108 protein-coding genes and 2 pseudogenes (2 of these 110 cut by a window edge) are annotated in these 115,343 nt (G+C 68.7%); 35 read left to right on the top strand and 75 right to left on the bottom strand.

Translation table 11 applies throughout. From position 1 onward, the window contains the following. Positions 1–819, top strand: partial view of a response regulator transcription factor gene (locus tag RWH44_RS03195; RefSeq protein WP_316003454.1) — the 3' portion only. The gene continues 132 nt to the left of window position 1, outside the view; the window shows 819 of its 951 coding nt (coding positions 133–951); its start codon lies off the left edge, out of view; its stop codon occupies positions 817–819. 91 nt (positions 820–910) lie between these two features. On the opposite strand, the gene RWH44_RS03200 is transcribed toward RWH44_RS03195, so the two are convergent. Beyond that, positions 911–2,389, bottom strand: a complete 1,479-nt coding sequence (locus tag RWH44_RS03200) for a glycosyltransferase family 2 protein (RefSeq protein WP_316003455.1) — start codon at positions 2,387–2,389, stop codon at positions 911–913. Between the two features lie 142 nt (positions 2,390–2,531). Here RWH44_RS03200 and RWH44_RS03205 point away from each other — a divergent pair, with 142 nt between their 5' ends. After that, positions 2,532–3,608, top strand: coding sequence for a hypothetical protein (locus RWH44_RS03205; RefSeq protein ID WP_316003456.1), 1,077 nt, complete (start codon positions 2,532–2,534; stop codon positions 3,606–3,608). A 20-nt stretch (positions 3,609–3,628) separates the two neighbouring features. On the opposite strand, the gene RWH44_RS03210 is transcribed toward RWH44_RS03205, so the two are convergent. Then, entirely contained in the window at positions 3,629–4,438 is an 810-nt protein-coding gene (locus RWH44_RS03210) for a fructose 1,6-bisphosphatase (protein ID WP_316003457.1), read from the bottom strand. A gap of 175 nt (positions 4,439–4,613) precedes the next feature. On the opposite strand from RWH44_RS03210, the gene RWH44_RS03215 reads away from it, so the two are divergent. Further along, positions 4,614–6,281, top strand: coding sequence for a sensor histidine kinase (locus RWH44_RS03215; protein WP_316003458.1), 1,668 nt, complete (start codon positions 4,614–4,616; stop codon positions 6,279–6,281). Then, on the top strand, positions 6,281–7,396 hold the full coding sequence (locus RWH44_RS03220) for a hypothetical protein (RefSeq protein WP_316003459.1): 1,116 nt from the start codon (positions 6,281–6,283) through the stop codon (positions 7,394–7,396). Before RWH44_RS03215 ends, RWH44_RS03220 begins: the two co-directional genes overlap by 1 nt. Here RWH44_RS03220 and RWH44_RS03225 read toward each other — a convergent pair whose 3' ends face one another. Next, positions 7,397–8,035, bottom strand: a complete 639-nt coding sequence (locus RWH44_RS03225) for a hypothetical protein (RefSeq protein ID WP_316003460.1) — start codon at positions 8,033–8,035, stop codon at positions 7,397–7,399. 78 nt (positions 8,036–8,113) lie between these two features. Between RWH44_RS03225 and RWH44_RS03230 the strand changes: the two genes are divergently transcribed. Continuing rightward, positions 8,114–9,886 carry a DUF4012 domain-containing protein gene (locus RWH44_RS03230; RefSeq protein WP_316003461.1) on the top strand — a complete coding sequence of 591 codons (1,773 nt, stop codon included), beginning with the start codon at positions 8,114–8,116 and terminating at the stop codon, positions 9,884–9,886. 161 nt (positions 9,887–10,047) lie between these two features. Continuing rightward, positions 10,048–10,602: a cytochrome c-type biogenesis protein gene (locus tag RWH44_RS03235; RefSeq protein ID WP_316003462.1), complete on the top strand. Its 555-nt coding sequence runs from the start codon at positions 10,048–10,050 to the stop codon at positions 10,600–10,602. Between the two features lie 63 nt (positions 10,603–10,665). Here RWH44_RS03235 and RWH44_RS03240 read toward each other — a convergent pair whose 3' ends face one another. From RWH44_RS03240 to rpsJ, 32 genes are all read right to left on the bottom strand, one after another. Continuing rightward, on the bottom strand, positions 10,666–11,358 hold the full coding sequence (locus tag RWH44_RS03240; RefSeq protein WP_298871156.1) for an endonuclease/exonuclease/phosphatase family protein: 693 nt from the start codon (positions 11,356–11,358) through the stop codon (positions 10,666–10,668). Positions 11,359–11,426: 68 nt separating this feature from the next. Then, positions 11,427–12,284, bottom strand: coding sequence for a tRNA pseudouridine(38-40) synthase TruA (gene truA / locus RWH44_RS03245; RefSeq protein ID WP_298871153.1), 858 nt, complete (start codon positions 12,282–12,284; stop codon positions 11,427–11,429). Between the two features lie 185 nt (positions 12,285–12,469). Continuing rightward, a complete protein-coding gene (gene rplQ / locus RWH44_RS03250) occupies positions 12,470–13,027 on the bottom strand; it encodes a 50S ribosomal protein L17 (RefSeq protein WP_316003463.1) in 558 nt (185 codons plus the stop codon). Between the two features lie 42 nt (positions 13,028–13,069). Continuing rightward, positions 13,070–14,059: a DNA-directed RNA polymerase subunit alpha gene (locus RWH44_RS03255; protein WP_058230893.1), complete on the bottom strand. Its 990-nt coding sequence runs from the start codon at positions 14,057–14,059 to the stop codon at positions 13,070–13,072. A gap of 178 nt (positions 14,060–14,237) precedes the next feature. Continuing rightward, on the bottom strand, positions 14,238–14,636 hold the full coding sequence (rpsK, locus tag RWH44_RS03260) for a 30S ribosomal protein S11 (protein ID WP_013583990.1): 399 nt from the start codon (positions 14,634–14,636) through the stop codon (positions 14,238–14,240). Positions 14,637–14,672: 36 nt separating this feature from the next. Then, positions 14,673–15,047: a 30S ribosomal protein S13 gene (rpsM, locus tag RWH44_RS03265; protein ID WP_076673723.1), complete on the bottom strand. Its 375-nt coding sequence runs from the start codon at positions 15,045–15,047 to the stop codon at positions 14,673–14,675. Positions 15,048–15,193: 146 nt separating this feature from the next. Further along, complete coding sequence (rpmJ, locus tag RWH44_RS03270; protein ID WP_005050492.1) at positions 15,194–15,310, bottom strand: 50S ribosomal protein L36; 117 nt, start codon at positions 15,308–15,310, stop codon at positions 15,194–15,196. Between the two features lie 60 nt (positions 15,311–15,370). Further along, complete coding sequence (gene infA, locus RWH44_RS03275; RefSeq protein ID WP_013583992.1) at positions 15,371–15,592, bottom strand: translation initiation factor IF-1; 222 nt, start codon at positions 15,590–15,592, stop codon at positions 15,371–15,373. 141 nt (positions 15,593–15,733) lie between these two features. Continuing rightward, positions 15,734–16,438, bottom strand: coding sequence for a DsbA family protein (locus RWH44_RS03280; protein ID WP_316003464.1), 705 nt, complete (start codon positions 16,436–16,438; stop codon positions 15,734–15,736). Next, positions 16,438–17,277 (bottom strand): type I methionyl aminopeptidase, encoded by an 840-nt coding sequence (map, locus tag RWH44_RS03285; RefSeq protein WP_298871137.1) that lies wholly within the window; start codon positions 17,275–17,277, stop codon positions 16,438–16,440. Before map ends, RWH44_RS03280 begins: the two co-directional genes overlap by 1 nt. 1 nt (position 17,278) lies before the next feature. Next, complete coding sequence (locus RWH44_RS03290) at positions 17,279–17,866, bottom strand: adenylate kinase (RefSeq protein ID WP_298871134.1); 588 nt, start codon at positions 17,864–17,866, stop codon at positions 17,279–17,281. Beyond that, positions 17,863–19,185: a preprotein translocase subunit SecY gene (gene secY / locus RWH44_RS03295; protein ID WP_076673717.1), complete on the bottom strand. Its 1,323-nt coding sequence runs from the start codon at positions 19,183–19,185 to the stop codon at positions 17,863–17,865. The genes RWH44_RS03290 and secY overlap by 4 nt, the downstream gene beginning before the upstream one ends. 109 nt (positions 19,186–19,294) lie before the next feature. Then, positions 19,295–19,828 (bottom strand): 50S ribosomal protein L15, encoded by a 534-nt coding sequence (gene rplO, locus RWH44_RS03300; RefSeq protein ID WP_298871132.1) that lies wholly within the window; start codon positions 19,826–19,828, stop codon positions 19,295–19,297. Next, positions 19,828–20,013, bottom strand: coding sequence for a 50S ribosomal protein L30 (rpmD, locus tag RWH44_RS03305; protein ID WP_013583998.1), 186 nt, complete (start codon positions 20,011–20,013; stop codon positions 19,828–19,830). Before rpmD ends, rplO begins: the two co-directional genes overlap by 1 nt. Continuing rightward, the gene (gene rpsE, locus RWH44_RS03310; RefSeq protein ID WP_013583999.1) at positions 20,013–20,693 is read right to left on the bottom strand and encodes a 30S ribosomal protein S5; all 681 of its coding nucleotides are present in this window, start codon (positions 20,691–20,693) and stop codon (positions 20,013–20,015) included. Before rpsE ends, rpmD begins: the two co-directional genes overlap by 1 nt. Next, positions 20,690–21,049, bottom strand: coding sequence for a 50S ribosomal protein L18 (gene rplR / locus RWH44_RS03315; RefSeq protein WP_043361012.1), 360 nt, complete (start codon positions 21,047–21,049; stop codon positions 20,690–20,692). The genes rpsE and rplR overlap by 4 nt, the downstream gene beginning before the upstream one ends. A gap of 2 nt (positions 21,050–21,051) precedes the next feature. Next, entirely contained in the window at positions 21,052–21,588 is a 537-nt protein-coding gene (rplF, locus tag RWH44_RS03320) for a 50S ribosomal protein L6 (protein WP_076673713.1), read from the bottom strand. Positions 21,589–21,594: 6 nt separating this feature from the next. Continuing rightward, the gene (rpsH, locus tag RWH44_RS03325) at positions 21,595–21,993 is read right to left on the bottom strand and encodes a 30S ribosomal protein S8 (RefSeq protein ID WP_013584002.1); all 399 of its coding nucleotides are present in this window, start codon (positions 21,991–21,993) and stop codon (positions 21,595–21,597) included. A gap of 93 nt (positions 21,994–22,086) precedes the next feature. After that, positions 22,087–22,677, bottom strand: a complete 591-nt coding sequence (gene rplE, locus RWH44_RS03330) for a 50S ribosomal protein L5 (RefSeq protein WP_076673711.1) — start codon at positions 22,675–22,677, stop codon at positions 22,087–22,089. Between the two features lie 2 nt (positions 22,678–22,679). Next, positions 22,680–23,039 carry a 50S ribosomal protein L24 gene (gene rplX / locus RWH44_RS03335; RefSeq protein WP_076673708.1) on the bottom strand — a complete coding sequence of 120 codons (360 nt, stop codon included), beginning with the start codon at positions 23,037–23,039 and terminating at the stop codon, positions 22,680–22,682. A gap of 2 nt (positions 23,040–23,041) precedes the next feature. Continuing rightward, the gene (rplN, locus tag RWH44_RS03340; protein WP_013584005.1) at positions 23,042–23,410 is read right to left on the bottom strand and encodes a 50S ribosomal protein L14; all 369 of its coding nucleotides are present in this window, start codon (positions 23,408–23,410) and stop codon (positions 23,042–23,044) included. Positions 23,411–23,445: 35 nt separating this feature from the next. Further along, complete coding sequence (gene rpsQ / locus RWH44_RS03345; RefSeq protein WP_076673706.1) at positions 23,446–23,772, bottom strand: 30S ribosomal protein S17; 327 nt, start codon at positions 23,770–23,772, stop codon at positions 23,446–23,448. Then, positions 23,772–24,086, bottom strand: a complete 315-nt coding sequence (rpmC, locus tag RWH44_RS03350) for a 50S ribosomal protein L29 (protein WP_058623969.1) — start codon at positions 24,084–24,086, stop codon at positions 23,772–23,774. Before rpmC ends, rpsQ begins: the two co-directional genes overlap by 1 nt. Continuing rightward, entirely contained in the window at positions 24,086–24,505 is a 420-nt protein-coding gene (gene rplP, locus RWH44_RS03355) for a 50S ribosomal protein L16 (protein ID WP_013584008.1), read from the bottom strand. The genes rpmC and rplP overlap by 1 nt, the downstream gene beginning before the upstream one ends. After that, positions 24,505–25,263, bottom strand: coding sequence for a 30S ribosomal protein S3 (rpsC, locus tag RWH44_RS03360; RefSeq protein ID WP_058230882.1), 759 nt, complete (start codon positions 25,261–25,263; stop codon positions 24,505–24,507). Before rpsC ends, rplP begins: the two co-directional genes overlap by 1 nt. Further along, the gene (rplV, locus tag RWH44_RS03365; protein WP_013584010.1) at positions 25,263–25,661 is read right to left on the bottom strand and encodes a 50S ribosomal protein L22; all 399 of its coding nucleotides are present in this window, start codon (positions 25,659–25,661) and stop codon (positions 25,263–25,265) included. Before rplV ends, rpsC begins: the two co-directional genes overlap by 1 nt. Before the next feature lie 22 nt (positions 25,662–25,683). After that, on the bottom strand, positions 25,684–25,965 hold the full coding sequence (rpsS, locus tag RWH44_RS03370) for a 30S ribosomal protein S19 (RefSeq protein WP_013584011.1): 282 nt from the start codon (positions 25,963–25,965) through the stop codon (positions 25,684–25,686). 12 nt (positions 25,966–25,977) lie between these two features. Then, positions 25,978–26,817 carry a 50S ribosomal protein L2 gene (gene rplB, locus RWH44_RS03375; protein WP_013584012.1) on the bottom strand — a complete coding sequence of 280 codons (840 nt, stop codon included), beginning with the start codon at positions 26,815–26,817 and terminating at the stop codon, positions 25,978–25,980. Between the two features lie 24 nt (positions 26,818–26,841). Beyond that, entirely contained in the window at positions 26,842–27,141 is a 300-nt protein-coding gene (gene rplW, locus RWH44_RS03380; protein ID WP_116536909.1) for a 50S ribosomal protein L23, read from the bottom strand. After that, entirely contained in the window at positions 27,138–27,800 is a 663-nt protein-coding gene (gene rplD, locus RWH44_RS03385; RefSeq protein WP_298871101.1) for a 50S ribosomal protein L4, read from the bottom strand. Before rplD ends, rplW begins: the two co-directional genes overlap by 4 nt. A 2-nt stretch (positions 27,801–27,802) precedes the next feature. Continuing rightward, on the bottom strand, positions 27,803–28,462 hold the full coding sequence (gene rplC, locus RWH44_RS03390; RefSeq protein ID WP_056226244.1) for a 50S ribosomal protein L3: 660 nt from the start codon (positions 28,460–28,462) through the stop codon (positions 27,803–27,805). An 8-nt stretch (positions 28,463–28,470) separates the two neighbouring features. Then, positions 28,471–28,779: a 30S ribosomal protein S10 gene (gene rpsJ / locus RWH44_RS03395; protein ID WP_013584016.1), complete on the bottom strand. Its 309-nt coding sequence runs from the start codon at positions 28,777–28,779 to the stop codon at positions 28,471–28,473. 481 nt (positions 28,780–29,260) lie between these two features. Here rpsJ and RWH44_RS03400 point away from each other — a divergent pair, with 481 nt between their 5' ends. After that, positions 29,261–30,349 carry a PqqD family protein gene (locus tag RWH44_RS03400; protein ID WP_316003465.1) on the top strand — a complete coding sequence of 363 codons (1,089 nt, stop codon included), beginning with the start codon at positions 29,261–29,263 and terminating at the stop codon, positions 30,347–30,349. A gap of 59 nt (positions 30,350–30,408) precedes the next feature. Further along, positions 30,409–31,059 (top strand): signal peptidase I, encoded by a 651-nt coding sequence (gene lepB, locus RWH44_RS03405; protein WP_316003466.1) that lies wholly within the window; start codon positions 30,409–30,411, stop codon positions 31,057–31,059. 104 nt (positions 31,060–31,163) lie between these two features. Here lepB and RWH44_RS03410 read toward each other — a convergent pair whose 3' ends face one another. The 5 genes from RWH44_RS03410 to RWH44_RS03430 form a co-directional block, all read right to left on the bottom strand. Further along, entirely contained in the window at positions 31,164–31,379 is a 216-nt protein-coding gene (locus RWH44_RS03410) for a hypothetical protein (protein WP_298871093.1), read from the bottom strand. A gap of 160 nt (positions 31,380–31,539) precedes the next feature. Beyond that, on the bottom strand, positions 31,540–32,148 hold the full coding sequence (locus RWH44_RS03415) for a hypothetical protein (protein ID WP_316003467.1): 609 nt from the start codon (positions 32,146–32,148) through the stop codon (positions 31,540–31,542). Between the two features lie 118 nt (positions 32,149–32,266). After that, positions 32,267–33,109, bottom strand: a complete 843-nt coding sequence (locus tag RWH44_RS03420) for a helix-turn-helix domain-containing protein (protein WP_316003625.1) — start codon at positions 33,107–33,109, stop codon at positions 32,267–32,269. 276 nt (positions 33,110–33,385) lie between these two features. Beyond that, positions 33,386–35,266, bottom strand: coding sequence for a DUF4012 domain-containing protein (locus RWH44_RS03425; protein ID WP_316003468.1), 1,881 nt, complete (start codon positions 35,264–35,266; stop codon positions 33,386–33,388). After that, positions 35,263–36,696 carry a hypothetical protein gene (locus tag RWH44_RS03430; protein WP_316003469.1) on the bottom strand — a complete coding sequence of 478 codons (1,434 nt, stop codon included), beginning with the start codon at positions 36,694–36,696 and terminating at the stop codon, positions 35,263–35,265. Before RWH44_RS03430 ends, RWH44_RS03425 begins: the two co-directional genes overlap by 4 nt. 142 nt (positions 36,697–36,838) lie before the next feature. Between RWH44_RS03430 and RWH44_RS03435 the strand changes: the two genes are divergently transcribed. The 10 genes from RWH44_RS03435 to RWH44_RS03480 all read left to right on the top strand — a co-directional run bounded on the left by RWH44_RS03435 (position 36,839) and on the right by RWH44_RS03480 (position 48,548). Beyond that, positions 36,839–38,266, top strand: a complete 1,428-nt coding sequence (locus RWH44_RS03435) for a tyrosine-protein kinase domain-containing protein (RefSeq protein WP_316003470.1) — start codon at positions 36,839–36,841, stop codon at positions 38,264–38,266. After that, the gene (locus RWH44_RS03440) at positions 38,263–38,868 is read left to right on the top strand and encodes an arsenate reductase/protein-tyrosine-phosphatase family protein (RefSeq protein WP_316003471.1); all 606 of its coding nucleotides are present in this window, start codon (positions 38,263–38,265) and stop codon (positions 38,866–38,868) included. Before RWH44_RS03435 ends, RWH44_RS03440 begins: the two co-directional genes overlap by 4 nt. A 152-nt stretch (positions 38,869–39,020) precedes the next feature. Beyond that, positions 39,021–40,607 carry a right-handed parallel beta-helix repeat-containing protein gene (locus RWH44_RS03445; RefSeq protein WP_316003472.1) on the top strand — a complete coding sequence of 529 codons (1,587 nt, stop codon included), beginning with the start codon at positions 39,021–39,023 and terminating at the stop codon, positions 40,605–40,607. Positions 40,608–40,672: 65 nt separating this feature from the next. Continuing rightward, positions 40,673–42,037: an O-antigen ligase family protein gene (locus tag RWH44_RS03450; RefSeq protein WP_316003473.1), complete on the top strand. Its 1,365-nt coding sequence runs from the start codon at positions 40,673–40,675 to the stop codon at positions 42,035–42,037. A 110-nt stretch (positions 42,038–42,147) separates the two neighbouring features. After that, entirely contained in the window at positions 42,148–43,362 is a 1,215-nt protein-coding gene (locus RWH44_RS03455; protein WP_316003474.1) for a glycosyltransferase, read from the top strand. Then, positions 43,359–44,126 (top strand): WecB/TagA/CpsF family glycosyltransferase, encoded by a 768-nt coding sequence (locus RWH44_RS03460; protein ID WP_316003475.1) that lies wholly within the window; start codon positions 43,359–43,361, stop codon positions 44,124–44,126. The genes RWH44_RS03455 and RWH44_RS03460 overlap by 4 nt, the downstream gene beginning before the upstream one ends. A gap of 57 nt (positions 44,127–44,183) precedes the next feature. Further along, the gene (locus RWH44_RS03465; protein WP_316003476.1) at positions 44,184–45,653 is read left to right on the top strand and encodes a lipopolysaccharide biosynthesis protein; all 1,470 of its coding nucleotides are present in this window, start codon (positions 44,184–44,186) and stop codon (positions 45,651–45,653) included. A gap of 38 nt (positions 45,654–45,691) precedes the next feature. Beyond that, positions 45,692–46,753 carry a polysaccharide pyruvyl transferase family protein gene (locus tag RWH44_RS03470; RefSeq protein WP_316003477.1) on the top strand — a complete coding sequence of 354 codons (1,062 nt, stop codon included), beginning with the start codon at positions 45,692–45,694 and terminating at the stop codon, positions 46,751–46,753. A 38-nt stretch (positions 46,754–46,791) separates the two neighbouring features. Beyond that, complete coding sequence (locus RWH44_RS03475) at positions 46,792–47,670, top strand: glycosyltransferase family 2 protein (protein ID WP_316003478.1); 879 nt, start codon at positions 46,792–46,794, stop codon at positions 47,668–47,670. Next, positions 47,670–48,548: a glycosyltransferase family 2 protein gene (locus RWH44_RS03480; RefSeq protein WP_316003626.1), complete on the top strand. Its 879-nt coding sequence runs from the start codon at positions 47,670–47,672 to the stop codon at positions 48,546–48,548. Before RWH44_RS03475 ends, RWH44_RS03480 begins: the two co-directional genes overlap by 1 nt. A 21-nt stretch (positions 48,549–48,569) precedes the next feature. On the opposite strand, the gene RWH44_RS03485 is transcribed toward RWH44_RS03480, so the two are convergent. From RWH44_RS03485 to RWH44_RS03515, 7 genes are all read right to left on the bottom strand, one after another. Next, a complete protein-coding gene (locus RWH44_RS03485; protein WP_316003479.1) occupies positions 48,570–49,985 on the bottom strand; it encodes a phytoene desaturase family protein in 1,416 nt (471 codons plus the stop codon). Between the two features lie 18 nt (positions 49,986–50,003). Continuing rightward, on the bottom strand, positions 50,004–50,912 hold the full coding sequence (locus RWH44_RS03490; protein WP_316003480.1) for a hypothetical protein: 909 nt from the start codon (positions 50,910–50,912) through the stop codon (positions 50,004–50,006). Then, positions 50,909–51,400 carry a hypothetical protein gene (locus tag RWH44_RS03495; protein WP_316003481.1) on the bottom strand — a complete coding sequence of 164 codons (492 nt, stop codon included), beginning with the start codon at positions 51,398–51,400 and terminating at the stop codon, positions 50,909–50,911. The genes RWH44_RS03490 and RWH44_RS03495 overlap by 4 nt, the downstream gene beginning before the upstream one ends. A gap of 175 nt (positions 51,401–51,575) precedes the next feature. Continuing rightward, a complete protein-coding gene (locus RWH44_RS03500) occupies positions 51,576–55,829 on the bottom strand; it encodes a CBM96 family carbohydrate-binding protein (protein ID WP_316003482.1) in 4,254 nt (1,417 codons plus the stop codon). Positions 55,830–56,134: 305 nt separating this feature from the next. Continuing rightward, entirely contained in the window at positions 56,135–57,673 is a 1,539-nt protein-coding gene (locus tag RWH44_RS03505) for a hypothetical protein (protein WP_316003483.1), read from the bottom strand. Further along, on the bottom strand, positions 57,670–58,146 hold the full coding sequence (locus RWH44_RS03510; RefSeq protein ID WP_316003484.1) for a VanZ family protein: 477 nt from the start codon (positions 58,144–58,146) through the stop codon (positions 57,670–57,672). The genes RWH44_RS03505 and RWH44_RS03510 overlap by 4 nt, the downstream gene beginning before the upstream one ends. Before the next feature lie 2 nt (positions 58,147–58,148). Then, positions 58,149–58,904 (bottom strand): glycosyltransferase family 2 protein, encoded by a 756-nt coding sequence (locus tag RWH44_RS03515; protein WP_316003485.1) that lies wholly within the window; start codon positions 58,902–58,904, stop codon positions 58,149–58,151. A gap of 98 nt (positions 58,905–59,002) precedes the next feature. On the opposite strand from RWH44_RS03515, the gene RWH44_RS03520 reads away from it, so the two are divergent. Next, positions 59,003–59,476, top strand: coding sequence for a GtrA family protein (locus RWH44_RS03520; protein ID WP_316003486.1), 474 nt, complete (start codon positions 59,003–59,005; stop codon positions 59,474–59,476). Continuing rightward, a complete protein-coding gene (locus RWH44_RS03525; RefSeq protein WP_316003487.1) occupies positions 59,473–59,757 on the top strand; it encodes a hypothetical protein in 285 nt (94 codons plus the stop codon). The genes RWH44_RS03520 and RWH44_RS03525 overlap by 4 nt, the downstream gene beginning before the upstream one ends. Positions 59,758–59,808: 51 nt before the next feature. Here the strand turns inward: RWH44_RS03525 and RWH44_RS03530 are convergent, their stop codons facing one another. Beyond that, on the bottom strand, positions 59,809–61,572 hold the full coding sequence (locus RWH44_RS03530; protein ID WP_316003488.1) for a DUF4012 domain-containing protein: 1,764 nt from the start codon (positions 61,570–61,572) through the stop codon (positions 59,809–59,811). Between the two features lie 164 nt (positions 61,573–61,736). Here RWH44_RS03530 and RWH44_RS03535 point away from each other — a divergent pair, with 164 nt between their 5' ends. Genes RWH44_RS03535 through RWH44_RS03555 form a run of 5 tightly spaced genes read left to right on the top strand, consistent with a single transcriptional unit; the run spans position 61,737 to position 67,280 of the window. Then, positions 61,737–62,891 carry a glycosyltransferase gene (locus RWH44_RS03535; RefSeq protein WP_316003489.1) on the top strand — a complete coding sequence of 385 codons (1,155 nt, stop codon included), beginning with the start codon at positions 61,737–61,739 and terminating at the stop codon, positions 62,889–62,891. A 4-nt stretch (positions 62,892–62,895) separates the two neighbouring features. Next, positions 62,896–63,597 (top strand): acyltransferase, encoded by a 702-nt coding sequence (locus tag RWH44_RS03540; protein ID WP_298871030.1) that lies wholly within the window; start codon positions 62,896–62,898, stop codon positions 63,595–63,597. Then, complete coding sequence (locus RWH44_RS03545) at positions 63,594–64,685, top strand: glycosyltransferase family 4 protein (RefSeq protein WP_316003490.1); 1,092 nt, start codon at positions 63,594–63,596, stop codon at positions 64,683–64,685. The genes RWH44_RS03540 and RWH44_RS03545 overlap by 4 nt, the downstream gene beginning before the upstream one ends. Next, a complete protein-coding gene (locus tag RWH44_RS03550) occupies positions 64,682–66,070 on the top strand; it encodes an O-antigen ligase family protein (protein ID WP_316003491.1) in 1,389 nt (462 codons plus the stop codon). Before RWH44_RS03545 ends, RWH44_RS03550 begins: the two co-directional genes overlap by 4 nt. Beyond that, positions 66,051–67,280 (top strand): polysaccharide biosynthesis protein, encoded by a 1,230-nt coding sequence (locus RWH44_RS03555; protein WP_316003492.1) that lies wholly within the window; start codon positions 66,051–66,053, stop codon positions 67,278–67,280. Before RWH44_RS03550 ends, RWH44_RS03555 begins: the two co-directional genes overlap by 20 nt. A gap of 74 nt (positions 67,281–67,354) precedes the next feature. Here the strand turns inward: RWH44_RS03555 and RWH44_RS03560 are convergent, their stop codons facing one another. Beyond that, positions 67,355–68,080: a hypothetical protein gene (locus RWH44_RS03560; RefSeq protein ID WP_316003493.1), complete on the bottom strand. Its 726-nt coding sequence runs from the start codon at positions 68,078–68,080 to the stop codon at positions 67,355–67,357. A 278-nt stretch (positions 68,081–68,358) separates the two neighbouring features. Here RWH44_RS03560 and RWH44_RS03565 point away from each other — a divergent pair, with 278 nt between their 5' ends. Together RWH44_RS03565 and RWH44_RS03570 are read left to right on the top strand one after the other, a co-directional pair. Further along, entirely contained in the window at positions 68,359–69,339 is a 981-nt protein-coding gene (locus RWH44_RS03565; RefSeq protein WP_316003494.1) for a nucleotidyltransferase family protein, read from the top strand. Further along, positions 69,340–69,630, top strand: a complete 291-nt coding sequence (locus RWH44_RS03570; RefSeq protein ID WP_298871016.1) for a PqqD family protein — start codon at positions 69,340–69,342, stop codon at positions 69,628–69,630. Positions 69,631–69,666: 36 nt separating this feature from the next. On the opposite strand, the gene RWH44_RS03575 is transcribed toward RWH44_RS03570, so the two are convergent. The 17 genes from RWH44_RS03575 to RWH44_RS03655 all read right to left on the bottom strand — a co-directional run bounded on the left by RWH44_RS03575 (position 69,667) and on the right by RWH44_RS03655 (position 95,434). Then, positions 69,667–71,238, bottom strand: a complete 1,572-nt coding sequence (locus tag RWH44_RS03575) for a tyrosine-protein kinase domain-containing protein (protein ID WP_316003495.1) — start codon at positions 71,236–71,238, stop codon at positions 69,667–69,669. 181 nt (positions 71,239–71,419) lie between these two features. Continuing rightward, the gene (locus RWH44_RS03580; protein WP_316003496.1) at positions 71,420–72,301 is read right to left on the bottom strand and encodes an AraC family transcriptional regulator; all 882 of its coding nucleotides are present in this window, start codon (positions 72,299–72,301) and stop codon (positions 71,420–71,422) included. A gap of 303 nt (positions 72,302–72,604) precedes the next feature. Continuing rightward, complete coding sequence (locus tag RWH44_RS03585; protein WP_316003497.1) at positions 72,605–73,273, bottom strand: hypothetical protein; 669 nt, start codon at positions 73,271–73,273, stop codon at positions 72,605–72,607. A gap of 253 nt (positions 73,274–73,526) precedes the next feature. Further along, complete coding sequence (gene tuf / locus RWH44_RS03590; RefSeq protein WP_058595425.1) at positions 73,527–74,720, bottom strand: elongation factor Tu; 1,194 nt, start codon at positions 74,718–74,720, stop codon at positions 73,527–73,529. A gap of 161 nt (positions 74,721–74,881) precedes the next feature. Continuing rightward, positions 74,882–76,996 (bottom strand): elongation factor G, encoded by a 2,115-nt coding sequence (fusA, locus tag RWH44_RS03595; RefSeq protein WP_298871004.1) that lies wholly within the window; start codon positions 76,994–76,996, stop codon positions 74,882–74,884. A gap of 87 nt (positions 76,997–77,083) precedes the next feature. Next, positions 77,084–77,554 carry a 30S ribosomal protein S7 gene (gene rpsG / locus RWH44_RS03600; protein WP_013584050.1) on the bottom strand — a complete coding sequence of 157 codons (471 nt, stop codon included), beginning with the start codon at positions 77,552–77,554 and terminating at the stop codon, positions 77,084–77,086. A gap of 5 nt (positions 77,555–77,559) precedes the next feature. Continuing rightward, positions 77,560–77,928, bottom strand: a complete 369-nt coding sequence (gene rpsL, locus RWH44_RS03605; protein ID WP_013584051.1) for a 30S ribosomal protein S12 — start codon at positions 77,926–77,928, stop codon at positions 77,560–77,562. Between the two features lie 353 nt (positions 77,929–78,281). Beyond that, positions 78,282–79,229, bottom strand: coding sequence for a hypothetical protein (locus RWH44_RS03610; protein WP_316003498.1), 948 nt, complete (start codon positions 79,227–79,229; stop codon positions 78,282–78,284). Further along, positions 79,226–80,893 (bottom strand): DUF5684 domain-containing protein, encoded by a 1,668-nt coding sequence (locus RWH44_RS03615; RefSeq protein ID WP_316003499.1) that lies wholly within the window; start codon positions 80,891–80,893, stop codon positions 79,226–79,228. The genes RWH44_RS03610 and RWH44_RS03615 overlap by 4 nt, the downstream gene beginning before the upstream one ends. Beyond that, positions 80,890–83,400 carry a transglutaminase TgpA family protein gene (locus tag RWH44_RS03620; protein WP_316003500.1) on the bottom strand — a complete coding sequence of 837 codons (2,511 nt, stop codon included), beginning with the start codon at positions 83,398–83,400 and terminating at the stop codon, positions 80,890–80,892. Before RWH44_RS03620 ends, RWH44_RS03615 begins: the two co-directional genes overlap by 4 nt. After that, a complete protein-coding gene (locus tag RWH44_RS03625; protein WP_316003501.1) occupies positions 83,397–84,773 on the bottom strand; it encodes a DUF58 domain-containing protein in 1,377 nt (458 codons plus the stop codon). Before RWH44_RS03625 ends, RWH44_RS03620 begins: the two co-directional genes overlap by 4 nt. Before the next feature lie 46 nt (positions 84,774–84,819). After that, positions 84,820–85,785, bottom strand: coding sequence for an AAA family ATPase (locus RWH44_RS03630; RefSeq protein ID WP_298870991.1), 966 nt, complete (start codon positions 85,783–85,785; stop codon positions 84,820–84,822). A gap of 41 nt (positions 85,786–85,826) precedes the next feature. Beyond that, entirely contained in the window at positions 85,827–91,778 is a 5,952-nt protein-coding gene (locus RWH44_RS03635; protein ID WP_316003502.1) for an Ig-like domain-containing protein, read from the bottom strand. Then, a complete protein-coding gene (locus RWH44_RS03640; RefSeq protein ID WP_316003503.1) occupies positions 91,775–92,911 on the bottom strand; it encodes a serine/threonine-protein kinase in 1,137 nt (378 codons plus the stop codon). Before RWH44_RS03640 ends, RWH44_RS03635 begins: the two co-directional genes overlap by 4 nt. Before the next feature lie 122 nt (positions 92,912–93,033). After that, positions 93,034–93,696 carry a spermidine/putrescine ABC transporter substrate-binding protein gene (locus RWH44_RS03645; RefSeq protein ID WP_298870980.1) on the bottom strand — a complete coding sequence of 221 codons (663 nt, stop codon included), beginning with the start codon at positions 93,694–93,696 and terminating at the stop codon, positions 93,034–93,036. Positions 93,697–93,819: 123 nt separating this feature from the next. Further along, positions 93,820–94,302 carry a DUF6121 family protein gene (locus RWH44_RS03650; protein ID WP_316003504.1) on the bottom strand — a complete coding sequence of 161 codons (483 nt, stop codon included), beginning with the start codon at positions 94,300–94,302 and terminating at the stop codon, positions 93,820–93,822. A gap of 10 nt (positions 94,303–94,312) precedes the next feature. After that, entirely contained in the window at positions 94,313–95,434 is a 1,122-nt protein-coding gene (locus RWH44_RS03655) for an ABC transporter (protein ID WP_316003505.1), read from the bottom strand. Positions 95,435–95,552: 118 nt separating this feature from the next. On the opposite strand from RWH44_RS03655, the gene RWH44_RS03660 reads away from it, so the two are divergent. Beyond that, positions 95,553–96,137, top strand: a complete 585-nt coding sequence (locus tag RWH44_RS03660; protein ID WP_316003506.1) for a hypothetical protein — start codon at positions 95,553–95,555, stop codon at positions 96,135–96,137. 14 nt (positions 96,138–96,151) lie between these two features. On the opposite strand, the gene RWH44_RS03665 is transcribed toward RWH44_RS03660, so the two are convergent. From RWH44_RS03665 to pxpA, 5 genes and pseudogenes are all read right to left on the bottom strand, one after another. Beyond that, a complete protein-coding gene (locus RWH44_RS03665; protein ID WP_298870974.1) occupies positions 96,152–96,751 on the bottom strand; it encodes a hypothetical protein in 600 nt (199 codons plus the stop codon). A gap of 257 nt (positions 96,752–97,008) precedes the next feature. After that, positions 97,009–100,884 (bottom strand): DNA-directed RNA polymerase subunit beta', encoded by a 3,876-nt coding sequence (gene rpoC, locus RWH44_RS03670; RefSeq protein WP_298870972.1) that lies wholly within the window; start codon positions 100,882–100,884, stop codon positions 97,009–97,011. A gap of 56 nt (positions 100,885–100,940) precedes the next feature. Beyond that, positions 100,941–104,438, bottom strand: a complete 3,498-nt coding sequence (gene rpoB, locus RWH44_RS03675) for a DNA-directed RNA polymerase subunit beta (RefSeq protein ID WP_298870971.1) — start codon at positions 104,436–104,438, stop codon at positions 100,941–100,943. Between the two features lie 273 nt (positions 104,439–104,711). Next, positions 104,712–106,309: pseudogene (locus RWH44_RS03685) on the bottom strand (5-oxoprolinase subunit B/C family protein). 47 nt (positions 106,310–106,356) lie between these two features. After that, positions 106,357–107,108: pseudogene (pxpA, locus tag RWH44_RS03690) on the bottom strand (5-oxoprolinase subunit PxpA). Between the two features lie 211 nt (positions 107,109–107,319). Here pxpA and RWH44_RS03695 point away from each other — a divergent pair. From RWH44_RS03695 to RWH44_RS03705, 3 genes are all read left to right on the top strand, one after another. Continuing rightward, complete coding sequence (locus tag RWH44_RS03695; protein WP_316003508.1) at positions 107,320–108,186, top strand: spermidine synthase; 867 nt, start codon at positions 107,320–107,322, stop codon at positions 108,184–108,186. Between the two features lie 94 nt (positions 108,187–108,280). Further along, positions 108,281–108,808, top strand: coding sequence for a hypothetical protein (locus tag RWH44_RS03700; protein ID WP_298870960.1), 528 nt, complete (start codon positions 108,281–108,283; stop codon positions 108,806–108,808). 30 nt (positions 108,809–108,838) lie between these two features. Then, positions 108,839–109,327 (top strand): SprT-like domain-containing protein, encoded by a 489-nt coding sequence (locus tag RWH44_RS03705; protein ID WP_298870958.1) that lies wholly within the window; start codon positions 108,839–108,841, stop codon positions 109,325–109,327. 89 nt (positions 109,328–109,416) lie between these two features. Here RWH44_RS03705 and RWH44_RS03710 read toward each other — a convergent pair whose 3' ends face one another. Further along, positions 109,417–110,037 carry a 2-phosphosulfolactate phosphatase gene (locus RWH44_RS03710; protein WP_316003509.1) on the bottom strand — a complete coding sequence of 207 codons (621 nt, stop codon included), beginning with the start codon at positions 110,035–110,037 and terminating at the stop codon, positions 109,417–109,419. Positions 110,038–110,227: 190 nt separating this feature from the next. Between RWH44_RS03710 and RWH44_RS03715 the strand changes: the two genes are divergently transcribed. Then, positions 110,228–110,737: a hypothetical protein gene (locus RWH44_RS03715; RefSeq protein WP_316003510.1), complete on the top strand. Its 510-nt coding sequence runs from the start codon at positions 110,228–110,230 to the stop codon at positions 110,735–110,737. Then, a complete protein-coding gene (locus RWH44_RS03720) occupies positions 110,734–111,243 on the top strand; it encodes a GNAT family N-acetyltransferase (protein ID WP_316003511.1) in 510 nt (169 codons plus the stop codon). The genes RWH44_RS03715 and RWH44_RS03720 overlap by 4 nt, the downstream gene beginning before the upstream one ends. 10 nt (positions 111,244–111,253) lie before the next feature. Here the strand turns inward: RWH44_RS03720 and RWH44_RS03725 are convergent, their stop codons facing one another. From RWH44_RS03725 to RWH44_RS03735, 3 genes are all read right to left on the bottom strand, one after another. Continuing rightward, the gene (locus RWH44_RS03725; RefSeq protein WP_298870950.1) at positions 111,254–111,904 is read right to left on the bottom strand and encodes a response regulator; all 651 of its coding nucleotides are present in this window, start codon (positions 111,902–111,904) and stop codon (positions 111,254–111,256) included. A 46-nt stretch (positions 111,905–111,950) separates the two neighbouring features. Beyond that, a complete protein-coding gene (locus tag RWH44_RS03730; protein WP_316003512.1) occupies positions 111,951–113,138 on the bottom strand; it encodes a sensor histidine kinase in 1,188 nt (395 codons plus the stop codon). 90 nt (positions 113,139–113,228) lie between these two features. Beyond that, positions 113,229–113,717: an Lrp/AsnC family transcriptional regulator gene (locus RWH44_RS03735; protein WP_298870946.1), complete on the bottom strand. Its 489-nt coding sequence runs from the start codon at positions 113,715–113,717 to the stop codon at positions 113,229–113,231. Between the two features lie 109 nt (positions 113,718–113,826). Here RWH44_RS03735 and RWH44_RS03740 point away from each other — a divergent pair, with 109 nt between their 5' ends. Together RWH44_RS03740 and RWH44_RS03745 are read left to right on the top strand one after the other, a co-directional pair. Beyond that, positions 113,827–115,224: a DUF6421 family protein gene (locus RWH44_RS03740; RefSeq protein ID WP_316003513.1), complete on the top strand. Its 1,398-nt coding sequence runs from the start codon at positions 113,827–113,829 to the stop codon at positions 115,222–115,224. Positions 115,225–115,248: 24 nt separating this feature from the next. Then, positions 115,249–115,343, top strand: partial view of an SDR family oxidoreductase gene (locus RWH44_RS03745; RefSeq protein ID WP_316003514.1) — the start only. 640 nt of this gene lie beyond the right edge of the window; only the first 95 of its 735 coding nucleotides appear in the window; its start codon is at positions 115,249–115,251; the stop codon falls past the right edge of the window.

Raw genomic sequence — 115,343 nt, forward strand, 5'->3', positions numbered from 1 at the left:
GTCCGCGCCGTGCTCGCCTACCAGCCGTTGATCACCACCCTCGACGTCAACATGCCCGGCATCGACGGGTTCGAAGCGGCCCGCCGCATCCGCCAGCAGAGCGACACGTACATCATCATGCTGACCGGCCTCGAGGAGGAGGCCGACGTCGTGCTCGGACTCGGAGCCGGTGCCGACGAGTACGTGGTCAAGCCGTTCCGACCGCGCGAACTGCGGGCGCGCATCGAGGCTTTGCTCCGGCGCCCCCGCGGCGGAGAGCCCAACGCGCCCGCTGCGCCCCGGCAAGACAGTGTCGGCCCCTCGTTCCCGAACCCCCGCCCCGAGGCATCCGCTCCCCCGGCCCCCGCCGCGGCACCGAGCGCCGCAGTGATCGTGCCGTCGTCGCAGGGGCCGGAACCCCGCACGGAAGCGCAGGCTCACGCCTCGCGGACGGAGCTCGTGCCCCGTCCCGCCGCCGGCGACCTCACCCCCACCGGAGGGGCGTGGATCGCGCACCGCGACCTTCAACTCGACCCCGACAGCCGCCTCGTGCGCGTCGGCGGCGAGGAGCTGGAGCTCACGCGCACCGAGTTCGACCTGCTGGCGACCCTCATGGAGTCCAAGCGCCGCGTGCGCAGCAAGGCCGATCTCACGCTTGTCCTGCGCGGGGAGTCCTATGTCACGAGCTACTTCGTCGGCGAGGCCGACAAGAGGGCGATCGAGGCGCACATGACCAACCTGCGCCGCAAACTCGGCGACAACCCGGCCAACCCGCGCTACATCGAGACCGTGCGCGGCGTCGGATACCGCTTGACCTCGGAGCTGCTCGCCGCGCCCTGAGCCGGATGCGAATAACGGATGCCTCGACCCTCCCCAGGGCCGAGGCATCCGTGTCTCTGATGCGTTCGGGCGCGATCAGATCGTGTGTTCGTCAGACCTTGAAGCCGTGCTGGCGACGAACGAGCTTGGAGAACATCAGGAGGGTCTGCAGCACGGTGACCACACCGACGATGGGCCAGCCGATCCACAGGATCGAGGACTGCACCATCGGGCCGACCATGACCCAGATGACCGCGAGGGCGATGGCCACGGCGATCAGGACGACCATGGGGGTCCAGTGGCCGAGCCCGCCACCGCGCTCCGCCTTGGCCTGCATCGCCCAGTTGTCGACCTTCTTGCGTGAGAGGAAGCGGGTCCACGAACGCACGAAGTGGCTGATGCGGATCCACATGAACAACTCGGCGGGGAAGAACAGCACGGCGAACAACACATCGCTGCGGTTGCAGTTCTTCATGGTCCGCGCGATGCGCAGGTTCAGCAGCATGGCGATCACCGGCGGGATCAGCCACACGGGCGAGAACACGAAGGCGCCGATCGACAGCGACCCCGCGAGCAGCGTGAGGAACGCGACGCGCACGAACAGGTTGGTCAACATGCCGAAGTTCTCGAACCAGCGCAGTCGCAGGTTGGGGTGGAACGGCTGACCCTTCGTGTCACCGCGCTGCCCCGGCCACATGAGCTCGATCGCGCCGTAGGTCCACTTGACCTGCTGGGCGTCGTAGCCCGACAGGGTCGTCATGCCGCCCACGTCGGCCCGTGCGTACGGGCTGATCTTGGTGAGGTAGCCGGCGCTCTTGATCTGCAGCGAGAGGAGCGAGTCCTCCACTTCGGAGTCCTTCACCCAGGGCGTCGACTGGTGGTTCTGCTTCATGGCGTCGCGCAGGGCGTTCGTCGAGAAGATCGAGAACTGTCCGCCGAGCACCGCCATGTTGCGGCCGCGCAGCATGTTCTGGAGGTTGAACGCGGCGAACTGCGTGCGCTGTCCGGCGGTAAGGAAGCGGGCGATGACGCCCTTGATCGGCTTGTCGTCGATCGTGTAGATCGCCGAGATACCCCCGATGCGCGAGTCCGACACGGCCTCGGTCTCGAGGTATTCGACCGCCTTGGAGTCGGCGATGGTGTCGCCGTCGACGCCGAGGAGGTAGTCGTACCCCTCGACGAGGGAGTACCCGTAGTTGAGCGCGCCGACCTTCTTGTCGGGGTTCTTACCGATGTCGTGCACGAACACCTCGGTGAACTGCTCGCCCAGTTCGGTCTGCAGCTCGTGCGGCCCGCTGTACTCGGAGGCGATCTTGACCGTGGCGTCCGAGGTGTTGTTGACGACGACGTGGATGACATCGGGGACGCGCGTCTGTGCGAGCAGGGCCTCGATCACGTCGGCGATCGACTCCTCCTCGTTGTAGGCGGGGATGACGCACCCGATCGTCGAACGGTGCACCGACGTGTGCTCGAGGACGGCGGCGAAGTCATCCGCGAACCCGTGTTCCTCCGCCGACGTCGACGCCGCCAGCTCACCCTGCTGGAGGTGGAAATCCCGGGCGGTGGGGGTGAAGCTTCGCGCATCGGTCATGGCGGTGTCTTCCTGTCGGTGTATCGGCGGATCAGCCGAGTCCTACTCTGGTAGGTTCACCGCAACGCGACCACTGCACACGACCACCGTCCCCGCAAGATTTCCTCAAGATTTGCGGCGGATCCCGAAGGAGACGCGCCTCGTGATCTTCCTCGCGCTGCTGGCATCCATCGTCGCGGCGGGCCTCGCCCTCACCATGCTCTTCCTCACACACGGTCGACCGGACGACGACCGGGGCGGCCAGCGCGCGGACATGGTGCGCTACTTCGGGGTGGCGGCGATCGCGGCCCTGCTGTGCGGGACGATGAACGTCCTCGAGACGGCCGGGGGCGGCGACACGGCGGCGGCGGTCGGCAACGCCACCAATCTCGTCGCCGTCGGCCTCATGTGGGCGGGAGCACGCCGATTGAATCGCCGCCGCGCGATCGGAGCGGTGAGTACCGCGGCCGGTGCCGTGCTGATGCTGGGCTTCACCTTCCTGATCCCCCTCGAGGACGCGACGCTGCTGAAGACGGCCGGTCTCACCGTCTACGGCGCCTTGAGCGCTCTCGAGCTGGCCCGCCGCCCGCTCGGCGCCCTGTCCGGCGCGCGCGTCCTGGCCTGGACGCTGGGCGCCTACGCCGCCTACAACCTCGCCCGGCTCGTGGTCGTGGCCGTCGTCGGACCGGGAGCGCTCCTCGGCGGCGGACCCGTGTCGGCCGAGGCGACCGCGGCCGTCAGCGCCGTCGCCATCGCCGTCGTCTCGCTCGCGGTGGTGCGCCTGGGACGCCAGCTCGACGACGCGCCGGCGCCCGGCACGCGGGCGCACGACCGGGGGTCACTGCGCCGCGGGACCGTGCAGTTGCTCGCTGGATCCGCGCTGGTTCGGGCCACCATCGTCCGTGTGCCCGAGATCGACCTGATCCGCGCCGCTCACAGCGCCGAACGGGCGGAGACGATGCTGCGCACGGTGGCGGCGGCCCTCGACGACGCGGTCGACGACGTCGTGTGCGGGATGCCGGTGCGCGACACGGTCTTCGCCGTTGCTCCGGCGCTCCTCGACACGGCCGATCTCGAGAAGGCGGTGCGTCGCGCCTTCGCCGCCCGGATGCCGGGAATCGATTACGACGACGTCCCCGACCTCGCTTTCGAGCACTATCTCATCCGCGACGTCGACGATCTGTCGCTGCTCATGGAGAGCCATCGTCCGCGCCCCCGGCAGGAGCTCTCCGACGACTGAGGCTCCGGCCGCCGCCGACGTCAGTTCGAGCCGGTGGTCTGCCCCCAGCCGGGCGCGCGCCCGGTACCCGAGGTCGTGCCCGTCGAGTCGGCGGCAGTGCCCTGGCCCTGGTCGGCGAAGATCGCGATCGGGAGGTACTGGTACACGGTCTGCTGCGAGAACGACGAGTCGGTGTTGGCGGTGCCTTCGACGGCCACATTCAGCGCGAATTCGAGGGTGATGCCGTAGGTGTCGTTCGGCAGCTGCCGGATGGACGTCGTGGGGACCAGCAGACCCCCCTGGAAACTGTTCAGGAGCAGACCGCGGTCGGAGCGCAGCGTGTCGGAGGGCACGAGCGTGCGGGGATCGGCGCTGAACTGGAACGGGTTCGAGACCTGACCGTTCGTCTGCGCCGTCTGCGACGAGATCGACACGGATGACAGGTACACGCGACGCTTCTGGGTGAGCACCGCCTTCTCGTCGACCCTCTTGTCGACGACGTTGATGGCGAACCCGAACTGCTTCTCGTTCGTCGACGTCCATTCCATCGTGCGCTTGGGGTTGTCGGCCCAGACGTCCAGCCGCACTTCGAGACCGTCGGCCACCTCGGAGGTCAACGAGACCGACCCGTCGTAGGTGAACTGGGAATCGAACGGCATGGACGAGGACGACACGGCGGGCTCGGGGGTGGCGACGACGACGGACTGGCCGTTCGCCCCGCCCGCCTGACCGGGCAGCGCGTTGAACAGGTCGGCGACCTGAGTGCAGCCGGTCAACGTCGAGGGAAGAGCAACGGCGAGGGCGAGGGCCACGACGGTCGCGCGCGCACGGCGGCGAGAGGTCACGCTCACGGGAATCTCCTGAGGATCAGCGCGAGAACGCGCAGAGGTCGATAAACGACCATCACGCTGCGGGATGCAGGCCTCAGGGGGAGTCTGACCGGGCGTCGTGACGCTTGTTCACGCGCGGCGAGCAGAGACAGGATGGCGCGCTGAACATTACACCACTCTCTATACACTCGATGACATGGCATCCGCGAGGAGCGTCCCCCCGGCGGTTGTCGCCGGAGGCGCGCAGGACGAAGACGGTGCGAGCCCCAGCAGCCGCACGCGCTCGGTCTGGTTGCTCCAACTCGTGCTCGGCGCGAGCGTCGTCATCACCGTCCTCCTCGTCCAGGCCCTCGAGCCGTCCCTGTTCTCGCTGTGGTCGTTCTCGTCCGGAGTGGGCGTGGTGATCGCCCTCACCGCGGTCGCGATCGTCGTTCCCTGGCATCGGCTCCCCCGCTCGGCGGTGGCGGCGGTCCCCTTCGGAGACATCGTCGGCATCGGGTTGCTGAGCTTCGGAACCGACCTCCGATTCGGGTTCTTCTGGGTCTTCCCCATCATCTGGATCGCCACTCACTTCGCCCTCGCCCACCTCGTCTCCGCCCTCGGCGCGGTCGGCACGCTGATCGTCGTCGACGCGACGGTGAACGCCTCCGGACCCGTCACGGCACTCCGCCTGATCGTCGTCCTGCTGTCGCTGACGTTCATCGCGATCACGTCGTTCCTCTCCGCCCGGCAGACGAGAGCGTTCAAGCAGCTCCTGCGCCGTCAGGCGAGCCGGCTCCAGGGCACACTGCAGCGGGTCTCCGGCCAGGAACGCCGCGTCTCGCAGATGCTCAACGGTCTCGACACCGGCATCGCCCGCCTCTCTGCCGACGGCGAGGTGCTCGCTCTGAACGACACCTACGTCGACCTGTACGGCGTGGAGCGCGACGAGCCCCAGCGTCCCGGAGGTGCCGTCGAATACGCGAACCTCCGCGGCGAACCCCTGCCGGAATCCGAGCGGCCGTTCGCCCGCGCCGCCCGCGGCGAGCAGTTCGACGACGAGAGGGTCTGGCTCTTCGACACCCACGGGGATTGGCACGCCCTGTCGGTCTCGACCCGTCGCCTGATCTCCTCCGACGAGGCGGAGAGCACCCTCCTGATCGTCCACGACATCACGGCGCTGATCGAGTCGGAGCGGGCACGCGAACGCCTCGCGGCCACGGTCTCGCACGAGCTGCGCAACCCGCTCACCGCGATCATCGGACACGCCGATCTCGCCCTCGACGACCCGGGCCTGTCGCCGAAGGTACGCGATCAGCTCGAGGTCATCGCCGGGGCCGGAGAACGTATGCAGACGCTCATCTCGGAGATCCTCGCCAACTCGCGGGGCGTGTTCAAAGACCAGAGCGCGCCGGCCACCGCGGACGCGAGCCGCATCATCGCGTCGTCCCTCGCGTCGTTCCGCCCCGCGGCCGGGGCGCGTCGCGTCAACGTGATCGACGAACTGCCCCCCTCGGCGGAGGTCGTCGGCGACGCCTTCCGTCTGCGTCAGGCTTTCGACAACATCCTCAGCAACGCCATCAAATACACCCCAGCCGGCGGAACCATCCGCATCTCGGGCGAGACGTCGCCCGACGACGTCATCCTGCGCTTCGCCGACACCGGGATCGGCATCCACCCCGACGACCTCGCCCGCGTCTTCGACCCGTACTTCCGCGCGCAGAGCGTGCGAGACAGTCCCACCCCGGGCACGGGTCTGGGAATGGGGATCATCCGCACCATCGTCGAAGAGCAGGGAGGCTCGCTCTTCCTCGACAGCGAACTGGGCGTCGGCACCACCGTGACCGTCGTCCTCCCCGTGCGCGCCGAGGTCGACGCGGCGTGATGCCCGACGACGTCCTGTCCAACCTGGGCCTCGCGCAGGCGACGGTGGCGACGCTCGGCACCGTCATGATCATCGGTCTCGGGTTCCTGCACCGCCCCTCCCGGTCCGCGCTGCTGTGGTCGCTGGCCTTCGTCCTGGCGATGACCAGCACCTGGGTCTCGGTGACCGGTGCGATCCTGGACGACGAGACGGTGCGTCGGGCCGGTCTGGGCCTCATGCTGGGCGCACCGGCTCTGATCTGGTCGGGGTTCCGCGCGCGACGCGGCGTGGCGGCGCTGCCGTGGATCGGCGTCCTGCAGGCCGTCGTCACGGCGGTGGTCTTCGTGTCCGTGGTCGACATCAGCGCCTACGGTCTCGCGTTCCGACTCGCGTTCCTCGCCGCGGCGGTCTTCGCCGGCCTGACGCTCGCAGAGATGCGGCACGCCGCTGATCGGCTCGAGCGCATGGCCCTCCCCCTCGCCGTCGTCTCCGCGGCCTTCGTCGCCCTCGGCGCCGGCATCCTCATCTCCGGCCTCTCGGCCCCCGCGAGCATCGGCGATCTCGCCCTCCCGCGCGTGCTCAACGGTCTGGCGATGCTGGTCTTCCTCGTCTGCGCGACGGTGTCGTTGCTGTACTTCACCTCGGTGTCGCCCAGCGGGCGGCGGGCGGCGTCCGCGTGGCCCCACTTCGTCGTCACCGCGTCCGATCGTCTGCGACGCGCGGCGCGTGCCCGTGAGGAGTCGTGGGCGGTCCTGACCGTCCGTCTCGACGATCCCCAGCACCTGCGCAGCGCAGCGGGCGAGAACGCCTGGACGCGCCTCGTCGAGGACTTCGAGAGGGTCGTCGCCGACACGTTCCCCGCCGAGGCCGATCTCGGCCGCGAGACGCGGGGCCGGGTGGTCGTCGTCCTCGCACGACCGGACTCCGTGCTCCGCGAGCAGGTGCGCACCGTGCTGCGACGCATCACCGAACTCGACGGCTCGTCGTACGTCGGCATCCAGCTCTCCGCGAGCGTGGGATGGGTGCCCGCGGAAACGGGCGACTTCGAGTTGTCGACCCTCATCGCCGAGGCCGACCGCGCCGCCGACGAAGCGACTCGGCAGGGGGGCGATCGCTGGCAGCGCGTTCGCGCCTGATCAGCCTGCGGAGTCGGTGTCGCCACCGCCGGCGATCGCGACGGTGAGCGTGTCGCTGGCCGTCTGCTTGGCGAATTCGTTCGACGTCGGGGTGGTCTGGACCAAGAACTCGAAGGTGAACTGCAGGGTGACGAATGTCGCTTCTGCCGGCACCTCGCCGACATTGAACGTCTGCGAATAGCTGTACGGCGCCAGCACCAGGTATCCCGGGGCGTCGGTCTGGTCGCTCTGCGCCGCCAGGGGTGAGAACGACTGCGACGCGTTGCCCGGGACGGCCGTCATGGTCGCCCGCTGCAGGTAGACCTTCTGTCCGTCGTCAGGAGACACCGTGGTCACCATCGACAGGCTGACGGGCTTCAACGCCGTCGGCGTCCAGCGGTCCATCGACAGCGTCGACCAATAGTCGACCGTGGCGCTGACGGCGCCCGCGGTCAAGGGCCGCTGTGTCGAGCCGCTGGAGAGGTCGTTGCGCACCGGCTGCGGAGCCGCGCTCGTCGTGGCCGTCGGCGAAGCCGCAGCCGTCTGCTGTCCGCCGCCCTGCGCCCACGGAGGAGCACCGCATCCGGCGAGAGCGATCGCACCCGTGGCCAGCAGCGTCGCGACGCCGATGAGCCTGCCGCGCCTCGTTGCGAGCCCCATTCGTCCTCCCCCGGATCGTTCCCTTCAGTGTAGGTGCCCGGGGAGGGGCGGCCGCCGCCGGACGCCTAAGGTGTGCGCGTGCAGCGCTCGTCCTCTCCCGCCCCTCCGCATCGTGCGTCCACCGTCTTCGCGGCGGTGGTGCTCGCCGTGTTCCTCGTCGGCATCGGCTGGACCGCCTGGATCGGGCTGCGGGGCGCATCAGCCGTGCAGCACCTGCGATCGGCGCAAACGACGGTCGACTCCGCGACGACCGATGTCTCCGATCCGGCCGGGGCGATCGAGCGCCTCGGAGCGGCTGCGACCGACACCTCCGCCGCGCGCGGCCTCACCGACGACCCCGCCTGGAGGGCGGCCGAGATCCTGCCCTGGATCGGACCGCAGCTGGCCGCGGTCAGAATCGTCGCCGCCTCGGTGGACGACGCGGCATCCACGGCCGTCCGCCCCCTCGGCGCTGCCGCCGCCGTTCTGGCGCCGGGCGCTCTGCGCACCCCGGACGGCGCCATCGACGTGGCGCGGATCGCCGCCGCGCGTCCCGCCGCCGCCGACGCCGCCGCGCGCCTGCGGACGGCCGCCGACGCCATCGCCGCGATCGACCGTGCCCCGCTCCTGGGAGCACTCGCCACGGCCGTCTCCTCGACCGTCGACTCGCTGGATCATGCGGCCGGCGCCGCCGATGCGCTCGAGCGCACGACGACTCTCCTCCCCCGAATGCTCGGCGTCGACGGCCGCCGCTCCACACTCCTGCTGTTCCAGAACAACGCCGAGTGGCGCTCCCTGGGTGGGGTGGTCGGTGCGGTGGCCGAGGTGAACGCCGAATCCGGCCGCCTCGCGCTCGTCGCCCAGGCGTCCAGCGCCGACCTCGCCGCTTTCGCCGACGAGCCGGTCCTCCCCCTCGCCGACGATGTCCGCGGCGTCTTCGACACGCGGCCGGCCCGATACCTGCAGAACACCACCCAGGTACCCGACTTCGCCGTCGGCGCCGCGATCGCCCGGGAGATGTGGCGGCGCACGCACGGCGACGAGGTCGACGCGGTGGTCGCGCTGGATCCGGTGGCGTTGTCGTACCTGCTGCGGGCGACGGGTCCCGTCACGCTGCCCACGGGCGATGTCATGGACAGCGCGAACGCCGTCCCCCTGCTGCTCGACGAGGTCTACCGCCGCTTCGCCGACCCCCACGAGCAGGATGTTTTCTTCCAGAGCGCTTCCGCCGCGGTCTTCACCGCACTCTCGGCGGGACGCGGTGACTCCACCGCTCTCATCCAGGCGCTGACGCAAGCAGGCGCCGAACGCCGCCTCCTGGTATGGAACGCGGATGCCGCAGACCAGGCCGTTCTGGACGGGTCCACGCTCCAGGGCGCCCTGCCCGTGTCCGATGACACCCGCACCACGATCGGCGTCTATCTCAACGACGGCACCGGCTCGAAGATGGATTACTATCTCCACCCGCGCGTCGCGATCGGGTGGTGCGCCGACGGCTTGGCGACCCTCCGCGTGAGCCTGCGGAACGACGCACCCGATCCCTCGACGCTGCCGCCCTACGTGACCGGCGGGGGCGAGTACGGCATCCCTCCCGGTGACGCGCTGACCGGCGTCTACGTCTACCTTCCGCCGGGAGCCGAGGTCGTCGACCGGCGCACGTCGTCCGACGGCGACGTGACCCCGGGCTTCGCGGGCGGCACGCACGACGGCCGGACGGTCGTGAAGTGGTCCGTGCGCCTCTCCCCCGGGCACGCCGGAGTCCTGGATCTCGACCTCCGGATGCCGATGACCCCCCACCTCGACGTCCTCGCCACGCCGACGCGGGATCCGCGGGAGAAACCGGAGGCGGGAGCGTGTCCGTCCGCTGGATGAGCGCTACCGGTCGCGGACTCCGGGTGAAGTCCGGAGGCGACCGGCGTGAAAGGCACCGGGACACACCGCACCGCGTCCGCCTCCTCCGGAAGACTCCCCCATGGAGCGGCGCCGTCCGCTTCGATCACCGGCTCGACCACGCCAAGCAGATGGGGCACACCATGAAGACCACGATCATCCGGGCCGTCGCGGCGCTCTCGCTCGCCGCGGCCGCGTTGCTGACCCCCACGGCCGCCAACGCCTACACCGACCCCTCCGCGGTCTCGGTGACGCCGTCGACGGTCGCTCCCAACGGCACCGCGACGTTCACGACCCACCGCCCGATCTTCGACGGCGACGAAGACATCGCCATCTCGGTGACCGGCGTCGCAGCGAAGGGCATCACCCTCGCGTCGATCGCTTCCGAGACCAACGACTCGCTGCGAACCAAAGCCGTCGGAGGCAACCTCCGCGCGCAGGTGCACTTCCCGGCGAACGCCAAGGGCGTCTACACGCTCACCTTCACCGGCGTGCGCAGCGGCGTCGTCCTCCACTCCAGCGTCACCATCACCCCGGTCGGCGCCCCGAGCGCCCCGGCGCAGGGCGGTCTCGCCGTCACCGGTTTCGACGCGGGCAGCACGGCCGGCCTGTGGCTGACGGGTGCCGCCCTCCTCGTCGGCGGTTCCGCCGTCGGCATCGGTGCCGTCGTCCGTCGCCGCCGCGCCTCCCACGACTGACCTGCTCGACCCACGAGGTGGGGGCCGTCCTCGGACGGCCCCCACTTCGTCGTTCCCGCGCGCTCAGTCGAGGACGCCGGTCCGGGCCGATGCGACCTCGGCGGTGATCAGGATCGGCAGATGGTCGCTCTGTCCCTGGGGCAGCGTCTTGATGTGGGCGATGTCGAACCCCACCGACGTCGCGAAGTCGTAGTGTCCGCGGAAGAAGCGGTATCGCGTGTAGGTCCGCGTGTCGCTCAGCGTCAGTTCGTACCCCTGGTCGCGAACCTTCTGCCCGAGGTTCTCCTTGAAGACGGGGTAGTTGTAGTCGCCGACCATCAACGCGGGCAACCCCGGGCCGAGGTTCTGCAGTTCGGTCAGCGCCGTCCGGATCTGGTGACGACGGAGCGAGTTGAGCGCGGTCAACGGCGCGGCATGGAAGGAAGCGACGATGACGTCACGTCCGTGGTCGATGTCGCGAAGCCGCACGCCGAGCATGCGCTCCTCGGCGGGCTTCAGCACGTAATCGTGCAGCGACTTCTTCAACGCGATCGCCCGGACCTCCTCGGCACGGAACGTGTTCTCGCGGTAGTACAGCGCGAGCCCGAGACGGTTGCGCTGCGTGGCGTCGGCCAACCGCAGACCGCCGATCCGGTCAGGGATGTCCGTGGAGTCGCATTCCTGCAGGCAGAGCACGTCGATCTCGTGCTGCTCGACGAGCGCGACGAGTTCCCCCGCCGCGCGGTGCTTGTTGAGGTTGTACGAGATGACCTTCATGGCGCAGTCAGCCTACGACTCCCTCTGATGCGGTTGCCGAGGGGTTGCACATGCGCGGTGAGGTCGATTCAGGATGCCGAGTCGTCGGCATCCCGTCGGTTCCGCGTCTGCTCGGCTCGGGCCGCGAGGAGCTCGTCGGCGGGATATCCGACCTCGGCGAGCACGAGCCCACGGGCCGCCAGGACCTTCGTCTCGGGGATCCGCAGGCGAGCGTCGCGGATGGCCACGACATCGTCGATCTCGATCCGTCCCTCCCCCACGGCGACGCACGCGCCGACGAGCGCCCGCACCATGCTGTGGCAGAAGGCGTCGGCACGCACGTTCGCCACGAGGACGCCGTCGTCGCCACGGTGCCAGTCGTACTCGAGCAGGGTGCGAATGGTCGTCGCCTCTTCCCGGGCCTTGCAGTAGGCGGCGAAGTCGTGGAGTCCGATGAGGCGGTTGGCGGCGGCATCCATCGCCACGACGTCGAGGGCGCTGCGAACCGTCGTCGTCCGCGTGCGATCGAGCGGGTCGTAGCCCGTCGCCGCGTCGGCCAGCCGATAGGTGTACCGACGCCACACCGCCGAGAACCGGGCGTCGAAGCCTTCCGGCGCAAGAGACGTGCGACGCACCGTCACGTCGGAATACGCGCCCAGCACACCGCGGATGCGACCAGCCAGCGCGGCGACCGCGTCAGCCTCGTCATTGTCGCGACGTCGTCGCGGCAGACGCGCGATCTGATCGGCGTCCAGGTCGAGGTGGGCCACCTGGCCGGAGGCGTGCACTCCCGCGTCGGTGCGACCGGCCACGACGAGACGCGGTGAGCCTCCGATGATCCGTTCCAAGGCCGCTTCGAGGTCGCCCTGGACCGTCCTCAAGCGAGGCTGGCGCGCCCACCCTCGGAAATGCGTGCCGTCGTAGGCGATGTCGAGACGTATGCGCACCCTCCCAGCCTACGAGCGCGAGGGCCGCGGAAACGACGACGTCCCCACCCGTGAGGGCGAGGGCGAAACGACGAAGCCCCCACCCGAGAGGGTGAGGGCGAGACGACGGCGCCCCCACCGAAGGGCGAGGGCGAAACGACGGAGCCCCCACCCGTGAGGGTGAGGGCTCCGTGCGAGCGGGAGGCTCAGGCCTTGGCGTCGTCCTGGACGGCGTCGTCGGCGGCGGCCTCGGCGGCCGCGCCTTCCTCGGGCGACTCGGCGCCGGCGTCGGCGGCCTCGTCGGTGGAGGTCTCCTCGGCGGCGGGCTCTTCCGCAGCAGGCTCCTCAGCGGCCGGGGCGGCAGCGGCGGGAGCCGCAGCGGCCTTGGTCGACGCCTTCTTGGCGACGGGCTCGAGGACGAGCTCGATCACGGCCATGGGGGCGTTGTCGCCCTTGCGGTTGCCGACCTTGGTGATGCGGGTGTAGCCGCCGTCACGCTCGGCCACCAGGGGCGCGATCTCGGTGAAGAGGGTGTGAACGACCTCTTTGTCGCCGATCACGCTCAGCACGCGACGACGCGCGTGCAGGTCGCCGCGCTTGGCGAAGGTGATGAGGCGCTCGGCGAGCGGACGCAGGCGCTTGGCCTTCGTCTCGGTCGTCTTGATGGACTTGTGCGTGTAGAGAGCTGCCGCGAGGTTCGCGAGAAGCAGACGCTCGTGGGCCGGGCCGCCTCCGAGGCGGGGACCCTTCGTGGGCTTGGGCATGTCGTGTTACTCCAGGGAAAGGTTCGGTCGGGTCCGACGGGGTCAGACGGTCTCTTCGTCGTAGCCGCTGTAGAACTGGGCGCCGTCGAAGCCGGGCACCGAGTCCTTCAGCGAAAGGCCGAGGGAGGTGAGCTTGTCGCGCACCTCGTCGACCGACTTCTGACCGAAGTTGCGGATGTTCATCAGCTGCGTCTCGGAAAGGGCGACCAGCTCCGAAACGGTGTTGATGCCCTCGCGCTTGAGGCAGTTGTACGAGCGGACCGACAGGTCGAGGTCTTCGATCGGCATCGACAGCTCGTTCGAGAGGACGGTCTCGACCGGCGCGGGGCCGATCTCGATGCCCTCGGCCTCGACGTTCAGCTCGCGGGCGAGGCCGAACAGCTCGGTGAGGGTGCGGCCGGCCGAGGCGACGGCATCGCGCGGGGCGATGGAGGCCTTGGACTCGACGTCGAGGACGAGCTTGTCGAAGTCGGTACGCTCGCCGGCACGGGTGGCGTCGACGCGGTAGCTGACCTTCAGGACCGGCGAGTAGATCGAGTCGATCGGGATCTGACCGGCCTCGGCGTACTCGTTGCGGTTCTGGGTCGCCGAGACGTAGCCACGGCCACGCTCGATGGTGAGCTCGAGCTCGAACTTCGCCGTGTCGTTGAGCGTCGCGATGACCAGCTCGGGGTTGTGCACCTCGACACCCGCCGGAGCGGAGATGTCGGCCGCGGTGACCTCGCCGGCGCCGGTCTTGCGCAGGTACGCCGTGATGGGCTCGTCGCGCTCGCTCGAGACGACCAGCTGCTTGATGTTCAGGATGATCTCGGTGACGTCTTCCTTCACGCCCGGGATGGTGCTGAACTCGTGCAGGACGCCGTCGATGCGGATGCTCGTGACGGCCGCGCCGGGGATCGACGACAAGAGGCTGCGACGCAGCGCGTTGCCGATCGTGTAACCGAAACCGGGCTCCAGCGGCTCGATGACGAAACGGCTGCGGAACTCCCCGATCTTCTCCTCGGTCAGAGTGGGACGCTGTGCGATGAGCACTATGTGTTCCTTTCGATCACGTGCCCGCTATATGACACGTGTAATGGGGTGAGGTGTTGAGTTGTACTCGCGGGATGCCGAGGGGCCCACGACCGCGGGCCTCGGCATCCGGAAGTCTGAATCGCGCGTGAGCGCGGCATTCCCGGGGAGCGACGAGCACTCCCCGGGAACGAACGCGTCAGACGCGGCGACGCTTGGGCGGACGGCAGCCGTTGTGGGCCTGCGGCGTCACGTCCTGGATCGAACCGACCTCGAGACCCGCAGCGGTCAGCGAGCGGATCGCGGTCTCACGACCCGAACCCGGACCCTTCACGAAGACGTCGACCTTCTTGACGCCGTGCTCCTGCGCCTGGCGAGCGGCCGACTCCGCGGCCATGCCTGCGGCGTACGGCGTCGACTTGCGCGAGCCCTTGAACCCGACACCGCCGGACGAGGCCCAGCTGATGACGGCACCCGAGGGGTCGGTGATCGAAACGATGGTGTTGTTGAACGTCGACTTGATGTGGGCCTGACCCACGGCGATGTTCTTCTTCTCTTTGCGGCGCGGCTTGCGCGCGGCGGACTTGGCCTGTGCCATGTGCGTTCTCCTGAATCCTGACGCTCAGCCCGCGGCTTAGCGCGCCTTCTTCTTGCCGGCGACGGTGCGCTTGGGGCCCTTGCGGGTACGCGCGTTCGTCTTCGTGCGCTGACCGCGCACCGGGAGGCCGCGGCGGTGGCGCAGGCCCTCGTAGGAACCGATCTCGACCTTGCGGCGGATGTCGGCGGCGACCTCGCGACGGAGGTCACCCTCCACCTTGTAGGTGCCTTCGATGTGGTCGCGCAGTGCGACCAGCTGGTCGTCGGTGAGGTCCTTGACGCGGATCTCCTGGCTGATGCCAGTGGCGTTCAGGATCTCGACGGAGCGGGTGCGACCCACGCCGTAGATGTAAGTAAGTGCGATCACCACGCGCTTGTCGCGCGGGATGTCGACGCCGGCGAGACGTGCCATGCGGCTCTCCTCAGAGTGTCGTGGAGGTGTGGAGCAGGATCGGTGCTCGGGCCTCCGCCCCGAGGTGTCCCCCGCCCGCTGTCGCGGACGGGATCTGATCCTGCCGGTGTGTATTCAGTTGGAAAGAGTCGAGAGCTCGGAGGAGCTCAGCCCTGGCGCTGCTTGTGGCGCGGGTTGCTCTTGCAGATCACCATCACGCGCCCGTGGCGGCGGATCACCTTGCAGTGATCGCAGATGGGCTTGACGGAGGGGTTGACCTTCATGATGTTCCTGTTTCGCTGTCTTCGAATCCGCGGATGCGGCTCGTTACTTCTCGGCCGGGCTCAGCGGTAGCGGTAGACGATACGACCGCGGGTGAGGTCGTAGGGGCTCAGCTCGACGACGACGCGGTCCTCCGGGATGATGCGGATGTAGTTCTGCCGCATCTTGCCCGAAATGGTGGCGAGCACCTTGTGACCGTTCGTCAGTTCGACACGGAACATCGCGTTGGGCAGTGCCTCGGACACCGTGCCCTCGATCTCGATGACACCGTCTTTCTTCGCCATAAACTCGCTCACGCTCAGTTGCAGACCGGCCGGTCTGCGGTGGATGGGGATTCGGTGCTTCGACACGCCAAGGAAGGCGCAACGCACCAAAGATCAAGCATACGTGGTAATACCCGCCCCGGCAACTCGCGGGGCGCCGCGTCAGCCGTCGAGACGGGCGACGATGTCCTTCTGCGGGTCTCCGGTCAGGTCGTTCTGGTTCGACAGAACGGTGCCGTTCACCGCGATCGTCGGGGTCGCGACCCCGCTCTGGCCGGGCTGCACCGGAGTCTTCTGCGTCATCGCGGTGACGAACTTCGTGTACGTCCCGTCGGAGATGCAGGATGCCACGGCATCCGAGGCTCCGGCTGTCGTCGCGATCGAGGCGAGGGTCGCGTCATCGAGGCCCGAGGTGTTCTCCTTGGGCTGCTGCGCGTACATCTCCTTCACGAAGGCGGAGACGTTGGCCGGGTCGTCCACGGCAACGCAGTACGCGGCGTTCGCCGAGCGGGTGGAGTACTGCGTGCCCTGCGAGAGGCGGTCGAGGATCGCGATCGGGTGGATGTTCAAGGTGATCGTCCCGTCGTCCACGAGCTGCTGCAGCGTGGGACCGTAGGCCTGCTCGAACGAGTTGCAGACGGGGCACATGAAGTCGACGTAGGTGTCGACCGTCTTCTCCCCCGTCCCCACCGCGATCGCACCGGTGTCGGTGTTCACCGAGGAGGACTGCGGAAGCGTCCCGGGCGAGGTCGCCTGGCTGTTGGCGAACCAGACCACACCGCCCACGATCAGCACGACCACGACGACCGCCGCCGTGATGCCGATCGCGAACCAGTTCGTGGACTTGCGCACCGCGGCCATCATCATCAATCGATCTCCTTCGGCACCACACCGAACGGCGCCAGCTTCTCGGCACCGCCGTCGTGAGCGGTGAGGACCCAGATGCCCCCATCATGCACGGCGACGCTATGTTCCCAGTGGGAGCCCTCGGTGCCGTCGACGGTGGAGACGGTCCACCCGTCGTCCTCGACCAGGGTCTCCTGATCGCCGATGACGACCATCGGCTCGATCGCGACCGCCAGGCCCGGACGGACCTCCGGACCGCGGTCGGCGACGGCGTAGTTGAAGATGCTCGGCGACTCGTGCATCTTGCGGCCGATCCCGTGCCCGACGTAGTCGCGCAGGATGCCGTAACCGCCCGCAGGCGCGTGCTCGTCGATGTAGCCCTGGATCGCAGCCCCGACCTCACCGAGGTGCGACGCACGGCTCAGTGCGGCGATACCCGCCCACAGCGAGCCCTCCGTCACCTCCGAGAGTCGGCGACGAGGCGCGACCAGCTCTTCCGGCGCGTCACCGGGCACGATGACGGTGAACGCCGAGTCGCCGTTCCACCCCTGGAACTCCGCTCCGGCGTCGATGGAGAGGATGTCTCCCGCCTGGAGCGGACGATCGTTCGGGATGCCGTGCACCACCTGCTCGTTGACCGAGGCGCAGATGGTGTGCCGATAGCCGCGCACCATCTGGAAGTTCGACTTCGCGCCGCGCTCCCCGATCAGACGGGCGGCTTCCGCATCGAGCTGCAGCGTGGTGACGCCGGGCTCGATGAGCCGGCGGACCGCCGCGAGAGCGTCGGCCGTGATCAGGCCCGGCTCGATCATCGATCGCAGCTGCGCCGGCTTCTTGTAGATCGAGGAACGCAGTCCCACGTCAACGAGCCGAGATGCCGCGGGCGTCGAGCGCCGCGTAGATGCGCGCGGTGACCTCGTCGAGGCTGCCGACGCCGTCGATCTCGTCGACGATCCCGCGGGTGCCGTACACCTCGAGGATCGGCGCGGTCTCGCGCTCGTAGATGCCCAGACGGGTGGCGATGGCCTCTTCGGTGTCGTCGGCACGGCCCTGCTCCGCGGCCCGGGCGGTGAGCCGCGACAGCGACTCCTCACGCGGCACGACGAGGGCGATGACGGCGTCGAGCGACTCGTCGCGACCCTCGAGGAACTCGTCCAGGTGCATCACCTGCGCGAGGTTGCGCGGGTACCCGTCGAGGAGGAAGCCCTCCGCGGCGTCCGGCTGGGCGAGACGGTCGCGCACGACCGCGCTCGTGAGCTCATCGGGTACGAGGTCCCCCGCGTCGATGATCGACTTCACCTGGAGGCCGAGCTCGGTGCCGTCCTTGACGTTGGCACGGAAGACGTCGCCCGTCGAGACGACGGGGATGCCGAGGGCTTCGCCGACACGGACGCCCTGCGTTCCTTTTCCGGATCCCTGAGGTCCGACGATCAGAAGACGCGCGGTCATCGCAGCAGCCCTTCGTAGTGACGCTGCTGGAGTTGCGCGTCGATCTGCTTCACCGTCTCGAGACCGACGCCCACGATGATGAGGATCGAGGCCCCGCCGAAGGGGAAGTTCTGGTTGGCACCGACCGTCGCGAGCGCCACGAGGGGCAGCAGGGCGATGAGGCCGAGGTAGATCGAGCCCGGCAGCGTGATGCGGGTCAGGACGTAGTCCAGGTACTCCGCCGTGGGGCGACCCGCACGGATGCCGGGGATGAACCCGCCGTACTTCTTCATGTTGTCGGCGACGTCGACGGGGTTGAACGTGATGGCGACGTAGAAGTAGGCGAACCCGATGATCAGGAGGAAGTAGATCAGCATGTAGAGCGGGTGGTCACCGCGCGTGAGGTACTGCGAGATCCACGTCACCCACGGCGCCGGCTCCTGGCCCGCCTGCGGCTGGTTGAACTGCGCGATGAGCGCGGGGATGTACAGCAGCGACGAGGCGAAGATGACGGGGACGACACCGGCCATGTTGACCTTGATGGGGATGTACGTGTTCGTACCACCGTAGGTACGACGACCCACCATGCGCTTGGCGTACTGCACCGGGATGCGGCGCTGGGACTGCTCGACGAAGACGACGAGCGCCACGATGACGATGCTCACCGCGAGCACGAGGAGGAAGACCTCGACACCGCGGGCGTTGAGGATCGAGATCATCGCGCCGGGGAAGGTGGCGGCGATCGAGGTGAAGATGAGGATCGACATGCCGTTGCCGACACCGCGCTCGGTGACGAGCTCGGCGAACCACATGACCAGGCCGGTACCGGCGGTCATGGTGATGATCATGAGCAGCTGCGCCCACCAGATGTCGTTGGTCAGCAGCTGCTGGCACTCGGGCACGCCGGCGGAGCCGAAGAGCTGGCCCGAGCGGGCCACGGTGACGAGGGTGGTCGACTGCAGCAGCGCCAACGCGATCGTCAGGTAGCGGGTGTACTGGGTGAGCTTGGCCTGACCGGCCTGGCCCTCTTTGTACAGGGTCTCGAAGTGGGGGATCACCACGCGCAGCAGCTGCACGATGATGGTGGCCGTGATGTAGGGCATCACGCCGAGCGCGAAGATCGACAGCTGCAGCAGCGCGCCGCCGGAGAACAGGTTGACGAGGGAGAGCAGACCCTCGGTGCCGCCCGACTGGTTCAGACACTGCTGGACGTTGGGGAAGTCGACGAAGGGCGTCGGCACGTGGGCACCCAGCCGGTAGATGGCGATGATGCCCAGCGTGAAGGCGATCTTCCGCCTCAGGTCGGGCGTGCGGAAAACCCGCGCGATGGCGCTGAACAAGGGAGAATCCTCCAGAACGATCTCGGCGCGCGACGGGGCGCACACCAAATCAGACTAACCCAGAAGGGGCCGACGGCCGTAAGGCCGCCGGCCCCTCCGGGGTCGGGCGTCAGTTGACGGAGCCGCCTGCGGCGACGATCTTCTGCTCAGCGGAGCCGGAGACCTTGTCGACCGAAACGGTCAGCGCGACCGAGATGTCGCCGGTGCCGAGCACCTTGACCTTCTCGTTCTTGCGGACGGCGCCCTTGGCCACGAGGTCGGCGACGGTCACGTCGCCACCCTGCGGGTAGAGCTCGGCGAGCTTCTCCAGGTTCACGACCTGGTACTCGACGCGGAACGGGTTCTTGAAGCCGCGGAGCTTCGGGGTGCGCATGTGCAGCGGCATCTGCCCACCCTCGAAGCCGACCTTGACCTGGTAACGGGCCTTGGTTCCCTTGGTACCGCGACCGGCCGTCTTACCCTTCGAGCCCTCACCGCGACCGACACGGGTCTTGGCGGTGCGAGCACCCGGGACGGGACGCAGGTGGTGGACCTTGAGCACGCCGGGGCGCGCCGCGGGGGCTTCCTTCTTGGCGGCCGTCTTACCGGCCGTTGCCTTCTTCGGGGCGTCGACCGTGGCGGTCTCGTCCTTCTTGGCAGCCATTAGTCGATCTCCTCAACCTTGACGAGGTGGGCGACGGTCTTGACGTATCCGCGCGTCTGCGCGTCGTCGGGACGGACGACCGAGTCGCCGATCCGCTTGAGACCGAGCGAACGCAGCGTGTCACGCTGGTTCTGCTTCTCGCTCACCTTGGACTTGATCTGCGTGACCTTCAGACGCTCGGCCATCAGGCACCTACCTTCTGAGCGGCGGCCTCGGCGCGCACGAGGCGGGCCGGGGCGACCTGGTCGAACTCCAGGCCACGGCGAGCGGCCACGGCGCGGGGCTCTTCGAGCGACTTCAGAGCCTCGACGGTCGCGTGCACGATGTTGATCGTGTTCGACGAACCGAGCGACTTCGAGAGGACATCGTGGATGCCGGCGCACTCGAGGACGGCGCGGACGGGACCACCGGCGATAACACCGGTACCGGCGGCGGCGGGGCGCAGGAGCACCACACCGGCGGCGGCCTCACCCTGGACGGGGTGCGGGATGGTCGAGCCCGAGCGCGGGACGCGGAAGAAGTTGCGCTTGGCCTCTTCGACACCCTTCGAGATGGCGAGGGGGACTTCGCGGGCCTTGCCGTAACCGACGCCCACGACGCCGTTGCCGTCACCCACGACGACGAGCGCCGTGAAGCTGAAGCGACGACCGCCCTTGACGACCTTCGACACGCGGTTGATCGTCACGACGCGCTCGAGGAACTGGCTCTCGTTGCGGTCGCGCGAACCACGGTCGCGCTGGTTGGTGTTGCGCTCGCGACCACCGCGACGGGGCTCGCGCTCGCGCTCGGCGGGGGCCGTGGCCGCAGCCGCACCCTCTGCCGGTGCAGTCTGCTCGGTCACTTCGGTCTCCTTGTTGTCACTCACAGGTTCAGCCCTCCTTCGCGAGCTCCGTCGGCGATCGCGGCGACGCGGCCGGCGTAGCGGTTGCCGCCACGGTCGAACACGACGTCGGAGACGCCCACGGCCTTGGCACGCTCGGCGACGAGCTCGCCGACCTTGCGGGCCTTGGCGGTCTTGTCACCGTCGAAGCCGCGCAGGTCGGTTTCGAGGGTCGAGGCGGAGGCCACGGTGTGGCCCTTGCTGTCGTCCACGACCTGGACGAACACGTGGCGCGCGGAGCGCGTCACGACGAGACGGGGGCGCAGCTCGGTGCCGACGACCTTCTTGCGAAGGCGCGCGTGACGACGAGCACGAGCGACAGACTTTGTCTTGACAGCCATGGTCACTTACCACTCTTTCCGGCCTTGCGACGCACGACCTCGCCCGCGTACCGCACACCCTTGCCCTTGTAGGGCTCGGGCTTGCGGATCTTGCGGATGTTGGCGGCGGCCTCGCCGACGGCCTGCTTGTCGATGCCACTCACGGTGACCTTGTTGTTGCCTTCGACCGTGAGGGTGATGCCGGCGGGCGGGTCGATGAGCACGGGGTGCGAGAAGCCCAGGGCGAACTCGATCGAGCTGCCCTTCTGCGCCACGCGGTAACCCGTTCCGACGACCTCGAGGCCCTTGGTGTAGCCCTGGGTGACACCGATGATGTTGTTGTTGATGAGCGTGCGGGTCAGGCCGTGGAGCGACCGCGACTCGCGCTCGTCGTCGGGGCGGGTGACGAGAACCTGGTTCTCCTCGACCGACACCTCGAGGGGCTGTGCGATGGTGAGCGCGAGCTCGCCCTTCGGGCCCTTGACGTTGACCTCCCGGCCGTTCACCGAGACGGTGACACCGGCGGGGATGTCGATGGGAAGACGTCCAATACGCGACATGTCAGATCACCACACGTAGGCGAGGACTTCCCCGCCGACGCCCTTCTGCTCGGCCTGACGGTCGGTGAGGAGACCGGAGGAGGTGGACAGGATGGCGACGCCGAGCCCGCCGAGGACCGTGGGGACCTCGGTCGACTTCGCGTACACGCGGAGGCCGGGCTTCGAGACGCGCTTGATGCCGGCGATCGACCGCTCGCGGTTCGGGCCGTACTTCAGCGTCATGTTGAGGGTCTGGCCGACGCGCGCGTCTTCGACGCTCCAGTCGGCGATGTAACCCTCCTGCTTGAGGATGGCGGCGATGTTGGTCTTGAGCTTCGAGCTCGGCATCGACACGGAGTCGTGGTGCGCCGAGTTCGCGTTGCGCAGACGGGTCAGCATGTCTGCGACCGGGTCTGTCATCGTCATGTGTTGCTTCTTTCTTTCATGAGGTTTCGGCTGCCGTTACGCGACAGCCGACCTTCGATGACGGGCCCCCGGAAACCCCGGGGGCCCGAGGCGTCAGGCCTGCTGGTCGGCCGACTGGAAGGGGAAGCCGAGCTGGCGGAGCAGCGAGCGGCCTTCGTCGTCGGTCTTGGCGGTGGTGACGATGGTGATGTCGAAACCACGCACGCGGTCGATGCGGTCCTGATCGATCTCGTGGAACACGGACTGCTCCTGGAGACCGAAGGTGTAGTTGCCGTTGCCGTCGAACTGCTTGGCCGACAGACCGCGGAAGTCGCGGATGCGGGGCAGGGCGAGGTTGACGAGGCGGTCGATGAACTCCCACGCACGGTCGCCGCGGAGGGTGACGTGCGCGCCGATGGCCTGGCCCTCACGCAGCTTGAACTGCGCGATGGACTTGCGGGCCTTGGTGACGACGGGCTTCTGACCGGTGATCTTGGTGAGGTCGTCGACCGCACCATCGATCACCTTGCTGTCGCGAGCGGCCTCGCCGACACCGGTGTTCACGACGACCTTGACCAGGCCGGGGATCTGCATGACGTTCTCGTAGCCGAACTCGTCCTGCAGCGCCTTCTTGATCTCGGCGTTGTACTTCTGCTTGAGGCGGGGCTGGATCTTGCCAGTCTCCGCGGCAGTCACGGTGCTCATGTTCAGAGGTCCTTGCCTGACTTCTTCGCGTAGCGCACACGGACGGTGCGCTTGACGCCGTCCTTCACCTGCTCCTCGACACGGTGGCCGACACGGGTCGGCTTCTTGGTCGAGGGGTCGACGAGCGCGACGTTGGAGATGTGGATCGGGGCCTCGAACGTCTCGATGCCACCGGTCTTGGTGCCGCGCTGGGACTGGCCCACGCGGTTGTGCTTGGTGACGTAGTTCACGCCCTCGACGATGACGCGGTTCTGCTCGGACAGGACCTCGAGGACCTTGCCCTGCTTACCGCGGTCGCCGCCGCGCTCGGGCTTGGCGCCCGAGATGACCTGAACCAGGTCGCCCTTCTTGATTTTCGCCATGATCAGATGACCTCCGGGGCGAGCGAGACGATCTTCATGAACTTCTTGTCACGAAGCTCACGACCGACCGGTCCGAAGATGCGGGTGCCGCGGGGCTCCCCGTCGTTCTTCAGGATCACGGCGGCGTTCTCGTCGAACTTGATGTACGAGCCGTCGGGACGGCGGGTCTGCTTCACGACACGGACGACGACGGCCTTGACCACGTCGCCCTTCTTGACGTTTCCACCCGGGATCGCGTCCTTGACCGTGGCGACGATGACGTCACCCAGGCCGGCGTAGCGACGGTTGGAGCCGCCGAGCACGCGGATGGTGAGCAGCTCCTTGGCGCCGGTGTTGTCGGCGACCTTCAGCCGGGATTCGTTCTGAATCACTTTTTACTCCTTGGGTTCCAAGCAAGCCGCGAGGCTTACTTGGCCTTCTCGAGGATCTCGACCAGGCGCCAGCGCTTGGTGGCGCTGAGCGGACGGGTCTCGTTGATGACGACCAGGTCGCCGATGCCCGCCGAGTTGGTCTCGTCGTGCGCCTTGACCTTGGAGGTGCGGCGGATGACCTTGCCGTAGAGCGGGTGCTTCACGCGGTCCTCGACCTCGACGACGATCGTCTTGTCCATCTTGTCGCTGACGACGTAGCCACGACGCGCCTTGCGGTACCCGCGGGCGTTCTCGTCGCGAACGTCGTTCTCGGCGTGCTCGTGACCGGCGACCTGCGCCTCGGCCTTCTTCGCGGTAGCCATTACTCCGCCTCTTCCTTTGCGGCGTCGTCAGCGGCATCCGCCTTCTTCGCCTTGCTCTTCTTCGCCTTCGCCGGAGCCTCGACCGGAGCCGGGGTGGCGCGGATGCCGAGCTCGCGCTCACGGATCACCGTGTACAGACGCGCGATGTCGCGCTTGACTGCACGGATGCGACCGTGGCTCTCGAGCTGGCCGGTGGCCGACTGGAAGCGCAGGTTGAACAGCTCTTCCTTGGCCTTGCGCAGCTCCTCGACGAGGCGCTGGTCTTCGAACGTGTCGAGCTCGCTCGGAGCGAGCTGCTTGGTGCCGATCGCCATTACGCGTCGCCCTCCTCGCGCTTGATGATGCGTGCCTTCAGCGGCAGCTTGTGGATGGCACGGGTGAGTGCTTCACGAGCGAGTTCCTCGTTGACACCCGCGACCTCGAAGAGGACGCGGCCCGGCTTGACGTTGGCAACCCACCACTCGGGGGATCCCTTACCGGAACCCATGCGGGTTTCGGCCGGCTTCTTGGTGAGCGGACGGTCGGGGTAGATGTTGATCCACACCTTTCCACCACGCTTGATGTGACGCGTCATGGCGATACGAGCGGACTCGATCTGACGGTTGGTCACGTAAGCGGGGGTCAGAGCCTGGATGCCGAACTCACCGAACGACACCGTGGTGCCACCGGTGGCCTGACCCGAGCGACCGGGGTGGTGCTGCTTGCGGTACTTGACCTTGCGGGGGATGAGCATTACGCCGACGCTCCTTCTGCCACGGGGGCCTCGTTGCGCGGGCCACGACGACGGTCGCCACCGCGGTCGTCACGACCGCGCGACTTGGGCGCGTTGGCCTGCTCGCGGGCGAGCTCCTTGTTGGTGAGGTCGCCCTTGTAGATCCAGACCTTCACGCCGATGCGGCCGAAGGTCGTCTTGGCCTCGTAGAAGCCGTAGTCGATGTTCGCGCGCAGGGTGTGCAGGGGCACACGGCCTTCGCGGTAGAACTCGGAGCGGCTCATCTCGGCGCCGCCGAGGCGGCCCGACACCTGGATGCGGACACCCTTGGCGCCGGCACGCTGCGCACCCTGCAGACCCTTGCGCATCGCGCGACGGAACGCCACGCGAGCAGAGAGCTGCTCGGCGACACCCTGCGCGACGAGCTGAGCGTCGGCCTCGGGGTTCTTGACCTCGAGGATGTTCAGCTGGATCTGCTTGCCGGTGAGCTTCTCGAGGTCGGCGCGGATGCGCTCGGCCTCGGCGCCGCGGCGACCGATCACGATGCCCGGACGGGCGGTGTGGATGTCGACGCGGACGCGGTCACGCGTGCGCTCGATCTCGATGTTGCTGACACCGGCGCGGTCGAGCGAGGTGGTCAGCAGGCGACGGATCTTGATGTCCTCGGCGAGGTAGTCGGCGTAACGCTGACCGGGCTTCGTCGAGTCCGAGAACCACCGCGACACGTGGTCGGTGGTGATGCCGAGGCGGAAGCCGTACGGGTTGACCTTCTGTCCCATTACTTGCTCGCCTTCTTGTTGGCGCGAGCCGGGGCCGCCTCAGCGGTCTCGGGCGTCGCGAGCACGACCGTGATGTGGCTCGTGCGCTTCTTGATCTGGAAGGCGCGACCCTGAGCGCGGGGCTGGAAACGCTTGAGCGTCGTGCCCTCGTCGACGTACGCGTTCTTCACGTACAGGTCGGCGTCATCCAGGTATTCGTTCGTCTTGTCGGCGGTGACGCGAGCGTTCGCGATGGCCGAGGCGACGAGCTTGTAGATCGGCTCGCTCGCGCCCTGCGGCGCGAACTTCAGGATCGCGAGGGCCTCTTCGGCCTGCTTCCCCTTGATGAGCGCGACGACGCGACGAGCCTTCTGAGGGGTCACGCGGATGTGTCGCACACGTGCGATGGACTCCACCATTTCTCTCTCCTCCTCGGTCGCCTTAGCGGCGACGGCCCTTCTTGTCGTCCTTCACGTGGCCGCGGAAGGTGCGGGTGGGCGAGAACTCGCCCAGCTTGTGGCCGACCATGGTCTCGGTCACGAACACGGGGATGTGCTTGCGACCGTCGTGCACGGCGATGGTGTGTCCCAGCATGGCGGGGATGATCATCGAACGGCGCGACCAGGTCTTGATGACGTTCTTGGAACCGGCTTCGTTCTGCGAGACGACCTTGCGAAGCAGGTGCTCGTCGACGAAGGGGCCCTTCTTAAGGCTGCGAGGCATCTTCCTCTACTCCTACTTGCGCTTCTTGCCGGCGGTGCGACGGCGGACGATCAGCTTGTCGCTTTCCTTGTTCGCGTGGCGGGTGCGGCCTTCGGCCTTACCCCACGGCGAAACGGGGTGACGACCACCGGAGGTCTTACCCTCACCACCACCGTGCGGGTGGTCGACCGGGTTCATGGCGACACCACGCACGGTCGGGCGGACGCCCTTCCAGCGCATGCGGCCGGCCTTGCCCCAGTTGATGTTCGACTGCTCGGCGTTGCCGACCTCGCCGATCGTCGCGCGGCAGCGGACGTCGACGTTGCGGATCTCGCCGGAGGGCAGACGCAGCTGCGCGTAGGGGCCGTCCTTCGCGACCAGACGCACGGATGCGCCGGCCGAACGGGCCATCTTCGCGCCGCCACCGGGACGCAGCTCGATCGCGTGGATCACGGTACCGGTGGGGATGTTGCGCAGCGGCAGGTTGTTGCCGGGCTTGATGTCGGCGCCGGCGCCGGACTCGACGACGTCACCCTGCGACAGCTTCGCGGGGGCGAGGATGTAACGCTTCTCGCCGTCCGCGTAGTGCAGCAGCGCGATGCGCGCGGTGCGGTTGGGGTCGTACTCGATGTGAGCGACCTTGGCGTCGATGCCGTCCTTGTCGTTACGACGGAAGTCGATCAGACGGTACTGACGCTTGTGGCCACCACCGATGTGACGCGTGGTGATGCGGCCCTGGTTGTTGCGGCCACCGGTCTTCGACAGCGGGCGCAGCAGCGACTTCTCGGGCGTCGATCGGGTGATCTCGGCGAAGTCGGCCACCGACGAGCCGCGGCGACCGGGGGTCGTGGGCTTGTACTTGCGAATAGCCATTGTTCTTGTCCTCTATCCCGACCGTCAGCCGACAGACGTGAAGATGTCGATGGTGCCCGACTTCAGCGAGACGATGGCGCGCTTGGTGTCCTTGCGCTTGCCGATGCCGAAGCGGGTGCGACGGGCCTTGCCCACGCGGTTGATCGTGTTGACCGAGGCGACCTTGACGCTGAAGATCTTCTCGATCGCGAGCTTGATCTCGGTCTTCGACGCACGGGGGTCCACCAGGAAGGTGTACTTGCCCTCGTCGATGAGCGAGTAGCTCTTCTCGGAGACGACCGGCTTCAGGATGATGTCGCGCGGGTCCTTGTTGACGGCGGTCATGCCGAGACCTCCTCGGTGGCGCCGGTCTTCGACGCGACGAACGCGTCGTAGGCGGCCTTGGTGAAGACGATGTCGTCGGAGACGAGCACGTCGTAAGCGTTCAGCTGGCCGAAGGACAGCACGTGGACGTACGCGAGGTTGCGCACGCTCTTGACGGTCAGCTCGTCGTCGCGGTCGATGACCACGAGGACGTTCTTGACGGCGCCGAGCGTGTTCAGGACGGTCGCGGCGGTCTTGGTCGAGGGCGCGCCCTCGATGCCGAACCCGTCGACGACGTGCAAACGCTGACCCCGAGCGCGGTCGCTGAGCGCACCCAGGAGGGCGGCGGCGATCATCTTCTTGGGGGTGCGCTGGCCGTAGTCGCGCGGCTTCGGGCCGTGGACGATGCCACCACCGGTCATGTGCGGCGCGCGGATCGAGCCCTGACGGGCGTTACCCGTGCCCTTCTGCTTGAAGGGCTTGCGACCGGCACCCGAGACCTCGCCACGACGCTTGGTCGAGTGCGTGCCCTGGCGAGCCGCGGCGCGCTGCGCCACGACGACCTGGTGGATGAGCGGGATGTTCGTCTTGACGTCGAAGATGGCGGCGGGCAGCTCCACGGAGCCTGCCTTCTTGCCGTCGGCCTTCACGACGTCGAGCGCGAGAGTCGAGTCAGCCATGATCAGGCACCCTTCACTGCGTTGCGGACGTAGACGATGCGGCCACGAGCACCGGGGACGGCGCCCTTGACGAGCATCAGACCCTTCTCGGCGTCGACGGCGTGCACCGTGAGGTTGAGGACGGTCACGCGCTCGCCACCCATACGGCCGGCCATGCGCATGCCCTTGAAGACGCGGCTCGGGGTCGACGAGGCGCCGATCGAACCGGGCTTGCGGTGGTTGCGGTGCGCACCGTGAGATGCGGAGACACCCTTGAAGTTGTGACGCTTCATGACACCCGCGGTGCCCTTGCCCTTGCTGGTGCCGACGACGTCGACCAGCTGGCCGGCCTCGAAGAGACCGTCGACGGTGAGCTCCTGGCCCAGCGCGTAGTCGGCGGCGTCCGCGGTGCGCACCTCGGTGAGGTGGCGGCGCGGGGTGACACCGGCGGCGTCGAAGTGAGCCGTGAGGGGCTTGTTCACCTTGCGGGGGTCGATCTGGCCGTAGCCGATCTGAACGGCGTTGTAGCCGTCCTTCTCGAGCGAGCGCAGCTGGGTCACGACGTTCGGAGCGACCTCGATGACGGTGACGGGAACGAGCTTGCCGTTCTCGTCCCACACCTGGGTCATGCCGAGCTTGGTGCCGAGGAGGCCCTTGGAGATCTTGGAGTTGATGTCAGCCATGTCGAACCTCAGAGCTTGATCTCGATGTTGACATCGGCCGGGAGGTCGAGACGCATCAGCGAGTCGACGGCCTTGGGCGTCGGGTCGATGATGTCGATGAGGCGCTTGTGGGTGCGCATCTCGAAGTGCTCGCGGCTGTCCTTGTACTTGTGGGGCGACCGGATGACGCACACGACGTTCTTCTCGGTCGGAAGGGGAACCGGGCCCACCACGGTGGCGCCGGCACGGGTCACGGTGTCGACGATCTTGCGCGCCGACGAGTCCAGCCCGGCGTGGTCGTACGACTTCAGGCGAATGCGGATCTTCTGTCCCGCCATTGTCTGCTCTCTCTCTTTCTCGCGTCTTACCCGACCTGGGGCATTGGACGCACGGTGGTGCTGACGCACCCTGGCACTTCCCCTCGCTCTCGCGAGAGATGCTGCACCGCTGTTCAGCTGTCAAACCGGACGCCATGGCATCCGGCCCGCCCCGCGCACGCACGCGTGCGAATCCCGTGAAGGATGAGGGGTTCGGTGTGGTGTTCTGCTGCCCGCGGCCCAGGACCCTGCGCTCTCGCGCCGCCTGTGCACTGCCCTGACAGTGATCCTGGCGCGCGCACAGCGCACGCCGGAATGTGGAACTGGACTAGTCTACGGACCCCCGGCACGTGTCGCAAACCCGGGCGTGTCGCGTGCGGCCGATGCTCAGGATCGCCACCCGAACGGGCCCGATCGCGGCGGACACCAGCCATAGGATGGTCGCGCCTGGGGGGCACCCGCATCGAGCATCGAACGTCTCCGGCCGGGCAGGAAGGCACGGATGAGTCCTGCTGACGAGGGGTCCGCACCCGCGAGCATCTGCACCGTCGACGCGATGGGCGTCGTCGTCGAGGTGCGCAGCGACGCTCCCCTGCCCGATGAGGTGCGCACGCGTATCCGCGAGGCCTGGAAGGACTGCCGCGTCGGGTCCGAGGCCGCGAGCGAGCGCCGCGTGCTCGAGCTGCCCCCCAACGCGTTCCTCGACCCCGAGGGCGGCCTCTCCAATCTCTCCACCCTCGTCACCCTGGAGGCCCTCAACGCCCTCCGCGGCACACGACTGCTCCTGCACGCGGCCGGGGTGGCCGCCGCGGATGGACGGACGATCGCACTGGTGGGGCCCTCTGGTCGCGGCAAGACCACGGCATCCCGTCATCTGGGAAAGCACTTCGGCTACGTGAGCGACGAGACCGTCGCCGTCGCCGACGACCTCTCGGTGAGCCCGTACCGCAAACCGCTCTCGGTCATCACCGAGGGGCTGGTCCACAAGGAACAGATCGCGCCGAGCACCGCCGGGCTGCACGGGCTGCCGGATGCCCCGCTGCGGCTCGTCGCGCTCACCCTCATCGATCGTCGACCGGACTCCACGACGGTCGGCCTCGAGGTCATCGACCTCATCGACGCCGTCTGCGAGATGACCCCGCAGATCAGCTATCTGCCGGAGATGCCCGCCCCCCTGCAGCGGCTGGCGAAGCTATTCGACGCGATCGGCGCCCCCACTCGTCTGATCTACCGGGATGCCACCGAGCTCCCGGCCCTCGTACAGCAGATGTTCGATGCTCCGCCGCCGCGCGCCGCGACGTGGACGATTCCCCACCGTGCGGACTCCGCGGGGCCGTGGCGAGCCACCGCCTACGACGATGCGATCCTCGTCGACGGACGGGCGTGCATTCTCTGCGACGGCGTGGTCACCGCTCTCGAGCAGCTGGGCCGACTCGTCTGGACGATGTGTCTCGCGGGGGCCTCGGAGGAGGCGATCGTCGAGGCGGCCTCGGCGGAGTTCGGCGAGCCGGCGGAGGGGAACGCGGCGGAGGCGATCCGGTCGACCCTCGAAGAGCTACGCACGCGCGGGTTCATCGAGGCGACGCGATGACCCCGACCTCTCCCCCGGCGCCGCGTCCGCGCGGATGGCGACGGGTGCGTCGATCGCCCGTGACGCACATCGTCGCCGCGTTCGTGGTGCTGGCCCTCGTGCAACTGTTCTTGGTCAAGCCGTTCCAGGTGCCCTCGGAGTCGATGTCGCCCACGCTCGAGACCGGCGACCGCATCCTCGCCGACCGCATCTCCCTCGTCGCGTCCGACCCTGCTCAGGGAGACGTGGTGGTCTTCTCCCGCCCCGACACGTGGGCGACGGATGCCGCGCCGCGCGGAGCGCTGCGGACGGCCGTGGGATGGGTCGGCGACCTCGTCGGCTTCGGCCCGAGCAACCTCGACGCTCTCGTGAAGCGCGTGGTCGGGCCGCCGGGTTCCACGGTGCAGTGCTGCAGCGCCCAGGGACAGGTCGAGGTCGACGGCGTCGCGCTCGACGAGGGGTACGTCCGCAACGATCTGCCGTTCGTGGCCGGGCAACTCGACTGCGACACCGTTCCCGCGTCGGCGCGATGCTTCGGTCCGATCAGCGTGCCGGTGGGCCAGTACCTCGTGATGGGCGACAACCGCGCGAACTCGGCGGATTCGATCATCGGATGCCGGGGTGCCCCGGCATCCACGGACTGCGCACGGTTCGTGACGCGCGGTGACGTGATCGGCGAGGTGCGGGCGATCGTCTGGCCCCTCGACCGCGCTTTCGGCCCCCTGGATTGACCGCGAGCCCTCGCGCCGGACTCACGCGGTGAGCGCCCGCTGCCCGCGGCTCACACGACGTCGGCGCCGCCCCGGTGCGGGGACGGCGCCGACGTGAGACGCGATCAGGCGTTGCCGATGTTCTTGTCGACGTTCGCCCGGACCTCGTCGACCTTGGCGTGCTGCTCGGCGGGAACGACCTTCTTGATCGCTTCGGCCGCACCGTCGAGGATCTTGTCGCTGACCTCTTCGGCCTTCTCGCTCTTGAGAGCCTCTTCGATCTTGTCGCGGTTCTCGTCGAGCAGCTTCTTGCCCTTGTTGATGATGTCGTCGACGCCCATGGCGTTCCCCCTTCGTCTGTCGATCACCCGGATCGGCCGAGCGATGTGGGTGCCATTCTGACGGGGTGTAGACCTCGATGGAAGGGCGGCTTGCTCCTGCTCTCGGCAACAGAGAATGCCCGACGTCGACGACGCCGGGCATTCTCTCTTGGACGAGTATTTAGGGGGTGCTCGAGACGTTGGTCACGGAGACGCCGTTGTTGACTGCCGTCGCGCTGACCGATACGGCAGCCGACAGCGGAGTGTCCTCGGAGATCTCGGCAGGGTCGAAGGTTCCGGCGTACTTCGCGCGGGGGGCGAAGATGGACACCTGTGCCGGAGATCCACTGGATCCGGAGACCGTGACGGGCTGACCGGTGAAGTCGACTCGACGGTTGGTTCCGCTGACGGCGGCCACGGTCCAGACGGTGCCGCCGCTGGTGATGGTCTCGCCGACCGTGAACAGGGAGCCGTCTTCCTTGGTGATCTGGCCTGTGATGTTAGTGCCCGTGACGCGGTACGTGGCCTTGAGGTTGCCCGTCGAGTACGACCCGATGACGTTGCTGAGCTGGATACCGGCGTTCTGGAACTGACCCGAGAACGTGCTGTTCGAGTAGTTGGCAACGATGTTGCCTCCGACCAACGCCTGGATGTTCGCGCTGGCCGGGCTGGCGGAGGCCAGCGGCGCGGCGACGGCCACGGCGATGACGGGCGCGGCCCACGCGGCGGTCTTGATGACGGCGCGGCGGCTGACGGAGCCGGTGGCGGTCTCGGAGTTCTCGGTGCTCATGTGCCCCCCCTGGAGTGAAGTGGATGCCCTCCCCGGTCGGGTGGGGAAAGGGCGCTACAGGGGTGATCGTGCTGATCCGGACGGGTGATACCCAGGGTGAAGCGGTAAACCCGGCGCGTCAGGTATGAGACATGACGCGTTGCGCGCGAACGACAGAGGCGCGACGCGGTGAACGCACGCGCGTCGGCGACGCCTGCCCCTCTGCGGCGAAGGCGCGGGCGAGGGATGACCCGTTGGCGAGTCCGCACGCGTGGGCGATGCGCTCGACGGACAGCGAGGAGTAGGCGGGGTCCTTCAGCAGGGTCATCGCGTGGCGTACCCGGGCTGCCCGGATGCTCCGGTCCATCGTCGTCCCCCGGACGGAGAAGTTCCGCTGCAGGGTGCGCAGAGAGATGTTCAGTTCCGCGGCGACGGAGGCCGCGGTCAGCTCGGGATCACCGATCCGCGCGGTGATCACCGACAGCGCCGCGGCATAGAGGTCCACCCCCGCCTTCTCGCTCCGCGTGCGCAGAGACGCGACGACGACTCCCACCACCATCTCCTGCAGCAGACGCTCCATGAAGTAGAGCGAGAGTCCGGTCTGTTTGTCCCGCGTCGTCACGCAGGTCCATGCGAACGTCAGGAAGGGCCAGAACAGCGCCGAATGCGTATCGACGACCTGGGAGAACGGCGCCTCGATCCCGATCCCGCTGAGCACTTGTGCGGGGAGGGTCACGATGAGATGGCACTTCGCCGACGGCAGGATCGCGGTCGCCTCATCCGAGACGAGCAGGGCGGCGCACGGCCCCTTCTCCGTCACCACTCCCCTGGAGGAGGGGGGTCGTTCGAGGGCGACGATCACCGCCACCTCGCCGGCCGAGAATGCGGGCGCCGCCACCGTGGGCCGGGCACCCAGCGTCGCACGGATACGGACGCTGCCGAATGCGGCCTCGATAGGGGCGTCGACGAGCGCGATGACCATCGATGACACCCCCCGCGAGACAACGGCGCTGCGCGCCCCGCGCGGCCACCGACGTCGATTCGCACGTCGACGCACGCCCCATCGAAACCGTACGAACGCAACGGCGCCTCAGAGGAATGTCAAGGTCTTGTCAAGATTGCGTAAAGGTGCAGTCGGTTTGCGCAGAGACCGAGGCGGTGCATGTCCATTACACGCATTCACCGCTCTCGTACGGGTTGGATTCGGCCTGTCGGTCGCGATTCGCGCCTGGGCGCCTCGTGCGAGGGCCGTGAAATGTCAGCTCGAGAAGCCCGCCAGGAACGGATCGCACGAGGAGTCGATCGTCACCGGGGTGTCGTTGGCGGTCGGCGTGTGCCGCAGATCGAGCGGACCGAGGGGGCCACTGGGCAGCTGCACGGTGTACGAGACGGTGCGCGACTCGTTCTGACCGAGCGTGACCATCCGGCTTTCACCGGTGTTGCCGTTCTCGTTACCGCTGCGCGACAGCGACGGGATGTCGCCCTGCCCGGGATCCATCGCCGTGATCGTCGCGCCGGGGGGCGCGAAGAAGAGCGTGTCCAGCATCATCGTGCGCGGCGGCAGGCCGTAAGAGCTGTTGCGGAAGCCCAGCGTGTAGGCGTTCGTGATGTCATCCGTGATGCCGTTGCGCATGTTCATGCTGACGTTCACGGTGCGATCGGCCGCGTTGCACGAGGCGAAGACCTCGGTGGAGAGGTGGTACTCCAGCTTGCCGACCGAGAAATCGTTCAGGTAGATGCCCAGCTGCGTCGAGGCGGCGTTATCGGCTCGCAGGCCGCCGTCCAGACCGACCTCGGTCACGAGCGCCTGCGCCTGCTCGTCGGTGAACCAGAGGTTGATGCGCTGCTCCTGCGCGCTGCGGGTGAGCTGATCGAACATCGCGATCGGGTTCCACTGTCCCGCGGCGAGGCGCGAGAAGACGGTCGACGAGACGGCCGCGAAGAACTCGTCGGACGATCGCCCGTTGTCGCCGGCGTCACCGTAGCGCTGGTAGGCGTCACTGAGCACGAGCTGCACCGCGTTCTCGGAGGTGATCTGCTCACCGGTCGGCAGATCGACGGGCCCGAGAACCTCGAGCATGTGCGACAGCACGACCGGGTCGATCGAGATCACACCGTCGAACTGCGACCCGTCGGTGCGCTTCCAGAGCGATTCGAACAGGCGCGCCGTGGTCGGGAAGTCGGGTGAGAACGTGAAGTCCTGCGAGTACCGCGTGAACGTGTCGGGGTAGAGCGCGAGAGTGCTTTCAGGCAGGTCGAGCGCTGACCGGCCGGCCTGACCCGCGGCGTAGAACGCCATCGAGTCGGACTGCTCCTTGAGCTGGATGCGTCCGTTGTCGACGACCATGACGCTCGATGCGGCGGGGTTTCCTCCCGTGGCGCGGATCTCCGCGTTGTTCTGGAAGACCACCAGGTACGTCTTGGGGCCGTCGGCGCCCGCCGCCGCGAGTAGCGACGGCAGGTACTTCTGCACGAGGGTGAGGGAGGGGGCGGCCTGATCGACGATCTGCGCGACCTGGTCGAGCGGTTCGGTGACGATCGGCAGGAGGTTCTTGCGGTCGATGCCGTCGGTGACCACCTTGGCGTCGGTGAAGGCCGCGGTGATCTCGGGTAGAGCGCCCTCGGCCGCGCGGAACGGCTCGAGGTTGATGCCGCCGCCCTCGACGGCCAGCGACGAGAAGTCCGAGGCAGACAGCAGCGCGACCGTGGGCGGGAGCGCGCGCGCGGTGAGCTCGCGCGTCATGGCGGTGAGGCTCTGCACCGCCTCGGTGTTGTCTTTGACCAGGGGAAGGGAGGATGCCAGGTCCCACAGCGGTCCTGATGAATTGGCGTCCGCCCGATTCGTCTGCTCGAGCACCTCACCCGAAACCTGGTTCAGACCCGCGATGTCACGGTTGGCGACGATCTGCGGGACGAAGGAGAGCTTCGCCTGAGCCCCGAGGAGGTCGGTTCGGACGACACCCGCCTGGTGGGCGAATGCGAGGGCGACGGCTGCCGCGCCGAAGACGGCGAAGCCGAACGCGCCGAGGGTCCAGCCGGTGATGGCGGCGGCGAGCTTGGTGCGCCGCGAGGGCGTGGGTGCTTCGTCGACGTCGGAGCGACGGGAACGGTCGCGACGCGAGCTCGAGTCCCCGGTCACGAGCTGGTCCCCGTACCGTCACCGGTGGCCGGGGGGTCGATGACGATCGGCGGGAGACCCGGCTCCGTCGTCGGCGGATCCGTCGGGGTTTCGGCGGGCGGATCGGTGGGATTCGTCGGGGGCGTGGACTCCGCCGGCGACGGAGAGGGCGCGGGTGACGGGTTCGTCGATCCGCCTCCCGTATTCGATCCCCCCGAGCCGGGATTGCGGCTCGGCTGCTGCGTGGGTGTCCGCTCGCGCTCTGCCTCCTCGAGCCCCAGGACGCGCTGATTCTCGGCGCGCAGAGCGTCCACGGCCGCGGCGTAGACGGGCATCTCTGCAAGCCCGTCTCCACCGGCCTGCTGGGCTGCCGTCACCCGTCCCGCCGCATCGGTGACCGCCGCGCGGAAGCTCTGTGTCGCGGAATCGTTCTCGACGACCAGCTTGTCGGCCTCGGACCTGATTGCGGATCCGAGCGCCGTGAGCTCCGATCTGAAGGCCGACACCGCCGCGGTGATCTGCGACCGGGCATCGCGTGCGTCGGTGATCAAGGTGGGCAGCGACTCGCGGGCGAGACGAACGCCGTCGATCGCCTTGCCGACGTCGGCGAGCGACTTCTCATCGATCGACGCACGCTGATAATCGGGAATGGAGACGGGCGCGGCCGTAGCAGATGCCTGCAGCAGCGTGCCCCGAGCCGACTCGGCCGCTCCCAGGGCAGCTCCGTCGACGCGGCCCTGCAGGGCGACGAAAACGGACTCGCTCGCCTGGGCCAGCGACGCAGCCTCCGTCACAGACGCGTCGTAGAGGTCGGCGGCGGTCTGAAGCACCTTCGTGTCGTTCGCGAGCTCGGCCTCGCGCTCGCGCAGGCTGACCATCGCGTCGTCAGCGGGGTTCGCCGTCGCGCGTTGCACAACGGCGAAAGATGCCGTGCCAACGATGGCGAGCACGGCGACCACGGCAGCAGCCACGCTCAGGTAATTGACCGCGCCGGCCTTGCGTCGTCCCCCGAACAAGGGCCTCTTGCCGACCTGCGCCAGTTCGGGTGCCTGCCACCCGGCGTCTTCGGCGGACTTACCGCCGGCGCCGACGAGTGCTGCCAGTGCCGCGCGAGAGTCAGGAGTGGAGGCGGGGCGGGAACCGCCGACGAGCTCCGAGAGCGCCTTCCGCGAGTCGGCTGTCGGCTCCGGCGCCGATCCACCGGTCAGGTCGGCGAGATTCTGCGAATGTGAGGACGCGGAGGCTGACACGCCCTCTCCGACGAGGGCCCGCAATTGGGTCGATTCCGATGCGACTCGCGCGTCGACCGAGATAACAGCCGAGGCGCCAACCAGGTCACGCAAAGCGGCAACGTCCGTCGGAGCCGGCGCCGCCGACCGTGCCTGGTCATCTGATTCGGTCGAGGATCCGACGAGCTTTTTGAGATCGTTCATGGCGTCTCCCCGGCGCATCTCCGGCGCCGTTCTGCGAATGTCGTAGGGTAGTCGAGGGGGCGCCGAGTACGGCGCGGATTATCTCGGGCAACAATAGCCGGAGAAATCTCGCGGATCAGCCGGGCACCCACTCCAGAGACGACAGGCGAATGGACGAGGCTTGGAACTGCGCGACTATCTCCGGATCCTGCATCGCAATTGGATCCTCATTCTGGCGCTGACAGTTCTCGGCGGCGCGGGCGCCTACGGTTATTCCCTCCTGCAGACGCCGACGTACGAGGCGAGCACTCAGCTGTATGTTTCCGTGCGCTCGGAGAGCTCCGGAGTCAGCGAACTCGCGCAGGGAACCAATTTCGCCCGTCAGGCTGTGGTCAGTTTCGTCGACGTGGTCGACAGTGCACTGGTGCTCGATCGCGTCATCGACGATCTCAACCTGAACGAAAGCGCGCAACAGCTCGCAAAGACCATCGACGCCTCTTCGCCGACGAATTCGGTGATCATCTCCATCAAGGCCTCAAATCCGAACGCCGAGATGGCTGCCTCCATAGCCAATTCCGTGGGCACAAATTTCGCCAACGTCGTCGTCAATCAGCTCGAGAAGCCGGATGGCAACGCGGCGAGCCTCGTAAAGGTCGAGACGATCGAACCGGCACTGGTGCCGACCTCTCCTGCGGCGCCCCACACCGCGGTCAACATCGTGCTCGGCATCATTCTCGGCCTCGGCCTCGGCCTCGGATTCGCTGTTCTGCGATCAATCCTTGACACGCGGATCCACTCGCTGCACGACATTGAGGCAGCGACGGACTCGCCCGTGCTCGGCGGAATCGCATTGGATCCCGACGCCAAGAAACGTCCGCTCATCGTGCACGCCGATCCGCGCAACCCCCGTGCCGAATCATTCCGCAGCCTGCGAACCAACCTGCAGTTCATCGACGTCGATGGCGCGTCGCGCTCGTTCGTCGTCTCCAGCGCCGGACCCGGCGAGGGAAAGTCGACGACTACCGCTAATCTCGCAATCGCTTTGGCCGAGACGGGCGCCCGGGTGGCACTCGTTGACGGAGACCTTCGCCTGCCGCGCGTTGCGGACTACATGGGCATCGAGGGAGGCGTCGGCCTGACCGACGTGCTGATCGGCCGCGCGGAACTCGTCGACGTGCTGCAGCCTTGGGGCACGGGCAGACTCTTCGTCCTCCCTTCCGGTCGGACGCCCCCCAACCCATCGGAACTCCTCGGCAGCCAGGCGATGCAGCGCACTTTGGAGGCGCTCGCGGAGGCATTCGACTACGTGCTCGTCGATGCCCCACCCCTGCTTCTCGTGACGGACGCAGCCGTCGTGTCACGCTTCACCAGCGGCGTGCTGATGGTGGCGGCATCCGGAACGACCAAGAAGCCGCAATTGACCGCTGCGGTCGAGAAGCTCAACGCGATCGGCAGCCGCCTGTTCGGTGTGATTGTGACGATGCTGCCGGCAAAGGGTCCTGACAGCTACGGATACGGCGCTTACTCGTACAGCGTCCAGGAGGAGTCGGTATCCCCTTCAGGGCGGGGCGAGCGTCGCGCCCGGCGGTCGAAGACGGAGGAGACGTGACTTTCTCGATCCTGTCCGTCTGCACGGGAAACATTTGTCGATCCCCCGTGGCGGAACTCCTCCTCGCATCCGCACTCGAGCCGTTCCCGGAAGTGGTCGTCGCCAGCGCAGGGACGGGAGCGTTGGTGGGCGGCGGCGTCCCCGAACCCGCGCAGAGACTCGCGGCCAGCGTCGGAATCGATGCATCAGCACACCGTGCTCGCCAGTTCGACCCAGAAATGCTGCGCGAAGCCGATCTGATCGTCGCGATGGCAAGGGAACATCGAAGAATCGCCGTGGAATCTTTCCCGGGCGCGATGCGGCGTTCGTTTACTCTGCGCGAACTCGCCCGCATTGCCGACGTCGTCGAGCCCTCCCTGCCCGACGCGATCCGCAATGCCGGGGCGACGAGTCCATCCGACGGCATGCGCGCTGCGGTTGCGCTCGCATCCGCTTTGCGAGGCACCGTTTCCCCGCCAACAAGTCCCGACGAGTTCGACATCGTCGACCCCTATCGGCGGTCCGAGGAGACCTACCAGCGCTCTTTCAACGAGTTGGCACCCGCCGCGGGGCGGGTGGCGTCCTTTCTTGCGACGGCGGCGCGAATGGCCGCCTCTTCCTGAACGGAACCAAATCCCTACGTTCGCCTTCGCGGTGAGTGGATGGGCGCGGAGACAGCCGCCCAGATTTCCCGCCTGTATTCATCGGCTCTGAATTGCCGCAGAGCGTCGCATGCCGGGCAACCGGGTCGCTCCGATGAGACTAGGGTCCGAGCGTGGACAATGAATCGCTATCGCCGAGCCGGCGTGACCTGATCCTGATGACAGGAGTCGCCACGGCGGGAGCCGTTGCAGCCACCCGCGGTTCGTGGCGGTCCGAGTCGACGCCGTCCGCGCCTTCGAACATCTTGATCAATGTGCGAGATCATGGCGCCCGAGGCGACGGCTCGGCGGACGACTCGTCCGCCGTGCGAGACGCCATGAAGGTCGCGCAGTCCAAAGGCCAACCCGCGACGATTTACTTCCCACGGGGAACCTACCGAGTCAAGGCAGGAACACTGACGGTTCCGGCCGGCCATCCCATGATCATCCGCGGCGACGGTCCGCGATCATCGCAGATCTCGTTGTCGGCCTCGGAGACCAGCACCGACGCGTTGATCTCCCTCGATGCGACCTTCGCTGCGGTCGAAGATCTGCAACTGGACGGGGGAGGCTCCGCCGCAGGCAACGATCTTCTCGTCCTGAATGCGGGATACAACCGCGTCAGCAACTGCAACATCGATCGCGCACCGGGCGCGGGGCTGGCCATTGGAAAGAAGGGTCGCTCGCTAGCCCACATGCTCGAGAACCTCATCATCAGAGACTCCGTGTCGTACGGCATCCGCGTTCACGGCCCGGCAGGGAAGGACGAAACGGGGTCAACGGACGGGCTGTGGTCGAACGTGGACGTAGGCCGCTCTGGGTTGTCTGGAGTCTTCCTCCAGTCGTCCTCTCAAAACATGTCGAACGTGCACGTGTGGCAGTCGGGAACACGTGCGGGAGACGACGGAGACCAGCACGGCTTCCGGGTCACCTCGCGAACACACATCTTCAGCGGGTGCCAGGCCGAGAAGAACCTGGGCGACGGGTTCCACTTCGAGTCCGGCGGCGGCGATGGGACCGTGATCAGCGGATGCCGCATTTGGGAGAACGGGGGCGCCGGGCTGATCGGCGAAGGCACCCGCCACCTCACTGTGGTGGGATCGACCTTCACGCGCAACGGCCGCAACAACGTGGGTGACGCGGCATCCGATGACGCCGTCTCAGCGGCGGCCATCCACAACGACGGCGGTGACGCCTGGACGATCACGGGATGTAGCGCCTGGGACGACACCAACGAACTCTCCGCCGTGTGGGTACCCGAGAATTCGACCACGCCCGAGATCCCCCGCCGCGGCCAGACCATGAGTCAGACGTACGCGTATGTCGAAACAGGGTCGCGAGGTCGATCGAGCATCACCGGGGCGATGTTCCGCGCTGAAGAGCATCTCAGCGGCAGCTCCATCAAGACGGAGTCGGCGCTCCTGCGCGTGTCCAACAGCGATCTCGGCGATGATGACGTTCCCGTCGTGCCGGCCGCCGCTACGATCACTCTTCCCCCGTGGGGCGACGTCATTCGTGTGTCCGGACAGGTGAAGGTGACGAAGATTTCGGACAGCCGCCCGGGCCGTTCCGTCACGCTGATGTTCGACAGCGACAGCGCGGGGGGCATCTCCGACGGCGCGGACATGCAGATTCGGGGCGCATTCCTACCGAACGCCGGAGGCAGCATCAGCCTGATATTCCTCGGCGAGAAATGGCGAGAGCAGGCTCGGTCGGCGTGAGCTGATTGCGACGGCGAGATCAGTCTGGAAACACCCCCGGAATCCGGCCGGGGTAGGATCCACGCGTGGGGACATCGAGCGAGACGAGTGGCTACACCCGCGCATCTGTGAAGAATGCTCCGGCGGCGCCCGTGGAATCCATTCAAGCGGAGCCGCCGAAGAGCACGGGACGGCAGTTGCGCGTCGCGTTCTACGCCGTTTACGTGGCGCTCCTGATGATGGCACCCACCCTCGTTTCGTTCCCCGCGCGGTACCTGGGCGCGCCATCCGACAGCGCTCTCACCTGGACCTGGTTGGCAATCAACGCCATCGCCGTCTTGATGGTCCTCGCCGCGGTCCGAGCACATCCGGCGGCCTTGTTCGTAGTCATCGCGTTCAGCGCGTACATCATGATCTCGCCGTCCTGGTCGGTCGCGCCCCAAATCTCACTGCAGTACGGATCGACCCTCGTCGGGGTCTTGTGCGTCGCGTATCTGATGTCGGTGGACATGAACATGCGCGGGGTCCTGATCCTCATCGCGCGGGTGACCGTCACGCTGTCGGTCATCGGTCTGATTTTGTACGTGCTGCGCGCAGACGTCGCCATCTACGTCGACGCGGCCAACCGATCGAACCTCCTGGGAACCTCCCCTTTCAAGGGGCTGTTCCCGCACAAGATCGTCGCCGGCTACTACGCGGCGACCGGAATCGTCGCCATTCTGGCCACGTCCCGTCGAGGGCTTGGGCGAGTCCTCGGGATCATCTGCCTGCTCGCCGTCGTCATGCTGTCAAGCTCGTCGACCGCGTTGGTCCTGCTGCCCTTCGCGGTCGCCATTTACTTGCTCACGCGACGCGCGCTCGACCGCGGCATGCGAACCCGCGCATGGATCGCATCGCTCGTTGTCACCGCCACAGCCGGCGGGTTGCTCATGGCCTGGACGTGGTCGGACGTGCTCGGACTACTCTCCCGCGACGCCACCCTCACCGGTCGCACAGTCTTGTGGGACTGGGGAATCCGGACGTGGGCGGAACGGCCCATCTTCGGATGGGGCTACGGCGCATACTTCGAGACCCCGGAAGCGGCCGCGGTCGCGTGGTCGATTCCCGAATTCCGTAGCTGGGACGTTCCGCACTTCCACGAGACCTACATTCAGACGGCTGTGGATTTCGGCCTCGTCGGTCTCGTCGCTCTCGTCGTAGTGCTCTGGAAGGTGCTGGTGCGTTCGTACAAGCACGGTGCGGCACTCGGTAGTTCGGTCGCCGCGGGCACTTTCGCCATCGCGCTGACGGCAGTAGCGGCGGGATTCGTCATGTATCTCGTACCCTCGTACGCCTACACCGAGGTGGTTCCGCTCTTCCTTTTCATCACACTTTTCTCCACGGGAGCGCTGAAAAAACTTCGCCGTCGTTCAGAGAAGGTGAAATCTCGACGGCCCCTAGGCGTCCGTTAGATGCGCGACATCGCCCTGTAGCATTGCCCTGATACGTTGAGGCGTCTTTCCGCTTACCCCAAGGATGCGGGGTGGATGCGGCACTCATTTCATTCTGAGAGAGAGACATCTTGACTGAACCGACGAGCTCGCCCTCGAACGTCGCCCGCTCTGCTGTCACCCCCGTGTTGTACCTTTCTGGCGCCCCGCGCCTGTCCACCAAGGCCACCACCGAGAGCCTGGGGCCGCGCTCGCACATTCTCGGAGTCATCTCGGCTCTGCGCGAAAGCGGATCCCTGGTCCGCGCCTTCGTCGTCGGCGACAACGTCCCCCAGTCGTTCCACGGCTCCGGCAGCGAGGCCCGAATGACGGCATCGCCGGTGCGGTTGCTCGCGGCCGACCTCGGACGTCTGACGTATCGGGCACGTTCGATTTTGACGCTGTGGCGCCTGCTCCGCCGCGCCTCCCCCGCGCCCGCCATGGCCTACGAGCGCTACGCGCTTATGCAGGAGCTCGGTCGCGTTGCGCAGCGCAAGGGCGCAACCTGGGTGCTCGAGGTGAATGCGCTCCTCGCGATCGAATCCACGTCGGACCGTCGCGCCACCTCAAGTCGGCAGGTCGCGACGTTCTTCGAGCGCCGGACCTTGCGGCGGGCCGACCTGATCGTGGCCGTGACCGACCAGCTCAAGGTCGCGATCCACAACCTCTACCACGTACCCCTGGATCGCATCCTCGTGGTCGAGAACGGCGTCGACACGACGAGGCACGGCGACGCCTCGGCGGAACCGCACGGGACGCCCACGATCGGCTTCCTCGGGACCCTGTACCCCTGGCAACGCGTGGACCGCCTGCTCCACGCCGTGCACCGCAGCGAGACCCAGTGGAACGTCCGGATCGCCGGCGAAGGGCCCGAATACGACGCCCTCAAGCAGCTCGTCCGCCAGCTCGACCTCGAAGAGCGGGTGACCTTCCTCGGACGGGTTCATCCCGATGAGGTTCCGGGCTTTCTGACCACCGTCGACATCTGCTATGCCGGCCACGGGAGCTCCGAGGGGGTGTACTTCTCACCGCTCAAGCTGTGGGAATACCTCGCAGCGGGCCGCCCTGTCTTGGCCTCGCGACACGACGCGACGGAGCGCCTGAACGCGCAAGGCTACGCGGTCGAGGTCTTCGATGAAGCCGACGACGACCTCGACCGCGCGTTGGCTGTGGCTTCCGAGAGTCTGCCGCATCTCCTGGAGACGGCGGTACGCGATCAAGAACGCGTGCGCGTCGCCCACAGCTGGACCGCGCGGGTTCAGCCCCTCCTGAAGCGGGTGGCTGAAAAAAGGCGTGGTCCAGCGTGAGAACCGTCGCACTGCCGTGGGATCTGGGGCATGCCACCCCGCTTGACGCGACGCAGACCTGCGACTGGATCCTCGGACCCGCGCGGACGTCCTCACGCCCGAGCATCCTCGGCAACCTGAATCTTCACGCCCTGCACCTGACACTCGAGCCTGGTCCTGTGCGCGAGCTGACCGCGAGGAGCGACGTCATCCTGATCGATGGATGGCCTATCCTCCTGCTCGCGAAGATGAGCTCTCCGAAGTCCGGCTGGCCGACGACCCGGGAGCGGATCGGCAGCACCGACTGGCTGGCCGAGCTGCTGGCGCGCGACCCGGCAATCACCGTCGTCGCGGTAGGTGGAACGCCCGAAACCGCCGAAAAGATGGCGCGGCACGTCAAGACCCACACCCGCAGCATCCGGTGGCACCACTTCGACGGTTACCGCTTCTCCCGCGCAGCCGAGAGCACCGGACCCGACGTGTTGACCGATACCCTCGCGGGAGCCGATCTCGTCCTCGTAGGGCTCGGAATGCCGAGGCAGGAGAAGTGGATCCTCGATCATCTCGAGTTGATCGCTCCTGGCGCGGTGATCGCGAATGTCGGCGGATGCTTCGACTACTTCGCCGGCACGCAGCGCCTCGCGCCGAGGTGGATGGGCCGAATCGGATTGGAGTGGTTGTTCCGGCTCGCGCACTCGCCGCGGCGGCTCGCGAAGCGCTACCTGGTTGAGCCCTTGGTCTTGATCAGCCGTCTGGTGCGACGAGGTGTCCGGCGACATGACTGACCTCATCCCACCACCGACGGCATCTGACCGCCTCACACGCCGCTTCGAGGGAGCCTCTTGAGTTCGCTAGCATCCGCCGCTGCACGCGGTGGGGGAATCACGATCGCGTCCCAGTTCGTCAAGGTCGTCTTGATGCTGGGATCGACGATCGTGCTTGCGCGGTTGTTGAACCCGACCGACTATGGACTCGTCGCCATGGTGGTGGCCGTGGTCGGTGTGGGCGAGATCTTCCGAGACTTCGGCCTTTCGATGGCCGCCCTGCAGGCGAAGTCACTCAGTCAAGCGCAGCAATCCAACCTGTTCTGGATCAACTCAGCCGTGGGCTTCACGCTCGGAGTGCTTTTCTTCGCCGCGTCCTACCCGCTGGCAGCCTTCTACAATCAGCCGGACGTCGCCATCATCACTCAGGCACTCTCGGTGACCTTCGTTCTCGGTGGCTTGTCGACGCAGTTCAAGGTGCACATCAACCGAGACCTCCGATTCGTTGCGCTCGCGATCGCTGACCTGCTCCCCTACGCGCTCGGCATCGGCGGCGCGATTGCGATCGCGGCCGTGTACGCCAATTTCTGGGCCCTCGTGGCGCAGCAGTTGATCGTGGCCGCCGGAACGTTGATCTTCTCGTTCGCCCTGACACGGTGGCGACCAGGGCTGCCGAGGCGCGTGCCGATGGATGGCCTGATTTCGTTCGGAGCGAGCTTCGCCGGGACTCAGATCATCTCCTACCTGACGAGGAACATCGACAGTCTGCTCATCGGGAAGGTGTGGGGCTCGACGTCACTCGGTTACTACGACCGCGCGTACAACCTCGTCGTGTTGCCGCTCACACAGATCAACACGCCCATGTCGCGGGTCGCAGTTCCAGTCCTTGCCCGGATCGCCGAAGAACAAGACCGCTTCGTCTCGTATCTTCGACGTGCGCAACTGGTCGCACTCTACGTCACGTCATCGATCTTCGCGCTCCTTTTCGCCCTTGGAACGCCGCTTGTGATCGCCGTACTCGGCGAGCAGTGGGCACCCGCCGGCCCCATCCTCAGCATCCTCGCGGTGAGCGGCATCTTCCGTTCTCTCGTGCAGGTGGCGTACTGGGTCTATATGTCACAGGGGCTCGCGACCGCTCAGCTGCGTTTCTACCTCGTCGCCCAGCCCCTGCTGGTGGGCGTCATCGCCTGCGGCGTGCCGTTCGGGCCCCTGGGTGTGGCCGTGGCCGTCTCGCTCGGCTACGCCCTGTTCTGGATCGCCTCCCTCGCATGGGTGCGCCGTGTGACGAAGCTGCACCTCGGTGTGCTCTACGTCGACGCCCTGCGCGCGCTTGGTCTCGTCGCGGTTCCGATGGCGGCAGCCGCCTTCGGCGTGCGTCTCCTCGTCGAGGGCGCGGGGGGCGTTCCCCTGCTCGTCGTGGTCCTGGGCGGCGTCGCCGCCCTCGTCTGGGCGGCGCTGGCATTCCTGTTCTTCCCCCGCGTACGGGCGGATGCCTCGCAACTCATCGATTTCGGCCGACGCGCCATCGGCGGTCGACGTAATGGCTAACGACCCCGCCCTCCACGGCTCGAAGAGACGGATCCTCTGTGAAAAATTCTGACATCTTCGTCGCAGCACACGGTCAGGACGACAATGTAGGCGACCCGGCCCTACGCCGCGCAATGCTCGCGGGACTGGCTCCCGGTCGTCGCCGACATGTCCTGATCGGCACGGCCTCGCCGGCCTACGTCAACGCACTGGGTCTCCGCGACGACGACGTGACCTACGCGAATCGCCGGGATTGGCAGCTCGCCGCTTTTCGGCACGCGCTCCTCGGACGGGCGGCCTTCGTGTCGAATGCCGGCGAAATTCAGCTCAACAAGCGGCGTTTACGGATCAATCGGGTCGACCGGCTCCTTGTCGGCCTGATTCGCCTCCGTGGAGGCGCTGCCATCACGACCGGTCTGGGCGTGCGCGACCCCTTCGGCGCCCCGTCACCCATGCTCACCTCTCTGTCACGCGCCTGCCAGATCACCACCTGGCGCGACGAGGACAGCCGTCGGTTCGCCGACGCGGGGACCGTGCGCCCCGACTGGGCGTTCGCTTTGGGCTCCGACCTCGATGTTGTCCGTTCGACGCAACGCCCCCTCCTCGTCGTATCGATGCGCGGAGACACCCCTGCACTCACCGAGGCATGGCAGGATGCCGTGGCGAAGGTCGCCGATATTCTCGGTCTTGAGGCGCTCGTCGTCGCACAGGTGGAACGCGACGTCGCGCGAGGAGTCGAACTGGCGCACGCACTGGGCGCCCGATCGCACCCCTGGCACGGCGGCGACCACCTCGCTGCGGAAGCCGACCTGCGCGAGGTGTACCGCCGGGCGCGCGTCGTCATCAGCGACCGGCTGCATGTGCTCATCTTCGCCGCGACGGAAGGAGCGGTTCCGCTCTACCTTCCGAACATCGATTCCGCGAAGATCCCTCGTACAATGGCGGTCGTCGGGCTCGGCGACCATCACGTCAGCCCCCACGATGATGATCTGTCGACGAAGGTTGCTGCCCTCGCGGACGGGCAGGCGGACGTGATGTCGAAAGTCGTCGCCGCACGGTCGCAGCTCCACGATCTCGCGACATCTATGAACAACCTGATCGAGGGCGGTACCGGGCGATGAACGGGGGCTCACCGTCATTCGGAGCCCTGCGCTCTGTCGTGATCTCGATCGCGACCTTCCGTCGGCCAGACCTTCTGAGCCAACTGCTCGAGGCCTGCACCGCTCAGGCCACAGAGGTGGACGCGAACGTTCGGATCGTCGTGGTCGACAATGACCCGCGCGAGTCGGCACGCTCGACTGTGGCCGGCTTCCCGTCGGTCGAGTATCTGGCGGAGCCCACCCCCGGAATCGCGGCCGCTCGCAACCGAGGCCTGGACGCGACACGTGACGCGGACGACGCGATCATCTTTGTCGACGACGACGAAATCCCGATGGCAGGCTGGCTGAGGGCATTGCTCGCCTACGCGGATCAGGAGAGAGCCGACATCGTCACCGGACCGGTCGAGCCGCTCATCACCGACGCGGTCCCGCGCTGGATCGTCAGCGGGGGGTTCTGGCGGCGGCAGAACAGCGTATCAGGGAGCGTCCCCAATTCGGTGGCGACCAACAACACACTCCTCCGACTCGCCGCCTGGCGTGTCAGCGGCACGCGCTTCAGCGAAGCGCTGTCGATGAAGGGAGGCAGCGACACCGAGTTCTTCCGCGCGCTACGCGCCGCCGCCCCCCTGATTGTTCTGTGGTGCGCAGACGCCGTCGTTCAGGAGCACGTAATCCCTGAACGCGCGAATGCCAGATGGCTCTTCCGCCGGGCGATCCGGATCGGCAACATCAATGCGCGATATCGCAAGCGGACGAACGCGCTCGTCGGGGGCATCGCGCGCATCAGTATCGGAGCCCCCTTCATCGCCCTCGACTTTCTCACCCACCGGCAGCCCATGGCCCGGAGCTGGAACATGCTCGCACACGGCCTCGGCATGGTCGGAAACGTCTTCAACGTCGATGTCGTCGAATATCGCCGGACAACGAACGGAGCATGATGTCCACGCCGTCATTCGCCTGTGTCATCCCGACGCACAACAGGCATCATTTCCTGCGCGAATCCCTCTCCTCCGTGCTCGCACAGACTCTCGCAGCCGAGCAGATCATCGTGGTATCCGACGTACCCGATCCCGAGGCCGCCGAGATCTGCCGGGAACTCGCCGCCGAATCGGGACACCCGAACGTCGTGTTCGTTCACGATCCCTCAGCCGGCTCCGGGGCGTCTGCCTCCCGCAACCGCGGCGCCGCCGAGGCGACGGCGGACTACCTCGGCTTCTTGGACGACGACGACCTGTGGCAGCCCTCGCTCCTCGAGGCGGTCGCGGCGGCTTTGACCGGAAACGGGTCCGACCTCGTCGCCGTCAACCGTGAGATCTTCTCCGAGACCGATTCGCACGTCGGCCCCCGCATCGCGGAGGGCCTGAAGTCGGCCGACGTCGCCGCCGCGAGCCTCGGCACTACGGGCAGCAACATGATCGTCAGCCGACTCGCGTTCGACGCGGTCGGAGGCTTCGATGCGCAACTGCCCGTGAAAAACGACACGGACTTTTTCTTCCGTTACCTTCTCGCCGGGTTCACCTACGCCGTAGTCCCCGACCTTCTCGTGCGCCAGCGTAAACACGGCCTCGGTCAGCTCACGACCAAGAATGAACGGCGCGCCCATGGTACCGAGCTCTACATCGCCAAGCACCGGGAGCATCTGACGCGTCGTGACCTGCGCAAACTCCGACTGACGATCCACCGCATTCGTCGCGCCTCGGCGACGACGTTCCGCGGGCGGACCGTGCACCTTCTCGGGGCACTGGCGAACTACACTCCCGCCGACTTCCTCCGCGAGCGCCGCGAATGGAAGATGTGGCATCAGGCCGACGCCTGACGTCTGCTTGCAGGCTTTCGATCAGTCGATGCCGAGATAGGGAGCGGCTTGCCCGATCCTTCGCAACGCAAGACGCGCGGCGTGCCATCCGGCCATGCCGTGGACGCCTGCCCCGGGTGGGGTCGCAGCGGAGGCGAGATACACCCCAGGGATCGGTGTCCGCCACGGCCGTGCCGTCACCGTGGGTCGGGTAAGCAACTGCGCCGCGTCCACGCGCCCGCCGAGCACGTCCCCACCCTCAAAATTGGCGTTAACAGACGCAAAGTACGGCGCCGGGCGGGCCTCTCGATGAATGACGAGGTCGCGAAAGCCGGGGGCGAACGTCTCGATGCGGCTCGTAATCATCTCGACGGCATCCACCGCTGAGCCGTTCGGGACGTGAGCGTAGGCCCAGACCACCTCATCGGAGGATCCCTGCGGCAGACGACTGCGATCGAGCCGCGTGGGCTGCGAAACGAGCACGTAGGGCGCGAGCGGAACCTGTCCGCGCCACGCCTGGCGTTCGGCAGAGGACACGTCGCGCTCCGATCCGCCGACATGCACCGTTCCGGCATCCTGCAGCCGCGCGTCGGCCCACGGGACTGGTCCGGAGAGGACGAAGTCGACCTTCGACGCCGCGTTGCCGTACCGGTAGCGCTCGAGCCGTCGCACGTACGTCGTGGGCAGCTTGTCTCGGGCGATGCGGGCCAATCCCCGCGGGCCGATGTTCAAGAACGCGATGTCGCCCGGCTTCCACACCTCGCGCAAGTCATTCACGGTACTGTCCGCGTGGAGGCGGCCTCCGTGCGCGATGAGGTCCGAGACCAGGGCCTCGGCGATGGCGCCCGACCCGCCGCGTGGGATGGGCCAACCCGACGCATGCGCCTCCGCGGCGAGGACGGCGCCGACGAAACGCGCGGCGAGTGATCCGAAGGGCGCGGCGCCGTGGGCAGTAGCGCCTGCCGCCAGAGCACGCGCCTCGGCCCGGAGAGTGGAGAACCCCGCCACCGCCGAGGCGAGGGCGGCGGCACCACTGACCGTCGAAGGATGGGCACGCAGCTCCAAGCCGCTCAGCCCGCGCACCGCGTCGATGTTCGCGAGGAGCGGCCTCATCACACGCGACCACCCGGTGCCCGATCGACCGAGTTCGTCGACCGTCCGTCCCAGATCACGGTATGCCACGGCGGACCGTCCGACCATCGCCTGCCCATAGGACACCCGCGGGGTGAGGAACTCGACGCGACGCGAGATCTCGAAAGCCCGGAAGAACGTCGATGCAAGAGCCATGGGATGCGCCGCGGAGGCGACGTCGAAGCTGCCGTCGAATCCCTCGAATCGATCCGTCCACAGCCCACCGCCGAAGTGTGAGCCGGCCTCATACACGCTCACCTCGTACCCGGCTCGCGCCATGATGACGGCGGCGGCGAGCCCATTCGGACCGCTGCCGACAACACTCACCCTCACAGGTATCGCCGATCAGGCATGGACCGGCTGCGAGCGCGTCGGGGGTCGTCTCGCCACGAGCTTCCGCACGACCCACATGACGACGGGCGCGAAGAAGACGGCGTAAACCAACGTGTAGTCGATGAACGAAATGCCCAGCGTCAGGTACACCGCCAGATGGAAGCACGCCAACAGCGCGAGCCAGCAGCGAAACAGCAGGGGCGTCAGCACGAGGAAGATCAGAAGCCCCTCGGCAGCCAAAGTCGAGTAGTCGAGGGCCTTCCAGAAAAGATGGTTGTCGAATGTCAGCATCCAAGGCCCGAGTATTCCGAGCTTGTCGTCTGCCGCGATGTCTTTCGCCAGGTACCCACGAGTGGCATCACGAGCGGGATCAAGCCATCCGCCCGCAATCTTCGGCGCCGCCGCCGACAACATCCCCCACCCGATCGTGAAGGCGAAGAGGAGGACAGGCAGCCCCTGGGTCTGCCGCAGCGGCCTGTTGCGACGGCCGCGCAGATATGCATCGATCGACCACCGTGAACCCCACCCGGCAAATCCCAGGAACACGGGAACCAGCTCGAACAGGATGAAGTGGTCGACCTTGGAGAAGGAGTAGGAGAGCCCGGCCGCGATCATCATTGTCAGAGTGAGCAGCAGCGACACCGGCAGAGTAGCGATGCCGATCATCAGCAGCACCGCCAGCACGACACGGATGATCGAGAGGGCGATGAGCAATCCAAGCGGTGGGACAGAGTCGATGAAGCCCAGAATGCCGGCGCGAGGGTGCAGGAAATCGTCGGGAAGTCCGGCGATCCAGGTGATGTCTACGGGCAGCAGGATGATCCATGCTCCGTACGCGATGCGCAGCGCCGCCAGAAAACGGCCATCGGTGCGGTAGGAATCGGCCGCCCGCGCCACTGTGCGCTCAAGGAAGGCGATCACAGGCCGACCACCTTCCACTCGCATTCCTGGATCTGCGCGACCTGCGCCGAGGTGATATCGATCCGCGCAGGCTCCCAGCAGAAGCGAATGCTGGTGACATCGACGCGACCGGAGACGATCTGGGCACGCTCGCGAAGCCAGGCGATCGATTCGTCCGAGAGCTCGACCTCGCTGTTCGGGCCGAGGATGTAGCTCAGTGTCGGCAGCGCCGTGGAGAACCGCAGCGGCTCCATCACGGATGAGGGGTCTATTTCGGCGGTGGCGCCGTCGGCGAAGTCGACCTCGCCGCGGACGAAGGTGGTCTCGACGGTTCCGTCACGGTCTGCCGCGGTCTGGAACCCGGGCATGCGAATGACCGGATAGGGCTCAGGGGAGATCCGGAAAGAAACAAATCCCTGGATGGCGAGAAAACAAACGAATCCCACCACGATGAGCAGGTCGATCCGTCTTTTCGAGTCAGAGCGCCGACGTTCGGACACACGTGTCATTTGCGCTCCCCCGCTGCCCATTGATGTGTCGATAGTACCGGCCGGTCCATTACGGTATGGTTTCGCCTCGCGGAACACCCGCGACCGCGGGTCCGCGGAACGCGAGGATCACGGGCACAACATCCACTGCCGATGTCACCTCGGTCCCGGCCTCGGCGCCGCAGACAAAGTCGACCTACCTTTCCACGACAATGTCGAGGTAGGGCGGTACGGTCGACTCTCTGCTCCGAATCTGCATAATGACCGGTTTCGGCGTGAGGAACGGCGCGTCCTGCGTAAATCCAAACGACATGCTGTTCGCGTCGGAGCCCAGGAGGGTGCGCAGGCGATCCGCGACGTCGAGCGTGCGGTAATCGAAATTTCGGTCGACCTCGACGCTCCCGATCGGCGCGAGCATGTCTGGGCGGTTGTTGAAGGTCAACACCGCCTCGGACCACGCTCCCTCGACCGCACGGATGTCGAGTCTCGCCCGATCGCCCGTCGCGTCGCTGATGGCTGCGTTCAACGACAGCGTCGCCGACACGATTTTCTTTCCCTTGAGCGCACTGAGATCGAAGCCCATGTACGTGAACCGAGTGTAGGTCTGATCAGCAGATCCCCCGGTGGGCGGTTTGACGGGCATCTTCGATTCGGAAGCGAAGTTCATGTCGGCCGAGTCGCCTCCACGAACGTAGGCGTCTCCCGAGGCGTAAAGGCGCAGCTTCGTCGGATCCGTCACCCCGACATCCGTTTTTTGGACGACGGTCGAACCGTTCGTCGTGACCGAGGCCGAGATCGTCGCCGTCCCGACCGACTTCGGCGTGAGGACCCCCGACGCACCGGCGTCCACGATCGTCGGATCACTAGACGAGTACGTGACCACCAGAGCGCTAGCGTCAATTGTGCTCCCGGTGGTGCTCTTGGCCGTGACCACGAGCTGAGCGGTCTGATCCAGCGAAAGAGTGGAGCCCACGCCGGTGAGTTCGACCGAACTCAAGTACGGCGCGAGTTTGGTCGCCGGCTCAGGCTTGATCACCACATCGATATACGGCGGGTCCGCGGATTCGCGACTTCTGATCTGCGTGATCAGGGGCTGACCGGTCAGGAACGGGGTGTCCTGTGTAAATCCGAGGGAGAGCCTGCCTGCGGAGGCGGCGGCCTTGCCGGCCACGTAATTGCTGATGTCGGTCTGCCTCGCGGCGAACGCGGTATCGACCGCCGTGCTCCCTACCGTCGCCCCCAGGGCTGGCCGGTTTGCGAATGTCAGCCCGCTCTCCGTCCATGTCGCGTCGATTGCGTGGGCGTCGATACGCGCACGCTCCCCCGAGGGCTCGGTCACTGCGGCCGTCGTGGTCAGGATGGCTGACGCCACCTCTTTGCCCTTCAACGCCGAGATATCGAAGCCCATGTAGGCCAGACGCGTGTATGACTCGTCGGTGGAGCCGGAGTTGGCCGGCTTGACCGCGAGTTGGACGTCAGCACCGTAGTTGCTCGTCGAGGTCGCTCCGCCGCGGACCCAGGTGTCGGCATCCGCATAGAGGCGCACTCGCTGAGGATCGTCGATCTTCACCGGCACGTAGGCAGTTTCCGTCACGCCCCCCGCTGTGACCATCACGCCCAGGGAGGTCTCGCCTCCGGCCAGAGCCGTAACCACACCTGATGCGGACACCTGGGCGACCGCCGAGTTGCCTGACACGTAGCGCACTGACGATAGCGATGACGGATCGATCGTGCGCCCATCAGCGCGCGTGGCCGTGAAGGCGATCGCGGCCGACTGTGATTTGGTCATTGTCGAAGGCACGCCCGAGATTCTCACCGAGGCGAGTCGGCTCCCCGAGGGGGTCGCCGTCGGGACGGTCACCGCATAGCTGTAGAGCTTGATCTCGCTGAGGGACGTCTTCGGATCGGTGGCCTGATCGCCGTGACCGACGATCCTCACCCATTTCGACAATGCGCTCGAGGTCGGGACGATCAACTGCGAACCAGTCGATCCGTCGTATGCTCCGTCGTATCTCGTCACCCAGGTCGAGCCGTTCCAAGACGTCTGAACCTCGAACTTGGTATGCCGCGACCTGTTCGCGCGCCAATCAATCTGAAGCGATTTGATCGAACGAGGTTGATCCAACGTGTAGGTGATCGAGTTGTCCTGCCAGGTCGTCCAGTAAGTGGTCGGGTCGCCATCGAACGTCAGACCCGGCGATCCCTCGGTCGTACGGGTCGCTACGGCCGACTTGATCTTCATCGGCCCTCGCTCCAGCAGTACGCGATACGTCGAGGGTGTTTTCCCGGGTTCCGTGATCGTGGTCGTCGCCACTCCTGGAATGCTCGTGGGAAGAGTGCTCGTGACGGTCGCGCCAGTCTTGTAGGCAGCGACCGCCGGCACGCCCGCCCCCGGGTCCCACGGGACCGTGTAGGCGAACGTCGTCGCGGCGAAACCGGAAATGTCGGCGCCACCGACGCGGAGGCCCTCTGCACGTGAGGTGCCTTGGGCGTCGAGCCTCCAGTTGTCGAGTGCGACGATCCCCGCGGCTGACGGCGCGGCGAGGCCGCTCGTCAAGGGGGTGAACTGGACGGCGAGCGTCGTGTTGCCCTTCGTCGACACCGCGATGGCGAGCTTGCGAACGTCATCGTTCGCGTTCTGTTTGGCCGGGTGAGGCGACGATGGGAGGGGAGCCGCGGCGGTGTCGACGAACGTGGCCGACGCGCTCTGCGAAACGATGCGCGCGAGAACCTGCTTGCCATTCTTGGTCAGCGTCGCCGACCGGCCATCGCCAGCGATTTGAATGGATGCCGAGGTATGCATGGACCAGAGGGCCTCCACCGGTCGTGATGAGCGAATCTCGTCTTGAACGATCACCTGTCGCCGACCGTCGAACAGCTTGATGCCGCGCTTCCACGACGTGACGTCGTTGGGGTACTGCGCGGAAAGATCCGCGACGGACAGCGCCGACATAAGGTTCGATTCGACGCGAGCCGCCGGGGTATCCGCCAACGAGGTCGGGCGCGACGTATACGGGTTGATCACCAGGGTGTTCTGACCCTCGGCTGCCATCCGGTAGTAGTCCCACCGCTGGCCATAGGCCCCCTCATCGAAGTATCCGGCCAGTCCGTAGTCGTCCTTGCCCAGCTCCGTCGCCCAGTTCTGTCCGAGCGCGTCGAGGTTGAAACTCCCGGCGTCGAGGTTCTGATGGCTTGCGGCGGGCATGCTCCCCGTGCGGAATGCGACGAAGGTCGCATTCGGATCGGTCCATGAGGATCGGAAGCTCGCGACCGCGGCATTGGGGAAGTTGCGGTCGAGCGGCAGATCGCTTGCCGCCGGCGACGTCGAGGGGCGCCCGGGCTGATACCAGAGAAGACGTTGGACAGAGCTCCCGCCCCGGCCTTCGTCGATACCGGCATAGGTGAACGACGCATTGCCGTAAAGGTCGCCGAGACCGGCTAGCACCGGCCCCCGACTTACGCCCTTCTCGCTGTCGCCGAAGTTGTATCGCTCTCCCGACGGGCTTGTGAGGTAGATCGGGAAGTACCCCGTGGCGTCCAAGCCCGGGAGCGAAGAGAGGCCGGCGTCACCTCCGGTGGCCGATCGAAGACTCTGTAGGAGCACGACGAGGTAGCGCGTGGCGTAATCCCAATAGCTCAGACCCTCTGCGTAGCCTCCACCGTTCGCATAGGCACCGATTCCGCGCTGAATGCTCGTGATCGCCGCACCGAGGATCTTGGAGGATAGCGCGGGGTCGTCTTGGGCGACGGCGATCGCTCCGATCGCGAGCCCGCTGTTGACAACGATGTTCCAGTTGTTGGCGTTCTGAGCCCAGTTGCCCCCGTGCGTGTACGGCCCGTTGCTGCCCTCCGGGGCGTCATAGACCGGCTCTGCCGGCTTGAGTCCCAAGTTGATGATGGCGCCCGAAAGTCGCGCCCGTCGATCGGCTGTCCAGTACGAGAACAGCCAGTCGTATGCAAGCGCGACGCCGTGCGTCATCTCGGCTGTGTCGAGAAAGTGATTCGGGTTCCAGTCGGTGAAGCGGGTGACGGCGTCGAGGTCTTTCCACAGCCGCTCAGCGTATTTCGCATCTTTGGTGACCTGCCATGCCAACCCCAAGTTGTATGCCCTCTCGACCATTTCACGGCTGGTGTCGAGGATCCTGACCCCGTCGGAGCTCGAATACGTGAGGGTCGGCTTCGTCAACAGGGCATCGGCGGAAGCCAGAATTGCGGTGTACGTCTTCACACTGAACGCGTCGGATTTCACCTGCGACCTCAGTGCGGCGAAGCGCGCGTCATCGGCGAGCAATCGCGGATGGGCCGACGTCACCTCACCGGCTGAGACGGATGCCACATCGACGGCCGAGGCTGCGCTCACCGGCGTGAGCATTCCTACTGCCAGCGACACGGCGACCCCGAAAATGAGAAGGACGCGGGGCCCGCGCCGCGGGTATTCCTGGTTCTTCATGAGTGCCCTCTGGAGAGATTGACTCATCCCCAGATGACACCACCGGTCGACAGTCACCCGAACAGTCGACGGCTATGGCGGTATCCACGCCAGAGCCAACGGAGGTAAGGGAAGCACCGTAGACATTTCCGACGCCGGCGAATGAAGCCAGCGAATTCGAAACCATACTAGGCGATCGCCGAGAATCCATGTCGTACGTGCACGACGAGCGACAAGTAGATGAAGCGCTCCGGTACCGACGGGTATCTCCAGGACCCGTCACTCGGTCGCCATTCGGAGCGACTCCCGAACCGTCTGCCGGCCCTTCACCTCCCCACGCGCCGCCAGAACCGAAATCCCACCTCATCGCCCTCGAGGACATATGAGGCCGCAACCCAGGGCGCGAGCCCCGCGAAGTGAGCGTCTTCGGTGGGGCATTCGGTCGAAATGCCGCACGAAACCGGGGATTCCACGATCAGCGCTGGGGGGAATTCCTGGATATCGGCCAGGTACTGCGCCGGCAAACCGCCATACCCCTGCTCAACTGGGAGCGAGTACGTGATCGCCGTCGGCGAGAGCCGTTGCGACGCCGCGAGGATCCACGTCTCGGCTCCGTGAACGAGTACCCGGTCCTCGGGAGCGGTTTCGGCCAACACGTGGTCCACGATCTGCTCCTGGTAAGACCCAGCGACGAAGACACCGGCACCGGTGGTGGTGCGCAGGCCCTGTAGAGCGCTGGCGCCCGAACTCGAGATGATCATCGCCGACAGGGCGAACAGCGCGGCAACGCGGGCGCCGCGGGCACCCGCGCGTCGTTCGGCCCGCCACCAGCGCGAGACCAACGGTCGCAGGTCGGCTCCGGCGGCGACGATGCTCACGGCGAATGCGGCGATCGCGACGACGAGGTAGTGGGGATAGGGGCGTCCGGACGCCATCTGCGAGAGTGCGTCGACACCGCCCACGGCGAGGAACAGGACCACCACTATGGCGCCCGTTCGCCCCTGGGTATCCGTCGTCGCGCGCCGGAGAGCCCATGCGCCGCTGACGAACAGGGCCGTGGCTACGACCGCACCCGAGACGAGGAGCTGCGACAGAGTCGCGAACGACTCGACCCGCTCGCCCACGGGCGTGCTCTCAGAGTAGAAGAGGTTGTAACGCAGGTACTGGTCGACGGCGGCGCGCAGAGCGTCTCCTGCCCACAACCACAGAATTAGCGCGAGTCCGATCATCGCGACCACGGCGACCACCGCCACCGCGAGCACGACCCGCCGGTTGAAGTAGAGGACACCGGCGACCACCACCGCCACCAAACCCGCGACATTATTCATGCGGGTGAATAGCCCGACCGATAGGGCCAGACCCAAGAAGAGTCCGACGACAGTCACCGTTCGCGCCGCGGCACCACGGCCCACGCTCATCGCAACGTGCGCGAAGAGGCTGTAGGCGACGAGTTGGAAGGGGAACAACCAGGTCTCCGTGAAGTTGCCGCCCTCGAAGACGCCGAGGTAGGTGATGCCCACGAGAAACACCACGGCCGCCGCCCACCCGCGGATCCAACGCGACCAGATCACCCCGGCTGTCGCCAGGCCAACGGCGAACACGACGGCCTCGAGCAGGGGGCCACCGACGATCCCGCCTCCGATCCGCCATGCAAGCATCTCGATGACGGCGAGAAGCGGTCCCTTGTGGTCCCACGAGTCGACGTATGGCATCCCTCCCCGGGACACCACCATGCCCGTGTACAGGAAGACGCCGGAGTCCCGCGTGATGTGCCCGCTGATGATCATCGGAACATAGGCGGCCAGACTGACGATCAGCGCTGCCGTCGTCGAGAGGAGGACATCGCGAGGCCGGAGCGAGGTCACGAGGCGACCTCGCGCACGCCGACGACGTGACGTTCGCGCCACCGTTGCAGGACGCGTCTATCGCGCGCATGTACGGCGGCGACGGTCAGCGCGGCTACGGCGACACCTCCCCACCCCCCGATGGTGTTCGCGATGACGTCGTTGATGGTGGCGAAGCGCGCGGGGAGGACGAAGAACTGCACCGTCTCCAGGGCGACGGACAGCGCGGGCAGCAGCGGTAGCGCCAGCCAGAGGAACCGAGTCGGGAAGACCAGCGAAACGAAGTACCCGAGCGGCAGGAACATGGCGATGTTGGCCGAGAATTCGAACCACCGGTATCCGAACCACGCCGGCACGCCGTTGCGGTGCAGGACCGAAAGCACCCGCTCGATGGCGCTTTCGTACCCACTGTCGATCGGGGTGGGAGACATGGTCGCCGTCAGCACGAGAGCGAGGCAGAGCCCCAGTCCCGTCCAGGCGAACAGCTGGCGCACGATCAGCCGTGCACGATCGCGTCACGAGCGATACGGCGGGGGGACGAACCGACGATGCTGACGCGCCACAACTCGATGAGTGCCCGGAACGCGAACTGCACCAAGCGGCGCGGGGGGAGGATCGCGCGCGCACGCCCGCCACCCCACATGGTTCCCTGCGAGACGGCCCCGCGGCGCGGAATGCTCGCCACGGAGACGTAGCGCACGCGAAGTCGTTCACGAGCCTCGGCGATCGAGAAGTGCACGTGCGGCACGAGCGCGTCCGACGGGACACCATCGACGAGGCGGCGCAGAGCGGTGGGTCCATACGCCCGGAGCGGAGTGTTCACATCCGGGACCGATCGGCCGCACAGCAACAGCACCGCGAAGCGGACCAATCCGCTCAGGACGCGGCGGAACCACGGATCCGTGCGCCCCCGTCGCACGCCGTGCACGACATCGGCGTGGCTGTGATCGAGGGCGGTCACCACCCGCGCGATGTCGTCCCCGTAGAACTGGCCGTCGCCGTCAACGTGGACGATGGTCCCGGCTCCGCTTCGGAGTCCCGCCTCGTAAGCGGCGAGGGCTGTGGGCCCGTGGCCGCGGTTGCGGGGGGATCGGATGACGTCCGCCAGCGTAAACGCAGCTTCCGCGGTGTCGTCCGTCGAGGCGTCATCCACGACGATCACTGTGGCGCGAGCACCGATACCGGCGAACGCTGCGCGAACCTCGGCAAGGAAAGACGGCAGCGCCTCGGCCTCGTTGAAGGCCGGTATCACGACCGCAACATGGTCTTGCGCCTGCACCCTGGCATCCCCGCTCTCAGCCGGGACGGATTCACCCGGCAATTCCCCCGAACATGTAGCGTATGACACTCGTGGGGCGCAGCCGGAATCTTCGTCGTGCGGGCGCTCTGTCTGCCCGCTTCCTGATCGTGGGCGCGATCAGCACCGCGATAGAGATCGCCGCCTTCAATCTGCTGCTTCTGACAGGAATGGGTCCCGTCGCCGCGAAGATCGTCGCGTCGCTCATCGCCCTCGTCAACGCCTACATCGGCAACCGCGAGTGGGCCTTCCGGTCGCGAGCACGCACGGGCGCCGGACGGCAGATGGTGAAGTTCCTCCTGGTCAATGCCGTCTGCACCGGTCTCGGTGCGGGCGCCGTCTGGCTCGGAGCGCGCGCGCTCGAGGCCGTGTTCGGGGCGGCCGACCCCGTCGGTCTCAACATCGTCAACCTTTTCGCGATCGGCGGGGTGACCGTCATCCGGTTCCTGCTCTATCACTTCGTCGTGTTCCCACCGGCGCGGGCGATTCCGGGCGCCGAAAGCCCCTCGGGTAGGCTCGCCCCGTGAAAACCGCCCCCCGCGTGCTCGGCACCCTGTCTCTGCTCGCCGCGCTCGCTTCCCTCGGGGTGCAACTGGCGGTCGTGGCTCGCCTGTGGGCGGCCTTCGTCGAGACGCTGTCTCTCACCGGCACCCTCGCCCTCAGTGCTGCGGGTGCCGTGCTCGGCCTGGCCCTGGCTGTCGTCGCGGTGATTCTGCGGCGTGGTTCGGTCGGACTGCTCGCCCCGATCGCGGGACTGATCAACCTCGGTCTTCTCGCGGCCTACGCCTACCTGTTCACGGTGCTCTAAGACGTCGCCACGGCAACCGTCGGCAGCCCACCGACGGTCGCGTGCCGCGGGTCAACCGCAGGTGGTCTCGGTGACGCTCGTTCGCACCGGGTTGACCATGGGGGTGTGCACGAGCGACACCTCGCCGCCGTCTTCGGGCGCGCCCTCGAAGGTCATCGTCAGGGTGTGCGCCTGCTGCAGACCGTTGACCACCCACATGCGCCCCACGGGTCGGCCGAGGTGCTCTCCGTTGGTGATCTCGACATCGGCTCCGTCGATCGTCGCCTTGACGAAGCGGGCACCGCTGGGTCCGTAGAACTGGATGTCGGTTCCGATCGTGCCCTTGGGGTAGTGCCGCGCGCCGTCGACGTAGTTCACGAGGCCGTCCGAGGTCGCCTGGTCGAGCGCATTCACGAAGGTGACCGTCGTGGTGTAGGTGGGCACCGCCGAGCAGCGGTCGGCGACGACGTCGGCGGACATCCAGGTGTAGAAGCTCAACTTGCCCTCGGTGAGGTCGTTGACGAATACGCCCAGCGTCGTCTGGTCGGGGCCGTCGCTCTCGGGGAGCGGCCCGGACAGCCGTGACCCGTCGAAGGCGGACTCGATGCCCTCGTCGAAGGAGTGGAAGTAGATGCGGTTCTCGTCGACCGCCTGCACGACGGCCGTCGCGAAGGGGACCGGCTTGAAGTCCCCCGACGAAACGGCGTCGAACACCTCCACCGCCGCGGAGGCGAAGAACGCGTCCTGATCGTCGTTCTTGGGGTACCGCGCGTACACGTCACTCAGCAGGATCTTGACCGCATCACCCGACGTCAGCTTGTCGCCGGTCGCGAGCGTGATCGGACCGGTCGCCCGGAGGATGTACGACAGCACCACGGGGTCGATGGAGATGACCCCGTCGACCTGCGTGCCGAACGACTCGGTCCAGTAGGCCTTGGCGAGCTCGGCCGACAGGGTGAAGTCGGGTGTCGACGTGATGTCCTGCGAGTACCGGCCGACCTTGTCGTCGTAGAGCTTCACCACCTCGGGGTCGAGCGGGATGATGGGCGACTGCCGCTTGTTGGTGAAATCGCGGCTCGTCGCCTGCGCGGCGATCTCCAGCTTGCCGCCGTCGAAACGCAGCATGACCACGGATGCCGGGATGCCACCGGTTCCGCGGGCCTCGGCATTGTTCTGGACGAGGAGAAGGTAGTTCTTGGGGCCGTCCGCGCCCATCATCGTCGACATGTGCGGCATGAGCGCGTTCGCGCGTGAGAGTGCCGGCTGCAACGCGGCGACGGCACCTGTGAGCTGCGACAGGGGCTGACGCAGCACCCCGGGGGTGTCGGCGAGGTCGACGCCGGAGAGGGCGTCGGACGCGCGCTCCCCCGCGTCGGCCGCGGTGGAGACAGGAGCGGCGAGGGAGGCCAGAGCAGCCACGTCGAACACCCCGCCGGTCGGGCGCAGAAGAGCAGGGTCGACATCAGACAGCGCAGGTAGTACCCCCTGGGCGAGCTCGTCGATGGCGACCGTCGACTCCCGCACCGCGTGCAGGGTCGGACCGACGAAGGGGGCCTGCTCGGCGATCCACCACAACGGTGTGTCCGCGGCGCCACGCGCGGCCGACGCGTGGCCTTGGAGCTTCTGCACGGACGCCTGGACGGCTGCAGGATCGTCGCCCCCGAACTCATCCTGCAATTGCGAGACGACGGGCACGGCAGCACGCAATTCCTTCTGCGCGATGAAGGCGCCTATTCCCACCGCCGCGACGAGGACGACGAAAAACGCCGTAACGACGCCGAGCGCGATCCACGCGATTCTCGTGGGGCTCAGGCGGGCGAGGGAGATACGCGACATCACATTCCGTTCACGCCGTGAGTCCGAGGTCCGGCGTCGAGCGCAACGGGGCCCGTCGCGCAAATCGGTATGCTAGCGGAGTCGAATGGAAAGACGGTTGATGCACAAAGTGCCAACCCTGGGGGCTCCGTTCGATTCCTACCCGCCGAAAGACGAGGAGCCGCGTGGGATCCGACCGCACGCCGTCCGTCGCCATCATCGGCACCCGGGGGTATCCGAGCTATTACGGCGGATTCGAAACCGCGGTGCGCCGGCTCTCGCCGTACCTCGTGGAGCACGGGTGGGATGTGACGGTCTACGGCCGCCCCGGCTCGATCGAACTCGACGATCCCGAGCGCGACCGCCGCGTGCTTTCGCGGCAGACGAAAGGCATCGATTCCCGCGCTCTCAGCACATTGTCGTATGGATTCACCTCCACCTTCGATGCCGTCCGTCGGCGTCCCGATGTGGCGCTCATCATGAATGTCGCCAATGGTTTCTGGCTGCCGATGCTGCGTGCGCGCGGCATCCCCACGATCGTCAATGTCGACGGCCTCGAATGGGAACGCGAGAAATGGAGCGCGCTCGGTAAGGCCGTCTTCAAAGCGGGGGCGCACGTCACCGCGAAATGGTCGACGGAAAGAGTCGTCGACGCGCGGACGATCGGTGACGCCTGGCAGTCGCGTTTCGGTGTCGGGGGCGAATTCATCCCCTACGGCGCCGACGCGCCCGCAGCGCTGCCCGTCGAACCCGGCTTCTCGCATCGCGGGTACGCCTTACTCGTGGCGCGTTTCGTGCCGGAGAACACCGTCGGCCCGTTCTTCGACGCCGCCGAACGTCTTGCCGAAACGCATGACGTCATCGCCGTGGGTTCTGCGGGCTACGGCGGTGAGCTCGACGATCGGGCGGCAGCCCTCGCCGCGCGGCTGCCGCGCTTCCACTGGTTCGGACACGTGCACGACGACAACCGCCTCGACAGCCTGTGGCAGCACGCGGGCGCGTACTTCCACGGACACAGCGTGGGGGGCACCAATCCCGCTCTCGTGCAGGCGATGGCCGCAGGAGCTCCGATCCTGGCGCGCGACACCGTTCACAGCCGCGAGGTGCTCGGAGCGGAAGCCGGTGACTTCACCGGCCCGGCTCCCGCGGACATCGAGGCTTCTCTCCGCCGTCTGCTCGATGACCCCCAGAGGCAGCAGCAGCTCAGCGCGGCGGCGGTGGAGCGGGCCCGCACGGCCTACTCCTGGGAGAGCGTCAACGCCGCCTACGAACGGCTGCTGCGCTCGCATCTGACCTCCGCGGCCAACCGCGTGAACGAAGCGCAGGAACGGGAACGCTGACGCCATGGGCATCGCCGGCAAGATCATCCATGAGCAGCGCGAACGTCTGCGCGAGGCCGGTAGTGAGCGGTGGCGCATCGTCAGCGCACAGCTGGCGGGCAAGGTCGGTCCCATGGCCGTGCGCGGCGCGCTCCTCGCCCCCCGCCTCGGAACATCGCACGGTCTCCCCCTGATCGGACGAGGAGTCCGCGTCCGCAACCCACACCTCGTGCATGCCGGTCGCGATCTCGTCGTCGAGGACTTCGCCGAGATCCAGGGCCTCAGCCGCGATGGCATCCGGTTCGGGAGCGGAGTGTCCATCGGAACGGGGACGCTCATCCGCCCCAGCAGCTACTACTCCCGCGCGATAGGCGTCGGCCTCGTCATGGGCGACGGCAGCAGCCTGTCACCGGGGTGCTACATCGGGTGCTCCGGCGGAGTGAACATCGGCGAAAAGACCATGCTCGGTCCCGGGGTCCGCGTCTTCGCGGAAGACCACGTGATGAGCGACCCCTCGCTCGACGTGAAGTCGCAGGGCGTCGAGTGGTCGCCCATCACCATCGGATCCGGATGCTGGATCGCCAGCGGAGTGACCATCACCTCGGGAGTGACGATCGGCGACGGCGCCGTCGTCGCCGCCGGCGCGGTGGTGACCCGCGACGTCCCCGCCGGCGCCGTCTACGGCGGCATTCCCGCCCGCGAGCTGAAATCTCGGGGCGCGGAGTGAAGACGAATCGCTGCATTGTCATCCACCCCTCCGACGAAATGTACGGCGCCGATCGTGTGCTTCTCGAGGCGCTGCGGACGGCACCCGCCGATCTCGACGTCGAGGTCTGGCTGCCCACCGACGTCGAGTACCCCGAACGACAGCTGACGCGTGCGCTCGAAGATGCCGGCATTCAGGTGCGTCATCTCGCTCTGCCCATCATGCGCAGGGCCTACCTGCGTCCGGCGCGACTGCCGGGACTGGCATGGAGGACGCTCATCACGAGCGTGCGCCTCCTGGCGGCTCGCCCCCGGCTCGTCTACCTCAACACCGCCGCCGCGGCCCTTGTCGCGCCCGCCGCCCGCGCCTCGCGCGCACGTGTGGTTCTGCACCTCCATGAGCACATCGACGAGCGATCGCGCGCCGTCGTCCCCTTCCTGCGTTTCGCGCATCGCATCATCGCCGTGAGCCGTGCGGTCGCCGATGTGCTGCCCACGCCCCTTCGCGCGCGCACACGGGTCGTGAACAACGGCTTCTCCGCTCAACCGCCGACCGAGCTGCCCGGTTTCGCCGGCGGCATCCGCCTGGTCGTCGCGAGCCGATGGAACGCCTGGAAGGGGCACGGCGTCCTGCTGGCCGCGTGGAACGCTGCGCGACGCGAAGACCTTCATCTCACGGTATTGGGCGACAAGCCGCCGAGTGGCGAGGCGGTCGACGTTCCTGCGCTGGTCGCGGCCTCCCCCCGACCGGACACCATCACCGTCGTGGGCCCGACCGCGGATGTGCGTGCCCACCTGGACGCCGCCCATGTCGTGATCGTGCCGAGCATCCTCCCCGACCCACTGCCCACGATCGCCATTGAAGCCCTCGGTGCGGGGCGCGCTCTCCTCGCAAGCGACGGCGGCGGCCTGCGCGAGATCGCGGGGGACAGCCCGTTGCTGGTCGCCCCGGGAGACGTGGACGCATGGACCCGCGCGCTGGAGGGCCTCGACGAAGACACCGTCCGCGCGGCCGCGTCCGTTTCTCGTGGTCGTTTCGAGCAGCTGTTCTCCCGTGAGACCTTCGATCAGCGTATGCGCGACGAGCTCTGGAGCGAGGTCGCACGATGACGATCTCGACCGCATCGGCCTTTCAGCGGCCCTCATTGACCGGCCGGACCCGCCTCCTCACACTCGGCCTCATCGCCGCGGTGGTGGTCAGCTCGTTCCTGGGCCGGTACGACGCGGAGATCCTCGGGTTCCGCGTGCGCGTCGAACAGGTCGTCCCGCTCCTGTTGACGGGATGGATGCTGACCCACCCGACCCTGCGGTCGGCATTCCTGCGCGCTCTGCGGCATCCGGTACCACTTGTCTTCGCCGCCTTCGTCGCGTGGAACATCGTGGCGACGCTGATCTTCTCGCCCAGCCTCACGTGGAGCGCGTCGATCCTCGTGTGGTTGATGATCGATCTGTTGCTGCTGGTGTCGATGATGGCGCTCGCGGAGGGAGCCGAGTTCGCCGGTCGGCTCGGACGCCTCTCGGTCGCTCCCTGGGCGCTCGTCGGCTTCGCCGCCTACGCCGTCGCGAACCTCACCCGCGGTCAGGTGGCGATCGGCGCGGACTTCGACTACCTCTACGAGGTCTACGTCGCCCGGGTCACCGCGATCGAGGCCAACATCTACGCCTCGATCCTGATCTTCTGGACGCTGCTCGCAATCACCCGGCGCGGCATCGGACGATGGGAGATCGCGGCGATCGCCGTCTCCGTGCCCCTCGGTCTCGTGGCGTCGCAGACGCGCACGGCCGTCTTCAGTCTCGTGCTCGGACTCGCGGTCTTCGGGTTGTTCACCGTTTTCTCGCTCCGCTCGAGCTGGGGGGAACGCGTGCGGCGCATCGCGCCCGCCCTCGTGCTGATCGGGACGCTCGTGGTCACCTACGGAATCGTCGCCGCGCTCGGGGGCACAGAGCCCGCGGATCGCACCCTGCCCGCGGCGACGGCCTCCGCCCCGATCTCGACCGGCGCCCCGGCGACCACGCCGACGGTGTCCCCCTCCCCCGCCCCGACCCGAGAGCCCGACCCCACCAACCCCGAACAGCAGAACAAGATCGGCGACGTCGACTTCCAAGGCGGCACGATCGGCTTCCGCCTCGAGGTCGCCGGTCTCGCCGCGCAGGAGATGAAGGGCATCAACCTCTGGTTCGGCAACGGGACGAACACTTTCGGCCTCCGCCACGATCAGCCCGGCACACCCGGCGTCAGCGGGCACATCATCATGCTCCCCGTGCAGGTGCTCTACGACGGGGGCATCGTCGGCCTCGGCCTGCTCGTCGCACTCTTCATCGCGGTCTTCGTCTGCGTGCCGCGGCCCCGAAAGCCCGTCGCAGCCGGCCTGCTCGCCTCCTACCTGCTGTCGGCGACCCTCACGAGCATGTTCTGGTTCGCCGTCACCTGGATCCTCATCGCGGTGCTGCTGCGGCCCCTGACCGAGGACGAACGTGACCTCGACCGCACCTGAGGCACCGCGTCCGCACCGAGCCCGCAGCGTCGCCCTGCTGACCGGGGTGTCGGCCCTCTCAGCCATCTCGCCCCTGATCGCGCTGCCGCTCATCACGCGCGCCGCCGGCCCCACGGGCTTCGCGGAGATCGCGATCGGTCAAGCCCTCGGAACACTCGCGGCCACCCTCATCACCTTCGGCTGGGCCGTGCGCGGTCCGGTCGAAGCGGCGCGGTCCTCCCATCCCTCGCGTGTCTTCCGCGCCAGCATCGTCGTGCGGGGCGCGAACAGCATCGTCATCCTCCCCGTCATCGCCCTCGTCGCGGCCATGGCGAGCCATGCCGATGATCACGCGCTCGCGATCGTCTCCGCCCTGGCCTTCTCGCTGCAGGGGCTCTCGCTGAGTTGGTACGCGGTGGGCGTCGGTCGCCCCCTCCTGGCTCTGGTCTTCGACGCGGTCCCCCGCATCGTGCTGAACCTCGCCGGCGCCGTCATCGCCCTGGCGACCGGCATCCCCCTGCTGTATCCCGTAATCCTGCTGGCAGGGACGTTCGCGGCGTTCGCCCTCGCGACGTGGCTGATCGGCCTGCGCGAGCGATTCGCCATCGGCGAGGCGCTTCGCGACGCGCGGTCGGCGTATCGCGGAGGCTGGCGCACGGCGCTGGCCGCGGGGTTGCTCACGTTCTCGGAGACGGCCCCGCTGTCCACTCTCGGCGTGGCCGCCTCGCCCGCGGCGATCGGGTTCGCGCCCTTCGACCGGGTCCTGAAGTACGGCTACATCGGCGTGTACATGATCACGTCGTCGTTCCAGGGATGGGTGTCATCGGCGACCGAAGCCGCCGGGATCCGACGGATGCGGAGAGCGGTCGGCATCCACGGGCTGCTCGCTCTCGCATTCGGCGCCGGCTTCGCGCTAGTGGCCCCGTCGGCGACCCCGGTCGTGCTCGGACCCGGCTTCGAGATCACCCCGCTCACCGCACTCTTCGGCGGCATCGCCCTCGCCGCGATGACCCTGGCGACCGCGCTCGGAATGTGCGTCGTGCTGCCGTCCGGGCGCGACGGGGCCTACCTGGCCTCGGTGTGCGTGGCGGCCGTGCTCATCGTGCCGGCCGTCCTGATCGGCGCCGGTGTCGGCGGCGTCGCCGGGGCCGCAGCCGGTGTGGCGACGGTGCAGCTCTCGGCGCTGCTGGCGCTCAGCGTCGCCGCGCTGCCGACGTTACGCGGTCGCTGAGGGCGGCCCGCAGGGACCGGTGGTCGCTGTCGCTCGAGGAGCGTGCCCGGGTCACCGGCCCAGGCCGGATCGACTCAGGCCAGCACGTAGCCCGCAGCCGCCATGGCGACCCAGACGGCGGTGAAGACCAGGCCTGTGAGCAGGGGCCCCCACGACCGACGCGAGAGGGCGACGAACACGGATGCCGCGAGCCCGAGGCCGATGAGCAGGGCCCGGGGCATCCCCGACACCGTCGGAGAGAACACCGCCGGAACGACCGCGAAGGCGAGCGTCGACGCCGCTGCCGCCACGACCCGGCTCCACACCGAAGACAGGCGCGTGGCGGCGAACGACTCGGCGGCGGGATAGACGAAGAAGATCGCGAAGAACGTCAGGCCCAGCACGACGACGAACGGCGCCGCCACTCCGAGCACGAGCCAACGCGGGGAGAGCGCCGCGAGCGCGGGGAACCCGAGGTCGCCGGCGAACACACCGGTGAGGAACGGCAGGATGACACCGAGCACGAGGGCCCACAGCACGTCGAGCGCCCGGAGCGAGAAGAACCCGCTCACGCGGGTACGCGCCGCCAAAGCGAGTCCCGTCGCCCCGAGGATGAGAGCTGCCGCGAGACCGCCGACGCTGCGGCCGGTGTCACCGTCGAAGGCGACCGAGGCGAGCGAGCCGACGGCGATCGCGACGACGAGCGCGCCGACCGCGGCAGCGAGGGGCTTCCACGTGCCGGCGAAGCCGCCGTGCGCCCGTGAGCCGGCGTCGCGGTCGCGGCGTGCGCGCGCTGCCGAGGAGACGTCGTCCCCGCCCACGCTCTGCGACAGATCCGCGGACGCCGTTCTGGTCGCCGACCAAGGGGTATCCTCCCCGCCGTTCGGTACGCCGCTGACAACGTGCGCTTCCCGACGGGATCTCCGGCTCGGGCCGACGGGAGCATCATTCACCCGCTCATCATACGGGTTGCACCCGAATCGGCCCGGTGGCAGATGGACACACGCCCCGGGACGATCATCCGTCGCGCCCGCCCGGGTGAAGACTCAAGTAGGCTCGCGCTCACGCGCTGGATGAAGTGGGGACGACCGGAACGCTGATGGCAAGCACACGTCGCCGTGAGGGGAGCCGCGTCGAGACAGGTTCGACCGGAACACCGGATGCCGGCATCGAGCTCGTCCCTCTCCCCCACAACGTGGCGGTCGAGCTCCTCGCCGCAGCGGTGAACGATTTCGCGCAACTCCACGGCATCCGCATCCTGACGATCAAGGGCCGTGTGCTCGCGGACCAGGGGCTGCGCGCAGTCCGCGGATCCTCGGATGTCGACGTGCTGGTCGACCCGTCGGCGTTCGAACGCCTGTGGGCGATCCTGCGTTCGAGCGGATGGACCGATCGAGACAGGGCGGTCCTCGTCGACCTCCCCCGGGAGGGGACCGTGCTCGCTCCCCACGCCAGGACCCTCGAACACCCACAGTGGCCGTGCCATCTGGATCTCCACCGGTACTACCCGGGGTTCCTGAATCCCGCTCAGGATGTGTTCGACACGCTGTGGGATGCCCGCACCACGATCGTCCTGGCGCACCGAGCCTGCCCGGTCCCGGGCGTGGCCGACCATTGGCTCATCGCAGCGCTGCACGCCACGCGTTCCCGCGACACCGGCCAGCTCGCCGACCTCGAGGAACGCGCGACTTCACGCCTGTCGACCGACCTCAGCGACCTCGCGGAACGAGCGCAGATAACGGGAGCGGCCGGCCCTCTGCGCGAGACGCTGCGCAGCCTGACCGGCGCGACCGTCACTCTGACTCCCGAAGCCGACCGGCTGACCGCGCTGTGGCGGCGTCGCGTCGAATCCCCGGACGATCTCCCCGAGACCCTCGCCGAACAGTTCGCCGGCGCGAGCTGGTCGACGCGCGTTCGCCTGGCGGCTCGGAAGCTCGTCCCGAGCCCGCGCTTCGCTCAAGCGTTCTTCGGTGTCGCAGACGATCCGCTCAGCCTGCTTCGGTTCTATTTGCACCGCATCGTGACAGCGCCGGTGAAGCTGCTCCGCATCCTCGCCGCCGCACGCCGACGGAGGCCCTGAATGACCGACTCGACGCCCGTGTGGCGACGCGCAGACGGTGTCGGTTGGACGCAGGAGGGATCCGCCGCCTACATCGCTCTCCCCGCTCGGACGACGCCTTTCGCCGTCATCCGACTCTCCGAGGTGGGGGCCGCCATCTGGGAGCTCGTCGATGGTCGACGTGACGAGAACGAGATCGTGGCCGAGATGGTCCGACTCTGGGAGGTCGACGAGACCGACGTGCGACCGACGGTCGCCTCCTTCATCGAAGCTCTCGCCTCGAAGGGTGTGCTGCAGCCGACCGGTCACTGAGCGAGACCGATCAGGCCTCCGCCGCGGCTCGTTTCCTCATCGAGCCGCACGTCGGGAACGCCGCGACGGCGAAGGACCCTCACCGGGCGCCGGGACGGCTATCGCCGTACTTCTGCGGGTGCCGCCCCCCTCGGTCTTTCGAGAGGAACCTCGCGCCTCCGTCGCGGATGACGTCGACGGGCCCGCGGCCGTGACGGGCTCCGGAGTCGCCGACGGCGGGGCGGCGTAGTAGTCGCCGGTGTACTGGTAGTCGTCGTAGCCTCGTCCACGACCGCGGACGGGCACGCGGTTGATGACCACCCCGAGGCAGCGCGCATTCGCCTTCTCGAGGTTGAGCATCGCCTTGTTCAACGTTTCGATCGTCGTCTTGCCGACGCTTGCGACGACCATCACGCCGTCAGCGTGGTGTCCGAGCACCGCGGCGTCGGTCACCGGGAGCAGCGGCGGGGCATCGATGATGATCGTCGCGTCAGCCGAGAGCGTGCGCATGAGATCGCGCATGCGCTCCGACCCGAGCACCTCGGAGGGGTTCGGCGGGAGCATCCCCGCGCCGAGGACGAGGAGGTTGCCGTCGACGCCGACCGGTTGCGCGACCTCGTCGAAGAGGGCGCGTCCGGCGAGCACGTCGGTCAGACCGGCGCCGTCGATGAGGCCGAAGATGTTGGCGACCATGGGCCGCCGGAGGTCGCCGTCGATCAGGACCACGCGCTGCCCACTCGCTGCGAGCACGATCGCGAGGTTCGCGCTGGTCGTGGACTTCCCGTCACCGGGGAGCGGACTGCTGATGACGATCACGCGCGGAGGATTGTCCACGTCGATGAACTGGAGGTTCGTGCGCAGTTCGCGTAACGATTCCGCCACCCGGAAGAACTTCGCTCGAGCGCCTCCGCTCATGCCGCCGTCGAACGGAACGAGTCGTCCCGTATCGGAGAAGGACTTCTCGAGCGGAATGGTGCCGACGACGGGGTGCCCCGTTTCGCGTTCGACCACCTCCGCGGAGCGGATGCGACGGTCGAGAACGTAGCGGACAACGGCACCGGAAACACCGGCGGCGAGGCCGATCAGACCTCCGACGGCGAGGGCGATACGCCAGTTCGGGGAGCTGGGCGAACGGGGCAGCTGCGCGGAATCCCCCGCGACGAGCTGCACGAGCGCCTGACCGCCGTCCCGAGATTCGAGCCGCGAGATCTCCGATGACATCGCCTGGATCCACGCCTGCGCGAGATCACGCGCGCCTTCAGGCGTCGACGCGTTCGCGACGACAAGCAGGTTCACCGTGTCGACGGGATTGCTCACACGTACCTGATCGACGAGTGTCTCCGGGCGGGTGTCGAGCCCCAACTGCGTGATGACGTCTTCCGCGACCGACCGCCACGTCCCCAGGTCGATGTACGACTTGACCTTCGACTTCGCGAGATTGTCGGCGATGAGCGCGGACCCGGTGTCTTCACCCTGCCCCGTCACGGCGACGAAACCGCTGGCATCCGCGGTGTAGACGGGCTTCTGCAACGCCACCCAGCCTGCGGCCGCCCCGATGCCGAGAAGAGTGCCGAGAATCAGCCACACCCAGCCCACTCGAATGATGCGCAGGTAGGTCTGCAACTCCATCGAACACACTCCTCTTCCGCGCCGTCATTGCGACGACGTCGCCCCCCGGAATTCCGCCGCGACGACCGAGAAATGTCTCGGGCACACGATTCTAGAACCCACTCACGTGTCTCGCTGAACACGCTCGAACGCATTCATACCCTCATTCTTAGCGCGCTCGGAAGAGTGGCGTCGACCGACGTCACGCCGACGCGGCCGTGGTCTCGGCAAGCGCGCGCCGCATCGTCCGCTCCGACGCGAAGCCGCTTTGCCGCGCAATGCCCTGCACCGTCATTCCCGAGTCGGCCCGAACCTCCAGGAGGGCACGGGCGAAATCCACGCGGAGCGACCGAAGATACGTCGACGGCGACGTTCCGCGTTTCTCGAAGAGGCGGTGCAGGTGTCGCGATGACACGTGCAGCTCCGCCGCGGCGGCCGCCACCGAGAACCGAGGATCCGTGAACCTCGACTCGAACAGCAACCGGACGCGATTGAACGTGGAGGTTCGCGCCGCCGCGACCACCTCACGCTCCCCCGCGGAGAAGAACAACGCGAACGCGATGTCGAGGAGCGTCCGCTCCATGACCATCGCTTCGACCATGCTCAACGCCGGCCGCATTCCCGCGACCGTCGTCACGTATGCCCGCGCCGCCAGCGCGGCCGTCGTGGCCGACGGCCGACTCGGTACACGTTCGACGTCGAGGCCGAGGTCCTCCACTGCGGCACGCGGAAGCCATAGCGTTGCCGCCGCTCCACGACTCCAGACCAGGCGCATGGGGAATCCGTGCCGAAGGACAATCGGCGCACGGTCCGCCCCCTCGCGCGGCGTTTCGCCCTCGACGATCGCCTGCGCCTCGTCCACGGGGAACACGATCCCGATGTAGCCGGTATCGCCGACCTCCGACCACAGCCACAGATCACCGTGATCGACCGCGTGCAAGGTGATCGCGGCGCGCCCGGCCGAGGTGACGCCGGCCGGATGCGGAATGCGCGACATCCGCAGGTGATCCCGCAGCAGCGCGCGGATCGGGGCGCGATCCGGGCCCACATCGACCGCGTGGGTCGACGATGCGATGCTGCTCATCCGACCCCCCAGCCTCGATCGCAGCGCGAGTGACGATAAGGGGATGTGTCGACCGCCCGCCCGCACGGTCGAAGGATGGTGATGCCCTGGACGACGGCATCCCGCTCCCGCCCCTTACTTCGGGAGACGGGGTGCCGTCGTCCTGATCCGAACGCTAACGACCGCTTTGTGCCTGACGACACCGCCCGCGACGCATTTGCGTAGCGACGTAGGTAGTGCCCCGCGTAACGCGGTCAAAGGGCGATCGGTACTTACTGGTGCCGATCGACGCCTCCGTCGAGCGTTCGGATGCGACGTCCTCGCTCAGAGGATGCCCGCTCCGACCGGCACGAGGATCGAACCCGATGCCGCGAGGGTGCGTCCCGCGATCACGACGCTCACGGAGATGGGGAACGACGCGAGCGCGTTGATGGACAGCCCGGTGCGGTTACCCGCCAGGCCCCACTCGACGGGGATGTCGAGGGTGCCGCCCGACGCGACGCTGACGTTCTTCGTCGTGGTGAACGTCGTGACGGGGAAGCCGTACTGCCCCACGATCGGAGCGCTCTGATACGTCGCGGTGCGCTGGCCGGACGTCGTCAGCGTGCTGTCGAAGCGGTACACGCCGAAGCCGTACGCGCGTCCGACCGAGACGTCGATCCCACCCGGGCGCCCCACGGTGATCGTCACCGTCGCGTTGCCCGACAACGCTCCGGCGCCGTTCGTGATGCGCAGGGTCGTCGGCACCGTGATGGCCACCGCGGCCGTCAGCACCGTCGCCGAGTCGAGCACGTTCAAGGCCAGCAGGCTCGTCACGTTGTTCGTGAGGAGGGCGTTCGCGTTGTTCACCGACGCGGAGGCTGCCGGGGCCGCGACGGCGGCCGCGATCACCGGAACCGACCACGCGGCGCCCTTCAGAACGGTCCGCCGCTCGATACCCCGCGCGGAACCCGTCGCACCCGTCGCCTTGTCCGATGACAGCTCTTCCAACATCGATTCTCCCCTTTTGCGAAAAAGCGGGAACCGGTCGAACCCGCCACGCGATCGTCGCGAAGGGGACTACTGGTCGACATCGGTAAGGTCTCATGGCGTCCGCGAAGCGTCCGAAAATGACCGGCCGAGAAATGCAGAAGCGGGCGCCGCGAACGGCGCCCGAAAGGCGGAGACGGAGGCCGTCGACGGCATCCGGAAACGACGAAGGCCGGGCCCGAAGGCCCGGCCTTTGCCGAGTGAAGTCTGGAGAGACTTACTTGAGGATCTTGGTGACGGTACCGGCACCGACGGTGCGGCCACCCTCACGGATCGCGTAGCCGAGGCCCTCTTCCATGGCGATCGGCTGGATGAGCTCGACCGACATCTCCGTGGTGTCACCGGGCATGACCATCTCGGTGCCCTCGGGCAGCGTGATGACGCCGGTCACGTCGGTGGTGCGGAAGTAGAACTGCGGGCGGTAGTTCGTGAAGAACGGGTTGTGGCGGCCGCCCTCTTCCTTGGACAGGATGTACGCCGTGCCCTCGAAGTTGGTGTGCGGGGTGACCGAACCGGGCTTCACGACGACCTGGCCGCGCTCGACGTCGTCACGCTTGGTGCCGCGGAGGAGCAGACCACAGTTCTCGCCGGCCCAGGCCTCGTCGAGCTGCTTGTGGAACATCTCGATACCCGTGACCGTGGTCTTCTGCGTCGGGCGGATGCCGACGATCTCGACCTCGGAGTTGATCGCGAGGGTACCGCGCTCGGCGCGACCCGTGACGACCGTGCCACGACCGGTGATGGTGAAGACGTCCTCGATGGGCATGAGGAACGGCTTGTCCTTGTCACGCACCGGGTCGGGGATGGACTCGTCGACGGCCTCCATGAGCTCGACGATCGAGTTGACCCACTGCTCGTCACCCTCGAGAGCCTTGAGGCCCGAGACGCGCACGACGGGGGCGTTGTCGCCATCGAAGTCCTGCGACGACAGCAGCTCGCGAACCTCGAGCTCGACGAGCTCCAGGATCTCCTCGTCGTCGACCATGTCGCTCTTGTTCAGCGCGACGAGCAGGTAGGGAACGCCGACCTGCTTGGCGAGCAGGACGTGCTCGCGGGTCTGAGCCATCGGGCCGTCGGTGGCGGCGACCACGAGGATCGCGCCGTCCATCTGAGCGGCACCGGTGATCATGTTCTTGATGTAGTCGGCGTGACCGGGGGCGTCGACGTGAGCGTAGTGACGCTTGGGGGTCTCGTACTCGACGTGCGAGATGTTGATCGTGATACCACGCTGACGCTCTTCGGGCGCGGAGTCGATCGACGCGAAGTCACGCTGAACGTTGGTGGCCGACGGGAACTTGTCGGCGAGCACCTTCGAGATGGCAGCGGTGAGCGTGGTCTTGCCGTGGTCGACGTGACCGATCGTTCCGATGTTCACGTGCGGCTTGGTCCGCTCGAACTTGGCCTTAGCCACTGGGTCCTCCTCAGGACGTTGGTTGCGAGGTCTCGGGCGCTGGATTGCGACCGATTCTTCGCGGGGATGGTTCTCAGATTACTAGAGAGTCGGTATTCAGTTTGTGCGGATGCCGGGAACCTGAGCAGAACCCGGGGTTCCCGGCATCCGTGAGAGCGGTGTTACTCGCCCTTGTTCTTCTGGATGATCTCGTCGGCCACGGCCTTCGGGACATCGGCGTAGCTGTCGAACTCCATCGAGTAGACGGCACGGCCCGAGGTCTTCGAACGCAGGTCGCCGATGTAGCCGAACATCTCGGACAGCGGCACGTTGGCCCGGACGACCTTGACGCCGGCGGCGTCTTCCATCGACTGGATCTGGCCACGACGCGAGTTCAGGTCGCCGATGACGTCGCCCATGTACTCCTCGGGAGTACGCACCTCGACGGCCATGATCGGCTCGAGGATGGTGGGGTTGGCCTTGCGGACGGCCTCCTTGAAGCCCATCGAGCCGGCGATCTTGAACGCCATTTCCGACGAGTCGACGTCGTGCGAGGCACCGTCGAGGAGGATCGCCTTGACACCCACCATGGGGTAGCCGGCGAGCACGCCGACGTTCATGGCGTCCTGGAAGCCCTGGTCGGTCGGCGAGATGTACTCGCGCGGGATACGACCACCGGTGACCTTGTTCTCGAACTCGTAGGTCTTGTCGGCCGTGACCTCGAGGGGCTCGAGCGCGAACTGGATCTTCGCGAACTGACCCGAACCACCGGTCTGCTTCTTGTGGGTGTAGTCGTGACGCTCGACCGACTTGCGGATGGTCTCGCGGTACGCCACCTGGGGCTTTCCGACGTTGGCCTCGACCTTGAACTCGCGCTTCATGCGGTCGACCAGGATGTCGAGGTGGAGCTCGCCCATGCCCTTGATGACGGTCTGACCGGTCTCGGAGTTCTGCTCGACGCGGAACGTCGGGTCTTCCTCCGCGAGCTTCTGAATGGCGACACCCAGCTTCTCCTGGTCGGCCTTGGTCTTGGGCTCGATGGCGACCTCGATGACCGGCTCGGGGAAGGTCATCGACTCGAGCACGACCTGGTTGGTCGGGTCGCAGAGGGTGTCACCGGTGGTGGTGTCCTTCAGGCCGATGACGGCGTAGATGTGACCGGCGGTGACCGAGTCGACCGGCATCTCCTTGTTGGCGTGCATCTGGAAGATCTTTCCGATGCGCTCCTTCTTGCCCTTCGTCGCGTTGACGATCTGGGCACCGGAGTCGAGGTGACCCGAGTACACGCGGATGTAGGTGAGGCGACCGAAGAACGGGTGCGTCACGATCTTGAACGCGAGGGCCGCGAAGGGCTCGTCGCGGTCGGCGTGGCGCTCGATGACGACCTCTTCGTCCTTGGGGTCGTGCGCCTCGATGGCGGGCACGTCCAGGGGCGAGGGGAGGTAGTCGACCACGGCGTCGAGCATGGGCTGCACGCCGCGGTTCTTGAACGCCGAGCCGCAGAGCACGGGGTAGAGCTCCGAGGCGATCGTCATCTTGCGGATGGCGCCCTTGATCTCGGCGACCGTGAGCTCCTCACCGCCGAAGAACTTCTCGAGCAGGGCGTCGTCGGACTCGGCGACGGTCTCGAGCAGCTGCTGGCGGTACTCGGCGGCCTTGTCGGCGAGGTCGGCCGGGATCTCCTGGATCTCGTACTTCGCACCCATGGTCACGTCACCCTTGGCATCGCCGGGCCACACGAGGGCGCGCATCTCGACGAGGTCGATGACGCCGACGAAGTCGTTCTCGGCACCGATGGGCAGCTGGATGACCAGCGGCTTGGCCTTCAGGCGGTTGACGATGGTGTCGACCGTGAAGTAGAAGTCGGCGCCCAGCTTGTCCATCTTGTTGACGAAGCAGATGCGGGGGACGTCGTACTTGTCGGCCTGACGCCACACGGTCTCGGACTGGGGCTCGACGCCCTCCTTGCCGTCGAAGACGGCGACCGCGCCATCGAGCACGCGCAGCGAGCGCTCGACCTCGACCGTGAAGTCGACGTGTCCGGGGGTGTCGATGATGTTGATCTGGTTCTTGTCCCAGAAGCAGGTCACAGCAGCGGAGGTGATCGTGATGCCACGCTCCTGCTCCTGCTCCATCCAGTCGGTCGTGGCCGCACCGTCGTGCGTCTCGCCGATCTTGTGGTTGACGCCCGTGTAGAACAGGATGCGCTCGGTCGTCGTCGTCTTGCCGGCATCGATGTGCGCCATGATGCCGATGTTGCGGACCTTGTGGAGGTCGGTGAGCACGTCTTGTGCCACGGGTGTCTTCCTTACCTGTTGGGAGGTTGATGCCGGGCCCATCGGAGGGTCCGTGATCGGGGTTCGATCACGGACCCTCCGCGGGTTTTACCAGCGGTAGTGCGCGAAGGCGCGGTTCGACTCGGCCATCTTGTGGGTGTCTTCGCGGCGCTTGACCGCGGCACCGAGGCCGTTCGAGGCGTCGAGGATCTCGTTCTGCAGACGCTCGGTCATCGTCTTCTCACGACGACCCTTCGCGTAGCTCACGAGCCAGCGCAGCGCGAGCGTGTTGGCGCGGTGCGGCTTGACCTCGACGGGAACCTGGTAGGTCGAGCCACCGACGCGGCGGCTCTTGACCTCGAGGGTGGGACGGACGTTGTCGAGCGCCTTCTTCAGCGTGGCGACGGCGTCCTGGCTGTTCTTCGCCTCGACACCCTTGAGGGCGTCGTAGACGATCGACTCGGCGATGGACTTCTTGCCGTCGACGAGGATCTTGTTGACCAGCTGGGTGACGACGGGGGCGCCGTACACCGGGTCGTTGACGACGGGACGCTTCGGGGCGGGACCCTTACGAGGCATGGTTCTCAGCCCTTCTTCGCGCCGTAGCGGCTGCGAGCCTGCTTACGGTTCTTGACAGCCTGGGTGTCGAGCGCACCGCGGACGATCTTGTAGCGGACACCGGGGAGGTCCTTCACACGACCACCACGGACGAGCACGAGCGAGTGTTCCTGGAGGTTGTGGCCCTCACCGGGGATGTACGCGGTGACCTCGGTGCCGTTGCGCAGCTTGACGCGGGCGACCTTGCGCATGGCCGAGTTCGGCTTCTTGGGGGTCGTCGTGTACACGCGGGTGCACACGCCGGCCTGCTGGGGGTTCGACTTCAGCGCGGGAGCCTTGGTCTTCGAGACCTTCGGCGAGCGGCCCTTGCGAACCAACTGCTGAATGGTTGGCACGTTCTCTCCTTGATTGGCCGGGCGGTTCCTCTCGGACCGTCCGGGGTGCTGCACGGTGACAGCGGTCGTGTCTCCCCCGCCATGTCGTTCATCTTGCGATTCGTGACGTGTCGGGCTCACGTGTGATCCACCGCACGACAGAATGATCGGACGCGATTGTGGTGGATATGCCGTGGGGGCGACCTGTTCGCAGGTCGATCCCTGAGATGGTGCGAGCGTTGATCCGAACGACACGCCCGAGGGCACGACGCACGGCGCGCGTGAACGCACACCCGCCCAATGATACGCGTTCCCCGGAGGTCGGGCAAACGTGCACGGGCTCGTCCGCGCAGAGCGATCAGGATGCCGCCCGCTCAGCCGAGCATCAGCACCGCCGCCGCAGCCGCTGCGGCCAGCAGCAGCACCACCGCTGCACCGATGAGCAGTGCCCGCCAGGCGCCGCGTCGGGCCGTCCGCGGCCGCACGAGGGCGGGGTCGCGACCGGGTTCGGGCCGCGCGGGGACGACGGAGCGTTCGACGCGGATCGGCGCGTCGACCCGCGGATCGTAGGCCTCGCGCTGAAGGGCGGCGGGCACGCGTGCCTCGCGGACGGCAGCGCCCGCATCGGGTGATCGTCGATTCGGGGACGCATCGGTCGCCGCCTCCGCCCGTCGCGCGCGACGGGAGCCCGCGTGGGTGTCGTCGGCTCCGCGGGGGCTGCGACGCGGCTGCGTGCTGTCGTCGGCGGGCTCGCCGATCACGGGGGCGGGCGAACGCGTCGCGCGGCGCCCCGGCGCGGTGTCGTCAGGGAGGGCCTCGGCGCGGACCGACGTACGGTCGTCGACCGGCGCGCGGCGCACGGTCTCGTCGTTCAGCGGCGCACGGCGCACGGTCTCGTCGTCGATGGGCGAGGCCGGGCCGGATGGGCGGCGCTGAACCGTGGATGCCGCGGCGTCCGAGCCGTCGCCGGAGCGCGGCGGCACAGACACGACCGTCGCGTCGTCGGGCGGCGGCGCCTCGAGATCCGCGCCCCGCGCGGTCATGGTGCGATCGTCCGGAGCCTCAACGGCATCCACGCGACGAACGATCACCGTCGCGTCATCCGGCTCCTCCACTGCGTCGGCGCGGCGGGCGATCACCGTCGCGTCGTCGGGCTCGCGGGCGTCGGAGCGGACGGTGGCGTCGTCGAGGTCGTCGGCCACGGTGGACGCCGTCGCGTCGTCGTCGGCCGGGGCGGGCGGATTGGCCGGCCACGCGCGCAGACGGCCCGCCCACAGCGTGACCTCGTCGGGGTCGTCCGGCCGGTCGAACGGGCCGCTCACGCGTTCCTCCGCGTGAGGCGCACCTCCGCGTCGCCGAGGAAGAACCGCTCCCCCGCCTCGATCTCCTCGCCGGGGGGAGCCTCCACCTCGGTGCCCATGAGTGTGGCGAACAGGACGCCGTTCGTCGACTCCAGGTCGGTGACGTACCAGGTGTCGCCGCGCAGCTCGAGGCGCGCGTGCGTCTTGGAGACCGTCCGCGTCTCATCGGCGATCGCGACGAGCTGAGCGTCGGGCCGCGCGGCATCCGGGCCAGGGCGACGACCCAGGATCACGACGGAGGACGTCAGGTCTACCGTCGCGCCGTCGGGGGCGATCAGCGCCCACGGGATGCGCTTGCGTCGCGCCACGATCGTGCGGTCGAGAGCGTCGAAGTCCTCGTCCGACGGCACCTCCGGACGCGTGTACAACGCCGACACCGACGTGCGGGCCGAACGCGGAGCGCCCGCGTCGGGCGCATCGGGCACCGCCGAGACCGCTTCGGAGAGCTCGGGGAACTCATCGACGGGGGTCCGCGAGACGCGCGGGGCGGAGATCGGCGCGGCGGGCCGGGTGAGGGGTGCTTCCGCGATGTCCACCGGTGCCTCGTCGGCTCCCTCGACACCACGCCGGGAAGGGCCGGCCCCGAGCGACGGCGCCTCGTCGCCGGGGCGGGCGGCCTGCGAGTCGTGTGCGGCGGCCGCGGGCTCGTCAGCCTGCGGCGTGGATTCGACCTCGGCCTGATCGGTCGAGCGCGGTGCGGCCCACGACGACACGCCACGCGTGGGCGCTCCCGGCAGGAGCAGGGCGCGGGTCGAGAGGGCGTCGGATTCCGAGCCGGGCTCGGACGGCGTCTCGGTGAAGCGGGGGACCCATCCCGACGGGGACTGCTCGGCATCCGGGTTCGGATTCGTGGGCGCGGGCGTGGGATGCGCGTCGGCCCGCTCACGCGCGGCGGCACCCGCGGGAGCGCTGTCGCGTAACGCGTCGAGCACGTCGAACACCGACGCCGGAGTCGCGGGCACGGAGGGCTCCACGGGAGCGTGCCGCTCGGTCGAGCGGCGGCCGTCGGGATTGCCGGGCATGAGGTCGGCGGGCGGCGCCCAGTCGCTCGGTGACGGCACGGCATCGGCCAACGAGCCGGCCGGGGCGGCGAAGGGCTGCACCACCGTCTCCGACACCGGCGGTGCCGGATCGGCGGAGCGGTCGTGCGCGGCGGGCTCGGGATCGGGCGTCCACCCGCCGATGAGCGGAACGTAGGGTCCCTCGAAATCGCGTCCGCGCCGGACCGGGGCGGAATCCTCGTCGACGCCTCGTGCGCCGGAGCCCTCCCACCGTGCCGCACCGAACCCCAGGACGCTCGCCCAGACGACGGGCACCAGGGCGCCGAGCACCGTGAGTCCGGCACCGGCGCCGAAGCCTACGGTGATGCGGTGGACGGCCACGATGTAGACGACGACGAAGGCGATGAAGCCGAAGAGCGGCACCAGATTGATGAGTACGAGCCACGGCGAGAACCCGCCGAGCTTCAGCACGGTGGCGACGTTGACGACGGGCACCCATGCCTTCCAGACCGGCTCGCCGATCTTTCGGAACATCGCGGCCAGAGCGAGGGCGAACCAGACGTAGAGCACCACGACCAGAGCGAGCGAACTCGCTCCCAACACCAGCGTCGTCGAATCGGTCATGTCGTATCGCGTCTCCCCGTCGTGGCGGGACGCTTCCCCCTCTCGTCGCGATGCGGCGACCCCCGCCGAGGAGGCCGAGGGGCGAGGAACCGCAGGAACGATCTCAACGATACGGCTGCGCGCACCCGGCGCCAGAAGCCGCGCTGACGGGTGATCACACGACGCTCGTCGTCGACGATGCGCCAGAACGCGGCGACCTCGTCGGGCGTGACCTCCTCGGCGGCGAACACGGCGCGATCCGCATCGGCGGCCAGACGGATGCCGGCGGGCGTCGCGAACGCGTCGGCCACCTCCCGGCGGGTCGGGGAGCGCGGCACGGAGCGCCCTGCATCGAGTCCGGCGTCGACGTACTCGTCCCATCCTCCGGCGATCGCGCCGCGCGGATCGGGATCGCGTCGACGGCCACGGCGACGCACGGCCTTGGCGATCATCACCGCCAGGAAGGGGCCGAAGAGCACCAGCACGACGAGCACACCGATGCCCGCGACGCGCAGCACGGGCCAGAGCCAGGCGAGGTCGAGGCCCTCGTCGGTGCGGGTGGCGTCGTCGCGGGAGTCGTCCTCCTGCACGGGCTCGGGAGGGACGACCTCTTCGACCGTGTCGGGCCGCACCTCGGTGACGTTCTCGGGGTCCTGCTGCTGGGTGACCTCGAGGCTCGGGGACTGCTCCCACTGCGGCGTGACGTCGATCGTCGCCCACTGGCCGTCGGTGCCCTGGACCTCTGTCCACGCGGTCAGGTCCCGCGGTCGGCACTCCCCCGCGTCGCACGTCGACAGGGTCGCATCGGCCGTCTCCAGCCGTGCGCCGACGACGACGCGAGCGGGGAAGCCCAGTTCGCGGGCGATGAGCGCCGTGGCGACCGCGAACTGCTCGTCGTCGCCGACGGCGGCGACGTAGTTGCCCGTCGCCTCCGCCCTCGGGTCGTCCTCGCGGTCGAGCAACCGCTCGAACATGCGGTCGATGCGCGCGAGGGAGTGACCGGACGCGCTCGGCTGCAGCTGATAGCCGGGGAGGTCGGCCGCCCACGCGGGAGCCGCGGTGCCCGCCGAGGCGAGGCTGTGACTGAGGTACCCGCGCTCCCGGAGCAGCTGGACGAGGGCCTGCAGGGCTGCACCGTCGGATCCGGTCGCGTGCTCTTCGACCCATCTCTTGAGGTTGTCTCCGCCGGACACCCCCTGCGGTGCTCCCGGGGGCGTGAGGGTCGCGAGATCGACCGGAGCGGGCTCCACACCCGAGAGCTCGTAGCGATCCCCCGCCCGCAGACCCCCGTCGGAGGTCTGCACTCCGGCTTCGGCGGCGGCGCTGTAGTAGAAGCGGTCGGCCAGAGCGCCGCGCCGATCGCCCTCGAAGGTCGCCGAGGCGAGGCGGCCGGCGGTCGGCATCCAGATCCCGTCGAGATCGGCGATCTCGACCTCGACCTCGATGGTCCGGCCGTCGCCGGCGTCGCGGGTCGACGGCAGGCGGACGAAGCCCGCACCCTCGTCGCCCGATGCGCGGAAGATCTCCCCGTCGTAGGCGTCGAGGGTGGCGAGGCGGAGGCGTTCGGGCAGCGTTCCCTCGCCGCTCACGCGGAACAGCACCTGATCGGCGCGCGCGTCGGAGAACATGGAGCGGTATTCCGCGAGGGGACTGACCGCCTCGGCGATCTGCTCCTGCGGTCCGGCGGCGGACCGCAGCACCTCGCGGTCCGCTCCCCGCGACGCCCACGGCACGACGGCGACCGTGACGACGACGGCGAGGGCGATCATCGCCGCACCGAGCGCGGCGCGTCGGTGATCGGTGCGCGAGCGCCCGGTGCCCACCTGGGCCGCGGAGACGTCGCTCGCGCGCCGGAGGGCGCGGGCGCGCTCGTCGTGCGCGCGCCAGGCCAGCCACAGCACGGCCGTGAGCAGGGCGGCCACGCCCACCACCGTCTCCACGGGAGCGGCGAGGGCGAGGGGGCCTACCGAGAGCGGGGCGCTCGTGGCCGTGCGACCGAAGAAGAGGCCGAAGCCGCTCATGCCGAGACCGGGGACCACCGCGACCGTCGCCCACCGGTCGCGCCGTGCGGCGAGGGCGAGGACGAGGGCGGTGCCGACGAGGAACACCACGAGGGCGGGGATGAGGAGGTTGCGATAGGCCCCGACCGGCAGATCGACGGTGACCAGGTCTTTCCAGGCGACGACCACTCCGGCGTAGGACTCTCCGAGCCCGCGGAGCACGTCCAACGGCGACGTGAGACGCGACGGCACGGCGAGCGGGACGGCCAGCAGCGTGAAGGCGGCGACGAGCCCGGCCGCGAGAGCCCATCCGCTCCCCCGCCGCCAGGCGACGAGGGCCACCACCGCCGCCCCGGCGAGGGATGCCGCGACGACGAGGACGACGAAGGAGACGGCCGCGTAGATGGGCCACGCCGCCACCGCCGCGAGCGCCACAGAGACGGCGGTGTACAGCGCGGCGGCGATCCAGCGCGGCGCCGACGACGCCTCTGCGCGCCGCCGCGGCGCGCGGTCGCGCGTCCCGCTCACGAGGTGGCTCCCCGCACGAGCAGGCCGGAGAGGTCGTCGAGGGTGCCGATGGTGAGCACGGTGAGGCCGGCCACGCTCTGCATGCGGGGGTGCGCGCGCTCGTCGCAGATGACCGCGGCGACCGCCGTGTCGGCGGGGAAGGCGAGCGCCGCCTGGCGCAGGCGGGCGAGGGGCACGAGGGAGCCGGTGACGAGGAACGCGATCGAGAGGCGCTCGTTGGCCTCGGATGCCAGCCGGCACACATCTTCGACGGGCATGGTGTTCTCGTGGCGCTCGATGGCGCTGAACCCGTCGAGCATCGCGCGCGGGGAGACCACCGGGATGTGGCGGATCGCGCGCAGGCGGCCCTTCACCACGCGCGGGATCTCCGATCCCGTCACGATGTCGATGTCGCGCGCGTCGCGCACGGCGCGCAGGCCCAGCGAGGCGGCGGCCGAGACGGCGAGCTCGTACTCGTCGGCATCCGCGTATTCCTGCGTCGCGGCGGCGAGGACGACCGCCATCCGCGATCGGCGGGACTCCTCGTACTGACGGACCATCAGGCGCCCGGTCTTGGCCGTGGACTTCCAGTGCACCTGCCGCTGGGAGTCGCCGGGAGCGTACTCGCGGATGGCGTGGAACGACATGTCGGCGTCGACGAGACGCCGCGTCGCGTTGCCCTCGAGGTCGCGGACGAGACCGGAGCTGGTGGAGGGCAGACCGACGGTGCGCGGGTGGACGAACAGGTCGTGCACGTCGTCGAACGCGTGCTCGCGCCGCAGCAGACCCACCGGGTCGCTGCGGACCGTGGTGACGGGGCCGACGCGCACCACACCGCGCGGCAACGGCGGGATCTCGAGAGGCTCGGTGCTGCTGTGCCCGGGGCGGAGGAACGGCACCCCGAACTCGACGAGACCGCGACCGACGGGGATGTCGAGACGCCCGGGCAGCGTCGGCCTCGTGCTGTCGTTGCGCACGACGATCTCGCCCGTGACGCCGTTCCCGGCGGTGACGCGCTCGCGCTGAAGGGCCAGGTCGACCTCGTAGGCGCGCGCGCCGAAGAGGAACGGGACGCTCATGAGCAGCAGCAGCAGGGCCACCGACCCCGCCACCATCCACTCGACCCAGCCGAAGACGACGCCGAAGGCGAGGCCCACGGTCGCCGCGACCGCGACGACCGCGCCCGCGGGGCGGACCGTGCGCCCCGCCCACGACAGGGCCGCGGCGAGCGCCTCGGTGACGACGCGCCACGCTTCGGCGACCTGCACCACGGCGCGCACGATGCGACGCTGGCGGCGGGTCGCGGTCGAGGTGATCGACGTGCGCGAGCCCGTGGCCATCGTCGCGGCCGAGGTGCGCGTGAGCCGCGACTCGGTGACGTTCACGTCGGGCACGGCTCACCCCCGACGGCCTCGGACGCGGACCTCGCGCTCACGGGAGTCATGCGCTCTCGCGCTGAGTGGGCGGGAGCGTGTCGAGCAGCACCTGGCCGATCACGGCCTCCTGCGTGACCCCGTCGAACTCGGCCTCGGGATGCAGGATGAGCCGGTGCGAGAGCACGGGGACGGCGAGCGCCTTGACGTCGTCGGGTGTCGCATAGGTGCGGCCCTGCGAGGCGGCCCGCGCGCGGGTGGCGCGCGTGAGGGCGAGCGCGCCGCGGATGCTGACGCCCAGGCGCACCTCGTCGGCCGTGCGGGTGGCATCCACGAGGCGGGCGATGTAATCGAGCACCAGCGCGTCGACGTACACGGATGCCGCGAGGTCGGCCATGCCCACCAGCGCCTGGGGGGTGATGATCGGGCGCAGGTCGGCGGTGGCGACCGGAGCGCCGTCGAGGATGCGCACGGTCGCCGCGTGGTCGGGGTAGCCGAGCGAGGTGCGCAGGAGGAAGCGGTCGAGCTGCGCCTCGGGCAGACGGTAGGTGCCGGCCTGCTCGACCGGGTTCTGCGTGGCGAGCACGAGGAACGGAACGCCCACCTCGCGAGAGACGCCGTCGATGGTGACCTTGCCCTCTTCCATGACCTCGAGCAGGGCCGACTGCGTCTTCGGGCTCGCGCGGTTGATCTCGTCGGCGAGCACGATGTTGGCGAAGATCGGCCCGCTGTGGAACTCGAACGTCCCGCTCTTCTGGTCGTAGACGGTGATGCCCGTGATGTCACCCGGGAGGAGGTCGGGGGTGAACTGGATGCGGGTGTTCGTGCCCTGCACCGACTGCGCGACGGCACGGGCCAGCGAGGTCTTGCCGGTGCCGGGGACGTCTTCGAGCAGCACGTGGCCGTCGCTGAGCATGGCGGTCAGCACCAGCTCGACGACGTGGCGCTTGCCGAGAACGGCGCGCTCGACGTTGTCGGCGATCTGCGAGAAGGTCTGGGAGAACCAGGTGGCCTGCTCCTGGGTGATCGTCATGTCGGTGCGTTCTTCCTGTGGGGGATGGATGGATGCCGGGGTCAGCCGTTGCCGGCGGGCGGCTGAGAGGGATCGGCCTTGCCGGGGTCGCAGGTCCCACCCGTGACGAGGGTGGCGTCGTCGAGACCCCAGCCCTTCGCGGACCAGCTGACCAGGAGCTTCGCGTTCTCGACGCGCACCGCGCCCTTCGGGACGACGGTCGGGTCGCTCGCGTCGAGCTTCTGGCCGCTCTTGTCGTAGTAGACGACGCCGGAGCGGTCGGTGGAGGTGCGCGCCTCGCCGTTGCTGGTCTTCCACCCGAGCTTCAGCTCGCTGCCGGCGACGCAGGAGTCGATCCGGGCCGTCGCCTGCACCTGGTACGGGGCGCTTCCGGATGCCGGCTCGACGACGCCGCGGTCGGAGCGGGTCTGCCAGAGGTTGTGTTGGAAAAAGACGCCGATGTTCGGGTCGGTGTCGTAGACGGACGTGCCGTCGTTCCAGTTGTCGTAGACGATCCGGTTGTTGCGCGGCGGCTTCGTCCCCTCCTGGATGCCGCTGATCTTCCACCGTGCCGTGTCCCCGTCGACCACGGGCTTGGCCCCGACGCGGAACGTGTATCCCTGCGGAGCGGTGGTGTCCTGCGTGGCGTCGATGCTCTTCTCGGTCTGATCGGAACCGAAGCTCTTGCCGTCGTAGACGGAATCGACGCACATGCGGACCGTGTACGTCTCTCCATCGTCCTTGCCGGGGAACGTGCGCCGAGGCCCGTCGTCGCCCACGCGGCAGGAGCCGTCGATGGCGAAGCCGTATCGCACGTCGGACCCGTCGCCGTTCTTCGACGCCGATCCCTCGGCGACGATGGTGACCTTGCCGCCTCCGTCGCGCTGCGACGTGAGGGTGAGGTTCAGCTGCTGCGGCCTGCCGACGCCGTGCGCCGTGAAGACCAGCGCCTGCCCGCTCTGCGAGCCGCCGAGGCCCGGTGGCACGGTGAAGCGCGAGATCGGCGTCACCGTGATCTGCGTGGACGAGTTGCTGCCCACCGGGAACGCGGCGACCGAGACGGACTCCTGATTGCGGCCGACGCTGATCGTGCGCTTCTGCCCCGCGGCGCTCGCGATCTCGAGGGTGCCGGTCTCGGCGGCGTCGATGCCGCGGATGGTGAGATCCGCCACGCCTCCCTCTCCGCCGTTGTCGACGGGCGTGAAGTCGCCGGACCGCGGCTTGTCGGGTGAGGCGTAGGCCCACGCCGTCGTCCGCACCGCGCCGCGGGATTCGCCGACGCTGTTGACGGCGGTCACGACGTACTCGCGCTGCTCGCCGTTGGGCGCCGAGATCACGGGGCACCCGCCGTCTGGGCCGCATTGCGCGACGACCTCGCCACCGGAACGGACCGTGAACCCGGCGAGCGCGGGGTAGGCACGACGGGCCTCGCCGGGGTCGACGCGGAGCGTGAGGGAGCCGTCGGCGAAGGCCGTCTGCCGCACGCTCGCCGGGGTGCGCGGATAGCCGAGGAGGTCGAGCACGACGCGGGCGTCGCGCGTGGACGCCGTCGTGCGTCCCTGGGCGTCGCGGAGGGTGACGCTGGCGCTGCACGTCGCGCCGGGAGCGTCGGCGGTCCACGAGGCGGTGATGCTCGAGGCCGAGGCGACGGAGAAGTCCACGCCCGTGCACGCGGCAGTGGGCCGCACACCCACGACCTCGAGTGGGGTCCGCGGCAGCGGGTTGACCTCGCCGCTGATACCGATCACGCCGATCGTGCAGCTCGATCCCTGGGCCTGCGAGCACTGCGACGAGGTCGTTCCGCCCTGAGGCAGCGTCGACGGCTCCGCCCCGACTCGCAGCACGAGCCGCGCGGGGGCGACGGCATTGTGACTGGTGACGGAGATGACGGCGGCGTTGTCGGTGCCGGGCACGGCACGGTCGCCGCCCACGACGGTCACGACCGACCCGTCGAGCGAGACCTGGAACGCCGACCCGCTGTAGTCGAGCGCGTACCGGATCCCGGCCCAGTCCTCGCGTCCGAGCTGCCACGAGGTCATGTTGCGCAGGTCGAATGTGGCCGTCTCCCCGGGGCCCACCGTGAGCGAACCCGGGCGCAGCTCCGGCTGGGGGTCTCGAGCGACGACGCCGATGGGCACGGAGAGCACGGTCCACTCCTGAGTCCCCGCGATCCGCACGGGCACCTGGCACGCGTCGGTCCACGGCGAGCCCGTCCCGGCGTCGTACTGCACGACCGACCCGTTGACCGAGCAGCGACCCTCGGCGCGGACGCCCGTGGTCGAGACATCGGTGCCCACCTCGAGGGTGGCACGACGGGGAAGGGCGACCAGGGATGCCATGTCGAACTGCACCGAGGCCAGCTCGTCGACCCGCTGCGCCGAGCCGGGCCGCAGAGCCAGGGTCAGGTCATCGTCACCCGGGACACGGAGGAAGGCGTAGGTCGTGACGTCGGCGTCGCCGACGCGGCCCGTGATCGCGAACGGGATGACACGACGGGTCGCGGGCAGGTCGCCGGAGATGCGTCTGCCGTCGAGGCGCACGTCGGTCGGCTGCCCCCACAGCGTCACCTCGAGGTCGCCGACCTCTCCGCCGGACCAGGTCGCGCGGCCCGCGATGACGTCGACCCCGCTGGTGAAGTCGTCGCGGTTCTCGACCGTGAGCACCGTGTCGGTCACCACGGGGTAATCGGGGACGCTCTCGCGCACGACCTTGACCACGATGAGACCGCGCCCGGTGTTGCCGGAGTCCGACTCCACGTCGTACAGGAATGACATCGTGCCGGGCTGGTCGCCCGCGCGCAGGACGACGCCCGTGTCGCTGACGCTGTCGACGAAGCCGTCGAGCCGGGCGTACTCGGGGTTGGCGCTGCCGTCGACGAGGGTCTCGGGCAGATCGGGCCGCACGCCCGTCAGCCTCAGGCGTCCCTGCGTGGGGTCGATGTCGTTCGCGAGCGGGCTGACCCGGATCGTACGGTCGCCCCCGGCCTGCACCTGCACGTAGTCGGTGAACGTGATCGGACTCGGGTTGGCCTCGGCATCCAGGATCCCGATGCGCACCGTGCCCTCGCCTGTGGCACCGGAGGAATCGGACACGCGATAGCGGAACGACACCTGGCCCCGGTCGCCCGGCACGGACGAGTAGACGATCGACGAGCCGTCGGGGGACACGGATGCCGTACCCCTGTCGGGCTGGGCGACGATGCGGTCGAGCGACACGGCGTCGCCGTCGGGATCGACGCCGAAGCCCTGGAAGTCGATCGTCGTCGTGCCCCCGCTGAGCACGCGCCCCTGGAGGGTGTCGGGGAGCGGCGCGCGATTGGCCTCTGCGCCCAGCACCGTGATGCGCACGGTCGCCTCGTCCCACAGGGCGGGCGTACCGGTGGTGTAGACGCGGTAGGTCACCTCGTAGGAGCCGGGCGTGGTGGGCGCCAGATAGCGCAGCACCCCGCCGGAGGCGAAGGCGAGCGCGTCGCTGGCCGGCTGGGCCTGCACGCTGGAGGGGTCGAGGCTCGGACGACCTCCGGCCGGGGAGATGTCGTTGTCGAGCACCGGGATGTCGATCTGCGCGCCCGCGCGCACCGTCACGGTGTCGTCGACGGCGATCGGCGCGATCTCGGGGGCCGGCGGCAGGAGGTAGACGGTCGCCTCGCCGCCCACGCGCGATCCTTCGTCGTCGGTGCCGTCGCTGACGGTGTAGTCCACCGTTCCGAGCAGGCCGGCGCCGCCGTCGGCGGTGGAGCCCGAGACGCGCAGATCGTTCTGCCCCACGGTGTCGACGGTGAGGGAGGCCCCCTCTTCGGCGGCGGGCGTCACATCGCTGAGCAGGAGCACGCGGCCGGTGGGGTTCGACACCGCGCTGAACACGTCGAGGGTCGCGTCCTCCTGCGGGCGCACGAAGGCCACGACGGGGGCGGTCGACAACTGCGCCGGGGCATCGGCGGGGAGGAGGGTGATGCGGGCGGTCCCCGTGGCGTCGCGGCTCCCGGCGTTGACGGTGAAGTCGACGCGGTAGACGCCGGGCTGGGAGGCCGCGAAATCGAACACCGTGCTGCCGCCGACCACGGTCGCCGTCGCGGCGGCGTCGTCGAGGACGCGGACCGAGCCGAGGGAGATCTCCCCCGCCGTGCCGGTCACGTGGGGACCGACGTCGACGGCGAGCGAGGTGCCCACCGTGTCGATGACGGCGAAGGACTGCACCGCGAGAGTGGGGTCGGGCGCCACGCGGATGACGAGGGGCTTGGTCGTGGTGGCCCCTCCGGTGTCGGCGACGGTGACGTCGAGCTGGATGTTCTGCTCGCCGCCCGACCCGTCGTCGGCGTGCTGGTAGACGACGTCTCCGCCGGGGGTCGCGGCGACCGTGCCGACGCCGCTCGGGTTGTCGACGGAGAGCAGCAGCAGGGGGTCGCCGTCGGGATCGACCCACCCGGGGAGCACGGGGACCGTGATGGTGCCTCCGCGCGCGACCTCGGGGGTCGGCCACTGCTGGAGGCACTTGTCGGTTCCGCACCACACGGGCGCGGCGTTGGACTCACCCGGCGAGACGGTGAGGGTCACCGTGGTGGGCGCCGACGTGAGGCCGTCGGCCGTCGTGCCGTCGGTCACCGCGTAGCTGAAGGTCGCCGTGCCGGTGGCACCCGCTTCGACGCGCACCGCCAGGCGCTGACCGGAATCGGTGAGCGACAGCGCGCCGAAGGAGGGGTCGAGACCGGTGACGCTGTCGGCGACGATGCTCAGCACGTCTTCGTTGGGGTCGTGGTCGTTCAGCAGCACCGGGAGGGTCGTCAGGCGTCCCGCCCGCACACCGAAGGCATCGGGTTCGGCGATGGGCGGCTTGGGGTCGAGGACGACGCTCACCTGCTCCTCGCTCTGGACGGCCGCGTCTTCGGTGCGGTCGTCCAGCGACCAGTTCTGACTGGATGCCACCAGGGCGCCGTCGGGGACCGTCCACACCCATCCAGTGCGCGTCTCGTTCAGGATGACGGCGTGATCGGTCGCGACGAAGACGGGTCGGCGCTGGTCGGGCATGCTCGCCCCGCCGTAGGCGAGGTCCGTCTCGCCCTGGTCCGACCGCCAGAGGGTGCCCCGACTCTCGCCCGGGAGGAGCCAGGCGGCGTAGGTGACGCCCTGATGGGTGAGCGGACGCGCGGGCTGGCCGAGGACGTTGCCTCCGCCGCCCACCTCGCGGCGGGGGCCGGAGCCGTCGGTCGGGATCGTCCACAGCGACTGATCGTCGGCGACGTAGACGGCGGCGGCTGCAGCCTCGGCGTCGCCGACGGAGACCTGCTCCCCCAGCTCGATGTCGATCGGGTCGGCACCGCGCATCCACACGCGACCGGCCTCGGAATCCACGAGCACCCAGGTGTCACCGGCCGCCGAGAGCACGGGCGCGGTGATCGTCGCGTCGAGGGCGTCCCGCGCGCGCACCTCATCGGCGTCGATGTCGTACCGGATGACGGACTGGTCCACCGAGGAGTAGGCGAAGAGCATCCCCCGGTCGTCGAGGGCGATGGCATCCGCGGTGTACGACACGGCATCGTCGTCGCCGGCCGTTCCGAAGGGATCGAGTTCGGCGGCGCGCTGGCCCGCCTGGCTCAGCCGCCCCGCGAAGAGCGCCCCCGTGTCGGTGCGGTACACGACGTAGTCGCCGGCCGTGGCGACCGAGGTGGTTCCGGGCGGGGTGTCGGGGGCGGCCTCGAGCTGGTCCTGCTCGAGATCGACGGGCTGGGCCTCGTCGATGCGTGTGAGCTTGCTGTAGCTGTCGGTGAAGAGGTAGGCACCGTCGCGTGCCTGCGCGACCTGGCTCGGGTTTCCCGCGGTGCGCACGGTGTCGAGCTCGCCGACCGCGGTGTTGACGCGCGCGTAGCGCTGCCCGTCGCCGGTCTGCAGGGCCCACACCGAGGTGTCGACCTCGGGTGTCTGCTGCGCGTCGAGGCCTGGCCACACGATGCTCGCGGTCACGACGAGGGTCGCCGCCACCAGGGTGGAAGCGAGTCCGATCAGCGTGCGGCGCTTCACCGCAGCACCCCCGTGGCGTAGAGCGCGGCGACGACCACCGCGCCGGCGGTGACCAGCGTCGCCGAGGCGAGCACCCAGGGCAACGCCCGGGACGCGGTCGAGACCGGGGTCGCGATGTCGGTGTCCTCATCGCGCGCGTATCCGGTGATGCCCGAGGAGTCGCGCGTCTTGCGCGAGATCTCGCGCTCGATGCGCGAGCGTGCGGGGCCCCGGACGGTGCCGTCGGCGAAGTCGATGGAACGGGCGGCGGGTGCCCACTCGGCGGCGGGGACCTCGAGCGGCGTCGCCGGCACGCCCATCTCGGCCTGCACCCCCTGCAACGCCTCGCCGAAGGCACGCGCACTGCCGTAGCGCTGGGCGGGGTCGCGTGCCATGGCCTTCGCGAGCACGGCCTGCACCGACTCCGGCACGTCGGACCGGGAGATGGCCGTGTACGAGGCGCGGGCGATGCGGCGGCGCAACTGCTCGCGCGAGTTCTGGCCCTTCTCGCGCCGCTCGAACGGACTGTGCCCCGCGAGCAGCGAGTAGACGGTGGCGCCCAGACTCCACACCTCGCTCGCGACCGTGCCGGCGGTCTGCTCCGCGACCACCTCGGGGGCGCTCCACGGAACGCTCATCGCGAGCATCTCGTCGGCCCCCTGGCGCACGAGCGACGACGAGATGCCGAAGTCGGCCAGCACGGGAGCGCCGAAGGTGGTGACCAGGATGTTGCTGGGCTTGACGTCGCGGTGGATCAGCCCCGCGTGATGCGCGGATTCGAGCGCACCGGCCATGCGCACCCCGATCGACAGCACCTCGGCCACGGGCATGCGCTCGACGCGGAAACGCTGCGCGAGCGAGCCAGGGCAGAACTCCATCACGATGTAGGGGCGCCCGTCGGCCGAGATGCCGGCCTGGTACACGGTGACGATCGAGGGATGCGCCGACAGATGCGCCAGCACGTCGGCCTCGGCGTTGAACATGCGCAGCAGGTCGGTGTCGCGCACGTCGCTCGGGAGGACCTTCACCGCGACGTCGCGGCGGGGCATGTCCTGCCCGTAGAGGAACACGTCGGCGAACCCCCCGGAACCGAGGGGACGGATGTACGCCAGCCCGGGCAGGATGGGCGGCGACGACGGAAGCCGCTGCGGCATCGAGCCCCCTCCCCCGGACGACGCACCCGCGACTCAGCGAGCGCACAACCCGTCGATGCTAACAAAGCAGCCTCCGTCGCCCCTGCGCGTTGTGCACAGGTCGACCGGAGCGCGGAGCGCGCTCAGGATGCCGGGGCGTCGGGCTCTCGCGGATCGAACGGCGCGTCGAGGGAGCGGGTGAGGTCGTCGAGCAGAGCCGCGATCTGCGGTTCGACGTATTCCGCCACGGCCGCCTGAATGCGCAGGCGATGGTGGAGGAGGATCGTGCACACCTCCCGCCCGATCATGTTCGCGTAGTCGTCGGCCAGACCGACCTCCTGCCGCAGCGCCGCTTTCGCGGCATCCGACAGGGGCGGCAGGGCCGGGATCTCGGCGTCCTCCTCCGCGGCGAGACCCGACAGCGTGAACAGGAAGGGCGACCCCGGTTCGGGGTCGGGGTCGAGCGGCATCCCGTCGAACTCCGGCTCGAGCCCCTCGGCGGGGCGGTAGGACCGACGGCGGTTGCGCTCGGCCTGCTGGTCGAGCTCGGCCTGCAGCATGGGGAGGTTGCGCGAGGTGTAGTCGGCGACGGCGTGGTCGACGATGCCCTTCACGCGCGTCGACAGTCCGTGCTGCACCCCGTGCGGCACGTCGGAGCCCAGCCCCGCGGCCGAGAGGATCGGCGAGCCGAAGCACCGACGGCACGGGGCCACGCGGCCGCGATGATTGGCGGGCTCCCAGCGCGGCAGCCATCGCAGCCAGGCATCCACCGCCTGGCTGACCTGGCTCTCGAGCGACCGCTCCACGGCGCCTACGTTAGTGCGACACGCACGGGCCCGTGGGGATGCCACGGCGCGGACGCGCCAGGCGGGCCGCGCGGGAGGACACGGCCGACCGCGCGGAAACGCCGAGCCGGTCGCGCACGACGCTCAGGGCGCGTCCTCGTCGTCCTCCCAGCGCCACCGAGGCCCCTGGGCCCGGGTGCGGCACAGGAACACTCCGAGAAGGCCGGCGAGGAGCCCCGCCGCCGCGATCACGGGTCCCGCGAAGCCCAGGGCGACGCTCCCGGCTGCGGCGAGGCCGCGTGCCGGGTCGGCTCCGCTGATCACCGCGCCGACCACCACTCCGGCGGCTTCGCCGACGAAGGCGGCGATTGCGCACGGGACCGCGGTGAGATATCCCGGCGGATCCGCCCGCAGGCCCCACAGCAGCACCCCGGCGAAGAGGGCGAGGGCGGCGACCTGACCGATGACGCCCGGGATCGAGCCGAGCCCGCGGACGGGGATGACGTCGGCGTCCAACGCGAGGCTCGCCACGCCGAGCCCGCCGATCGAGAGGGCGATGAAGGCGACCGAGGCGAAGACGACCGCGACCGGCGGGGTCACCCCCGCCGGTCGCGGCTCGTTCGTCATGGCATCCGTCTCAGCGCTGCGAGAGCTGAGGACCGGCCTCGAGGGTGCGCTCGTACTCGCGCTGGGCTTCGGCGTTGATCTCGGTCACGCGGCGACCGCGCGCCGCGACCCAGGCGCCGAACCAGATGGTGAGCTCGCGACCCAGCACGAAGGCCACGATCGCCAGGGGGGCGAGGACGTTGTTCTGGAGCAGGTCGAGCGACTCGCTCGAGGTGATGCGCCAGAACGGGGCGGCGAACAGCACGCCCAGCAGGTGACCGGCCCAGGCGATCACGCCCACGACCAGGCCCCACACCACCCAGTGGCCCCAGCGACCCCGGTTGATGAGGGCGCCCAGGAACCAGAAGCCGAGGAAGAATGCCACCGTCGGCACCCACAGGCCCGCGGTGGCGAGCGCCGCGAGGGCCTCGCGTCCGAGATCGGAGACGCCGAAGGCGCCGCTCAGCAGGCCCAGGCCCAGCGTCGCGGCGAGGTACAGCATCGCGAAGACGACGGCGGCGAGCAGGCCGATCGCGCCGGCGGCCCCGCGGTTGCCACGCGGGCGCGGCGCCTCGGGAGCCTGCACGAAGATGGGCTGCGGTCCCGCGGCGGCGCGCGTGGGCTCGTCGGCGACGGGAGCCGGGGTCGTGGCGGCGGCCGCCCCCACGGCTGCCCCCGCGGTTCCCGCGGCGACGGCCGGCGCGACCGTGGTCGGCGCGTCGTCGCGGCGGGGCGCCTCGGTCTCGGTGGTGGCGTAGCGCGCCGTCGTCGTGTCGTGCTCCGGCTCGGCCGACGCCGCGTAGGCGGCCCAGCGGGCGTCCTCGTCGTCGAGATCGGCCGACGAGGTGCGGGCGGCCGCGGGCGCTGCCTGCGGCTCGACCGGCGAGGCGTCGTGCACGACGGGAGCGGTGTGCTCGCTCCGCGCGTCCAGCGCGGCGGCGGCATCGCGCTCGTGCGCCTCGCGCTCGTTCCACGCGGCCTGGGCCGCGTCGGTGTCGACGGCGTCGCGCTGTGCGGCCTCGGCGTCGGCGAGGCCCTCGTGCGCGCGGCCGACCACGTCGTGCGCGTCGTCGTCACGGGGCTCGGCGACGGGGTCGCCGTACGAGTTCGTGGGCTCAGCGACGGGGTCGCCGTGCGGCTGGTGGTCGCTCATGGGGTCTCCTCACGCGGTGCTTGCGCCGCAAGGCTAACCCGCGTCCCGCGTGTCGTCCGGGAGGCGTGCCGTGGATGTGCGTCTCGCCTGAGTCCGATCGGACGCCTAGGCTGATCGCATGTCCGGTCGACTGACTCGCACGGCCCTCGTCGCCGCGATCCTCGGCGCGGCCGCGCTCGTGACCACGGCGTGCGCACCGTCCGCCGACGAATCGGCGCCGCAGGAGTCGGCGCCGGTCGTCTCGACCAGCCCCACCCCGATCCCCACGATCACGCAGACCGCGGCCGCCGTGCGCCTTCCCGCGGACTGCCGGGCGATGCTCTCCGCCGACGTCCTCTCGCAGCTCGGAACGGTGCCGCTGAACGATCCCTCGTTGGGACCGTCGGGCGTGCAGTCCGACGGTGCGCTCATCTGCATCTGGCGCGATCCCGCGGCCGACACCACGAGCCTGATGACGACGATCTCGCGCATGGACCGCGGCCCGGCTCTCGACATGCTCAACGATCTCGTGACCACCCAGGGCTTCAGCTGCTACACGCCCGACGAGGGCACCCGCTGCGAGAAGACCTGGATCAACGACACCTACCCCGTCAACGACGGCCGCACCCTCTTCTGGCGCGACGGCGTCCTGGTCGACACCCAGTACTCCAACCTCGCCCCCACCGGGTACACCGCGAGCATCATCACCTCGATCTTCGGCTGATCGCGGCGCCGCGTTCACTCCCCGAAGAACGCGTGGGATGCCACGATCGCGGCATAGCCGTCCGGCATCCAGCCCGTGAGGGTCGAGGAGACCCAGCGATCCCCGCGCAGGTCGTGCACCTCGAGGACGTCGCCGGTCGTGCGTTCGCAGTGGGCCGTTCCGCCGTCATCGGCGCACGCGAACCCCTGGGCGGCCAGCGTCGCCTGGGCGGCGGCCGCGCCCTCTGCCGTCACGGTGGACACGGTGGTCTCCACGAATCGTCCGGCGACGCCCCGCCAATGGCACGTGACGACGACGGTGGGTCCCGCGGCCGCCACCGCCTCGGGGGTCGACAGCGGAGCGGTCCGGCGCTGCCACAGCAGAGCGTCGGGCGACCACACCATCGACGACCACAGGGGCTGCGAGTAGAGGTGGCGGCAGTCGCCCGCGGGTTCCGCGGGCGGGGCGGCGGTGGGCGTCGGCGTGTCGGTCGTCGCCCGCAGCGTGTCGCCGACGAAGCTCACCGCGGTCGGGATGCCGGGTGCGGCGAGGACCCCCAGCGCCGCCACGGCCGCGGCGCAGAAGATCCCGGCCGGCCATGCCAACCACAGGCTGCGTCCACCGATTCGGGCCATGCGTTCCTCCGCATCCACGGTAGGCGCACACCCCCGGCGCACCCTTCCCTCGACACGCCGCATCGCGTCCTCGACACCGGGTCGACACACCGCCGACACGACGCGCCTGGAGCGCGGCCCGCGTGAGACCCACCCGCGCACGACGAAGGCCCCCGGCGCAAGCCGGGGGCCTTCGGGGATCAGGATGCCGCGCCGAGGCGTGGCATCCGTCGGTCGGCGGGAGGGAGGCGAGCAGGCCCGCTCCCCTCCCGCCTCGATCAGTTGTACGTACCGGGCGTGAAGTCGTCCGTCGAGAAGCTGTCGAAGTCGACGTAGCTCAGGTCGGCGTCGCTGTACGCGCCGTCCGAGGCGAAGATGCGGTTGGGGTACCGCTCGCTCTTGGCCTCCTCCGTCGCCTCGACCGTGACGTTGCGGTACTTCGCAAGACCGGTTCCGGCGGGGATGAGCTTTCCGATGATGACGTTCTCCTTGAGGCCGACGAGCGGGTCGCTCTTGCCCTCCATGGCCGCCTGCGTCAGGACGCGGGTGGTCTCCTGGAACGATGCGGCCGACAGCCACGACTCGGTCGCCAGCGACGCCTTGGTGATACCCATCAGCTCGGGACGACCCGACGCGGGGCGCTTGCCCTCGCCGACCGTCTCGCGGTTGATGGTCTGGTAGCGCTTGAAGTCCACCATCTCACCGGGCAGCAGGTCGGTGTCGCCGTGGTCGACGACGGTGACCTTGCGGAGCATCTGTCGGACGATGACCTCGATGTGCTTGTCGTGGATCGGCACACCCTGCGAGCGGTACACGCCCTGGACGCCGTTGACGAGGTACTTCTGCACCTCGCGGGCACCCTGCACGCGCATGACCTCCTTGGGGTCGAGCGTTCCGACCTGGAGGGGCTCGCCCACCGAGACGTGCTGGCCGTCCTCGACCAGGAGCGTCGCGCGCTTCAGGACGGGGTAGACCACCGGCTCGTCGCCGTTGTCGGGCGTGAGGATGACCTTCTTGGCCTTGTCGGTCTCGTCGATCGTGATGCGACCGTCGGCCTCGGCGATCGGGGACGCACCCTTGGGGGTACGCGCCTCGAACAGCTCCTGCACGCGGGGAAGACCCTGCGTGATGTCGTCGGCCGACGCCGAACCACCGGTGTGGAAGGTACGCATCGTCAGCTGGGTACCGGGCTCACCGATCGACTGGGCCGCGATGATGCCGACGGCCTCGCCGATGTCGACGATCTTGCCGGTGGCCAGCGAACGGCCGTAGCACTTCGCGCAGACACCGACGGCCGAGTCGCAGGTCAGCACGGAGCGGACCTTGATCGACTCCACGCCGCCCTCGACCAGCTTGTTGATGAGCACGTCGCCCACGTCGTCGCCGGCCTCGGCCAGCACGGTGCCCTGTGCGTCGACGACCGCCGTGGCGAGCGTGCGAGCGAACACCGAGTTCTCGACGTTGGCGTCCTTGACCAGCTCACCGGTGGAGCCTGCCGCAGCGATCGGGAGCTCGAGGCCCTTCGACGTGCCGCAGTCCTCTTCGCGGATGATGACGTCCTGCGAGACGTCGACGAGACGACGCGTGAGGTAACCCGAGTCGGCCGTACGGAGGGCCGTGTCGGCCAGACCCTTACGGGCACCGTGCGTCGCGATGAAGTACTCGGCGACCGACAGACCCTCACGGTACGACGAGATGATCGGGCGAGGGATGATCTCACCCTTCGGGTTGTTCACCAGGCCTCGCATACCCGCGATGTTGCGGATCTGCAGCCAGTTACCACGGGCGCCCGACGAGACCATGCGGTTGATGGTGTTGTCGGCGGGGAAGTTGTCCCGCATCGCCTTCTGGACCTCGTCGGTGGCCTCGGTCCAGATCTTGATGAGCTCCTGACGACGCTCGGCGTCGGTGGTGAGACCCTTCTCGTACTGGCCCTGGACCTTCGCGGCCTGCTTCTCGTAGCCCGCGACGATCTCGCCCTTGTTGGGGGGCGTGAGGATGTCGCTCAGCGCCACCGTGACACCCGAACGGGTGGCCCAGTAGAAGCCGGCGTCCTTGATGCGGTCGAGGGAGGCGGCGACCTCCACCTTCGGGTACTCCTCGGCGAGCTTGTTGACGATCTGCGACAGCTTGCCCTTGTCGGCCTGCTCGCGCACGAACGGGTAGCCCTTGGGGAGCGTGTCGTTGAAGATCGCCTGGCCGAGCGACGCGTCGACGAGACCGTGCTTGTCGTAGCCCTCGGGCGCCTGGCCCTCGAGGAACGTCAGGCCGGGGATGCGGATGCGCGCCTTGGCCTGCAGGTCGAGGGTTCCCTCGTCCTTGGCCAGGATCGCCTCGCCCACGGAACCGAACGCACGGCCTTCGCCCGCCGCACCCTCCTTGAGGGTGGTCAGGTGGTGCAGACCGATGATCATGTCCTGCGAGGGCAGGGTGACCGGACGGCCGTCCGACGGCTTGAGGATGTTGTTCGAGGCGAGCATGAGCACGCGGGCCTCGGCCTGGGCCTCGACCGACAGGGGCAGGTGCACGGCCATCTGGTCACCGTCGAAGTCGGCGTTGAACGCCGCGCACACGAGCGGGTGCAGCTGGATCGCCTTGCCCTCGACGAGCTGGGGCTCGAACGCCTGGATGCCGAGACGGTGCAGGGTGGGTGCACGGTTCAGCAGCACGGGACGCTCGCGGATGATCTCCTCGAGCACGTCCCAGACCTCGGGACGGTAGCGCTCGACGGCGCGCTTCGCGGCCTTGATGTTCTGCGAGTGACCGAGGTCGATCAGGCGCTTGATCACGAAGGGCTTGAACAGCTCGAGAGCCATCTGCTTGGGCAGACCGCACTGGTGGAGCTTGAGCTGGGGTCCGACGATGATGACCGAACGACCCGAGTAGTCCACGCGCTTTCCGAGCAGGTTCTGGCGGAAGCGACCCTGCTTTCCCTTGAGCATGTCGCTCAGGGACTTCAGGGCGCGGTTGCCGGTACCGGTGACGGGGCGACCACGGCGGCCGTTGTCGAACAGCGCGTCGACGGCCTCCTGCAGCATGCGCTTCTCGTTGTTGACGATGATCTCGGGGGCACCGAGGTCGATCAGGCGACGGAGGCGGTTGTTGCGGTTGATCACGCGACGGTAGAGGTCGTTCAGGTCGCTGGTGGCGAAGCGGCCACCGTCGAGCTGGACCATCGGACGCAGCTCCGGCGGGATGACCGGAACGACGTCGAGCACCATCGAGGCCGGCGACATGCCGGTCTGCAGGAACGAGTTGACGACCTTCAGGCGCTTGATCGCGCGGATCTTGCGCTGACCCTTGCCCTCGGAGATCTGCAGGTGGAGGCTGTCGGCCTCGGCCTGCAGGTCGAAGGTCTCGAGGCGGCGCTTGATCGACTCCGCACCCATGTGGGCCTCGAAGTACTGACCGAAGCGGTCCTGGAGCTCGTGGAACACGTCGTCCTCGGGCTTCAGGGCGCCCACCTCGAGGGTGCGGAAGTCCTCCCACACGCGCTCGAGCTTGGCGATCTGCTCGTCGGCGTTCTTGCGGGCCGCCGTCATGTCCTTCTCGGCGGCGTCCTTGACCTTCTTCTTCTGGTCGGCTTTGGCGCCCTCCGCCTCGAGGGCGGCGAGCTCCTCCTCGAGCTTGGCCAGGCGGGCTGCGATGCGGGCATCGCGGCGGTCGCCGAGCGTCTTCAGCTCGAGACGGATGTTGTTCTCCTGCGTGGCCAGGTCGCGGTGACGAGCATCCTCATCGACCGAGATGACCATGTAGGCGGCGAAGTAGATGACCTTCTCGAGGTCCTTCGGCGCCATGTCGAGCAGGTAGCCGAGGCGCGAGGGCACGCCCTTGAAGTACCAGATGTGCGTGACGGGCGCGGCGAGCTCGATGTGGCCCATGCGCTCGCGACGGACCGAGGACTTGGTGACCTCGACGCCGCAGCGCTCGCAGACGATGCCCTTGAAGCGCACGCGCTTGTACTTGCCGCAGGCGCACTCCCAGTCGCGGGAGGGTCCGAAGATCTGCTCGCCGAAGAGGCCGTCCTTCTCGGGCTTCAGCGTGCGGTAGTTGATCGTCTCGGGCTTCTTGACCTCACCGAAGGACCAACGACGGATGTCGTCGGCGGTGGCCAGACCGATACGGATCTGATCGAAAGTGGTTGATTCGAGCACTGGTTCTCCTGTGTCGGAATTCTCTGAAATCTGAGCTGGGTCGCTGAGCTGGAAGCTCAGATCTCGTCGATCGACGAGGACTCGAAGCGGCTGGAGATGTTGATGCCGAGCTCCTCCGCAGCGCGGAAGGCGTCGTCATCCGTGTCGCGCAGGTTGACCGCGGTGCCGTCGGCCGAGAGGACCTCGACGTTCAGGCAGAGCGACTGCATCTCCTTCATGAGCACCTTGAAGGACTCGGGGATGCCGGGCTCCTGGATGTTCTCGCCCTTGACGATCGCCTCGTACACCTTGACGCGGCCGAGGATGTCGTCGGACTTGATCGTGAGGAGCTCCTGCAGCGCGTACGCGGCGCCGTAGGCCTCGAGGGCCCACACCTCCATCTCACCGAAGCGCTGGCCACCGAACTGGGCCTTACCACCGAGCGGCTGCTGCGTGATCATCGAGTAGGGACCCGTCGAACGCGCGTGGATCTTGTCATCCACCAGGTGGTGCAGCTTCAGGATGTACATGTAGCCGACCGAGATGGGCGCCGGGAACGGCTCGCCGGAGCGACCGTCGAACAGCAGCGTCTTGCCCGAGGAGTCGACCATGCGGTCGCCGTCGCGGTTGGGGATCGTCGAGTCGAGCAGACCCGCGATCTCCGCCTCGAAGGCGCCGTCGAACACCGGGGTCGCGACCTTCGTGCCGGGGGCGGCCTCGCGAGCCGACTCGGGCAGCTGGGCGGCCCACTCCGGGTTGCCCTCGACCTTCCAGCCCTGCTGGGCGATCCAGCCGAGGTGGAGCTCCAGGACCTGACCGAAGTTCATTCGACCGGGGATGCCGAGCGGGTTGAGGATGATGTCGACCGGCGTGCCGTCGGGCAGGAAGGGCATGTCCTCGATCGGGAGGATCTTGGCGATGACACCCTTGTTGCCGTGGCGGCCGGCGAGCTTGTCGCCCTCGGTGATCTTGCGCTTCTGGGCGATGTAGACCACGACGCGACGGTTGACGCCCGAGCCGAGCTCGTCGTCGCCGTCCTCGGCGTTGAACTCCTTGACGGCGATGATCGTGCCCTGCTCACCGTGGGGCACCTTCAGCGAGGTGTCACGGACTTCGCGGCTCTTCTCGTTGAAGATCGCGCGGAGCAGGCGCTCCTCGGCGCTGAGCTCGGTCTCGCCCTTGGGCGTGACCTTGCCGACGAGGATGTCGCCGGGACGCACCTCGGCACCGATGCGGATGATGCCGCGGTCGTCGAGGTCCTTCAGCAGGTCGGGGCTGACGTTGGGGAGGTCACGGGTGATCTCCTCCTTGCCGAGCTTGGTGTCGCGCGCGTCGACCTCGTACTCCTCGATGTGGATCGACGACAGCGTGTCGTCCTTCACGAGGTCCTGGCTGAGGATGATCGCGTCCTCGAAGTTGTGACCCTCCCACGTCATGAACGCCACGAGGAGGTTCTTGCCGAGGGCGAGCTCGCCGTTCTCGGTCGCGGGACCGTCGGCGATGACCTCGCCGGCCTCGACGCGCTCACCGGCGGAGACGACCACGCGCTGGTTGTACGACGTGCCCTGGTTGGAGCGGTCGAACTTGCGCAGGAAGTAGTCCTGCGTGCCACCCTCGTCGAGCTGGATGGTCACGACGTCGGCCGAGACCTCGAGGACGACACCGGCCTTGTCGGCGGTGACGACGTCACCGGCGTCGATGGCGGCGAAGCCCTCCATACCGGTACCGACCACGGGCGACTCGCTGCGCACCAGCGGCACGGCCTGACGCTGCATGTTCGCACCCATGAGGGCGCGGTTGGCGTCGTCGTGCTCGAGGAACGGGATGAGCGAGGTCGCCACCGACACCATCTGGCGGGGCGAGACGTCCATGTAGCCGATCTCGTCGACCGGGAAGAGGTCGACCTCGCCACCCTGACCGCGGCGGGCCAGGATGCGGTCCTCCACGAAGTGGCCGTCGGCCTGGAGGGCGACACCGGCCTGAGCGACGATGTGGTCGCTCTCCTCGCTGGCGGTGAGGTAGTCGATCTGGTCGGTCACCCGGCCGTCGACGACGCGGCGGTACGGCGTCTCGATGAAGCCGAACGCGTTGATGCGGGCGAACGAGGCCAGCGAGCCGATCAGACCGATGTTCGGTCCTTCGGGGGTCTCGATCGGGCACATGCGGCCGTAGTGCGAGGGGTGGACGTCGCGGACCTCGACGCCGGCGCGCTCACGCGAGAGACCGCCGGGGCCCAGGGCCGACAGGCGGCGCTTGTGGGTCAGACCCGCGAGCGGGTTGTTCTGGTCCATGAACTGCGACAGCTGCGAGGTTCCGAAGAACTCCTTGATCGCGGCGACGACGGGGCGCACGTTGATCAGGGTCTGCGGCGTGATCGCCTCGATGTCCTGCGTGGTCATGCGCTCGCGGACGACGCGCTCCATGCGCGACAGACCGGTGCGCACCTGGTTCTGGATGAGCTCGCCGACGGCGCGGATGCGACGGTTGCCGAAGTTGTCGATGTCGTCGGTGTCGAGACGGATCTCGGCGGCCTGGCCGCCGCGGACGCCGTCGAACGTGACGTCGCCGCGGTGCAGGCGGACGAGGTACTTGATGGTCGCGACGATGTCGTCGACGGTCAGCACCGAGTCGCTCAGCGGCTTGTCGAGGCCGAGCTTCTGGTTGATCTTGTAGCGACCCACCTTGGCCAGGTCGTAGCGCTTGGAGTTGAAGTAGAAGTTGTCCAGCAGCGCGCGGGCGGCCTCGGCGGCGACCTGCTCGCCCGGACGGAGCTTGCGGTAGATGTCGCGGAGGGCGTCTTCCTTCGTGAGGATCGTGTCCTTGGACAGCGTCTCTTCGATGGAGTCGAAGCCGGAGAACTCGGCGAGGATGTCTTCGCTGGTCAGGCCGAGCGCCTTGAGGAAGACGGTGACCGACTGCTTGCGCTTGCGGTCGATGCGAACGCCGACCTGGTCGCGCTTGTCGATCTCGAACTCGAGCCAGGCACCGCGCGAGGGGATGACGCGCGCCGACACGATGTCCTTGTCGGAGGTCTTGTCGGGCGTCTTGTCGAAGTAGACACCGGGCGAACGCACGAGCTGCGACACCACGACACGCTCGGTGCCGTTGATGATGAACGTGCCCTTGTCGGTCTGGAGCGGGAAGTCGCCCATGAAGACCGTCTGCGTCTTGATCTCACCGGTCTGGTGGTTCATGAACTCGGCCTCGACGTAGAGCGGGGCGGCGTACGTCTTGCCGCGCTCCTTGCACTCTTCGATCGAGTACTTCTCGGGCTCGAGGTAGGGGTTGGTGAACGAGAGCTGCATCGTCTCGCTCAGGTCTTCGATCGGCGAGATCTCCTCGAAGATCTCCTCCAGACCGCTGATCTCGGGCACGTCGGTGCGACCGGCGGCCTGTGCCTCGGCGACGCGCGCCTTCCAGGCCTCGTTACCGACGAGCCAGTCGAACGACTCGGTCTGCAGCGCGAGCAGATCGGGAACGGTCAGCTTGTCGGAGATCTTCGCGAACGAGAGGCGGGATGCTCCGCGTCCGCTCTTGGGGGTGGTGGTGGTGGATGCGTTGCTCGCAGCAGCCAAGGGAATAACCTCCAGAAGCCCGGGCGAGGGGCTCGTGATTCCTTGTCGTCAGGTGGAGTGCGTTCCTGCCCCGATAACCTGCTCGTCGCACACCGCGGTGAGGCGGGGACGGACAGGCTCAGCCGACCACCATATGAGGGCAGGGGGAATCGAGGAGCGCAAAGTCCAAGCATACGCGGGAGGACTCGCCGTGTCCAGTCCAATTCTTGACGCGTCTGCGGACCTGCGGTATAACCGCGTGCGCCCGTCGCCCATTCCCTTCGGGGCCCGCCGTCAGACGCGCCGGAACCGCACGCGGTCTCCGGGTCGCGCCTGCGCGAGCGCGTCGAGTGCGGCATCCGTCACCACGGCGATCACGGGGTACCCGCCCGTGACCGGGCCGTCGGCCAGCAGGACGACCGGGCGCCCGTGGGGAGGCACCTGGATCGCCCCCGGCCGCATGCCCTCGCTGGGGAGCTCGTCGTGGTGGATGCGGTCGAGGGCGGGTCCGTCGAGGCGGATGCCGACGCGATCGACGTCGCTCGAGACGCTCCAGGGCGCGCCGAGCAGGGTCGCCCACGCGTCGGCGGCGAACCAGTCGACGCGGGGGCCCTGCGCGATGGCGATGTCGTGCAGGGTGGCTGGGATGGTCCAGGGGAAGGCGTCGACGACGGCGACGGCGGATGCCGCCGACCCGGCGTCGAGCAGATCGCCCGCGCGCACCGGGGCGGGGCCGAGACCCGCCAGCACGTCTCGCGCGCGTGAGCCCAGAGCGGGCGTCGAGGCGACCCCCCGCGCACGGCGAGGTAGGCGCGCAGGCCCGCGCGAGCGGACCCGATACGCACCTCGACTCCCGCGGGCACGAGATGCGGCGCATGGGAGTCGACCGCACGGCCGCCGATGACGACGTCGACGAGGGCCCCGGTCACGCACATCCACGTGTCGCACTCGGCGCGGGCGGCGAATCCGCCGGCGACGATCTCGAGGCCCGCGGCGCCCTCGTCGTTGCCGACGAGGCGATTGGCCACCCGCAGCGCCCGCCGGTCGAGGGCGCCCGATCGCGCGACGCCGAGGGCGGCGCGGCCGGGGCGGCCGAGATCCTGCACGGTGGTGAAGGGGCCGGGGTGGAGGACGCGGAGGGCGGGCCGGGGCACGGAGGAGGCTGAGCCCGTCGAAGCCTCCGGACGCGGCGACGCAGCGCGGGTCACGGTCCCTTCGACAGGCTCAGGGACCTCGACAGGCTCAGGGACCTCGGGGGGCGCGGGGGCCTCGGGGGGCGCGGGGGCGAGATGCTCGCGCTCCGGCACGAAGCGCACGCGCGCTCGCGGGGGCAGCAGCACCGGGGTGGCGGCATCCGGGTCGAAGAGCACCGCGTCGGTCGAACCGATCAGACGCCAGCCGCCCGGGGTCTCGCGCGGGTAGGCGCCGCTGAAGCCGCCCGCGAGCCCGACGGCCCCGGCCGGCACGCGGGTGCGCGGCTGCGTCAGGCGCGGCACGTCGAACGGCCACTCGGCGCTGACGAGGTAGGCGAAACCCGGGGCGAAGCCCGTGAACGCCACCGTCCACTCCGCCCTCGCGTGACGCGCCACGAGCTCGCCGACGGGGATGCCGAGGAGCGCGGCCGTCTCCTCGAGATCGGCGCCGTCGTAGCGCACGGGCACCTCCACGACACCGGCGCTCGGCGCGGCGTCGGCCGGCGAGAGCGCGGCGCGGTGGATCCACTCCCCCACCGCCGCGCGGCCGATGCGGCGCGGGTCGAACGCGACGAGCACGGTGCGCGCGGCGGGGACCAGCTCCTCGACGCCCGCGGGCGGCGCGGCGGCGAGAGCCGCGTGCAGCGCCACGACGCCGGCGAGGTCGGCGACCTCGGCGAGCACGGCCCGCTCCCCCATCGGCCGCAGGACGACGGACGCCACGGGGTCGGCCTCCGGCGAGGACGTCACCACGGGGCGCGCACCTCGACACCGGCGTCGTCGAGCGCGATGCGCACCGCCCGGGCCATCTCGACGGCGGCGGGACTGTCGCCGTGCAGGCAGAGGGACGCCGCCTCGACCGGGATCGGGGTGCCGTCGACGGCGTCGACCACTCCGTCGCGCACGAGCCGGACCGCGCGCTCCGCCACCCGGTGGGGTCGTCGAGCAGGGCGCCCGCTGTTCCACGCGGCACGAGCAGCCCGTCGCGGGTGTAGCCGCGATCGAGGAAGGCCTCGCGCACGAAGGGCAACCCCGCGGATGCCGCGGCCTCGGCAATCGCCCCGGAGAGCCCGAGCACGGGCAGGGGCCGACCGAGGCGGGAGGAATGGTCCGCGACCGCGGCGACGACCGCGGCCGCCTGGCGGGCGTCGTCGATCACCGCGTGGTACAGCGCGCCGTGGGGTTTGACGTAGCGCAGCTCGGCACCCGCGGCGGCGAGCGCGTCGAGCTGCGTCGCGATGCTCGCCCGCAGGTCCGCGGGTGCGGGGTCGCGGCGCACGCGGCCGAAGTTCTCGCGGTCGTCATAAGAGGGGTGCGCCCCGACGGCGACGCCGAAGCGGCGGGCACGTTCGACCGAGGCCCGCATCGACGCGGCGTCTCCCGCGTGCGCGCCGCAGGCGACGTTCGCGCTCGACACGACGGCGAACATCGCCTCGTCGTCGGCGGTCGGCATCCCGTCCACCGTCTCGCCGAGGTCGGCGTTGAGGTCCACGTGCATGGTGCCACGGTAGCGGCGGGGTGCCTCGAGGATGGCGTGCGGGTGGGGCGATCGGCACCGCACGAGCCCTCACCGGAACAGGGGATGCCACGGGGACAGGGCCGACGGAGCCGCGTCGTCCGGCGCTCGGCGGATCGCCTGTTCTCGACGCCGGACCGTGCCGACGCCACCGCACCCCGCCGCCGGAGGGCGGACGGGTAGCGTGGAGCGCATGGCCCGCATGCGCATCGAACCCGACGACGCCCCCACGGCACGTCTGTCGGACGGCACGATCGCACGCGTCTCGCCCTCGGGATTCGTGTCGGGCTGGGAGCTCGTCGTCGACGGCGCTCCGCAGTCGCACGTCGACCTCGACGACCCCACCCATCTGCACTTCGAGTACGTCGCGCGCATGGGCGCCGTCATCGATCGCCTCCGGATGCCGGGGCAGCCCCTCACCGCGGTGCACCTGGGCGCGGGTGCCCTCACGCTGCCCCGCTACGTCGAGGCGACGCGACCCGGGTCGCGCCAGCAGGTGATCGAGCTCGAGCCCGCGCTGTGGGACCTCGTCCGCGAGAACCTCCCCCTCCCGCGGGGAGCGTCGGTGCGCGTGCGCATCGGAGACGCACGCGAAGGGCTCGGACGACTGCCGGCGGGCCTCGACGGCGCCGTCGACCTGCTCGTCAGCGATGTGTACTCGGGCGCGCAGACCCCCGCCCACCTGACGACCGTGGAGTTCTACCGCGAGGCCTCCCGCCTGCTCGCCCCCGACGGCGTACTGCTCGTGAACGTCTCCGACGGGCCGGGGCTGGCCTTCGCGCGCCGACAGGTGGCCACCATCCGCGAGGTGCTTCCCGAGGTCATCGTGCTGGCCGAGGTGCAGGTGCTCAAGGGCCGCCGGTTCGGCAACCTGGTGGTCGCCGCCTCCGCCGCGCCCCTGCCCGTCGAATGGCTGCCGCGCCTGATGGCGGCGGGACCCCATCCCGCGAAGGTGGCACAGGGGCACGAGATCGTCGAGTTCGTGCGGGGGTCGCGCCCCGCCACGGATGCCGATGCGACGCCGTCGCCGAAGCCGTCGGCATCCATCTTCGAACGCTGACGCGAGCGCTTTCGCCCCTCGACCGCGTGGCGCGTGCGGTGTCGGCGCGAGGTCGGCGCAGACTGGAACTCCTGCCCGACCGAGAGGAGCGACGGTGAGCTACATCCACGGGTACGACCCCGACACGTTGCGTGAGATCACCGACTCGCGCGAGTGCCAGGAGCGTCTCGACGAGATCGGCTCGCAGCGCAGTCTGCATGCCCTCCTCGAGCGGGTGTGGCTGCTGAAGGTGCTCGACCGCTTCGACGAGGCGCTGGCCATCTCGGAGCAGTCCGTGCGCGTGGCGCGCATGGCCGGCACGCGTCGTGATCTGCTGCGCGCCCGCATCCTGCACGCAACGATCATGCAGTGCCGCGGCGCGTACGCCGCCGCCGAGCAGGAGCTCACCATGTGCGCCGAAGAGGCCGAGGGGCAGGGCTGGGCGAGCATCGCCGCCTTCGCGCTCCAGCACCGCGGCAAGGTGCACTACGACGAGGGCGACTACGAGGGCGCCCGCCGCGACTTCAAGCAGGCGCTGTTCCTCCGGCAGAACGCCGGCGCCACCGACGCCCAGCTCGAGTCCACGCTGCTGGCGATCGACGCGGCCGACCGTCGACGCACGCGCGAGGTCGTCGCGAGCTGAATGTCGTAGGCCACGCCTCACCTTCCGGTCATGTCCGATCTGCAGCGCGTACGCACGTGGGCCGAGGCGTTGATCGCCCTGCACCTCGATGCGTCGTGGACGTTCGCGTTCGACAACGCCAAACGCCGCGCGGGCCTGTGCGACTACGGTCGCAAGCGCATCAGCGTCTCGCGGTACCTGGCCGCGCGGTACGACGACGACACCAACCATCAGACGCTGCTGCACGAGGTCGCGCACGCCCTCGCGGGGCCGACGGCCGGCCACGGTCCGCGCTGGAAGCGCACGGCGCGCGAACTCGGCTACGTCGGGGGCACCACCCACGCCGGAGAGACGGCGAACGAACTCGCCCCGTGGGTGGGCACCTGCCCCGCCGGACACGTCGCCTACCGCCACCGCCGCGCCACACGCCCCACCTCGTGCGCGAAGTGCGCTCCGTCGTTCGATCCGCGCTTCGCGCTGTCGTGGGTGCGACGCGACATCACCCGCGCCGAACGCCTCGCCGCCGCCACGCCGCGCTGAGTCCGCGCCGTGCGGCGCTCGCCCCCGGACGCCCGCCCGGGACGGCGCCGCGAGCTCGTCAGGCGGTCGCGCCGACGCCCTCGGGGCGTTCAGGCCTCGACGAACACCCCGTCGCGCAGCACCGGAACCACGGATGCCGCGTCGCGCGCGGCCGCGGCGAGGACGGCCTCGCGGCCCCCGTCGGCGGCGAGCGTACGTCCGCCGCCGCTCGCGGTGAGAAGGTGGCGCACCGCCCCGCCGAGGGCACGGAAGCCCTCGCCTGCGACGGCGGCATCGGGCGAGGCGTGATCGATGCCGAGGTCGCCGAGGGCGGCGACCACGGCGCCCGCACCGAGCAGGTCTTCGACGGCGAAGCGCGGGCCCTCGAGGTCGGTCGCCCCGGCCGCGAGGATCGAGATGCTCGTGCGCTCGGCGCGGGTGCGCTGCACCTCGAGCACGTGCGCCGCCACGGCCGCCGCATTGCGCAGACCTCCCGCGACCACGTGGGCGCCCGTCTCGTGCGCCGCCCGGGCGAGGGCTGCCGCCTCGTCGTCGTCGGTCGAGACGTCGAGACCCGCGGCGTTCTCGACGGCGGCGAGGGCATGAGCGGTCAGGCCGAGCGGCTGCACGATCACGACGACGTGCGCGGGGGCGAGACGGCGGAGTCCCCCGAGCCCCCAATCCAGGCGCACCTGATAGTCGGACTGCGACAGGGCGGGGTCGATCGGCATCCTTCGATGCTAGAACGACGCAGCCGTCGCGCCCGTCTGCGTGTCTTCGAGGGTCGGATGCCGGGATGACCGGTCCCCGGGGCTCACCGGGCTGCACCGGCGGGCGCCTGCTGCCGAGAGCGAGGCGGTCCGCCCCGCGGCGGCCGTCAACCCATCGCTCACCCACAGGCGGATCGGGCACCATCTGAGCATGCGCATCCTGCTGAAGTTCGTGATCGACTGCGACCCCGACGCCGCGTGGCGCGCCCTGCACTCCCCGCGCGCGGTCGCGGAGCTGTACGGCCCCCTCCTCTCCGTCGACGGGCTGACCGAGATGCCGACCTCGTTCGAATCCGGCGACGACGTGCCGGTGCAGATGAGCGTGGCCGGTGTCGTGCCGGTGGGGCGTCAGCTGATCTCGGTGGCGGATCGGGAGACCAGCGACGCGAACGGCCGCGTCCGCGTCTTCCGCGACTGGGGCGTTCCGCTGACCGGGCCGCTCTCGGCGCTGGACGTGTGGGACCACCAGATGGCCGTCTCCGCCGCCCCCGGTGAGCCGGGGAAGACCCTGTGGCGGGAGCGCCTGACGATCGGCGGCGCGGCCGCCCCCGCGCTGTGGCCCGGGCTGTGGGCGACGTGGCAGTGGCGCGCCGCCCGTATCCGGGCCCTCGCCCCGACGTGGGCGCACGATCCCGAAGACGACCCCGACGTCGACGAATGAGCGACCTGCTCGTGCGCGCGGCGACGCCCGGCGACAGCCGGTGCATCGCCACCGTGCACGTGCAGAGCTGGCGCGAGGCGCGCACCGAGCAGGTGCCCGCCGCGCTCGTCGAGCAGCTCGACGTCGAGCTCTCGGAGTGGCGATGGGCGGCGAGGCTCCGCGGAGAGACGCCCCGGGGAGGCGAGCGTCTCGGGGATACGTGGGTGGCCCTCGCGGACGGACACGTGATCGGCTTCTCCTCGGGCGGGCCGACGCGCGACGCCGATCGTCCGCGATCGGAGCCCGAGCTCTACGCCCTGTACGTGCTGGCGAGCCACTACGGAACCGGCGCGGGGGCGGCGCTGCTGGAAGCGGCCATCGGGACCGGTGCCGCGAGCCTGTGGGTGCTGTCGGACAATGAGCGCGCGATCGCCTTCTACCTCAAGCACGGTTTCGCACCCGACGGTGCCGTCCGGACCGACGGCCGCTGGGGCGGCTCGCTGACCGAGCTGCGCCTGACGAGGTGAGACGCGCGCCTCAGACCAGCCCGTGCCGGTAGGCGAAGACCACGAGCTGCACGCGGTCGCGCACCGCCAGCTTGGTCAGGATGCGGCTGATGTGGGTCTTCACGGTCGCCTCCGACAGGAACTCGCGTTCGGCGATCTCGGCGTTGCTGAGGCCCGTGGCGGCGAGCGCGAAGATCTCCTGCTCGCGCTCGGTCAATGCGGCGAAGGACTCGGGGACCGGCTCGGCACCGGCGCCGTCGGCGATGTGGGCGAAGAGTTCGCGGGTGGCCTCCGCCGCGATGACGGCGGAGCCGGCGTGCACGGTGCGGATGGCCGAGAGCAGGAACTCCGGCTCGGCGTCTTTGAGGAGGAATCCGCTCGCCCCGCGCTGGATGGCCCGGGCGGCCGCCTCGTCGAGGTCGAACGTCGTGAGCACGACCACGCGGGGCGCGTCGGGCTCGCGCAGGATCTCGGCCGTGGCGGTCAGTCCATCCATCACGGGCATGCGCACGTCCATCAGCACGAGGTCGGGGCGCGTCGCCCGCACGACCTCGATCCCCTCTCGCCCGTCGGAGGCCTCGCCGACCACCTCGAGGTCGGGTTGCGAGTCGATGACCATGCGGATGCCGGCACGGAAGAGGGCCTGGTCGTCGACGAGGACGATGCGGACGGGGGCGGTCATGCGAGGGAACCTCTCGAGAGGGGACGGGGGTTCGGCATCCACGTGCTCATCGCGGACCTCCGATCGGAAGGGTGGCCTGAACGACGAACTCGCCGTACTCGGGTTCGGCCGTCAGCCGACCGCCGACCAGCTGCGCGCGCTCGCGCATTCCGATGAGCCCGTGGCCTCCGGCGGCGGGCACGGGGGCGGCGGGCGAGGTGGAGCGGGCGTTGCGGACCGACAGCTCGACCCTGTCGGCGAACCAGCCGAGACGCACGCGCACGCGCGGATCCACGCCGTGACGAAGGGCGTTGGTGAGGGCTTCCTGCATGATGCGGTAGACCGCCAGCTGGATCGCCGTGGGCGGCTCGCCGGGCGGTGCCGGATCGACGCGCACGTCGAGGTCGACCCCCGCCGCCCGCACCCGGTCGAAGAGCTGATCGAGGTCGGCGAGGGTCGGCTGGGGCCCCTCGCTCTGACTGTGGCGCAGTTGACCGAGGAGGACGCGAACGTCGGTGAGGGCCGCTCGCGCGGTCGAGGAGATGGTCGCGAGCGCGTCGGAGGCCGCCGCGGGATCGGACGCGGCCGCGTACCGGGCGCCGTCGGCCTGGGCGATGACCACCGCCAGCGAGTGGGCGACCACGTCGTGCATGTCGCGGGCGATGCGCACGCGCTGCTGCTCGGCGATCGTCTCGGCCTCGGCCGCGCGCTGGGCCCGGCTGTTCGCCGCGGCGCGCAGGGCCGTGCGCACGAGCGCGCCCGACACCCACGCGAGCATGAGGGCGAACCCGGATGCCAGCAGCAGGGCGCCGAGGGCGAACCAGTCGTTGACGGTGAGCGGGGCGGAGACTCCGCGCCCCACGAGGTAGATCGGCACGATCGCCGCCCCCGCGATCGCCGAGGCGAACCCCCACCAGAACACGCGCTTCGTGCCGTACGCGGCGGTCGTGTACAGCACGGCGAAGATCGCGAGGTCGGTCGGCGAGGGCTGACGGCCGAATCCCATCTGCAGGAAGGCGCCCACCCACGCCAGGATGAGGGCGAGGCCGGGCTGCAGGCGCCGCATCGCCAGAGCCGCGGTGAGCGACAGGGCCACGAGGACCGCCCCCACGTTCTCCCCGACCACCTCGAGGGGCGCGACCGCCACGCTGGTGGTCCCGGCCACCTCGACGGCGAGCGCGAGCAGACCGAAGAGCGCGGCGACCCCGAGGTCGGTGACCAGCTGATAGCGCTGGAGCGGGCGGAGGGAGAGCATCGAACCCACGCTACGCGGGGCGACGAGCGCGCGGCATCCGTCTGGGGATGTATCCGACGGGCCTCGAGGCGTACGCCGCAGCGGGTCGATTCAGCCGGGGAAGTCGGCGGGCTCGATCGGGCGCGCCTCGAAGAAGGTCTGGAGCACGACGGTCGTGCGCGTGTTGACCTGCGCCGCGGCGCGGATGTCGCGGATGAGCGCCTCGAGCGCGCGCGGGGTGGGCACGCGCACGAACAGCATGTACGCCGCCTCGCCCGCGATCGAGTGGCAGGCCTCGATCGCCCCGAGGTGCGCGAGCAGCTCCGGGGCGTTGTCGGGCTGGGCGGGGTCGAGCGGGGTGATCTCGACGAACGCGGCGAGGGGGCGGCCGAGGGCCTCCGCGTCGAGGATCGGGCGGTAGCCCTGCACGATCCCGCGCGCCTCGAGACGACGCAGTCGCGACTGCACGGCCGAGACCGACAGGCCGACACGCTCCGATAGGTGCGACAGCGTCGCACGGGCATCGATCGAGATCTCGCGGACGATCGCCGCGTCCACCGCGTCGTCGAGACGGGGGGCGCGCGCGGGGGCCTCGGTCATGGGCTCGACAGTAGCAGTGCCCCCGGAGGGCACTCTGGCGCCCGCCGTAAGTTTTCCGTTAGCATTGCGGTTCGGCAGGAATATTTACAGCCCCTGATCGGAGGATGCCATGACCACCGCGACGCCCATCCGTGCTGACGAGGATCTGCTCGACGGTCGCGCCGTCGACGCGGTCGAGCACACTCCCGCGTGGGCCCGACTCAAGAACGCCACCACGGCTCTGCAGTCGCTGCAGGCGAAGGACGGCTCCGTCGAGGACGCCGCCGCCGCGGTACCGCTGATCGACGACATCGTCGGGGCGATCGAGACCCTCGCCCCGCTGTTCCCGCACGACGCCGCCTACCTCTCGGCATCCGTCGCCGACTTCCGCCGTTGGAGCGCGGAGGGTCTCGGCACCCCCGACTTCCTCGACTCGCTCGTGGCGTTCCAGCCCCAGGAGCACCGGGTCGACGGCATCCGGCACCTCGTCGTCTTCCCCATGTACACGCAGAACGGCTCGAGCGAGCGCCACGTCGAGGCGGTGCTGGTCGAGGCGATCTGGCCCGAGTTCATCGCCCGCCTCGAGACCGAGTACACCAACCGCCTCTTCGTCTCGCTCCGGCTCATCGACTTCACCTCGGGGTACGACACCAACTCCGCCGTGCTCTTCCCCGAGACGGTCGCGATGCGAGAGATCCCGACGTTCACGTGGGGCGCGATCTTCCAGGACCGCGAGGCCGCCCGCTACCGCCGCGTGACGCGCGCCGCCGCGGAGATCACCAAGCTCGAGCTGCCCGAGACCGCCGCCCGCCTGCTGGAGGACCAGTCGCTCACCGAGCAGACGTTCGTGATGTGGGACCTCATCCACGACCGCACGCACATGCGCGGAGACCTGCCGTTCGATCCGTTCATGATCAAGCAGCGGATGCCGTTCTTCCTCTACTCCCTCGAGGAGCTGCGCTGCGACCTCACCGCGTTCCGCGAGTGCGTGTCGCTGCAGGCGCGCCTGTCGACCCGCGACGACCTCGACGAGGCCGAGCGGGCGATGCTGCAGCACGCCGAGCTCGTGCAGTACGCCGTGATCTTCGACCGCATCTTCCGCTTCGCCATCACCGGCTCGCGGGTGCGCAACTACGACGGCCTCGGCGGACAGCTGCTGTTCGCGTGGCTGCACCAGCACCGCGTGCTGCACTGGACCGACACCTCGCTCGCGTTCGACTGGGACGAGGTGCCCGCCGCCGTGGTGGCCCTGGCCGATGCGATCGACGAGCTCTACTGGCGCTCGATCGACCGCCCGAAGGTCGCCCACTGGCTCGCGGCCTACGAGCTCGTCAGCTCCGTCGTGACCCCGCACCCCGCCTCGGTCTGGGCGCGGGGCCTGCCCGATGACGTGCTCGCGGGCCTGCCGAAGGGGTACACCGACGCGGTGCTCGACGACGAGTTCCCCCTGTCGATGTTCTTCGAAGCGCTCGAGAAGAAGATGCGTCCGGTGATCGCCTCCACGGAGGGCATCCGCGGGTCGGATTGACCGATCGACGATGACGGAGACCGCATGACCGATGCAACGCAGGCCCAGGGGCAGGCCCGGGGACAGGCGCGGGAGCAGACGCAGGAACTCGTGCGGGGGCGACTCGTGCTCCTCGCCGG

The organism is Microbacterium phycohabitans, assembly GCF_032464935.1.
GTDB classification, from domain to species: Bacteria; Actinomycetota; Actinomycetes; order Actinomycetales; family Microbacteriaceae; genus Microbacterium; species Microbacterium phycohabitans.

What these genes read in the sequence shown, in the direction of transcription:
- RWH44_RS03200 (WP_316003455.1), bottom strand. Translation starts at nt 2,389, where the DNA reads ATGACCGATGCGCGAAGCTTCACCCCCACCGCCCGGGATTTCCACCTC.
- RWH44_RS03215 (WP_316003458.1), top strand. Translation starts at nt 4,614, where the DNA reads ATGGCATCCGCGAGGAGCGTCCCCCCGGCGGTTGTCGCCGGAGGCGCG.
- RWH44_RS03220 (WP_316003459.1), top strand. Translation starts at nt 6,281, where the DNA reads ATGCCCGACGACGTCCTGTCCAACCTGGGCCTCGCGCAGGCGACGGTG.
- RWH44_RS03225 (WP_316003460.1), bottom strand. Translation starts at nt 8,035, where the DNA reads ATGGGGCTCGCAACGAGGCGCGGCAGGCTCATCGGCGTCGCGACGCTG.
- RWH44_RS03235 (WP_316003462.1), top strand. Translation starts at nt 10,048, where the DNA reads ATGAAGACCACGATCATCCGGGCCGTCGCGGCGCTCTCGCTCGCCGCG.
- RWH44_RS03240 (WP_298871156.1), bottom strand. Translation starts at nt 11,358, where the DNA reads ATGAAGGTCATCTCGTACAACCTCAACAAGCACCGCGCGGCGGGGGAA.
- rplQ (WP_316003463.1), bottom strand. Translation starts at nt 13,027, where the DNA reads ATGCCCAAGCCCACGAAGGGTCCCCGCCTCGGAGGCGGCCCGGCCCAC.
- rpsK (WP_013583990.1), bottom strand. Translation starts at nt 14,636, where the DNA reads ATGGCACAGGCCAAGTCCGCCGCGCGCAAGCCGCGCCGCAAAGAGAAG.
- rpsM (WP_076673723.1), bottom strand. Translation starts at nt 15,047, where the DNA reads ATGGCACGTCTCGCCGGCGTCGACATCCCGCGCGACAAGCGCGTGGTG.
- rpmJ (WP_005050492.1), bottom strand. Translation starts at nt 15,310, where the DNA reads ATGAAGGTCAACCCCTCCGTCAAGCCCATCTGCGATCACTGCAAGGTG.
- infA (WP_013583992.1), bottom strand. Translation starts at nt 15,592, where the DNA reads ATGGCGAAGAAAGACGGTGTCATCGAGATCGAGGGCACGGTGTCCGAG.
- RWH44_RS03280 (WP_316003464.1), bottom strand. Translation starts at nt 16,438, where the DNA reads ATGATGATGGCCGCGGTGCGCAAGTCCACGAACTGGTTCGCGATCGGC.
- RWH44_RS03290 (WP_298871134.1), bottom strand. Translation starts at nt 17,866, where the DNA reads ATGACCGCGCGTCTTCTGATCGTCGGACCTCAGGGATCCGGAAAAGGA.
- rplO (WP_298871132.1), bottom strand. Translation starts at nt 19,828, where the DNA reads ATGGCTGCCAAGAAGGACGAGACCGCCACGGTCGACGCCCCGAAGAAG.
- rpmD (WP_013583998.1), bottom strand. Translation starts at nt 20,013, where the DNA reads ATGGCCGAGCGTCTGAAGGTCACGCAGATCAAGTCCAAGGTGAGCGAG.
- rplR (WP_043361012.1), bottom strand. Translation starts at nt 21,049, where the DNA reads ATGGCTGTCAAGACAAAGTCTGTCGCTCGTGCTCGTCGTCACGCGCGC.
- rplF (WP_076673713.1), bottom strand. Translation starts at nt 21,588, where the DNA reads ATGTCGCGTATTGGACGTCTTCCCATCGACATCCCCGCCGGTGTCACC.
- rpsH (WP_013584002.1), bottom strand. Translation starts at nt 21,993, where the DNA reads ATGACGATGACAGACCCGGTCGCAGACATGCTGACCCGTCTGCGCAAC.
- rplE (WP_076673711.1), bottom strand. Translation starts at nt 22,677, where the DNA reads ATGAGCACCGTGACTGCCGCGGAGACTGGCAAGATCCAGCCCCGCCTC.
- rplX (WP_076673708.1), bottom strand. Translation starts at nt 23,039, where the DNA reads ATGGCGAAAATCAAGAAGGGCGACCTGGTTCAGGTCATCTCGGGCGCC.
- rpsQ (WP_076673706.1), bottom strand. Translation starts at nt 23,772, where the DNA reads ATGGCTACCGCGAAGAAGGCCGAGGCGCAGGTCGCCGGTCACGAGCAC.
- rpmC (WP_058623969.1), bottom strand. Translation starts at nt 24,086, where the DNA reads ATGGCGATCGGCACCAAGCAGCTCGCTCCGAGCGAGCTCGACACGTTC.
- rplP (WP_013584008.1), bottom strand. Translation starts at nt 24,505, where the DNA reads ATGCTCATCCCCCGCAAGGTCAAGTACCGCAAGCAGCACCACCCCGGT.
- rpsC (WP_058230882.1), bottom strand. Translation starts at nt 25,263, where the DNA reads ATGGGACAGAAGGTCAACCCGTACGGCTTCCGCCTCGGCATCACCACC.
- rplV (WP_013584010.1), bottom strand. Translation starts at nt 25,661, where the DNA reads ATGGTGGAGTCCATCGCACGTGTGCGACACATCCGCGTGACCCCTCAG.
- rpsS (WP_013584011.1), bottom strand. Translation starts at nt 25,965, where the DNA reads ATGCCTCGCAGCCTTAAGAAGGGCCCCTTCGTCGACGAGCACCTGCTT.
- rplB (WP_013584012.1), bottom strand. Translation starts at nt 26,817, where the DNA reads ATGGCTATTCGCAAGTACAAGCCCACGACCCCCGGTCGCCGCGGCTCG.
- rplW (WP_116536909.1), bottom strand. Translation starts at nt 27,141, where the DNA reads ATGACCGCCGTCAACAAGGACCCGCGCGACATCATCCTGAAGCCGGTC.
- rplD (WP_298871101.1), bottom strand. Translation starts at nt 27,800, where the DNA reads ATGGCTGACTCGACTCTCGCGCTCGACGTCGTGAAGGCCGACGGCAAG.
- rplC (WP_056226244.1), bottom strand. Translation starts at nt 28,462, where the DNA reads ATGGCTGACATCAACTCCAAGATCTCCAAGGGCCTCCTCGGCACCAAG.
- rpsJ (WP_013584016.1), bottom strand. Translation starts at nt 28,779, where the DNA reads ATGGCGGGACAGAAGATCCGCATTCGCCTGAAGTCGTACGACCACGCC.
- RWH44_RS03400 (WP_316003465.1), top strand. Translation starts at nt 29,261, where the DNA reads ATGAGTCCTGCTGACGAGGGGTCCGCACCCGCGAGCATCTGCACCGTC.
- RWH44_RS03410 (WP_298871093.1), bottom strand. Translation starts at nt 31,379, where the DNA reads ATGGGCGTCGACGACATCATCAACAAGGGCAAGAAGCTGCTCGACGAG.
- RWH44_RS03415 (WP_316003467.1), bottom strand. Translation starts at nt 32,148, where the DNA reads ATGAGCACCGAGAACTCCGAGACCGCCACCGGCTCCGTCAGCCGCCGC.
- RWH44_RS03420 (WP_316003625.1), bottom strand. Translation starts at nt 33,109, where the DNA reads ATGGTCATCGCGCTCGTCGACGCCCCTATCGAGGCCGCATTCGGCAGC.
- RWH44_RS03430 (WP_316003469.1), bottom strand. Translation starts at nt 36,696, where the DNA reads ATGCGCCGGGGAGACGCCATGAACGATCTCAAAAAGCTCGTCGGATCC.
- RWH44_RS03480 (WP_316003626.1), top strand. Translation starts at nt 47,670, where the DNA reads ATGTCCACGCCGTCATTCGCCTGTGTCATCCCGACGCACAACAGGCAT.
- RWH44_RS03495 (WP_316003481.1), bottom strand. Translation starts at nt 51,400, where the DNA reads ATGACACGTGTGTCCGAACGTCGGCGCTCTGACTCGAAAAGACGGATC.
- RWH44_RS03500 (WP_316003482.1), bottom strand. Translation starts at nt 55,829, where the DNA reads ATGAAGAACCAGGAATACCCGCGGCGCGGGCCCCGCGTCCTTCTCATT.
- RWH44_RS03530 (WP_316003488.1), bottom strand. Translation starts at nt 61,572, where the DNA reads ATGTCGCGTATCTCCCTCGCCCGCCTGAGCCCCACGAGAATCGCGTGG.
- RWH44_RS03540 (WP_298871030.1), top strand. Translation starts at nt 62,896, where the DNA reads ATGGGCATCGCCGGCAAGATCATCCATGAGCAGCGCGAACGTCTGCGC.
- RWH44_RS03550 (WP_316003491.1), top strand. Translation starts at nt 64,682, where the DNA reads ATGACGATCTCGACCGCATCGGCCTTTCAGCGGCCCTCATTGACCGGC.
- RWH44_RS03565 (WP_316003494.1), top strand. Translation starts at nt 68,359, where the DNA reads ATGGCAAGCACACGTCGCCGTGAGGGGAGCCGCGTCGAGACAGGTTCG.
- RWH44_RS03570 (WP_298871016.1), top strand. Translation starts at nt 69,340, where the DNA reads ATGACCGACTCGACGCCCGTGTGGCGACGCGCAGACGGTGTCGGTTGG.
- RWH44_RS03575 (WP_316003495.1), bottom strand. Translation starts at nt 71,238, where the DNA reads ATGGAGTTGCAGACCTACCTGCGCATCATTCGAGTGGGCTGGGTGTGG.
- RWH44_RS03580 (WP_316003496.1), bottom strand. Translation starts at nt 72,301, where the DNA reads ATGAGCAGCATCGCATCGTCGACCCACGCGGTCGATGTGGGCCCGGAT.
- RWH44_RS03585 (WP_316003497.1), bottom strand. Translation starts at nt 73,273, where the DNA reads ATGTTGGAAGAGCTGTCATCGGACAAGGCGACGGGTGCGACGGGTTCC.
- rpsG (WP_013584050.1), bottom strand. Translation starts at nt 77,554, where the DNA reads ATGCCTCGTAAGGGTCCCGCCCCGAAGCGTCCCGTCGTCAACGACCCG.
- RWH44_RS03615 (WP_316003499.1), bottom strand. Translation starts at nt 80,893, where the DNA reads ATGACCGATTCGACGACGCTGGTGTTGGGAGCGAGTTCGCTCGCTCTG.
- RWH44_RS03630 (WP_298870991.1), bottom strand. Translation starts at nt 85,785, where the DNA reads ATGACGATCACCCAGGAGCAGGCCACCTGGTTCTCCCAGACCTTCTCG.
- RWH44_RS03640 (WP_316003503.1), bottom strand. Translation starts at nt 92,911, where the DNA reads ATGCCGCAGCGGCTTCCGTCGTCGCCGCCCATCCTGCCCGGGCTGGCG.
- RWH44_RS03650 (WP_316003504.1), bottom strand. Translation starts at nt 94,302, where the DNA reads ATGACGAACGAGCCGCGACCGGCGGGGGTGACCCCGCCGGTCGCGGTC.
- RWH44_RS03655 (WP_316003505.1), bottom strand. Translation starts at nt 95,434, where the DNA reads ATGAGCGACCACCAGCCGCACGGCGACCCCGTCGCTGAGCCCACGAAC.
- RWH44_RS03660 (WP_316003506.1), top strand. Translation starts at nt 95,553, where the DNA reads ATGTCCGGTCGACTGACTCGCACGGCCCTCGTCGCCGCGATCCTCGGC.
- RWH44_RS03665 (WP_298870974.1), bottom strand. Translation starts at nt 96,751, where the DNA reads ATGGCCCGAATCGGTGGACGCAGCCTGTGGTTGGCATGGCCGGCCGGG.
- RWH44_RS03695 (WP_316003508.1), top strand. Translation starts at nt 107,320, where the DNA reads ATGGCCCGCATGCGCATCGAACCCGACGACGCCCCCACGGCACGTCTG.
- RWH44_RS03705 (WP_298870958.1), top strand. Translation starts at nt 108,839, where the DNA reads ATGTCCGATCTGCAGCGCGTACGCACGTGGGCCGAGGCGTTGATCGCC.
- RWH44_RS03710 (WP_316003509.1), bottom strand. Translation starts at nt 110,037, where the DNA reads ATGCCGATCGACCCCGCCCTGTCGCAGTCCGACTATCAGGTGCGCCTG.
- RWH44_RS03715 (WP_316003510.1), top strand. Translation starts at nt 110,228, where the DNA reads ATGCGCATCCTGCTGAAGTTCGTGATCGACTGCGACCCCGACGCCGCG.
- RWH44_RS03720 (WP_316003511.1), top strand. Translation starts at nt 110,734, where the DNA reads ATGAGCGACCTGCTCGTGCGCGCGGCGACGCCCGGCGACAGCCGGTGC.
- RWH44_RS03725 (WP_298870950.1), bottom strand. Translation starts at nt 111,904, where the DNA reads ATGACCGCCCCCGTCCGCATCGTCCTCGTCGACGACCAGGCCCTCTTC.
- RWH44_RS03730 (WP_316003512.1), bottom strand. Translation starts at nt 113,138, where the DNA reads ATGCTCTCCCTCCGCCCGCTCCAGCGCTATCAGCTGGTCACCGACCTC.
- RWH44_RS03735 (WP_298870946.1), bottom strand. Translation starts at nt 113,717, where the DNA reads ATGACCGAGGCCCCCGCGCGCGCCCCCCGTCTCGACGACGCGGTGGAC.
- RWH44_RS03740 (WP_316003513.1), top strand. Translation starts at nt 113,827, where the DNA reads ATGACCACCGCGACGCCCATCCGTGCTGACGAGGATCTGCTCGACGGT.